The following is a 115,343-nucleotide window of genomic DNA, read 5'->3' as shown; positions in this document are numbered from 1 at the left end:
TTTTTGTTCCAGCTTTTTGCTTCGGAATAACTACGGAAAATATTCCTTTTACATCTGTTTTTCCATTACCTATAATTGTTGTACCTACTTTAATATATACAAAAGTGTTTGTCTCAGCTGTACCAGTTACTAATGTATTGTTATCTGCAACAGCATTTACTTTTGGTGCAATTGGTGCTTTAGGCTTTACTGTAACTGTTGTATACACTGCCTGACTACTGTTACCTGCTGCATCTTTTGCGGTCACACCTATTTTCGTAGCTGCTTTCTGCTTGGAGATCTCTATAGAAAATTTCCCAGTTTTATCTGCAACTGAACTTCCAATTCCTTTTGTCCCTACATTTGCCGACACAGTAGCCCCAGCCTCAGCCATCCCTGTGAGAATTGTATCTTGATCTGTTATTGCATTTACCTTTGGTGGGGTAGGTGCCGTTTTATCCTTGACAACTGTAGTTGCTATTGGACTTTCCCCTACGCTATTCCTAGCTGTTATCAATAGTTGCGTTCCGGCTTTTTGCTTTGGAACTGATACATTAAAAATTCCTTTTGAATCTGTTTTTCCACTGGCGATTTTTGTGGTGCTTGTTTTAACGTCGATTACTGTATTTTGTTCTGCGGTTCCACTTATCACTGTGCTATTATCGCTTACTTCATTTACCTTTGGTTGATTAGGTACTTTTGGTGTTAACTTAACAGTTATTTGTTTAGATAAACTATTATTCCCATTTGAAGGTTTTACTTCTGCTGTTAGAATAGTGTTAGCTTTTTGTTTAGGTATATTAATTTTAAAATTCCCATCACTTCCAGCAGTACCTTTTGCAATAACATTTGTCCCAACTTTTATAGATATACTTGCACCATTTACTGTAGTTCCAGTGATAACGGTATCCTCGTCAGTAATTCCGTTCACATTTAGTAACGCTACATGAAGCAATTCATATGGTCCGTATATTTCCTGTCTCTCGGTAGTAGTATTTTTTATGTAGAGCTTTTTACCACCATCCACAACGTAGTTTGCTTTTGAATTACTTATACCTTTTTCTTCATTACCATTTGAAAAATACCATGTATATTCGTGCTGATTGGGAACAGTAAACGCAGATTTTGGATCTTCAAAGTATAAAAAATCTCCAGGTTCCATTACAATCGTTGCAATAGCTGGATTTTGTACACGTTTAGGTTCATTGAATGTATCATAAGGTCCGTATATTACTTGATCAGAAAGTATAGTAACAACTGATTTTTTTGCTTCTTTAGAAGGTAGTTTCCTAACTTCTTCTCCATAATTCCAATTACTATAAAAATCAGCCGTTCCATCTTCCTTATAGGAAGCAATAGTAAAGCCTTCAGGAATAATAAAATCTGATTTAGTATCATACTCTAGATTCTCACCTTTTTTGACGGCAATTTCTTTAAGAGCTGGTGTTTCAATGACTTCTGGAATGTTAAATGTTTCGTAAGGACCATATATGGTTTGGTCTCTCTTGACTGTAATAACCGTTCGTTTTACTTCATTTGAAGAGAATTTATTAAAGCGTTCACTGTAGCCCCCTTCTGTATAGAAATTAGCCGTTCCATCAGACTTATAAGATGCCTTCTGAAACTCGTATGGAACTGTAAAATCTGTGTCTCCCTTAAATTCTATAGTTTGCCCTTTTTTAAGGTTGATTTCTTTCAAAGCTGGAGATTTACTTTGTTCAGGAACTTTAAATGTTTCATAGGGTCCATATACGTCTTGGTCCTCCATCATTGTAAAAACAGCTCGTGTTGCTCCATCAGTTGAAAGTTCATTAATTCGATGGCTATAATCTGATTTATTATAAGACGAAGCAGTTCCATCTTCCTTGTAATACACACTTTGATAATGACTTGGTATTATAAATTCAGATCCTCCTGAATAGCTCCATGAATCACCTTTTTTTACACTTACCTTCCTTAAAGCTGGAAACTTACTTGGTTTGGGAACTTTAAATGTTTCATATGCTCCATATATTACTTGATCCTCTGACATAGTAAGAACAGCTCGTTTTACTTCATCTGAAAATCCAGGTAAAAACTTGGTGAAACGATCATTAAAACGGGAATCATAATAAGTATAGGCTGTCCCATCTTCTTTATAATAAGCACTCTCGTAATGACCTGGTATTTCAAAATCTGAATCCCCTGTGTACTCCCAACTATCACCTTTTTTTACATCAACTCTTTTAATAGCAGGCGTTTTACTTCTCTTTGGCATTTTAAAAGTATCATAGGGTCCATATATTATCTGGTCATCTTTCATAGTAATAACAGCTCTACTAATTTCAGTAGATTCAAATGTTGAAACGTGGTCGTGATATTGAGATGGATTATAAGCGTAGGCCGTTCCATCTTTTCGATAGTATGCACTTTCATAGCTGTCAGGTATCGCAAAATCTGAACCGCCAGTATACTCTAAACTTTCCCCATTTTTCATACTTTCTTTCTTTAATGCAGGATGGTCCACTTTTTTATAGGGTTGAGAGTAAATACTTACGGTTTCAGTTACTCCACTTGTATTTTGAATAACCATTCGTTCGTCGTTATCCATAACCTTATGTCTTGTTGCATAATAGTTAGCATAATATTCTTCTGGGGTATTACCCTTATAACGTACAAAGTCATGTACATCACTAACCGTAACAATTCCATCTCCCAAAATTTCTATTGTTTCGTTAGGTGCTAAAGTAATAATTGATTCTGCGCTTGCAAACCTTGTTGGAAAAAGAACAAAAGCTACAAATGCAGCTGCAAGTATAGCCATCAACCTTTTACTTTTCCTTTTCATATAAACTCGTTTCAAACTAAATCCCTTCTTTCGTCCGATGTAACATAATATTAATTACCTAAGAAAAAAGTCATTGCTAATTAACTATAATCGGATAGGTAGGAATTTTCTATATAATTATCAAATAAATTTTATCTATGTTTTTAAAACCCCTAAGTTTTTGTATCAAGATATCTTTAATTCTAAATTAAATCTAGTAGAAGTAGAAAAAGACGATATTTATCGTCAAAAAGTGCACATATATATGTGTAATTACAAAAAGTTACTTATCAGCGCAGCGCTTGAGAGAAGCCTTTTTTGTGATTAGAGTAGTGTGACTATCACTACTAAATCTTTTTAAAAAGGCGTTTTAGCAACTGCATTATATATTTTCATGTAACCTTTCTTCACGTGTTTTCCAATACTACTTTTACTGTCCTGATTCTATCGAGTTTTTCATATGAAATTATTAAATAAAATCCAATTTATAGCATGTTAATTAACTGAAGCTGTTTAACTAAGATAAACTAAAATATTTATATATATCTACTATTTTTCATATATTTTCTTTTTTTGTAGTGCTATATTATTATTTGCGGACCACTTATTTTGTGGAATTTGATTTGATAATATTGCTATCTCTTTGCAATAAAATCTATCTGTTAAAGGAGGGTTGTATGTATGATCTACTTGATACGCAAACTACACCCATACCGTTGGGGTGTTACCACCGTTTTAATTATCTTTGCTGGAATGTATCTTTATTATTTTTTTAGTAGTCAACCACATCTTACTGGTCAATCACAAAGTAAAGTATGGAAAGCTGAATACACACTTTATGATACATATTGGGAAGGAACCCTAAAGCGCTTATCTGAAGGTGATGTTACATTACATAAGCTTATTATTATAGAGAATGGGCAAAAAGTGGACTATTCTCCTGGTAAGGAAAAAATTTCTCAAAAATCCTTTGATTTTATGTCTTTAGGTGACCGCCCAAAAAAGAATGAGACTTATAAAGTCCAAATAGAATGGAAGGATTCCAAAGGAAGTCACAAGGAAACTTTTCCATTAGAGAGATCATATAAGCCTTTTTAGAAACATGGATTTACAAAAGAGGATAGTCGAGGATAACATGATTTAATTTAAGTTAACATATGGATTATGATCAATTAGTTAAAGAAGATAGTTTTTAAGGAGATTATATGAAAAAGAGTTTACAATTATTTGGCATAGTCTTATTTATTTCAGGAATTATATTATTTGGACTTATGCATTTAGCTATCGCCTTATATATCCCACATCTGGAAGAGTGGAGTGACCCACCTGGGAAGCTAGCAGTAGTACTTAATGAAATTATAGGATGGATTCCTTATGTGTTGAGTATTTTATTTATGTTACTTGGAGGGGCTATGTTAATTTTTGATCTATGGAAGAGTAAACATAAAAAACAGGAGAGTAAAAAAAGTTGAATTGAATGTAAAATCAAAGGAGAAGCATTTTCAGAAGCTTTATAAAATTAGTTGTTACAGCCTTTTTATCTGCTATTATTTTTAGTACTGTCTACGGGATAATTAGCTTAACACCTGAAAGTAAAAAAGAACCTAATATTTATTACTTTAGTTTTACAGATACATTCGTATTTACATTCATTTATACTTTTCCTGTTTATATAGTTGTTGGTATTATTTGCTCTTATCTAATTGATATGATGGCAAATAACGTGCAGACAGGGAGAATATATTTCTAAATTAGCAATGTACTCCTTAGCAGGATTAATCCCTGCGTTAGAATTTTATTTTCTGTTCACAGGAATCACGTTAGATTACCGATTATTATTTTATTTTTTTGCTTTAGGCATTTTTGCATCAAATACCTTTTAACATGTTCTGCTACTTATGAATAGGCTTTTTAATAAGAAATAAACCTGCAGTAACCACTCGTATTTTAATAGAAATAATTAGTACAAGTTTTACTCTTGATGACGACACATGTAAGAAAAACTCTTAATTAAGGGCTTTTCTTACATGTGTGGTTGATTTTAAACATTTTTAATAGTTGATAAAAGTAAGATATATACATGTACATATCTAAAGCATAGTACTAGGTTATAGTTTGTTTAGCCAAAAGGTAAGCAAAATAAAAGCAACCTCATATCCCATGGCATTGGAAAGAGGTTGCTTTTTGTTATTCATACTCGTTGAAGAATGCATAGCACCGCAAGTAAATAATATCATATTTTTACCATAAGTACTATATTTTTCTTGTTTTCCATATTTATAAAACGGGCACTTTTTATTCATCTTATCTTCAATCACCCGGAGAGAAAAACGCGTTATATCAAGGATGTATAAAAAGCTGCATAACTCATAAATGAGACCTCTTTCGAACCCTTACTCCCAGAAGGGTTCTTTTTTGTGGTGTGTTCCGGAAAGAGTGTTTATGTAAACTAAAAATGAATATGCTATACATAGCGAAAGGCGGACGTTAATCAACACCAAAAGCTTTCATCTTGAAGGCTTCTGGTGTTGATTTTAATTCATAATACCAGTTTTATAATAAGGGTAGTCCATTTGTTTCTGAATTTTCGTTGCAGTTTCTGCGCCATCAATTAATTCACATATATAGAGTCCTAGATCTACTGAAGTAGCTACTCCACCACCAGTAATAACATTGGAATCTCTAACAATTCGTTCTTCTCTTACTTTGTCTGTATATTGTTTTAATAAATCAAATCCATTTGGGTGAGTAGTAGCTTTTATATTTGTTAGGAAGCCTGCTGCTCCTAGTAGAAGTGATCCAGTACACACAGAAACTTTATAAGGAACATCTTTTGCTGTTTTTAGCCAGTTAATGAATTCAGTATCATATTGCAAAGATCGGGTACCCATTCCACCTGGCACAAAGATTAAATCATACTCTGATAGGTCTGGTGAAACTTTATTTATTTTAAATGTAATTCCACGGTCATCGCTTATTTCATTATTTAATGCACAAAGATCCCACGTTAAATCTTTTTTGAATCCTAGTGTTTTTAACCGTGTAATGCCATCGTAAAACCCAATAAAGTCTAAAGCTGTTAATTGATCAAAAAGAATAAAACCAACTTTCATTAAATTACACCTTCTTTAACATAATTAATAATGTAATTTAATTCTCCACATTTTTCTAATACCCTCTTATTCTTGATAATTTGTCATATAACCAGATATATCTGTTCCTAGAATCTGGATTATGTTAACTAACTTTGTATATCGTATTCAACTTAAAATGAAGATTTTATTTTTATTTTTTTCTATTTTATGAAATAATTGTATGGTTCGTTTCAGAGAGAACAATCAAATCTATAAGGAGAGGAAAGAATGAAATTAATAAGAAACATCGTATTTTTTAGTTGCTTTGCATTACTACTTGCAGCTTGTCAAAATGCTGATACAACTTCAACTATTAAAGATAAGGATTTAGATACTATCCTTAGTGATATATCTGATAAATACGTCGTTTTAAGTATTGGACAAGACTTGAAATCAAAAGATGTAAAAGTTGAGGTAGAGGACACTGAAGATGCAAACAAAGTAAAAGCAGATATTAAACGTCAATTAAAAGAAAATGGTTTGAGTGCTTATAAAGTGGACGTTCGCGAGAGAAATGTTAAACAATTAGAAAAAGAGAATCGTTGGCTGGATATTGAGAATAAGGTTCTTGCAGATTTGAAAGAGAATAAAGAGTATAAGAATGTAACATATAAAAAAACTGACGTTACATTGAAACAGCCTGTTACAGTCGCTATTGTTACTCCTATAAACAAGTCTGATGAAGGTGCTCAAGAGTATAGTGAAAAAATTAAAAAAGAAGTAAATACCTTCATCCAAACTAAAGATATAAAGAAACAATCTAAAGGTGATTCTTACAAGATTGTTATTTATGATCAAGATGACCAGGTTATCAGTTAAAGAATACATAACGGAACAATAAAGCTCCAAGAAGTGTTATATACTCCTTGGAGCTTTATTTCTACCGATAATGTTGATTATGGTCACTAAATTAAAAAAAGAGCACCCGTTCAAAGGTACTCTTTTTACTTGTCAGTACAATTCATTCTTTGATCTTTTATGTACGTACGGATAGCAAATATCCCTATTACACTTAAAATAAAGATAATAACGTTAATAAACATATCTAGTAAATTATTTAAAGGTAAGTATGACATGAGTGAAAGTGAAGGTATAAATAATACACATTCCCACATCATCATGTCTTTAAATAGTTTTTGTATATGTAACATATCGTTCAACTTTCTTTATTCCTCCGTTTCATGGTTCACAAAGTTCTTTTATTTAATAACTTCATTTAAGTTATCTTCTGCTTGCTTCATAGGTTTATATACAAATAGGTGTAAGGATAGCCCTATAACTGCAGTAGCGTTTAAAACAATGCTCATAATTGGCAATGTCCATTCAAAAAAAGCAGGTAAGTGTCCGTTCATACTTATTCTTGAAGAACTAATTCCTAATATTAAAAGGGAAATTAGTAAAGGTAAATTTTTTATCAATTTAAATCCTCCTATACATCATCATTTTTATTTTACCATAAAAAGAAATAAATGTATTTCCGGTAAGCGTGCCGATAAATGGTTTTATGGTAACTAGAAGGACAGATATAAACATATACTTTAACACCATTATATACAGGGGTGTTAACTATGGGAGTATCTTTTTATAATGGCCAAATATGTGTTGAAGGTATAATCTGCGGATCATTTATAGAAATAGGAATTACTTTCATAGCTTTGTTCATTGTATATGTAGCTTACGAAACAATATACAAAAAATAAGCAGTGCATGCAAAATGATGCATTGCTTATTTATGTGCCTGTAAAACAAAAGATGTTTAAAAGAAAATATATTTTTAAAATATAAATTTAAATATTTACTAATTTATGTAATAATTGTATGTGTTTATTTCCTAAATGAGATTAGTAAGTAACTCTCGCTATGCATTTTAGAAATATAATTTAGGAACAGATGTAAAGGCAAAGTATTAAAAAGGATGTTAGTAAGAAGAAAAAATGCAAAAGGAAGCAGCTCTGAAAGGAACGAAATAATGGATAAAATAAAAAAGATTTTGGTGTTATTTTTAGCTATCCTTGTATCAACCATTATCCTACTCTCCGTTATCTTTATTAACTGGGAGCATATCTTTGGTGACACCCGACCTATAGCAAATGCTAAAGCGATGTACCAATTAGAATTTAAAGATAAGGATATAGCTGAAACGACAGATGTTGATAATAACATTATGTATGTAGTACCTAAAGGACATTTAGATACGTACATCGAAATGATGAAAAAGAAAGGGTACACCTTAACAGAAAAAGACGATAAACATCACACACTTTTAATAAAAAAAGGAAATACTTTCACAGAGATCTCTTATAAGAGTCTTACTTCTAGATATACCTTAATAAGTAGTCCATTTCTAAAGGAAGTTTAACTAGTCACTAACACCAAAGTAAAAAATGTAATTCCATAGAGTAATAGGAGTGTTATATGAAGTACGTAGATGTTATTACAGAAAGTAAAATACGAGGTATCTCTTTAGCTCTTCTTCTTATTTTTATGAGCTTAGGGTGGTATCTAGATAGTTCTGTGTGGTACGAAGCAGCCATACTTGTTGTCTCCATTGCTTTTATACTACATGCCGTAAACTATTATTTAACTACAAGAAATAAAGCAACAGGGATCACGGCAATAGCAGCCAGTTCGGGCTTTGGTTTGTATAATTTATTGAGTATCTTTTTTTGAAGGGACTATAATTCTCTATATTTGCAAGAAATGAGGAAGTTTTATGTTTAAGAAAATTATAAGGTGTTACGATTACAAGTTCATTGCAGCCTTAGTTGTTCTATGCCTTATTGGTTTAGTGATGGTCTACAGTGCAAGTATGGTAACGGCTATTAGCCGATATGGAGTGGCAGGAGATTACTTTTATCAAAAGCAAAAACTTGCTCTTATAGCAGGATTTTTCTTTTTTTGTGTGACAGCTTTTATTCCTTATAAAATATATCAAGAAAAAAAAATATTAAAAATCTTGTTAGTAGTTGTCATTGCACTTTTGGCTTTGGTACTTGTTTTTGGACATACAGCCGGAAATGCAACAAGTTGGCTCGTGCTTGGTCCAATTAGGATACAACCATTAGAGTTAACCAAACTCACAATTATCGTATATTTAGCAGCTGTCTTTACGAACAAGCAAGAGTATATCAATGATTTAAAGCGTTCTATTATTCCACCTATTGTCATTGTACTTTTTATTTGTTTCTTGATTGCGATGCAGCCTGACTATGGTGGTATTCTCCTCATCTTGGGTATTGTCGCAGCGATTGTCTTATGTTCAGGTATCTCAAGAAAATCAATGATAAAGATTGCCTTGTTAGGAGTAATAGGCGTTATTGTTATGCTATTTGTTTTATTAGTGACAGGGCATATCGATACGGTATTCTCCCCTGTTCGTTTAGCCCGTTTTACAGGATTTTTACATCCTTTTAGAGATCAACAGGGCGATGGGTATCAACTTGTTAACTCCTATTTAGCTATAGGAACTGGAGGAATAACAGGTCAAGGGCTAGGGCAAGGCATTCAAAAGGCTGGTTACCTTCCTGAATCACATACGGATTTTATTATGGCTGTAATTGCTGAGGAATTAGGTTTTTGGGGGGTACTTCTCGTCTTAGGCTTACTATTTTTCATTATTGTACAAGGCCTAAAAATAGCAAGAAAGTGTAACGATTCATTTGGAGCATTATTAGCTATAGGTATTTCGGTTATGATTGGTATTCAAGCATTTGTTAACCTTGGAGCAGTAACAGGTATTCTTCCTATCACAGGTGTAACACTACCTTTTGTAAGCTTTGGCGGTTCTTCCCTCACATTATTAATGCTAGCAATGGGAGTACTAACAAATATCTCGATGTTTACTAATTACGAGAAAAAATACAAGAATCAAGTACCTAAACAAGACAAGTTAAAAAGTATTTAAAGTTATGAAAAGTGGCAACTTGGTATGAGAAGTTGCCACTTTTTATTTCGCATAATCCGTAACCCTGTTTGTGATACATGTAGCTTTTTAAAAAAATCCATAATTTCTGCTTTTATATTCCATAATTTTAATACTTTTGTTTCAAATCTTTGTATATCTTTAAAGCTTGTTCATATGTATCGTTGTTTGAAGCAATTTGATAGTTTTTTGCGCTATCATCTGTATGAAAAATCCCTTTATCATCTATCATTAAAGTTCCCGAAATTTTATCATGATAGACAAATGTTATTGATATTGTCTTATCAAGATTCAGTTGTTGGTTGGTTTGTCCTATATATTCGATTTGATTATATGAATTAACAAGTGACTGAACGCTTTCTTGCTCAACTTTATTATATCCCTCATATAAACTTTGCCCTAAACCAATATCAACGTAATCTGCTTTTATTGCCTTTACAGAGTTATTGCTGCGTCCATTTATAATAAGGACTATTATTACAATGCTAAGAATAAATAATAATCTTTTCACAATTTTAATCCCTTCAAAGTATTAATGTTATTAATTTTTAAACTTTTATAAACACGTCACTATCTTTTTTACTTAGACATATATATTTAAACTAACGTTTTATTTAAGAACTGCAGTAAAAAAAGCAGTTAAAATCAATAACACAAAAAATGTTATAAAAAAGTATCCTATTATACGTATTCCTTTAGGAACTCCTGATGTATTGATTTTCGTCGGATTTCCTGAAACCTTATTTAAATGATCTTCAACATCATTTATGCTGTTTTTATTCTCTTTATCCATTAATTTAAAATACCTCCTAGAATATTCTTGTATTATTAATGGTAACATTTATCTTTTAATCTAAATTACTAAAGTGTAAAACTAATTCAAACTTCCTAGAGCGCACATTATGTTGACTAAAGATGTAAGGGGTATAGTGATTAAAATTTATGTTATTGATAAAATGGTAAAAAAGGTAAATTTAGTTAGGTGGTTAGTATGTTCTTTAATATGTATCGAGTTATACATCTTTTAATAACAGGCATTATTATTATCCCATTCGCTTGGTTCCTTGCTGAAGGAGGAATAGGCGAAAACTTTTCTGGAAACAGATTTACCGAGCCTCAAATGTTACTAGTAATTCCTGTATGGATTTTAGGATCAGTCCTGTTATTTATCAAAAAAACTGTAAAATGGGGTCTCCTTATTACTCTCTTACCCATAATTTCAGCTGTATTATGGGTTTCAATTTCTATTTTGAGAACGCTGTTTTTCTCTTTATAGGTTAAGATTTCTAAGGTCGTTTATTTTGTGAAGGTTTTTTATTTATGACTGATAATCTTTTTACATTAACTAGAAAAAAACAAGAGAAGTAAGCATACCATGCTTGCTTCTCTTAATTTTAATTCAAACTCGTCGCAATTAATAGCATACCTAGCATGAGAAGGACTAGAATTAGAACAAATGAGCTCATCATTAGTCCTTTCTCGTGTTTTTCAAAAGCTATTACTCTACATGAAAAGCAAACCGGGTAAAGTGTGCCTCCTAAATGTAATCCTCATAAAATTCATCATGTTTGCTAGGGATAAGACCTTGTCTTCCTGTAAGATAATAAATTAAATAGCCTAGAATATTAAAGAATACAAATATAAAAACCCATCCAATTCGTAACCTTTTTTGATGATAAGCATTGATAATTGCCCAGATAGTAAACAGAGTCCAGTAAATAGTCATTCCCACAAATAGGACAACGGCTTCTAATCGACTAAAGCTTCTATTGTCTATTGAAATGAACCATTGGTCATCCCCATTTCCAAATGTGTCAAAGTCTGCTCCTAACCATTTTGGAGCCCAAAGGGTTCTTTGATATTGAAAATCTGGCTGCACTCCCTTCCAGTGATAGTCAATATAATTTTCGCCAGAACGGCTGATTATATTTTTTGATTTATAAATAGTAACCCCGGAAACATAGTTTGTATCTTCTACTAACGCTTCTATTTTTCTTTTTATGTCTCTGGTTATCACACCTTTATCTTTCAATTCATAGGATATTAATGAACCTGTGTCGGATATTCCTTGAGCCGTTGATTCTTCCACTTTCCATAGAAAATAAAAGCTGGACATTGTGACGATTAAGCATACTACTGCTACGTATAGGATGCGCTTTGCAAATATCTTCTGTATTTCAAACAATTGTCCAATCACATTTCGTATTTCTTTTTCTTCACCAAACCGTTTAATAGCTATTGCAATGGCCTGTTGTTCTGTTTTGCCTTCTGCTTTTAATTCATGGACTGCTTCCAACAGATGATTGGTCATTTCTGCTTTCAGCTCATTAATTTCTTGTTGATCTCCTTCTACATTCAGGTACATAGAATCCACAAATTTTTCTATTCTCTTCACTTAGTGCCTCCCCATAAAAAAGAATCCATCATTTTCTTTACAAATTGCCATTCTAAACGCTTGGCTTCAAAGTTTTGCGTACCTAATGATGTGACTTTATAATATTTTCTTCTTCCACCAGGGCCTTGTTCATCTCCCCAGTACGAAGAAATCCAATTGTTTTTTTCCAATCTCTTTAAAGACAAATAAAGAGTACCTTCCTTTAATTCAAATTGTTCTTCACTCTTCTCACGAACAATCTTAGCTAATTCATAGCCATACATATCCCGTTGATGGAGTAGCGATAAGATTAGCGTATCAATATGCCCTTTCAAAATTTCTCTACTAATTTCCAATTTATCCACCTCTTATGAAATTATAAAAAAGAATACCTTTTAATACAAGGTATTCTCAAAAATATGTCGCGTGAAATATAGAATTAAATCATTCTTTCTTCGAATATGTAATAAGAGATTAATTGTTTTCCTTTTTTGTAGAAAAATGTGAAATGATTGTATACTTTTTCACTGCTCATACGTTATAAGACAAGAAGGAGGAAAAACACTTGAAAAATCGGTTATCAAACGATCAGCTAAAAATTGTCATGAATCAACTTTATTTGTACTTAATCAAACAAGGTGCAAACCAAGAAACAGCTAAAGATATTGTTCAAGAAGCAGTTTGTAAGTTACTTATTCATCTTGATTCGATTGATACCGGTAAATATAAATCGTGGCTTTTCAAAGTAGCGATAAACTTATATTACGATTATTGTCGAAAAAACAAAAAATCTCATTACGCAATAGTAGAGGAGTACCTTATTACCAATGAGCAATTAATTGAGGAAATAATGATTGCAAAAGAAAATCAGCTTCTAGTAAGAAGCATCCTTCAAAAAGTGTCTCCCACCTTTAAGCAGCTACTTCTTTTAAAGTACGAGTTGGGCTGGTCTTATAAACAAATTGCGGAATATGTGGATATGAAACCTGAAGCTGTTAAAACGTATTTAGCTCGTGCTAGGAAGACGTTTAAAGAAATGTATAGGAGAGAATGTCATGAAAAAAACGAATGATGAGTTAGACTCCATTTTTGATGAAAAGTCTTTGCATAGAACACTAAAAAAAGCAAAATACATAGCATTTTTACGAACAGTTTTTATCTCAGCACTCGTAGTCTGTTTTGTTATTACTGTATTAATAAAAGGAAACGATTATTTTATAAATACACAAGGAAATAAACTAACTGAACGGTTCATTAAAGAAAATCATGTAAGGATGTCTCCGAACACATTTACTAACACGGATACCATCTCAACAGAAATTTTAAAGGGAACGATTAAGAGTGAAGTATTTAAAGTGATTGAAGATAAAGTTATACCTTGGGGTACAGAAGAAATAACGTACGATTTAAATGGAAACTTTAATGCATCCTTCTCAACGCACAGTACGATTGTTAATGACACTACAATGTATCATATTCCTAATGGACAACGTGAGATGCTATTCTACGTACCTAAGTATAAGTATAAGGTGTATGCTAATGACTTTGACATGATTAAAGACTATCCAAATGATAAATATATGGAGATGGCCATATCTTTTGATAAAAATTACACACTGAAAGAAGTACAAAAGATGCTGCCTACATCTGCTCACCAAACATGGTATTGGGTAGATAACTATAACTATAAATATGCAAAGTCTACTGGGTACAGAGGTGAGCCAGAAAGTGGACGATGGTTATTAGGTATTTCTAAACCATCACCACAACTAGGAGTAAAACTAACGAGTAATAAAGTCGAAACAGAAGCAGACTTTTTAAATGAGCTCCAAAAAACAGATCCAGGGGAAGTCAAAAGTCTAAAAGACAGACAAGAAAATGGATTAATTATAGGCGTAGTAGTTACAGGAACAAAAGAAGAACTCCTTTCCTTGCAAAATAAGCCCTATGTTAAAGCAGCTAGTTTAGGAGCAGTGGTTGATAAGTACTGATTTTTAGGATGTTGTGGTATGGGAAGTAGGAATATAAACTTCGGTTTATTAAGCTTGCTATTTGCTTCCTGCAGAATCAATCATGCTAATTAAGATTGTATCTCTTCTACCTCAAAACCGGTATATACATATATAAACTGATATGGTAAAATTACTCATATTTTGTTGTTAGAAACTTAGATTATGTTGGAGGTTTCAAATGAGTTACAGTGTTCCAGTGTTTCTTATAGTAGTACTTATGTGTATTGTTGCAAGTCAGTCTTATTTACCAAAATGGTTAAAGTGGTTGGTTGGTGTCTATTATTCGTTAGGAATATTACTTTTTAGTTATCTTCAAACTCGTTTAGCCGATAAATGGTATGTGCATACTCCTGTTCCGGAAGAATATTGGGATGCAAACTCAAAGTTAACAGATATATTTTCTGCTGTGTTCTTTATACCTGTCTGCATTCTTTTTTTAATACTATATTATAACTGGTTCAAAAAACTAAAAAAGCCTCTACATCGTGTATATTTAGGAATCAGTGTGGTTCCTCTATTGCTTATAGGTTTTATATGTTTCTTTATGTTTGATTTCTTGTACGGGTATAGACCTTAAAACCTTATCGTATTAAACAAACTAGTCTAATAGACTTTGCTTATTCTTTTACCGACGATACTTGTCATCGTAACTAAAGTTACATAGTTCTATTACGATAAACACACTCTCTAGAAGGCATTTATCCTTACATTCCATTAAAGTTAATTAATAAAAATTTATAGCATATTCAATCAAAAACTCTCTTATTTGAGAGTTTTTTTATTTTTTGTATAAAAAACACAACTTTTTTTAAAAAACTCTCGTCTAAGTAAAGAATATTGGATAAAAGGATGGTCAGGATATTGGAAAAGAAAAAAGAAGAAGAAATTGAGCGTTGGTATGACGACCATAGCGACGCCATATTAAAGTTTATTTTAATGCTGGTAAAAGATTATCAGCAAGCTGAAGATTTAACGCATGAAACCTTCGTGAAAGCTTACCTTTCTTACGATTCCTTTCAGCAAAACTCCAGTGAAAAGACGTGGTTGTTCCGCATTGCGCATAATGTCACCATTGATTATTTTAGAAAACAGAAACCATTAAGTCTTCTAAAAGATTTTATTCTGTCGAAAACAAACCCTGATCGTTTACCTCAAGAGATGATTGAGCTTAAAGAAACATCTCTAGAGCTGTATCAAGCGTTAGAAAAGCTGAAAGACGGACACAGAAAGGTTATTTTACTGCGAAAAGTTCAAGGTTTTTCTGTTAGGGATACGGCTACCATTTTAGGGTGGTCTGAAAGCAAAGTAAGGTCTACACAGTTCAGGGCAATTCCTGCTTTAAGAAAGCAGTTAGTAAAGGACGGGTATATATATGAAGAAACGGTTTAATTCTTTTAAGGATGATAGTTCACTAGAAAAATTGAATGAGGAGTTGGTCTGGAAATCAAACCGAAAACAAAAACAGAAGCAGCGACTTTTAGAAGCCATCGACCAATTAGAACAATCAGAATCAGTAAAACCTGAAAAAGATATATTTTTTAAGAAACAAAATCGTCCTCTAAGAAATGTTGTGTACTGTGGTATTGCACTTGTTATTTTGAGTGGTGCATTCATTAGTTCAGCATTTGTTTCTCCAGCAATGGCTCAAGTGGCTGCTAAAATACCTTATTTGGGTCAGATTTTTAAAAGAGAGTCTGTAGGTACTGAAATTATTAATACGTTAAGAGAAAAGGGTTATAAAATTGACCTTCTAGGACAGACCTATTATGGAGGCAGGAAACAGATTGAGGTGCATGTGGGTGGCTCAGAGAAATATTTCAAAGACGTTAAAGAAGATATATATAAGATTACAAAGGATATCTTAACAGCACGCAAATACGATACGTATAAAGTTAAAGTTACAAGGTATGATGTTTCTCAAGACAAGTATAAACCTGATCCTCGCCAAGAAAAATACGACAAAATAAACCAAGAGATTGGTGTTGAATTAAAAAACCACAATTACCACGTGTTAGATGCTGGTATAGCAGGATTTGACTCGGACGCCAGAGTAGCTCTAGAAGTACTTGATACTGAGAAGCATATTGAAGATATTAAACAAGTGATTAGCGATGTTCTTGTTAAAAATAACGAAGGAAAAACACCTATAAAGGTATATAAAATTAACTTAAAAAAGCAAGAACAAAACGGGCGATGGGGAAACATTATTAGTGACGTTGGAGAAGATTTATTAGGGAAAGAAAAATATCATGTGAAGATGGTTGGTTATTCCGTTCATCCTAAGCCACAAGTAGTGATCTATACTTCATTAAGCAATTCTGAAGAGAATAAACAGTTTGCTAATGAACTCGAAGGAGTTATTGATGAATTCCTTCAAACAGGAGAGATGAAGAACAAAGTAAAAGATGATTCATATAAAATCATTATTTACGCTAAAGGAAAGAAAAAGCTAAATTAAATACGCATTTTGATAAGCTAAGAAATAAGACAGTTTTATTCCTTAGCTTGTTTATTTTTCTACTGATAACATGTTTTATATTAACTGATAGACAGATAGATGGTATTATTAACCATATACTTAGTTCTTGGAGGAGCAACTTGAAAAAACGTTTTAGTCAATACTCATTGTGGTTATCGTTGCTTGGAATTGTTATTGGGGTAGGACAATATTTTACACCAATATATAGCTCAAATATTCTTTATATAGGAATTGTCATTTACCTTATGGGCTTTTTATGTGGAGTAATAGCTTTTGGAAAACATGAAAAAGGGCTAATGAAATATTTTAGTTTGACCTCTTTTGTTGTAATTCCACTACTTATTATGTTAGGAATGCTATTTTTTGCAATGAATTTTGGTGAAAGTTAAAAGAAGTGAGTTTAACATGCTTGCTTCTTTTTGTTTTCTATAAAATCTATTAGGAGGAAATTAGATGAAGAAATTCTTTAAAAATGCTTTAAAAGTGTCAGTAGCTTCTTTAGTTACTTCAATAATCTTGTATGTAGTTATAATTGGGTTCTTTCTTTTATCAGTTGTTACAGCAAACGCTTTTGGTACTGTGATTAAGATTGTTGTGCCTATTTTAACTTTAGTTACAATACTCGGGTTTATTTATTCCTTCTTTATCAAAGGTAAACAGAAAATCCCTTTTTTAACATTACATTTTGTTTCCTTATGTGCTCTTTCGTTTGGTATCTATCTTGCAGTCAATTTTCAAGGGTTTGCGCCTTGATAAATATTTACATAAAAAAAGAACCCTTTGCTCATATAGGCAAAGGGTTTTCAAATTTATCGGAATAGGGGGAATACATTATTAGTCTGGCCAGATTTATAGATTCATATACATATACCTTTTAAAAAAATATTGTCTTTCACTATATTTAGAGTAAATAACCTTGTTTACATTTTATTGTTTGTTAAGTAAATATTAAATTACTTCATTTATTATTAAGGTTTTACTATTTACAGTTAGTGACGACAAATAAAGAGTTTTTCTACAAGGTATGTAATAATTAACGCTATTTTTAATAAAGTAAGTTAACTATTACTTTTGTAAATGAAAGTAAATTATAACATTATATTAACAAGAGTAATAGTTAATACTGTTACAAAATATATAGTATTTTTTAACACATTACTTTTAATTAATACTTGATCTATTGTTTATTTTTATAACAGATAAATTATGGACATGACCTTCTTCTTTTTAGGTTAGTTTTTATTTGGACTGATCTCCTCATGTTCTCCTAAAAATTAATAATTACTTTTCCTTTCGGTCGTCCACTTGCAACTAGTTCTAGCGCCTCATTTACGTTGTCTATGGGAAATAGTGTTGGATGAATTGGTGGAACAATGTTGTGTTCCTCAATGATTTTGGTGATTTTTTTTAGTTGTGCGCCGTCAGAACGAACAAACATAAAATGATATTCCACGTCGTGTCTCTTGGCTTTGTAGTCATACTTTGCACCAGCAACGGAAAACAGCTTTTGTTTCCAAAATGGAAAATTTCCTTTTTTTCCGAAACGCTTATTTGGACCTGTACGGAGAGAGAGCAATCTTCCCCCAGGTTTGATGATACTCAATTCATTGTCAAATTCTTTAGGACCCAGTGTATCGATCACATAATCCACATTCGACAACGAGTCAACGTAGTTTTCTGTTGTATAAACCAAATATTGATCTGCACCCATTTCCAACGTGCGTTCGCGCGCTTCTGAGTTGCCACTAACAATAACATTCAGACCTATTTCTTTTGCGATTGGGACAGCCATTTGACCAAAGCTACCCGATCCACCTGGAATAAAAACAGATTTACCAGGATGTGCCTCAAGTTCTTCGTGTAGACCTTGATAAGCTGTTAGTCCAGCCAGTGGTGCTGCAGCAGCTTCCACATAAGATAAGTTTTTGGGCATTAATGCAATGGCGGTAGCATCAATTGCGGCATATTCCGCAAAAGCACCAATTTTTTTTAATGGGAGACGTGTATAGATGTCATCTCCTAGCTGAAATTCTGTCACGCTTTTTCCAACCTTTTCTATAACTCCTGTCAATTCATTACCAAGCGTTAAGGGGAATTCATAGTCCTGAATCAGTTTTACACTACCTGTGATAATCAACATTTCGAGTGGATTGACCGCCGCAGCTTTAACTTTTACCAAGACTTCGTTGTCATTGATTTCTGGGATTGGAATATCATTGACTTGGGCCTGAATATCTTTTGAATATTTGGTGATCTGAGCTGCTTTCATGAGTGTTTTCATTCTTTTCTTTAGCACCCTTCCATTGAGTTGCTTTTATTAGTTTGTTTATCTTATTTTTATTATTTTCACTGTCTACTTCATTTTTTCTCCTCAATATAATTCTTTTTATAAAAAACTTATATTATTCCAATCGTTTAGGTGGAGGAAACCTTATTTTAGGATCAACCCACCACCTAAATCTTAAACACTTACAAAATTACCTTTTTATCCATTTGATACTGTTGTTTTATTTTAGAACGTTCATTCTTAAATAGTTAAATTTTTTGAATTGATACTGTAAAGGAACTATGTTTATCACCCTAACGAGTTATGTTCGTTTTTCAGTTATATATAGATTTAAAACCTTTGTTGATACGTTAAACGCCTAGTATTGGATAGATTTGATCTCTTAAATTGAAATTGTAGCTTTCATCTACAATACCTACGACTTTATCATTGTCATAAAGTTCCATCATAAAACCAGCCATTTGCTTAGCTGTGTGATACATCGGCATAAAGTTTTTATAATCGAATTCTTCTACATCCTGTGAAGTTTTCTCAAATTCTGTTTCTGTCACTGCTGGTGCTAAAACTTTCGCCTTCATTTTTGCACCTTTAAGCTCTAGTTCTTTTGCAAGCCCTTCTGTAAATGCACTAACAAAATATTTAGATGCAGAATAGGTGATACCACCAATATAAGTTGCATATCCCAGTGCGGAGGATACGTTAATTAATTGAGTTCCCTCTACATGAGAATAATCTCGCACGAATAGCGTAGAAAGGATTGCCAATGACTCTATGTTAAGACGTAACATGGATTCTACTTTTTCTAAATTCTGATCTGTCACAGAAGAAGATTCACCAAGACCGGCATTATTAATCCACGTCTCAACTTGATACTGCTTTAAACTGTTATACAGTGCGTACGCCTGATCTGTTATCGATAGGTCACTTGTATGAATAATAACATCTAAATCAGGATTTATATTATGAATGACTGATTTGAGCCCTTCTAATCTCTCTAACCTTCTAGCTACAATAATTAAGTTTTTTCCACGAGCAGCAAATTCTAATGCTGTTTCATATCCTATACCTGAACTTGCTCCTGTAATAACTGTGTACTTCATATTCTTTCTCTCCTTAAAAATATATTTAGATTGGTGTTAATTCATTTATTTAAACAACAAGATATAATTCATCCTAGTACTGACAAATTCATATCAATAATGGTTTCTAATTCTTTTTTATCATTTGTTGTTTTTGCTAATACTCGTATTCCTACAAGGGAATTATGAATAAATTTAGAGAGCCCTTTGATATCATAGTGCTCAGGAATCTCTCCTTGTTCTTGACCGTGTTTCAGTAAATCAAATAATAAGGTTTCGGTCTTTATAAACGTCTCTGTAATTTTTTCAGCTACTTCTTGATCAAGTAACGATAATTCAACTGCTGTGTTGACTGTTAAACACCCTTTTGGCTGTTTATCGGCTGGATAAATAACCATTTCAAATAATTTTCGTATAGCCTGCTTAACCGTTAAATCTGGTGTTATGTTACTTTTAAATCTTACATCCATTACTTCTACATAGTGACTCAGGGCTCGAATAAATAAAGTATGTTTGTCACCGAATGTATCATAAATACTTCTACGGTGAACGCCCATATAGTTCACCAAATCTTGCATGGATGTTTTTTCATACCCCTGTTGCCAGAAAAGCTCCATTGCTTTCCTTAGTGCTTCTTTTTCATCAAATTCTTTATTTCTAGCCATGTACTCCCACCTTAGAACGTATTATCTCGTATGTCTGAGAAAGGATTTAGAATTATTTTATGCACTTAGAGTGCAACAATTTTATACTATTCATTCCCCCTCAATAAACTCTTTAGGTAATTTAAGAATGATCATTCTTATTTGGATAAAAGAACTGTTAGATCCAACTTGTTTTGAGTATATCAATTCAAGAACGTTCAGTAAAGAATTTTTAACCAAAAGTTAAAAACCATTATTTCCCTAACTACTCAGAACTCATTCGTATCCTTTCTCCTTTACGTTTAAGGTCAAGGTCAAAAACACGAAGTTTTCCTACATAGACACTGAATTTAGAGATTTAGATAGGAAAACAAAAACAGCATTCCGTGCTAAAAAAACACGGAATGCTGTTCAGATATTAATTGTTTTTCATCTTGTAGCCTTTGAATTTATATCCATATACGCTCGTAAGGTCAACGAATCTTTTATAAGAATATGTAATGGCAACCGGTGTGGCTACTTGGACTTTATCGTAAAGCTTTTCGATGTCTACATTATGCATTCTCACGTAACCTTGACTCACATATTTTCCAATGCTGCTTTCATTGTTATTGCCGTGAATACCGTATGTATCACCATACGTACCGTTTGCATTTAATCCTAACCAGCGTTTTCCTAATGGGTTGCGAGGATCACCGCCAGGAATATGTCCTGTATAGTAAGGGCGGTTTATAATTTTGTTTACCACTTAAAAAAAACCAACAGGTGTTTTATCCCACGTTTTTCCCGTTGCTACTGGATCAACGATTTCAATATAACCTTTATGGAAATAGGCAAACTTGTTGTAGTACTTGTTAATGATAATTAAATCTTGATTCGCTGTGTTGCTTGCTGCCTCTGTTTTCCCCTGATTTACTCCACATAATGCGACCATTAATAATGTAAGAACGGTCATTGATTTCATAAAAATGTTCTTCATAAAAAGTCTCCTCTTTTTTATATTTTTATAAGAAACAAAAAAGCATCTTCCAAGTTAATCGATAATTTTGGCATGCAGAGAAACGCTCTCTGACGAAATTAACTTTTGTTTTGCCTATAACCATTCATTCGATGCAAATTTTAGCACCTAGAAAAAGAGTCATTTCATTGCTGCTACAGATACTTTAATATTAGGCAGCTTAAAAAGTTTTGCTCCCTCTGAATTTAAGGGTCAAGAAGTAATTTTTTTGACCCTGGATTTTTCATTTCACAACCATTCTAATAGCTGTGCAAGTAACTGATGAGAAATCTTATAGAAAGTCTTTGAGTGATTACTTTTTTACGTAAACAACTGTTGATTTTAGGAATTATTTCCTTTAAACTAAATACAAGTCACTCATTTGAGTGACTTGTATTTAAAGAGTGTGAGGGATTATATGACTAAAACACCGTCTGGATTTAAGCGTTTGAATGCTGATATTCCCGAAGAATTGTTTAAAGAATTTGCAAAGAGATGTATTGAAGAAGGTGTGAGCAAAAAAGAATTTCTTGTTCAACTTTTGGAGAAAGAACTCTTTAAAGATTCAAAGAAGTAAGAAAAAAAACAAAATAAAAGGGCACTTTCCCTGCCAGGAAAGCACCCCATGTAGAACTCGTAAGGACTTCTATTATAACATGGGTTGCCCTCAAAAAACAGGAGGGTCTTATCATGGATCAAAGTGAAAAACTTTTAATGGGCATTGAACATGTTTTGAGTGTGGCATCTGATTTAGTTGATGAAGTTGCTCGACTAAAACGTGTAGAAGAAGAATGCAAAATCCTGAAAGAAAAAGTATTTCTCAATCAATTTACCTTTGCTGAACAACAAGTTTTTGAGCTCGCTTTAGATGGGTATTCTGGAAGGGAAATGCAGTTAATTCTGTCTAAAGAAGAAGCCACAATCAAATCACAAAGACAAACGATTATACGCAAATTAGGTGTATCCTCCATGAAAGAAGCTGTTAAAAAATTTCAACATTTAGATCACGAATCATCAAGAAAACTTCTTCAATCCCAATAAACTGACGTGACCTGCAGAGGGACTTCACATCATCAGAATATACACAAAGAGTCACCTGTAAAGGAGACTTTATATCCACACTATATACTCAGAAAGGAACCTTAAGGTGTGCACCTAAGCAACTTTCGTGGTATCACGGTGAAGCTAGGCTCTGCCTAGCCCCACACACCCTGTGGGGGCAAAAACCCCTTATGCTCTTCAGTATGTTTTTTACGCTGTTTATGTTGATGTAATAAAAACAAAGAAAAGGAGAACAAACATGGAGATTAAAGTGAGAAATGTATGTCCGGTTGCTGTGAGTAAAGTAGATCGTTTAGCCAAAGAAAAAGGTCTTTCTCGACAAGCTTTTTTGAAAGAACAAATTGAAACATTATCAATCATGGAAGAAGTAGAAAAGAGAGAACAAGCCATCAATGATTTGTATGATCGAACGATAGATACCATGCAAAGATGCTCAGATGCGATGACAAATATGGATCATACATTCAATAAACTCTTTGGGGAGGATGAAGAATAATGACAGCAAGCAAACACAGAAGAATGATTTCTTTAAGTGAAGAGGCTGATGAATATCTTCATAAACATATGAAAGAAAGAGGCTATCGTTTTCCAGGAGATGCCATTGCAGATATCATTCGAAAATATGAACGATTAAAAAATAATGAACCTGATGAAACATTTTTAGATGCTGCTACAATTGACGCAATAGGTCAGGCTTATCTGAAAAGAGCGAGTGGATTTTATCAATACTTAGACGATGAATTAAATGAGGTAAAAGAAACGACAAAGAATACACAAATAGACACTCGAATATTACTAGAGCTAGTTAATAACTTATACGATCAATTAAATATCCAAAAGTTTAAGCCCACAGAGTTCAATGAAACAGAGGCTACAAAGAAAGCCAAAAGAGTTGCGCTACACAAGATTCAAGAAGAAAAAATGCAGTTCAGGGAAAAAAGAAAACGGGAAGCAGCAGAAGAAATGGACCATTTATTTGAAGGTTAATCGTAGCGTTTATAAAAGCAGGCATTCGCCTGCTTTTTCTGCTTCTATACTATAGTGAGATGAAGAATTGTAGTAGCTAAGTTCCAAAAGGCTATTTATGAGTAAATTTAGCTTTCATACCTATGTCTTGATCAATACATTACGTGTGTTTTATAGGCAACCTCCTAAGCTATGTAGTTAGTTGCTATGGCTTTTAAAAGCCATTGTGAGCTTCTAAGAATAAAAAAGGGTTTATAAACTATTCAGAAGACATTAAAGAGGCTTATACAAATCGTAAGAACCACTCAGAGCTACCTTAAGGAACAAGATAAAACATACGCTTCCCTCTCACAAACAATACAGTAAAAATTAAATGAACTATATAGTAGTGCATTGCTTTTTAACACTCCAAATTCGTGTACTCCTCTATTTTTTAATATACATAAATGAGTTTAACTTAAGATTAACTTGTAATCTCTATTTTTTCAGGAGGTCAATTTTCATTTCCAACATTGCTTCAATTTGTAAATAAGCAACTACTTTTCTATGTAATTTAAAGTTACAATAGGTATATTGCCACTTATCATAAAAGGAGAATTTTCACCATATGAAGAATATTTTAATTCATTATTCACCAGATGATGCGCACGTAGGAGCGTCACTTAAAGAATTCTTAAGGAGATCAAATTATAATGTGTTAACGGGAGATTCAGTTCCAGATAGTGGACGATTAACTTCGATATTTGTTGAGCCGGGATTACTATTGGAGACACTCTTAAAAGTTGACTTAGCAATTGTTTTAATTTCTCAAAATTATGTAAGTTCAGCGTCGTATCAAATGGAATCTGAAATGCTAGAAAAACATTGAAGTTTGCGAGAAAATCTTTATTGCTGATTGTACTTGACGATTCTACTCCGCAATTTGGTTTTGCAGGGATTGGTTATTCCGAAGTCGATAAACAGGATATTTTAAATGGGAATTTTAAGGAGATAAATTAGACTTCTTGCAGTAAAAGAAGCAGAAATCTATCAAACAAAAACAGAAGAGACTGCTGAAAAAGAGAGCAAAAAAGAGGTAATTTCAGATCTTAAGAGTAGAGAAAAGTTTAACAAAAGAATTGCTATGGGGTGCTACTCCATAGGAACTGCCGGAATTATTATAGGGGCTATTCTTGCTTATTTTAGTGTAAATAATATTTCAAGTGATAAAAACTCATATTATTATATCTACGTAGGTGCAAAAAACTTAGCTATCATAGGGTTATTAATTTTATGTAGTAGGTATACCTTTAACATAGGCAATATCTTTATGGAGGAAGGAGTTAAACAAGCAGATAGACTACATGCTATACATTACGGAAGGTTTTTTTAGAATCCTTCCGAGAGAAATTATTTTTTGAAGAAATGAAAGACCTATTTAAAGACTGGAATATGGATAGTAAACCCTCCCTCCTTAACAATCCCGATCCAATGGCTGCTGATAGGTGTGGGGCTAGGCAGAGCCTAGCAAAGCCGTGGGTACAAAGAAAGTCGCTTAATGTCCCCTTTGCGTCTCCCTATGTTTTTTCATTTTATGGCTAAATATTGTTGCTTTTCATTCATTTTTTCATCTTTTCACGTAAAATTTTCTGCTTATATTCATGAAGCAGGATGCTTTTAGCATCAAAGTGAATCTTTTATATCTTTGTTTCTGTTTCTCTATTCCTTTGATAAAAATTAAAGACATGTACTTTTCAAATTAAAAATTTTTCATTAATTCACTAAATAACTTTTTAAGATTTTATTATTACCCTAATATATAACTAAACAATTAGATTTTCTTTTTTCTTCTGCAAGAATCTAACTCTATTTTTTAAAAAAACGAGTTAATTATAACTAATTTAGACTCAATTGAATTAAAATTAACTCAACAAAAAAGAAGTTTAATTTAATTAAAATAGAGCATATCAACTTGTCTAATTAAAAGCTGTCGAATCTATATTTTTTATACCCAATTAGTAATTAATTGATTTAAATTAATTTCAATTAGGTGTACACAGACTAAATGTACCAATAAAAGGTGACTCTACCTAATTAATATTCATTCAAATAAGATAACTAATCCAGACTCAATTGAGTCTGGATTAGTTATGACTACTGAACAAAATCAGGAAATGAACATAAGTGGGAGAAAATAAAATGATGACTTAAAAAATAGATTATGTATTTATACCATGCTGAAAACTTGGTTAAATAATTAAGCAGCGAATATAGTGATCAAAAGTAACAATTTATAACTGCGTGAATGTATTAACACCTTTTAATGCAGAGGAAAGATCTCTAATACCTAGAGAATTAGCTAAGATTCTTCAAAAAAAAGGCTATGGTCATATTAAAGAAAAAGCAAAACACATTTTAGCGTTTCAAAAATTTATCAAATCTCTCTAAACAATGAGTGCCTGAAATTAAGTATGTCTCTATGATACGAGGCGGTTGGTTTTATTTAGCATCTTCATTAAATTCACATTAAAGAAATTGTGTACTATTTTTTCACGTTTAATAACATCAGAATTAATCATTGAAGCACTTCAAAAGGCTTACACTGTCCAAAAGCCCTAAAAGGGTTTACCTACTCGTAACAATTTCGATTCACAATAAATAAGACATGAGTTTACTAAGCATGTCCACAAATAAGAGATAAAGCATCTTTTCAGCCAAAAAGACTGCTTTTATGATAATGCCTACATAGATATGTTTCACACCATATTACAGAAGAAGTGTATTATCTAAACAGAATCGACAGTAGTCTCAGCTATTAAAATCCTTAATCTATTGAAGATTAAATGAGAAAAACAACTTAACACATAACTTTTTTGTTCTAAATTATCGATCCAAACTTGATAGTTTAACTTAAGATTAACTTAAAATAACCTCGTTGCATACAACCTCAATTTAGTTTAACTAAAAACGAAATAAGTTGTACTAAATTAAATATAAATAAATAAAAGTTTAATTAAAATGCAATTAAGTTGTACTTAGTTGAACTTAATTGCATTTTAATTAAACTTATTGTAATATTTTAAAAAACTATAATGGATTTGTAGTTTTTTGAAGGACTCAGTTCAAATTTAATTGAACTACATAACATAAAATATAATAAATTTAATTCAGTTAAGTGTGAAATCTGCTAGAATAATAAAGACAAGCTTTAAATTAAGTCTAATTTAATTAGTCAGAACCAATTAAGTTAGACTTAATTGAGTTATTAAAAATATTTCATATAAGAAGATACTAACTAAGTTAGATTAATTCGTTTGTGAGGGAGGTACAATTATGAGCGAAGAAACAATGGTTATTTCAGAAGTTGCTAGAAAATTTAATATAGAAAATCATCAGTTACGGGACTGGTGCGAAGTCGGGTTAGTACGACATAAAAGAATTGGAAGAATAAGATACATATTTACTGATGAAGATAAAAAAATCGAGAAGATTATTGAACTAAAGGAAAAATTCGGAAAACATGCACCAAATGAAATGATTCGTGAAGAATTAATTAAAGCAAATTTAATGAGCGAAGAACAAATAAAAATTATTAACAAGGATTTAGAGGAAGAAGATATAAACGAAAACTCCTTTAAAGAAGCATTTTTATTGCTTGCTAAAAAAATAGAAGAAATGGATAAAAAAATGGAAAAGAAAGAACAACTAACGCTTCCATCTGAAAATTTGGCAGAAAAAAAAGATGTTATAGAAATAAAAGAACAGATGAATAAACTTGAACAAGACAATCAGCGTTTAAAAGAAGTGAATGATCAATTACTTAAAAAACTAGATTCTATCCATTCAGCTATGACCGAAATTCAAAAAGAACAAGGAAAAAGCATATGGAAAAGAATGTTCACAAAATAATAAAACAGCTTCTAATTACTGACCAGTAATTAGAAGCTGTTTTATTATTTTTGTAGCAGTTGTCAGAGAAAGTTCTCTTAATACCTTCAACAATAAATTCATTTGAATATAGATAGGATTTGCACCTCATAAAAGGTGCAAAACTAAATCTTTTGAGATATATTACTAATTCTTATTGAATTATGAGATTAATTAACGCTATAATAAAACTAACAAAAATGACCGGAATAGAAAAAAGACTTCAACTGTTTAAGACGTGTTGGTAGCACTCTTAAACCGTTCCCCCTAGTTACAGTAGGGAAAACACTTGTCGAAGTCTCTTGTTAATAGAGTTAGTTTTTCTATAAAATAAAACTTATGGTTTTATTTTATATGAAATAGCTGTCTATTTCAAGGGCTTAGTTCATCAAAATCACGACATTGTTTTCCTTTTTCCAGGGAAACAGTGTCTTTTTTTGTTCCTTAAAGGAGATAATGAACAAATGACAAAAATATTGACCTGCTATTTAAAAGATGTAGACACCTTCAACGGACGGCTTAAGTGGTTGTGGAAGAACAAATCCACACTTCGGAAAAAGAAAGAAGAGTTTTTAGAAATTATCCGTACTCATTATAAACAGAACAAATCAGCTATACATAAAGAATTTCCTAAAAAAAGAATGGAAATGCTTGATCATGTCATCTATAACCTAGTGGCTACAGGCATCCAAGCCATTCGTTCTGAAACACTCATGAAGAAATTTAAAGTTTCTAAAAGTACGGTTTCTCGTTTTGTACGTTCGTTAAAAGCGACACCTTTTATACTTGTAGCACGTTACATTAAAGAAGATGCAACAGGTACTCATCCTGATAGCTATGTATTTATTCTTAAAAGCCATAAGAACTTTAATCACATTTGCGAAGAAATCTTTTTTGCCCATGATACAACAGGTATACAAACAGTCCAACAAGAAGAAATGACAACTCCTGTGACGCTTCCTGTGATGTATCCAGAAAGTGCTGAAAACGTTGATACACCAAGCCTAAAGGCCGATAAATTACCTGGTGCCTTTATTAACCTTGATTTACCTGTAAATCATATAAATAATCATTTAATGTCTGCTTCACAGTCATTTACCTATATCAAAGGTGTTCCTAAGAAAGTCAATCAAGTCTATGCAGGTAAGTATGGCCATCAACTAAAAGACTTTTATGCTCGCATTCAAAATGCTGCAAAAGCCGTAAAACGAGATACAGAGATTGATATTACTAAAGGGCAAGTACATGAAATTGCGTATACATCTATTATTGGACTAGACAAATATGTACATGAAGCTAATCATAAAGGCAATTCTTTGTCCTTAGATAATATGTGCCAATTACTCTATAAAATTGCGAAAAACCAATTCTATCAGTTGGTGAACCCTAAAAACCAGGATTATTCATCAGTATATCCAACTCATGAGGAAGTTATACATAAAGAAGAGTCATCAACAAAATTGTTTATACCAAAACATATTATCCGTAAAGAAATCGTTCCTGATTGGTTACAGGCTGAACAGGATCAAGAGAAGGGTACAAAAAAAGTAGAATTATCTTTAGAACAACAGCTTGAAACGATTCAATTAAAGCAAGACCTAGGGCAAAAACTTACACCAGAAGAGGAATGCTTGCTGCAAGAACACTGCTCTACGTACAGTTCATTAGAAATGGCGGAACTGAAACAAGATTTAGGACAAGCATTAACACCTGAGGAGCAAGACTTATTGCATCAATATGCTAAATTAAAGGAACCAGCTTCTTAATTTTAAAAATAGTTAAAGCATAGCAAGGACTTTCACTATTTCTAACGTATTCAGTGTTTTAAGAGAGGACTTGGCAGGATTTGAACCTGCAAGACGCCAAAGTTGTACAGTGTAATACGACTGGCTGCTCTGCCATTGAGCTACAAGTCCACACTACAAGTATGCACATAGTCTTTGTTTATATGTACGACCGAAGAAAATGTAAAAAGTGAAGAAATCCCTTAGAAGCTAAATTATTATTAGGGTATGTTTATTTAGAACACTGTTCTAAATAATAAATAATCTATATCTACGCAGGAGGAGCACATTATGCCACATAAAATTACGTTAACTGGATCAGCTACAGGACCACTACGAGAATACGATCGCTATGTTGCCTTTGATATGCGTGAAAAAGGGTCACCATCTGCGCCTAAAGGCTTGAAGAAGAGTACGTTTATTTCGTACACGGTATTTGTTGCAAAGAAGGCTTTTAACAAAACAGGTCTCACGAAAAAAAGTATTATGCATGAAAAGATCTTAATTCAAGGAGAACCAACTTTAGACATTCCGATTGATGAATGCCCTGGTGAAGTAGGTGTAATCTGCTTCCAGATTACCGTTCTCCCGAATAAGAAAGACAAAGAAGACAATGAACCAAACGATAAAAAAGAGGCCAAACAAGAGGCTTCTGCAGCGCAACAAGAAGTTGCTGTTACCAAACACGAAGAAAAACCGGCACCTACTTCTCAACCTGCAGCAAATGAAGAGAAGAAAGCTGAAAAAGTACAGACAGAAGTGAAGGAGACACCTGTTCAAGAGAAAAAGGTGGAGCCACAAAAGAAACAAATAACAAATCAGCCAAAAGGGACACAAGATCTTCTAAGTTTCGACAAAATCATCGTACCTGAAGAGTTCTTAAAGACACGTCCAAACCCTCAAAAAACACAAAAGGTCATTGATTTTGTAAAGCGTACAGGGCGTCTGGATGAGCCATTAACGATTGAAAAAGGATCGAATATCTTGAAAGATGGTTACCGTCGTTATATTGTGGCCAAAACCCTTAAAATGGATAAAGTTCCAGTTATGTATGAATACCAGAAGTCATAATGTATTTCCTTGAAGATGACCCATTGCAAGGACTGCAAGGAGATTGATAACGATGAGAGTTGTGAAAGAAAGCATTATTTATCCATTACCAGAGGATCAAGACATTGCAAAATTAGAAGCTTCTTTTCGCATCCAATTGCCCAATGCGTATAAAGAATTCTTGAAACAATATAACGGATGTACAGTAATAGATTCTACACCCCTAACAATCATCAATAAGAGGTGTCAAATTGAACGTTTTTTAGGCATTATTAAAAACTTCAGTGAGCATCCTTATGGGGTGTATGATATTGGTTGCTGCGAAACTTCTTTAGGAGAACAAGGACGGAATTTTTATGATGAAGATCTCATTGGATCTGAGTTAATTCCAATTGCGAAGCTAGCATGGGGAGACTACTTGTGTTTAAACTTTCACTATGATAAAAACAATCCGTCTGTTGATTTCTTAGACTACGAAGAATCATATGAGTGTGCTCCAGCTACATTAAAGATTGCTGATACCTTTCAAGATTTTTTGAGTATGTTATTATCTAAGAATACGAAATAGCAGAAAATGCTATTTTGTAATGAGATCATCTACTCATTTTGATTTTTAATCATAAAAGAGGAAGTGTCGACATGAAAAAGTGGCTTTGGATCATGTTATCCGTTGGAGTTATTACTCTCGTGTTTATGATGAATTACTTTATAGACAAAAGTCAGGAACAACAAAGCATGATACACAGCGTCTCACTTACAACCAGCACATCTCCTGAGCAACAAAACATTGTAGAAGTAAAAAAGATGTACAAACAAACCACTGATTACTTTGATTATGAGCAAAAACAAAAGGCTGATTCTCTTAGAATGTACTACGGACAACCCGGAAGCACTCTTAACCAATATAAAGAGCTTCAAGGCATTCAACCTTCTATGATTCATGATGTGAATGTGCATTGGAAAAATGAGCAACATGTCATCATCAACATTATGAAAACGAATTACCAACACAAAAACAAGGTATACAAACGATTTAACTATAACCTTAGCGAAATGTAGATCTATGGTTTTACGTGTCTTCATCGTGAGTCTTATGTGTGGTCTTACGATAACAATAGTTGTTATCATTAGCCTTTTTATGGTGGTTTTCCGCCAGGATAAGCGAAGTTTACACGATTCGATGGCAGGGCAGCTACCTATGTGAAACGTGTAGATCCTACCAAAGTAGACAGCTCTAAACTTATTTAAAACTTTTTTTAAAAGAGTAATGTTATATATTCAATAACCCTATTATTTCTACTCTTTTACATTTCAAAAAGGAGAAACTTATATGAAAAAGTCAACACCTTGTCCAGGGTGTCAAAAACCTATTACAATTGAGCATTTCGAAGATTTTTCAAGTCCTTTTACAATGAAATGCCCGCACTGTCGAGAAAAACTGAAGGAAACCAAAATGACCCCGTGGTTATTGTTATTAGCTGTTATTATCATTCCTTTATTGGTTTATCTAGGAATTACGGTTAAAAGTTTCTTAGCTGGCCATTTTCCTGTTGTTGAAAAGGTACCAACTATGATTGTATTTATGGCTTTTTGTTACCCTGTGTATGCCTTATATGAAGCTTATAATGCCGTTATTATCTTTAATAAGGGAAATTTACAACTAAAAAAAACTAATTAATCTTTTATCTCTCCTCTATAAATATGTCTTTAACAATATCAATACTAGAGACATGTATTTTATTATTAGTGGATAAATTTAAAATATTTTATATTTTTTACCTTCCTCTTCAATCATGTTATCATCATCGGAGGAGCTATTTAGATAGATAAAGTGTTAATTTACAAGAAGGGGAGAAATATAAAGTGGATCAAGTAACAAAACCAGCAGGATTTTGGATACGCCTATTAGGAAATCTGTTAGATGGCATTATTGTAAGTATTCCTTTGGGGCTTATTGGCTTTCTTATTACAGGAGACTTTGATCGTGAAGATCCCATTACATCACTCATAGGTTTCATCTATGCAGTTGCTGTACCTATTTTATGGTATGGATATACTATAGGAAAACGAATTGTTGGAGTGAGAATTGTCAAAGTCAATGGAAAGAAACTTGGAATTGGAGCAATGCTATTAAGAGTTCTTGTAGCCGGCATTGTTTATGGTATTACATTAGGTATTGCCTTAATTGTAAGTGTGTTCATGGTGGTTTTCCGTAAGGATAAAAGAAGTCTTCATGACATGATGGCAGGCACTTACGTTACATATTCAAAACCAGGTGAAATAGAGGATAAACAGGCATTTGTAGATTAATACTTAATCTACAGTAGGGTAACTTGTGATTTATTACCTTTTGTGATTCCAGATACAGATAGCAAATTGAGAAGTTTGCCATATTCAACAGTAAAGATATTTTTGATAGAATAATATAGGAATTCAAACTTTCTTTCATATGCAATACCGAATATCCTCTATTTCTAATCTACTATTCGGGACTATTTAAAACTCCTACACCTTAATGGTTAGGAGTTTTTTCTGTGTATTATCTATAGGGTATAAGCAGATAGCTACACATTAGAAAATTTCTTAAGCTGTGAAGGGTTAACTATAGATTATCGAATATACTCATTATTTTCTTGTTCCACTATCCATACAAGTAACTCTTTTTCTTTGCTATTTAAATGTCGACCTAAACGTTTTTCAAAATCAAAAACTAATTCGTCGAAACGAGGGCTATTTTTCATCTATATTCCTCCTGTGCCATCTGCAGTATAAGGTATAAAAGATATATTTAATATAAATCTTTATCTTTGTTTCTTGTTACTGAAACTTTGCTCACTTTTTAAGATGTTTTTAATCATATTTAGAACAAAGACCGCCCATTATGTATCATTGTATAAGGCGGTCTTAACTGTATTCATGCTATATGTTTATGCCCAAAATATCGACACTATTCTAAAAAGACGTCAGGTAAAAAAGACAATGGCTAAGATCGCTGCCACACAAGCTAAATAGACATTACCACTCCAATCCCTCTTTTCCTTTTCATGCACCACATAGCTATTATAAGAACCTTCAATCGGCTCTATTTTAAGTTTTCGTTGTAGTTCAGCTTCTTTATCTAAAATCAAGTCTAATTCCTCCATTGTTTGATAATTGTAAGGTAGGAATCTCCCTTGATCGTCTCTCAATCGGTTGCTTACGTCTCGTAATTCGTGTTGCCTTTTCATAGCTAGAGGGTTGTTGGTTGGACTCAATAGTTGTTCCAGAGATTGATTGGCCGTCTGTTGATGTTCCAAGTAATGTAGAAGTGCTTGTAGACGTTCCTTTTCTCTCAAAGTCATCATGTTCTCTTCCTCCTTTCTCTTCGATGTTAGGCTCTTGTTCCATCCATAACGGGTGGGATGAAGGCTGCCATGGTGAGGAGGGGAGAGGGACGTCACTCATTTTATACTGATTCATTAATGCTAAGAAAACAGGGTTGTGCGCTGCTGTAAAAAGCGCACACCTCATAATTTGATTTCGGTCTAATTCAGTAGCCTGAAATAGACTATCCACATATGTACGATAAATGGAATGATACCGCACAGTTGGTCGGTAAGTGTCTGCACGATTTTTCGGCTTCTTATTTTTCTTCATACGCGTTTTTTTCTTTTAGAATGACTTCTAACCTCTGCTTACCTTCTAACGTTAAATAGACGTCTTTTCGATTCAATAACGCAACTGCTAATTCTTTTGTCATCTAATTCGCTCCATTCCTGATGGTTTATCCTGACGTCTTGAAGTGACGTCTTACTAAATGATATGAGCGATAGCTTGTCCACTATTCCGATATTTTCTTCAAAAGTGTATGAAACTTCGAATTTTTGGACAAGACTGATATTAAAAAGGTGATTGTATATGTTTGGGTTAGGTAAACAACGTAGCAAATTAGGAAAATGGTTAGATCAAAGAGGAATTTCGCAACAATGGTTAGCGAGCAATTCAAAGGTTAGTAGATCTACTGTTAGTGATCTCTGTAAGCGAAACGTAGAACATGCACCTACACAGCGAACTATGACCAAAATACTCAAGGCTTTAAGAAAAATAGATCCCCATTTAAAAGCACATGATTTTTTTGATATGTAGGTAGAAAATATTCTAATTATCTTGGGAATAATACGTAAATTTATCGACTTTAATGAATATGAAAAGCCTACTTGGTCTTATACAAGTAGGCTTTTCATATTCATTAAGTGCTTAAAAGTACAACTCCTATTTACTTCTTATTATGATTAGGTGTTTTTAAGATCTTTCACTATAAATAAAGTCAGATAGAAAATGAGAGAAATTTCTTTCTGTTTAGTTGGTGAGAAAAATACTTAAGGTGGTCAAAATCATCCTGAGAAATAGTTGATTGTTGACTCAAAGTGTTTTTTACATCTACTAATATACATAGGTCGTGTAATTCATGATCAGTGAAGATACCTTGTAGAAGATTTAATCGAAATAATAAGGGGAGATTATCGGAGAGTTGAGTTCCACCTTCAGCGAAAAAAATTTGTCGCCATAAATGTCCATAATATGTGGTCATTTCTTTTTCTATTATACTGGCAAGTGTTATTTCAATATCAAACAGCAAGACATACGATTCAAATAACAGCTCTTTCTTCATTCACATGCCCCCCTTTATAAGATTTTTAAAACAGTCAAACTACAGTTACCACCGAGCTCAAGCTAAATTGGATTATGTAGTATAAAAACACCTTTCTTTCAAGCTAATTGTCCATATTGGGAATTTAGAATTAACTATATGTAGTAGCTTGATCATAAGGTCCACTTCTCCTAAAATGTCAATCTCACCTAATTCTTAAAATAGCACATTTCATTACTATTTACCTCCATTTTGTTACTTACCTTTACATATAACATGACTTTTTTCACCTTTATAAGTAAAAATATTCAAATTTATTTGTATTAACAAATGGTTTCATGTAGTAAAATTAATTTTGCTATAAATGAACGATACAAATAAAAATACATTTATTAAAAGGGGATAAAACAATGAAGAGTCGTGTTATCAAGATTGTTTCTTCGCTCGCTATAGGAATAGGGATTGCTGCAGCTCCAGCTTCATCCTACGCAGCAACACCTAAGACCATGAAAGTACATTATATTGATGTCGGTCAGGGAGATAGCATTTATATTAAAGCTCCTAATGGTGAAGACATTGTTATTGACGGTGGAAACAAGGGAAAAGGAAATGAGGTTGTAAATTATTTAAAGAAACAAAAAGTTGATGATATAGAAGTATTAATTTCTACTCACCCTGATGCTGATCATATTGGTGGGTTAGATGAAGTTATTAATGCATTTAAAGTAGAAAATGTTTATGCACCGAAAGTAAGTAATAACACTCAAGCTTACAAAGACTTTTTGAATGCTGTTAAAAAGAAAAAATTAAAGATTCAAACAGCACAAGCAGGTGTAAAGTTACCTGTTAAAGATGTAAATGCTCAAATTGTAGGGCCTATCAAAACATATGCCAACAGTGATTTAAATGACTGGAGTGCTGTTGTACATATGACTTATAAGAAGAATACATTTTTATTTACAGGTGATGCTGAAACAAAAGCAGAAGCAGACATGATTAAGGCAAAGAAGACACTACGTGCAGATGTGCTTAAAGTAGGCCACCATGGTGCCAAAATGTCTACAAGTAAGAGTTTCTTAGATGCTGTAAAACCTAAGTATGCGGTCATCAGCGTTGGTAAAAATAGCTATGGACACCCTACTTCTCAAGTTGTGAACTTACTAAAAAATTCAAAAGCAAGTATTTTGCGAACAGACCAAAGTGGTACAATTATTATCACTGGTGATGGAACATCTTATTCTGTTAAAAAATCGAGGTAATTATGAAAAAGATAAAAGGGATTATTGATCGATTTGAAGAGGGATTTGCTGTTGTTGAAATTGAAGGAAAGACAAAAGATTATCCTAAAGATATCTTTCCCAAGAATACACAAGTTGGAGATGTCGTTTATATTACGGGAGATAAAGTTGAGATTGATAAAAGTGAAACGAAAAAGCTGGCAAAAGAAATTGAAGATTTAATGAATGAAGTTTGGGAAGATTAAACTCCCTTGCTAATTGTATACACAGTTATATAGATACCATATGATTCAAAAAGCCGAGAGTTACCTTTTCGGCTTTTTTGTTATGACGTGTTACCCTCTACAAATCTTTTGAAGGTGCTCTATTCACCGTAGTTGGAATTGCTATAAAGCTTATGTGATATAGATAATACTAACATATATGAATAATAAGAATGAGTGGTTTCCCCTTGAATGAAATGGGGATTAGTAAAAGGAAAGTCTTAACAATCTTAAATAGGAGGGAAGAAGATGTTTAATGATTGGAAAGAAGAAATTCAAGCTCATTTAATCAAAGAAGGTTATAGCGTTGGAGAATTTTTAGGTGAATCTCGAAGGTGGTATTACTTTAGGGTCAATAGTATTTGGAACGGTGACCATATAGTTAAAGTCCAAAATGGATTTTTAGGTTATTTAAAAGAAAGGGTTAGTGGATAGGGAATAAATTGTTTAAACAACACGAGCATAAAGGATTTAAGGAAAAATACAAACCGAGAGTAAAACATATTTTTCTACGTAGAACTAAAAAGTTAAGCTTTAAAATAAAAAAGGGTTTCTATAAAGAACTTTTTTTGAAATTCTTTAGTGGTATCAAAATCCTGTTGTATTAAATTTGTGCTTATATATTTATATCTAGTTATTTGTTATTAACAGGTTAAAAAGATCACAGAAGACATTTACCTATTAAAAGAAATGTCTTCTGTGATGAACTCTATATAAGGATTTAATGAAATGAATTACCATAATGTGTAATCAAACACTAATTTGAATGTGTTGCTACATATACAAAATAAAAGAGGAACCTCGGCAGTGGACGTGAGGTTCCTCAAAAATAGAGTTACGTTGAAATTTGTAAAAAATAATATGACTTTTAATATATCATACTTGTATACAGAATCAACTATTTGAAAAGAAGGATGTATATTATAAAAAAATAAAGCTAGTTAACTTTAATTTTTTTATCGAGCTTTTTTGATAAGTAAAAACTCCTTTATAGACTTCACCCTCTAGAGAAGATTATATGTTTATCATAACAGACATATCCTCCGACAAGGACCTTTTTCCTTTAATTGGTTTTATATTAACTACAAAAGTCTACTTTTACGAATCTCACAAAGAGCACATACGTTATTTCAAAAACATTGCTCTTTGTGAGAAGGTTTCTTAATTTATTATTTGGAAGGTTCTTTTTCAGGTAACCCCAATATGTCCGTATTTTTAGGTGTATGCCCTAATAGGCGTAACATAACTACAATTTGTCCTTTATGATGTGATTCATGAGTAATTGAATGGACAAGCAATTGACGAGGTGTTTTTCTTACCAAACCACTGTTTGCTCTCCAAGCCAGTTCTTTTTCAATAGACTCATCAAATTTATCTGTAAATTGCTTCAATACTTTTTCTACGTATCTATCAGCCTGTTGAAAATAATGCTGAATATCGTCTATTTGCATAGTATTAATTACTTCTTTTGTGAATAGTGGTGATGATGTTTCTGAAAGCATAAAAGAACCTAGCCAAGCATGATAGCAACCTGCCACATGAACTAGAGAATCTCTAATACTTTGAAAACCAAATGCAAACTCTTTCGTCAAATCACCTTCACTTAATTCTCTACACTGCTCTAATAAAGTTTGTCGTGCTTGTTTTACCCATTCATATTCTAGCTTTTCCATAACAATCCCACCTCTCAGACATATAATGAAAAATTATTCTTTACTATACACTATTCGGAATTATTATTACACCGATTTTTTCATTAATTAGCTTAGTAAATAGTAAAGTCCTTCGTGTATTATTGGCAAATAGATCATTTTTCTACAAAGAATATAAAATACACACCAAATATGGCTTAGTGACAGGGGAAGAATGTTTTGTTTGAAAAGAATTTGTAACTTTTTAATAGAATGATTATGAAAATGAACAGATAATAAAATATCACATATAAGGAGATAAAACTATAGAAAAACACACCCTACTAAGAATGGACAATATCAGTATCGTTGTAGAATCCCTTGATGATGCAATTTTTTTCTTTGAGGAGATTGGCTTGAGTCTTGAAGGACGAGCCACCGTCGAAGGTCAATGGGGTGGACGTGTAACAGGATTGGGTTCTCAACGCGTAGAGATTGCGATGCTGGTTACCCCTGATGGCCACAGCAGGATAGAACTTTCGCGATTTCTCAGCCCACCTACTATATCAGATCACCGGACTGCTCCTGTAAACGCTCTCGGCTATCTGCGCGTCATGTTTACTGTTGAAGACATTGACGAAATGGTGTCCAGACTCACTAGGTACGGCGCTAAGCTCGTTGGCGAAGTGGTTCAATATGAGGATTCGAGGATTCGTATCGGCTCTGCTACATCCGTGGAGTAGAAGGAATCTTAATCGGTTTAGCAGAGCAAATCGGTAACAAACAAGTAAGTGACGTTTTATAAGAGTCTTTACTGAAATGTATGTTTAAGCTACCTGAATTTTCAATAGATCGAGATTATTTTCAGGTTTTTTTCAGACCTTTCTCTTGCTTTTTCTCACCTCACCCAATTTTACTTAATTATGGTATTTTTGTTTTAATATTCAAAAAAGGGGTAGGTGTTCTAAGAATCAACTAAAATAGGAGGAGATCAAATGAGAAGAGCGAAACAAGCTGTTGTAGCTTCTGCCGTAGGTTTAGCTATGTTAGCGACGCCATTAACTCTACCGAATTTAGGAGGTTCTGCTGGCTCCGCAGAAGCTGCAGAAGTTGGAGGAGACGTAGCAATTGATCCAGTAGCAATTGGGCAAGCGATTGCAGATGCAGCTAAAACGGCTGATAATCGAAGTGGTTTTGTCAAAGGAGCAATGGAAAAAGCGTTTTTTGAATCGGGTCAACAATATAATGTAGTGGTCATGAATTTGAGTCAAGGTTATAATTCAAACCAGTTACAAGGTGTCCAATATTTTGATACCGTAGATTACGATGGTATCACGTTTGGAGTTTGGATATTTGAAGAAGGAACGTTTATTAATGAAGGTGACGGAGGATACGATAACTGGGCCTTTAGAGGTTGGTTTGAACGAACGGGAGATGACGAAAAAACGGTCAACTTTCATAGACCTTAATCTATATAAAAAGAATTCATTTTGAATAATTATTTTCGAAATGAATTCTTTTTTATATTCAAAATTCTCAAAGTGAAAAAGTGTAGCAGGGTTCTATATTGTATGATACAATATAGAACCCTGTAAATAATTTGAACAATATACAAAACTTTAGAAGAGCCCTGCGTCTTGAATGATACAGGGTCTTTTCTAATTGCTAATTTTCTACCATTTGAACATCTTGCCATTCCACTGTCGCTTTCTTTACCCTGTCTAGTTTCATAATTTACCTAGTAAATCTTAAACATAGTTAGTTTACTAACATGTTTTTGGTGCGGGTAACATACGCACCTCTTGTTGATTTTATTCTTATTTGTCGTCAGTGTAAATATTAGAACCTTAATAATATACGAAGTAGTTTAATATTTACTTAATAAATAATGATAATTAGGTTAGGGGGGAAGTTGGTGTATTTCTAAGTAGAGTCGATTATAAAATTAGTTTTTAAATTTATATGCATTAGTATATCCATTAGATAACTAGAACAAAATATAATTAGAATACCTTCCGACGTTGGTATTCGTAGCACTATTTTCTGATTTTCTATATAAAAAACCTACTGTTGGCGAAAGATGAACAGTAGGTTTTTTCCTTTTTAGGTTTTATATAATATTCATTTCTTGTTCACATAAAACACATTTATTAGAAGTTTGGAATTTAGATATACTCACTCTTTTTTACATGATTAAACTGACCGATACTTCTAAATTTTTTATGACGCTGATTTACAAGTTCTTCTGAAGATAATAATAAGAGTTCATGCAGTGAAGCTTTAATTGTATTTTCAATTTCTTTAGCTTGTTTTTCAATATCATTATGGGCGCCACCTTGAACTTCAGATATCACACTATCTATAATCCCTAATTTTTTTAAATCTGTTGCTGTAATTTTCATGGATTCAGCTGCTTTTGGAGCTTGTCCTGCATCTTTCCACAATATAGATGCACCTCCCTCTGGAGAAATAACCGAATACCATGTATTCTCTAACATATGAATATGGTTACTAACACCAATACCAATCGCTCCACCACTAGCTCCTTCACCAATTACAATAGAAACGACAGGAACTTTAAGGTCAATCATTTCAAATAGATTTCGTGCTATTGATTCTGATATTCCGCGTTCTTCAGATTCCTTCCCTGGATAAGCTCCTGAGGTATCAATAAAGGTAAGAATAGGGCGCTTGAATTTTTCAGCTTGCTTCATAAGTCTTAAAGCTTTTCTATAACCTTCTGGATGTGACATTCCAAAATTTCTTTCAATGTTTTCTTTCGTATTTCTCCCCCTCTGTTGAACTATGATTGTAACAGGTAAGCCCTTAAATTTGACAATTCCACATACCATTGCCTTATCGTCTCCGTATAACCGGTCACCATGAAGCTCTAGGAAATCAGTAAACAACATAGGAATGTAATCTAATGTTGTGGGACGGTTACGAAGTCTTGCTATCTGAACTCGCTGCCATGGGGTGATGCTATTATATATCTCATTCTCTATATTATTTAATCGTTTTTGTAATGTATTAATTTCTGGTGATAAATCTATATTATCTTCTTTCGTAAAATTTTCTAGCTCAGAAATTTTTTTCTCAATTCAACTATAGGTCTTTCAAAATCTAAGCTCATTTAGTTTCTCCTTATCTAGAAAAATAAAGTCACCGTCAAGAAGTTGCTGTAAATATTCATCAAAGCTATTTGCAATTACTTTATATTGGTCAGGGTCATGCACAAAGCGAATTATTTGACCGCATACACCTTTATCAGAAGGGTTAAAATCAATATAGAGTCTTGATGTTCCACCATTGTTCATACAGTCTGAAAAATGAATATACGTTCCTGGAAAAAGTCCCTCTGGATTTATCTTAGGGTCAACATCATCCTCGTCATCTTGGTATTCTAAAAGATAGGAGATGTCTTCTTCTTCTTTTGAGCTTTCGAGCATCTGCTGTATAGACAGTAAATAATATGGATATCTACCTTCTTCAAGATCTGAACCTAAAATACAGACCGCAATTTTGTTCTCTCCATGTTTCGGCCAATATGTACCATCAATATTTTCTAGTAGAGAAATTAGTGATTCTGGACAATTTGGATATTCTGACCTTAGTGTCTCAATATCCTCTTTTGTAGCACCACGCACTGTATTTAGTGCCTCGAGCTCATCTGTTGATAATGCTGCCCTCAAGCCGTTTAAAAATTTGTTTACCAAATCCATTATTTTGTCCTCCCTATTTTGTTATAAGAAATATACTCAACTACATTATTAATCTCCCATCTTAATTTACCACATTTTACATATTATACAAAAAAAACAAAGTCCGCAAAAGTATACTTTTGCGGACTTTTCTTTAATTTTTAGCTACTTATAAGAATTTTCCATACTGTCCCTAATATCGATTAAAAAACAGAATATTCAATTATTTTAATTTATTTTGTAAGCGATTACATATATAATGGAAATAAGCTTGCTATCATTGTATATGACGTAGGCGGGGCCAGTACAAGATGAAAACAGCTTATCCTATAAAATATTTTGTTAATTTGTATGTATAAGAGATTGCTAGTTGGACAATAATAAAGAATAGGGACTTGCATAAAGGAGGTCAAACTATTGAGCGAATATAAACAGGTTTTCTCTACATTTATTAATGAAGAACGATTTGATTTACATTCATACCTTACTTATTTATTTATCAATGAATGTCAGGAAGATGTAGTAAATCAGTTAGAACAGAAATATGCAAAACAATAAATGTATAAATAGGAAAACAGAAAGGGTAAATAATAATGAACGGAAAAATCGTGTAGGTGACTTTATCTTTCTGAGCAGAAGGAATAGGTCGCCTATTGATGTTTCTACTTAAGCTAACGGGGCAGGTTAGTTTAACATTTGGACAATTTGTTTTTCTGGTTTTTTTGAAAATAGCTGGTTCTTTTTTAGCGTGAAATTGCTCTTTTAAAAAGCCCCTTAAATTTCTCTCTATCTTCGGGTGTAAATGGTTTTGGCCCCTTTGTACGCTTTCCACTTTTTCGAGCCATTGCACTCAAATAACGTGTTTGCAATAATTGGTCAATGTTTTCATTTGTATAGCTAGACCCATTATGGTGAAGTACCACACACCCTTTTGCTAAACCTAGGGAAGCAAGACCATAATCTTGCGTAACGATTATATCCCCTTTTTTTACTAACCCCATAATCCGATAATCCGCAGCATCTGCTCCAGAATCAACATAAATGGTTTCCACTCCTGATGGTTGTTCCACATTAGAAAAATGAGAAAAGCTAGTAACAAGGATAACAGGAATTTCAGCATTCGTACCTTCAGAGATAATGATATCTTTTACCGGACAAGCATCTGCATCAACATAAATTTTCATTTTTACCTCTCCTCGTAAATAAGTTTGAGTTGATGATAATGGAAGACTTATCCTTTGTCAAACGACAAAGATATTTGGCCTAAAATTATTAAAAAACAGTTGTTGTATTAAAGCCTGCGTTTGATGCTCTATTTTTTAAAAGGAGAAGCTAATTTGATCTCACGTAAACTTCTAAAGTATGAAAAAGATGTTATTATCACTTATGAACCCCATAATAATAATGATGTGTTTTCTATTTATTAGGAGTGTGGTGATATTTGTTTTTAATTCATTGATGTGAACTTTGTAATGTTGAGGAAATAACAACTCAAATAGATCCGAAATATAAATGCCCTAAGTGTGGACTATTGACTGAAGATAGATGGATTGATGAAGAAAAGAAGTATGAATCCTGAGTTTTAAGAGGCAGAATTAAATATCTCATATATATAAAATATACGTAACTAAGCGTCCTCAAAGGTAAGCAAAATAAAAAGAAACGTCGGCATTGGCCAATGAACGAGGTTTCTTTTTTTGTAAGGGTTTGTTCATACGTATCCGAAGTATGAAGCGTAAATAGATTACCATGTTCTGTAATTAAAAGCTATTTTTAGTATGTTGCTGCATATATAAAATAAAAGAAGCAACCTCGGCAGTGGACGAGAGGTTGCTCTTTTTGCGTGGGTTCCGGAAGAGGTATTATGTAAACTGGTTTTGTATATGGTATTCATGGATTACGCTTAGTTCTTACAGCGTTGACTTACGTTCAGAATTACATAAAATTACTGGATCAATATCTTTTTCAATCCATAAGTCTAATAATTTTGTAAAGTCTTGCTTGTCTTTTACAAAGTTCTTTTCTTCTTGATGAATAGGCAATAGCCAAAATAGTTCAATACATTTTTTATCAAAAATATCTAGTAGGTGAGCTGTATTGTCTGTCTCCATTATAGGAGGGCATATCAAAAGACTATTCATTTTAAAAGATGAATGTGCTTCAGAATTAGAAATAGTTTGTCCATAATCTAAAGATGTATGGTCGTAGAAAGGGTATTTAGATAGACCAACCAATAATTCTACAATTTCTTTATTTGATTGTTCATTCAGCCAAATTAATTCAGACCTCAAACCATTTAGCATCTTCTGTTTAGACATACCCAGTGTAATGTATGTCCAAATAGGTCTGTCGTTCTGAGGTGAAAATTCTATAATAAATAAACTATCTTTATCATTGGATACTTGACTATTTTCTATCTCTTCAAGTACAGCTTCTTGCCAATGAGACTTATATATACGAGAAGGAGTTCCAAAAGAGTCACAATAAGTACTATAAATCTCCGTATTTTTTAATTTCTTAAATCTATGCAGCAAATTACTCTCTCCTTACCTGTCCTAAATACTTTTATATTTATTATAAGGTTACTTTAAGAGAGAGAAAATTTCACTATTTCCGATAATTTGGACTATGTTAACTAAAAGTATATAGAGTATGCACATAGCTTTTATGGTGAACCTTGTGTACACAGTGGTAAAATAAAGCTCTACATAAAACGAAAAGGCGGAGTTTAATATAAGAAAACTAACTATATTGGATGAATTAAAGAAGCTTAACAATGACCTGTATCATCCATTTCCCCATGAAGACATTCGTAAAATACAAGATAAATTTAGTGGGAAATTACATGAAGACGATCTGTTAACCGCAGACTTTAATAGCTATTGGATGAATATTGCTGGCAGTTTAAGTTATATGGTGAAAGGTAAAACGAAGAAAATTCCTCAAAATCAGATCGATGAATTAAAGTTGACTTTCTTTGAAGTTTTTCCGCAATATTCTTTTTTAGAAAAAGAAATCTCTACCTATCCAAATTTGTACGAAGAATATAAGATTTATGAGAAAACAAGAGAGCTCATGTTAAGTTATTTATTTAATTGAAGCCAGTAAAGAAAAAGGGACGACTTTCTAAATAGTCGCCTTTTTTTGTGCCGATAAGGTACATTATGATGACTAGCTTTTCATTTAGTAGAGAGTTATTACTTATTATTTCATTTAATGGTATAATGTGGTCCTATCATTTTTGAATAGATTGGTGTTGAAATAGTTTTAATGGGTTTAATCACTTTATATGTAGAAGATATGCTTGGGTATATCTTAGCTGCATTACCCTTTTATGTAGGGTTTCGTTTTATCTTTTTAAAGAAGAAAAGAAAGATAACATCTTTCAAAAAGGAACTTATTTTAGGTTTGTTTGCATTATATCTTGTTGGTTTGGCATCTCAAACCATTGTTCCAAATTGGAATGCGGGTATTGTTACAGATACTGGAGAGCCTTTTTTTGATATTTATTTTACAAATGAGCTTTCTCATGTAAATATCATACCTTTTCATACCCTTTACGAATACTTCTTTCAAACGAATACAAATGTTGACGAATGGAATAGCGTATCTCTTTTAAATCTAACTGCAAATGTTATGTTATTTTCACCTTTAGGCTTTTTCGTAGCCCTTATTTGGAGAAAATATCATTCAATTAAGAAAGTAACAATTTTAGGTTTATCTGTTACATGTTTAATTGAATTTATTCAATACTTTATAGGTCGTAGCTCAGATATTGATGATGTTCTACTCAACACGTTTGGTACAGTTATAGGTTATGTGGTTCTTTTAATCATTCAGTATTTAATAAGTAAACCAGTAAGACAAAAAAAGGCGACTATGTAGCTAGTAGCCTTTTTTTATTCCTATAAGCTACATTAAGGTAACTAAGGTTGTATAGTGTATACCTGAGATGATATTGAGAAATGTATGAAGAAAGAGGGGTAACAGCTTGAAGATAGTTACTTTAATGGAGAGTGAAATCTCCTCTTTAAAACGACTATATGGGGATATTTATTTTCAGGATATTCAACTTATAGACAAGTTCTTTGTAAAAGGAGCTTTGGATCGGTTTAATCGAATTTTAACTGAAGAGGAAGCAGAAGAACTGTTAACTAATAAATATCAAAATAAGCTTGATGAAATTAATTATATAAATTACTTTCATGAAATTTTTGAACTATGCGGTAAACAGCAGGTATACGTGCATTGTGCAGATATTTTTCACAGTAGCTTAGCTTCTTATAAAAAAATTCTTTCGATGGAGGAATATCGCTATATTTTATTACTAAAACAGGCTATAAAAGGAGAATTTATTCGAACAGATGATAGTAGAGTTTTGGAATTTTTATTTAGACTCTCATTAGATACAAATAGTTTCTCAACTTTCTTCTTTCCTTCAATCTCTACAGTAATATTAGGAAATTACGATATGTCATTACCTATCTTTTGTAAGGATAATCAAACTATGACAAGATTAGAAAATATAGCTCACATATCAGGGTTGTATATTCGAAGATAAAAGCCCTTTTAAAGGGATTTTATTTGTTACTACCTATAATTTTGATTATTTAAACTGAAAATGTATGGAGTCTACATCTTATGTTTCTCTTTTTAAAATATATCTTGGTGGAGCTCCATATCCTTGTTCTGCTTCAAAATATGCCAGTTTATTTGGAATGCAAACGATAATAGAAGGAAAACCATAACCTACTGCATCTTTAAGAGCTGTAAGTAAAGGTAATTCTTCTCCGTCTATTTTCTTGTTCCATGAAATTGAATAACACTCTTTTCCTGCCCCGTGCTGCTTTAATAATTTGGCTATTTCATTGGCACAAGAATTTGGTTTAGGAATCTCAATCATATATTCTTCTCTCAATGTTTTTGTGTAATTATGATTAAGACGATGTAATGCGTCTTCTCTTTTCTTTTCAGAGAAAAGTTCGAATATCACTCTATCTTGGATTCTCTTAGTAAAGAAGGATCTTACTACTTTTTCTTCTAGCTCTTTATTCATTCAATCCTCTCCTTGAGTAATCTTTATTGTATAGAATTTTTCATCAGAGAATCATTAAATTGGTATACGATGTAAATTTAATAATAGGTCAATTAATGCAAAGATAATACCTAATATGAGTGAAAGGGTCAGTATGAATATCCATTTAGTTTTCTTCTCTAACTGAAAGACATTCAGTTTTTCTAATGCAAACGAAACAAGCCACATTATAATTATTGTTTCAATAAATTCAACTATAAAATTAAAAATAAAGTCCACTTGTTCTCACTTTCTTGTTTTGAAATATTTACTTTTCTATTAAAACACTTATAGATAAACATTAAAATACTTTTATTCTTATAAAATCCATTATGTTAACTACGTGTGTATTGAGTATACAGTAAAAATATCATTTAAAATAAAAATGTTTTGTATAATGTACTTCTACGATCTCAATTGTAATATTTAGTTTTAAACAAAAAATGGGAGTAAGATAATGCTATGAAATGGACAAAAGTAAAAGGAAATATAGAGAGTTTAATTTGCGATAAATTAAAACATAGATTAAGTATCCATTTGACTCAATATAATGTTTCCCTTGGTGAGCAAAAGCGTATATGGATTACTCTAGATAAAAAGGAAGTCTTCAATGCGTCTTCAGCAAATTATTTAATGGAACATGATAAACTTTGGGCGGAAATAAAAAAGGCGACTGACAAATCTTTTCCCGACTGTTTATATGAATGTTTTCCAGAGTTTATTGGCAAGACGAAAGATTTAGACTACACTACAGTAATTCTAGAGGATAAAGGTATCTTTAATGTCGATCTAGTTTATGATGCATTTATTCAGTATCCTCAACTATCCATTGACAATGCTTTAAATTCTGAGAATGTTATTATCAAAGCCTTCGCACTGTTGGATAAAAGGCTAGGTAAGAGAAAGTTAAAAAATTTGAGATACAGTTCTAATGTTCATCCATTAATCTTGGAGTTTTACAAATTGAGATGGGAAGTTGAAGGGATTAGGACCTTTGAAGACATACCTAATTACTAAAAAAGGCTCTTTTCAGAGCCTTTTTTTGGTGCCGGTAATGGTGATTATATTGACTAGATATTTATATCACACAAAAAGAATTCATTAAAAAAATGTTAAAATAAAATCAAAAACCACGGAGAAAAACATATGAACCATGATATTCTACATTCATTTTTAGAAAAACATTTTGAAAAACTAATTTTAAGCCCTTCCTTATTTTATTCTTGGAAAAATAGCATTCGATTTGAAATATCAAATCCTTTAATACCTCATTACAAAAAGGAACATTTAGAGCAAGCACTTTATCGTTCAATCAGATTATTTGAAGCAGTATTTGGAGAAGAAGATGAGATTCTTCTTGTTACAGATGTACATTCCATAAAAAAAGATATCTTTCTCCAAAAAAGGCCTTTAAACGTATATTTAAAGTACATAAAAGATAAAGAAAAGTTATACCAATTAAGTCATTATCTTTTACCCAGTGTATTTGATGAGGAAGATGATCAATCTATTACTCATCGATTTGCAATTTCTTGTAAGAAGTCAGAACTAAAGTATATACAACTCTTAAAAGCTATTTGTTATGAAGACTTTACTCATCCATCTAGTATACTTAAAAGCAATCCACAAAGTGGTTATGATATTTATTTTATCAATCGTTCTAAAGAAATCATTTTTCACCTGTATGATGATCGAGGCTGTGATGTATTAGCCTCTAATAAAGAATCTATAGAGTTTCTTTACGAAGAATATAATCATTGGATTTTAGATTATGACCGAAAAGAAATTGACCTTTTATTTAAATAAAAACATTATCAATACGCTAACGATTGTGCTCTTTAAACTACCGATAAGCTACACTACGTTAATTAACAATGTATTGGATAAATGTGTTAAATTTAATAATATTGGGGGGATATAATTGATTTATTTAGTTTGCACAATTATAGGTTCAATAATTGCTATCTTCAACATTGTCAAAGATAGCAATTTTATATGGTTATGTATGTTTATACCTATGTTGATAGACTTTCTTATAGCAAATGTTGATCTTTTAAATTTTATAACCAATGGTTACAGGACTGCTATTTTTTTAATTCTTTATATTCGAATATATTTCACTGTGTTTTTATATGACATTGATAAAATAAATTCTGAAGAACAACCTATTGCTCCTGTACAGTAGGTTGTTCTTTTGGAAATAACAAATATGGTTTTGTAGTGGTAGATGCCTCACGGCGTCTTGGGTAGTCTGCTCAAATTATAAAAACATATTCAATTTTTAAAGCAAAAAAACCACTGGACCTAATCAGTGGTTTTTTGTTCGTTCGATGCAGAAAATGAACAAAACATATTGCATATACAATGTTTTGTCGTTGTTCCATAGTATATCATGAAGAATTAGCTTCTATAAGAGTTGATACATTTATGTATAGAAAATGAAACATCTTGTAGCATTGTTGAAACATTGTTTATTAAGAAATAGGATCAATTTGCTTTAATCTAAGGTTGTTATTTCTGATAATGTTGATTATGTTAAGTGTGATTATAGAGAAAAGAGACTCTAGCTTCCTATAAAAGAAAGGTTAGAATCCCTTTTTTATTTATTAGCTGCGTTTAGTGCAGTCAGTGAATTATTAAGTGCTGATTTGCACTTATTGACATCAGGGTTGGATGAACGAGCTGCTGCTAATACAACATCAATAGTTCCATCGATCTTGGTCCATTTAGAACCGTCTATTTCTCTAAGTTTAGCTTCTGATGAGTCCCACTGATGTTCTAAATCGTCTGCTCCTTTTTTCGTTGCAGTAAAGTTTTTTGAATTTACATCCTTGAGCATATCATTTTCAATTTTAATAAAATCCTTTAATTGCCCAGATAATGTAGCTTGTGAAGCAGTGGATTGTGATGCTAAATCATTACTGCGCCAGATATAACCACCTATACTTAGAACTAAGAAAATACAGAGCACTACAATGGTTTGTGTCAAAACATTTCTCTTACTTGCACGTGTTGGGTTTGTATCCACCATTTCACTTTTTGAAGTTATATCAATTTTTGTAATGGCGAGAAAAACAATTATTGCTAAAATACCTATAAGAAAAATAACACTAGTAACAGTTGTTCCCAAACCTAATCCACCATTAACTTTTGTTTGTGATAGGTAATCTCCTAATGATGCTCCCAGTGGACGAGTAAGAATATAGGCAATCCAAAATGCTAAAATTCCATTAAGTTTCGATTTGTATGCCAAAAAGATACAACCTATGATAATGATGACTGTTACTCCCGTTTTAAGATAGCCAAAACCTAGTTGTTCAGAATATAAATCACCTACTGCTGTTCCAAGTGCAAATGTAAATAGAATAGTAAGCCAATAGAAAACTTCTCTTCTTCTTGTATAAATCGAGTGTATAGAGAGTGTTTTTTCACTAAGGTACCAAAAAAGAAAAGTTAATCCAAGTAGAATGGAAAAGACAATTGTACTAGCTTCAAGAGGTACTCCCATTCCATCTGTCAAATTATCAGTTACTAATGTTCCAAATACGCTTATAAGCACAACCGTTGTCCAATAAATACCTGGGACATATTTAGTTGCCTTAAATTGAAGATATAATAAAATAAAAAATGCTATTCCCATAATTATAGTAGTGACAGTTAACCCAAATCCAAGGTTGAAATTTAGAAAATCAGCAAATGTTTCACCTACAGTTGTGCACAAAACTTTGATTATCCAGAAGAAAATTGTGACTTCTGGCACTTTGTTGAGTGCAATACCCAATTTATTTTGGTTCTCTTGCATACACATTCCCCTTCTTTGCAGTGGTTTTCCACAATTTTTTTAAAAGAACAAACTGATTGTTCTATATTATTGCCGTGCATTTTAGAATTCAAAAAACGAGTGCAATCTATATCAATTTACTCCACTAGTCATTTACTATTCTTTGTTTTTGTTGAAATTAATTTTTTCAAAGAACACCTCATATCCAATATGTTTTTAAAGTTAAGATAATTGTATGGGAATACTCTTAAGTATCTATGAAAAATAAATTAATAATTCATTAGAATAGTTAATTTATTAGTTCCCTTTTACGCCTTTTATAGCAGTTAAAACTATGAATAACACCACCAAAAAACATGAAGTAAACGTTTACTTATTTAGCGTCGTAATTTTAAGCTTTTATTTTTAATAGTTAACTTTAAAAATGGATTTTAGGGTTAATACCTTACTGTTAGTTTTGGAAAATGTGGACCTTGAAAACTATTTATATAAAAAGAAACCTTTGCCATAAAGGCAAAGGTTTTTCAAATTTATTGGAATAGGGGGAATACTTTATTAGTCTGTCCAGATTTGTAGATTCATATGCATATAACTTTAAAAATAAATATTGTGATTGATTCTTTTTTTAGTAAATAACCTTATTTAAGTTCTTTTATCTTTTAAATAAATACTAAAGTATTTTATTGGACGTAGACAAAAAGACAGCTGCAAAACAAATAGGGCTGCCTTTTGTCATTTTTTATTTTTTCATTCGTACTTTGATTTTTGGATAGATAATATTAAAATTAAAGATTCCTACAAATAAAGTGTAAATAAGTGTTCCTCCAATGATTATAAAACCCAAATAGAAGTACAAGTTAGTAAAATTTAAAAAGTACACTTTCTTTAGATAAATTAAACAAGTAAGCATTACTATCGCTGAAAGTGAAATTTTTATATAATGTACTACTACCCACTTTAGATTAATTCGGTTAACGAGTTTATAAAACGATGAAAAGGTTATCGCACAATAAATTAACCCAACGAGTGAGGAGCTTAACGCTAAACCATAGGCTCCAAAAAACTTAACAAAGATAAAATTGAATCCCACATTTAAAAAAACGGAAAATAGACCAGCTTTTAAAAAGACGCTTCCTTTATCTAACGTGTATAACCCTTTAGCAATGACAGCCTGAATACTATAAGCTAAAACTGATCCTAAAAAGAAAATAGCAAAGGTAGAAGTTAGGGCTGCATCAGAATCGCTAAAATTTGTATAAATGACTTTTACAAGCTCAGGCATTAAGTAACACATACCTACTATTGCTGGAGCTAACAAAAGGAACATATATACTAGCCCTTTCTCCATGCTTTTCTTGAACAATACAATATCTTTGTCATGAAAGGCCTTCGCAATAATAGGATAGATCATGGTTGCTACTGTTACACCAAAAATGGCCTGGGGGATATTAACTAGACGAAATGCATAATTAAAACTTGAGACAATTCCTTCATCTAAGTGAGAAGCATAGCTGGCATCAACAGATAAATTAATTTGCCCTACTGCAGCAGTAAGTCCAATTGGAAGGAAAGAAACATAAAATTCCGAAATTTTACTCCAATCTAAACTTACCTTTTCTCTATATCGATAGAAGTATGTAAATCCTGCTTTTTTCAAAAAGAATGAAACAATTGTGCCAATTAAGTAAAAGAGAGGAATAGACAAAATCCCAATTTCTTTGTGAAAAAAGATAAGTCCTGTTATAACAAATAAAACTACGATTAACTGAGAAAGTATCGACCAAGCAAATTTTCTATTTGCCTCTAAATATCCTTCATATATAGAATTTATTCCAACAAACCCTAACGAAAGGAAATAATAAATGGCTGTCCATACTGCAATTTGTTTACCTTGTTGATTAAAACTCGAGAATAAAAGGGGAATTACCATTAAAGAAATAAGAACTCCTATTATTGATCCAATTAGAGCAATATAAAAAGTTCCTCTAATCATCATCGATGTATAGGAAAGTTTCCCGTTTAATTCTTTAAATTGAAAATACTTAGGTAAGAATGTTTCTTTTATTCCTGTCAAAAGGAACAAGATACAGATGTTAGGAATGTTCACAGCCGCAAAATAGGCATCCGAATCACCAGAAAGACCGTAAAACCTTGATATTAAGATATCCCTGAGCATACTTGAAAATTTTAATACGAGAGTAGCAAATAATAAAATTAAAGAAATTACACTTAGTTTCTTCATCATAAAAGTTCCTTAATTTATAACAATGTCGGCGACGAAAATGTTACTAATTAAAACTTGTATCGTCTTAATTATCCTAACAAAAAGAGAAACACCTTTGTTTAAAAGCTGATTTAATGGTTTCTCTTAATAAAGGCCTATTAAATTGACAAGCTATTATTTATTTTAGTTACAATATTTCTTAATTCTATTAGATCGTTTATTACCACATCAGCCTGAGCAAGTTCCTCTGCCTGAGCAAAATCAAAATTGCACCCCACTGCTAGTAAATTATTATCCTTTGCAGCATTGATATCTGATAGGCGATCCCCCACCACTGCTGCTGCGCTTTTGATATCGTATTTCTTTATAATCGTTTTGACTAAATCGCCCTTATCGAGGGTTTGGATTTGCTGAATACTAAATGTCTCTGTGACCCAATTATTTAAATCGTAATAGTCTACAATTGCTTTTAAATAATCTTTTAAACCATTACTTGCTATGTAAATGGAACAATTATTCTCTTTTAAAAAGCTAAAGATTTCTTTTACGTTAGGATATAAAGCACCTTTGCCATTTCGTATATTCTCAACTAACCTGTTTAAGAAATAAGCGTCCGTATACTTTCTGATTTCATCTGAATGATTAGGTAACAAAGCTTCCCATACTTTTGGTAACGGTACACCCATAATTTCACGGTACTTATCAATAGGCGTACTTGCATCCCATTGGTTAAGCGTACGTAAATGGTTAAATGTATCATCGAGTGATATTTCTAAGATCTTATCTGTTTGAAATAGAGTTCCATCCATATCAAAAATTAGTGATTGCAACATTATTTATCTCCTTTTTCTAACAGTATAAAGTAAGCATTTATATATATTACCACAAAAAGGAAATGTAGTGTGTGCTATTCTACTCAATTACAATAAAAAACCATATTGGACATATTCTGAACACATTTTAGAATATTATGGTAATATTTATAATGCATACGAAGGAGGATTAAAAGATGGCTATAATGTATATGATTGTAATATTCACGGTTACATGCTTACTTCTACTTTCCAGTAGAATGAGTAAAAAGGTATCTTCTTTAAAATATTTTATACCTCTAATTATAGGAGTAATTAGCCTAGGAATTGTAATAATAAGTAGCTTTTATGGAGGGTTAACTGGGTTTGGAATCGGAGTAATCAATTTTGCTATCCTTATAGGATCTATACTGTCCATAGTTATTATATTGGTTAGTGAAATTATAAAAAGCAAAATCCTCAAAAAAACGTATCAATAAAATGATAAAGGCTTTTATGTAGTTTTCTACTGTTTAAACAACGTGGCCCCCAGTCTAATGACTGGGGGCCACGTTATCAACAGAAACTTTACAGTGGTATGTGTCTTTAGTTAACATAAAACCCCTTATCGGAAATTATTTAAGAAACCTATTCTCATTTCTCCGTCATGATAAATTTCTATTACGTATTTATTTTCTACATAAAGAAAAGTGTCACTACCTACAGCCACAACATCGTCATATACGCTTAAGATGTTCTCAAAGTTCGTCTTTAGTACAGGAAAATTGTTTGTACTCCAATATATCTCAAGATCATCGTCATTTATTAAGCTTTTTACATCTTCTAAATAAGTGATTACGCAGTATTTATCAAATTTATCCCATTCTATCCTTCCGTAAAATGTGAATGGGACCTCTTTTTGAAACGAGCAATATCTTTCTTCACTTTTTTCAGGAGAATAAATAATAACGCCTTTACCTAAGGCATTTACACATTCTGAAAAAAGAGACCCTTTATCCTCTTTTTTCTCTAATTCTTTTCTCTTTGCCAATAGAAACTCTAATCTTTTTTGTCGGTCTTGTTTTTTCATCATACAATACCTTTCTTCATGTTTTTTGTCTTATTTGGCGGCCAAGAAATAGCTAGTATGAGACTCTAGTTACTATAACAGGTATTTCTAGGTAGCAAAAGACGTTAGAACATTAATCTAACGTCTTTTAGTAGTTAATTTATTTTAAAGAAGTCTTCAATCATTTGATCAGTCTCATCAGGGCTTCGTAGTTCAACTATATTATCATTTTCATCATACGTATAATGATGCTTAAATTGGAAGGGCATAGCTTCATATTGTTTTTCTACTTGCTCTAATACTTGATGAAAGCAGTTATAATTATATTCCTTAATTAGATAAGGTAATCCACTTGGTGAACGCAAATATTCATATTCTTTATAATTGTAAGGAGTGTGTTCAGGCCTCTTTATCAAGATTTTTATGAAATGATTCATAATTTTAGTTATTTCATGTTCTTCAACGTATTTCACTAAACCACGTACAGCTATTAATTTCATTTCTAAATCTCGCTCTTTCTTATAGACCTTTTGAAAAAATTCACTAAGCTGAGAGTTATAGATATCTCGTAAAACCAAGAGTAATTTATGACGTAGAGAAATGTCCTTTACGTTGAAATATAAATACTTCAAAGTTTCAAGATCATCGAGTTCTATCAATTTTGGCTCTAAATTAAAAATTGATTCTCTAAAGTCCATATTACCTTCATAAAAAGAACCAGTTTCGTAAGCATTAGATAAAGCTTTATTTATCAATCCCACCAAACTCCAAACACTTTATGATTAGGGTACAACTCTGGAGCAATAGGGGGATTACCAAACATATAACCTTCCTCGATCTCGTCAGGTTCTAAGATTTTAACCCATTCCTCTATTTCCTCGGGATTAGCGCTTGATAGGATATATATTCTTTCCGAAAATGGCCAACATTCCTCGTCTTCAACTTCCATAATTTCAACAAGTACGTCTTGTACACTTGGCTTACTTTTAATCTCAAACAAAACAGAATAAAAGGTATCAATTCCTGGATGGTCCATAAGGTTACAGCCAATAGAGCCTTCATCTTCATTACCTTCGAAAAACTCTTCTAGAGACACTAAAGGTGCAGTTTGTGCATCAGGATAACCCTGTTCATATATCTTCTTTATCAAATTATCTTTCATGCAATATCCCCGCCTTTTGAGCACTTATAACTATGAATATCATATACAACTTAAGTGTACACAACAACTCTTATCGTTACTTAATTATGTGTATTAAACCCACCAATTAGCAGAGGAATTCCACCATTCTTCTCCTTCTTTCAATGATTCTCTTACGTCCAATGAAATCACTTCTGTGTTATCTTTATTAAATTCAAACATTTCACCTATTTCTTTTCCTAACCTTTGTCTATGGTCGGTATCAATATTATAGACCTTTACCTTGTTAGGTGTATAAAACGTTTCAGATACATCTATATGACCTTCTGGAGAACATTTAGAAATCTCTACGTAGAGGACTCCCCCCCAAGCACTAAATTGAAACATTAACAAATCAACACGATTCTCCAGTTTTCGATAAAAATGAGGAAAGGAACCTTTAAAACCATGATCCCTCAAAGTAGGAATAACATTTTTTCTTAAAGAATTAATCATATTATCTCTTTCAACAGACACTTTAGCACTCCTTACTCTTTTCTTTGTAATAGCCCTAATACAGCCTATATACTATAGTCTTCTAGTCACCATAAAACGTATTATAAGAACCATTAGCTATTTATAAATAATCTACAGAGTTGCTGTTTTGAACGTAACCATAAACTTTTATAACATCACCTTTTGTTTCTCCTGGTACGTTAATTGTTCTGAGTGTATTTATTACTTGATTTTTCTTTTCCAAATTTTCCACCTTTATTTCTAACCATTCAATGTTTTTGTAATTACCTTTGAAATGATAAAACCAGTCTCCATCCCAATCACTTATATACTTAGTTTTGACATCTTTTGTTCTCCAAATTGTATGTATAGAACAATCGTTCATTGCATTTCTAATTTCTGCCCATTTCGTGTTATTCATTACTGATTGATATTCATAAAACCTCATGAAAAAAGACCCCCTTATTTACAATAATTAGCGAAATCAAAAGTTTTCCTTCCAAAATAGAATATGATCTAGTCCATACTCATCTTCATAAATAAAGATTCCGAAATTCTTTTTATGTCCTAGTAAGGTAAAGAGAAAGAGTGAAGACTCATCTTCAAGGTTTAAAAAATTAGCTATTAGATTCAGGTTATTCCAAAAGTCTTCAAATCTTAATTTCAATCGGTAAGAAGGAAGTATTTCCTTCTGATCTAGCAATATATATTCATTTCTATATGCGCCGAATTCTTCTTGTAAAAAGGACATTTCCTCCATAATTCTATTTAGATTATGGACGAATCGAATCTGGGGCTCTTGATCATTAGAATAAACATTTTGAAACCTTAATTCAATTTCCTTGGATGTAAGGAATTCAAAATCAGTTATAGAAGCACAAATGCATTTAAATTTTTCTTCCAATTGTTTTTTTAGATTTTTTCTTTTAAGTTCCTCTATTCTTTGTTTACGTGTTTCCTTATTCATTCTCATCAACTCTATATATAAGATTTTTGTTTAAAATCAATTATAACCTTATCCATACAAATCTAGTTACCATAATCCAGATTATAGGAAATTATCAATCTGGTACTTTTTGACATAGACCTCCAATTCGATTATTATCTAATTAGATAATAATCGAATTGGAGGAGGAAGGTATTAAATTATGCAACTAGATAAATTAGTCAATTACCATAAGGCAGTTGGAGACCCCACAAGAATTAGAATTATTTCCTTATTAAAAAAAGGCCCTCTTCATGGGCAAGCAATCGCTTATAAACTTGGGTTACAACCGCCAACCATTACTCACCATATCTCAAAATTGAGAGATGTAGGGTTAGTTTATCAAAGAAGACAAGGGAACATTATTTATTTTTATCTCGATAGTGAAAGGCTAGAATATAATTCAAAAGCTATCTTAAATATTGGGGAGGAGTCTATGGAGAACCAAGATAGTAAAATCAATAATCAAGATAAGTTATCTATTGTTAAAAATTTTATAAATAGCGACGGGACATTGAAACAAATTCCGAGTCAAAGAAAGAAAAAGAACGTTATATTAGCGTATTTAATACGTGATTTACATCAAGGAAAAACGTATAAAGAAAGGGATCTTAATGAATATATAAAAAACTATCATGAAGATTATGCGACTATTCGTAGAGAATTAATTATGCAACACTTCATGTATAGGCAAAATGGAGAATATGAATTAAATCCAAAAGAGATGTGGCCTGTTACCTTTTAAAATGAACGTTTCTTCGTTCATTTTTCAATCAATCTAATTCGATATCTATCTAATTAGATTACTGTTATTTTTAATAAGAATGAGGTGTAAATGTGATTCCAATAACTAAAGAGGCTAAAGTACAAACAGGTATTTGGAAAGGAAAGTTTATTTATCTATGGGTAGCAAGTATATTTTCAAGCCTTTCTATTTCAATGTATTTAACTATTGAGCAGTGGTATGTAGTCAATTACCTAAACTTGAAGAGCTCTTTAGGAATTATTTTAATGGCGACTACGATTCCTAGAGTATTATTAATGGTCATAGGAGGCGTTGTATCAGATAAATACAGACGATCTAAAGTTATATTCTTTTCATTACTAACTAGGTGTTTTATGCTACTTCTGATGGCTTTATTCTATACAAATAATTTATTATCTCTTTCCGTTTTATTTATATTTGCATTATTATTCGGGGCATCTGATGCCTTTTTTTGGTCAGCTAGAGATTCAATTGTTCCAGGGATTGTTCATAAAGAGCAACTAGTCAGAGCGAATTCAGTAATACAAACAACCAATCAGCTTTCTGTCATGTTTGGCCCTGTCTTAGGTGCTACTCTCCTTTCGTTTTTCTCATATTCAACCATCTTTCTGGTAATTGCCTTTACACTTTTGATAAGCATAATCTTGTTACAATTCATCAAAGAAAAGAAGACATTAAGGCCCAAGAAAACATCTATCTTAAGGGATTTAGCTGAAGGAATTAATTATGTTAAAGATTCCTCGTTTCTTCTGACCGTCATGGTGACATTTATTATTGTCAACTTATTCTTTATTGGACCTCTCATGTTAAGCATCCCTATCCTTGCAGAGGATCGTTTTAAAGGAAATGCTTTTTACTTAAGTATTTTACAAAGTTCGTTTGCTAGTGGCATGTTGTTAGGAGCTATAATCATGGGCTGGTTGAACATAAAAAGGAATAGAGGAAAACTTGCAATTTCTTTCATATTCTTGGAAGGGTTATTACTTATGATATTTAGCCGAGAAATTGATCTCTGGCTTGCTGCTGCTATTTTGTTGGCTATTGGATGTTGTGTATCGAGTATTAATATTCCCATAGTTAGTTTAATACAGGAGAAAACACCCTCAACCATAGTAGGTCGAGTTATGAGTGTAAATACAATGGTTTCCATGGGACTTATTCCAGTTTCTTATGGATTAGTTTCCACTCTTGTTAGCATTAATGTCGATATTAAATTTATCCTCTTATGTGCTGGTATCGTGATTGTATTATTTAGTGTACTACTTCTTTTAAAGGCTTCAGATCTTAAAAATACATGAGGCATCTACAATAAAACCAGGCCTTATTTAGTCACCATAATACAGATTACAGGAACCAAAAAGAGCACTTAATGTGCTCTTTTCCTCGTTACCTTATAGTACTTCTTAGAATCTTGTTAAATATTTTGTTTAAAATAAAGAAAACAAAATAAAAGAAAGCAATATTAAATACGATGCCTATTATATCAGGAGTTAATCTTGGACCTTTATAATATATTAAACAATCAGCAGGAAAGCCAAAATAATAATAATGTCCTTCAATCCTAATACCAACCTTTGGAATAAAAGCAAAAATTATAGTTGCGATAATACTAAGACTCCAAAATGATTTTAAACCACTTTTCTTCTTCATGAAATGCCCCTTACATAACTTTATATACCTTAATTACTTTAATTTAACAGAAGTTATCTAAGCAAACTACCCTCTTTATAGAAATTAAATGTGAATATCATATACAGAGCTAGTTTACATAAACACTCTTAACGGAACCTAGCAAAAAAACGAGTTCTTGGTACACAAGGGCTCGTTCGCTTTTCATATTTATGGATTATGCAGCTTTTTATACATCCTTGATATGACGGCATTTACTCGATACCTAAGTGGGAGGAGGATGTATAAAAAGTGCACACTTTATTCATATTTAAAAAAGAAAAATATATAACTTATGGTAAATATATGATATTATTCACTTGCGGTGCTATGCATTCTTCAATGAGTATGAATGACAAAAAGCAACCTCTTTCCAATGCCATGGGATATGAGGTTGCTTTTTATTTACTATTTAGCTAAGCTCAAAGAATGCTGTTTATTTGCTACCTCGATGGTTTGAATATTTCGCCCATCAACTTCTCTCACAATAAACTCAAAATCATTATACACAAGGACTTCATTTAACTTAACGTCTATTTTCTGAGATAAGATCCATCCACCTATCGTATCGACTTCATTAGTTTCAATGTTCGTTCCCATTAGTGTATTTACGTCTCTTACTAATACTTTCCCATTAAAAACATAGTGATATTCACCAATTTTTTGCCTATCGAGCACTTCATCAGAATCAAATTCGTCATGGATTTCTCCTACGATTTCTTCTAAAATATCTTCAACGGTTACTAAACCAGCTGTCCCTCCATATTCATCAAGTAAGATTGCTATGTGGATACGTTCCTTTTGCATCTTTCTTAATAGCTTATTGATAGAGTACGATTCAATGACTTGAATCACGGGTTTAATGTAACAGCTAATGAGTTGGTTTCGTAAGGTGTCATCAAATGCAACATCGCTTAAGATTTCTTTTATATTTACCATCCCTATGATTTGATCTTTATCTCCATCGGTTGTTACTGGGTAACGAGTATACTGCTCCAATGTAGCCATTTCTAAAAATGCACCAATTGTGTCATGTTCAGAGATTGTTATCATCTCAGTTCGTGGAATCATGATTTCTTTCGCCAGGCGTTCATCAAATTCAAAAATATTGTTTACGTACTTTAGCTCACTCTGATTAATAGCACCACTCTTATAGCTCTCAGCTAACAGGAGACGAAGTTCCTCTTCTGAATGGGCCAATTCGTGCTCTGAAGCAGGTTTTAATCCAAACATTCCAACCAGTATTCGTGCAGAACCATTTAAAATCCAGATAAACGGATACATGATTTTATAAAACCAGATGATGGGCGCTGAAAATAACAACGTGACAGCTTCTGCTTTCTGTATTGAAAATGTCTTAGGTGCTAATTCACCTACCACAACATGAAGATAAGTCATCACAATAAAGGCGATACCAAACGATAAAAGGTGTGTAATGGACTCATTTAAATCAAACTTCATAAAAATGGGACTTAGCAACCTTTCTACCGTAGGTTCACCAAGAACACCTAGCCCCATCGCTGTTACTGTAATACCTAGTTGACAAGCAGATAAATATTCGTCTAAGTGCGTAATGACCTTTTTCGCAGACACAGCACCCTTTTTACCTTCAGCTACAAGTTGATCAATCTTAGAGCTTCGTACTTTTACAATCGCAAATTCTGTGGCTACAAAGAAACCAGTCAATCCAATTAATACTGCTACCAATAACAAGTTAATTATGTCCAATTAGTTATCTTACCTAAGTAAGATTTACACCTCCAATAGATTTAATGACAAATACATTATGTAGAAACATCTAGCTATCTATGCTTCTTTTAAAATGACTCGTTGTAAAGGAACACCACCCATGCTTATCGTCTTTTCAGATAACGTATATTTCTGATGATCAACTAATAAGGTATGAGTATCAATAACTTCACAGATCGTTCCTTTGTTTTGAAAATGTTTTACGACAGCTTTTTTTAAATCAGTTAGGTTGTAGTATCTCTCTTCAAAATCAATGACAATTTTCTTTTTTCCAAATAAACCAAACATCCAAATCCCCTCCTATATGCTTATACGATTCACATATATAAAAGTTCCATATATTTTCATATATTCCAATTATATAACATCAAACTTAACATAAGGGATATTCTGGATGACTTTTATGATTTATTGTTAATTTCGGTATATTATTATCCGAATTAATTTACCATGTTTTTCGTATTAAAAAAATAAAAGTTCGTAAACGTATACATTTACGGACACATGAGAAATTATTAAAATCTATAACTTTATATATCCGTAAAAGTTAAAAAACACTTTTTGAACGTTCATTATTTTATAATCACTTTTACGAACGATTTCTAGCTAAAAACGAATATGAACATTTTACAATTTATAATTTATATAAGTTGCATTGATTATCAGGTTAAGACGTTGATTATTCATAACTCCAATCCCCCATCAAGTAATTATTAAAAGTTATTTGTTAAGGCATTAATCACCAATGTCTCTAAATCATGTTCATTCATACGTTCATTGATTATCTTATAGAGTTCTTCACGTCTATGTGTCAGCGATTTTTCTTAAGAAACAAAACATTTATTGAATTTTGAAAGGTCCATTTTTTACTTGATTTCACTTTCCTTTCTAAACTTCATCAGCCTAATATGCTCAATGTTCAAGGAAAATATTTCTTTTGCATAAGTTTATTGGTATAATAGATGTATTGCTGTATATGCAGAGAGGGTGCCGATGATATGCGGTAATCCTACCTTCTCTAGAGGGTGAAACAAATGATAGACTTGTCTATCCATATCCAATTACAAGATGGGCCTTTATGGGACTTAATAGTTGCCTTAGCCCCTGCTGTGTATTCAGCACTTGTAACTAGAAGAGGTGCCAAATAGGCGCCTTTTTTAATTTTTCAAAGGAATATGAATATTAGGGGTGTTATAGTTTGGAAGTTTATGTTCAGGGAGATAGTATAATTTTTAAATCTGATAAAGTTAATTCACTGGGATTTACTGATTATAATGAATCTTTATGGGAAAATATTAAGAAAATGAACTGGAATATTAGATTTAATGGTAAACACAAAAAACCATATATCTATTCCTCTAACAAAGGGAATAAAATAGACTTACATCGATTTGTTATGGAACATTGGTATGGAAAAAGTGCGATGAACGTAGCCAATGAGAACAATTACGTTGTGGATCATCTAAGTAACGAAAGTTTAGATTGTAGAATTTCCAATTTGTGCTTTATTCCTAAAACTCTCAACACAGTAAAAGGAATAGATTTTGATATTAGAAGAAAAGCAGTAGAGAGAATATTTGCATTAAATATATTTAAAGATTTTACAACTCAATTATTTCAAATAACTATTGTGTTTAATGAACCAGCGTCTTTCATAGATACAGACAAAAATAAAAGGGTACCTATAGCAAAATTTTTTTTACTTTATGAGAATAAATTTCGTAGGGTATTTAATGATGCGCAGACCATTATTAATGAACTCCTAGATGAGGGACATTTCAACATTAAAAAATTAAATCAAAAAGATTATTATGTTGAAACGGTAAATTATATTATACCGCCCGAGCAAAAAGATAGTCCCCTCGTATTCATAGATGGAAAAGCATATGTAAACATGGGATTAGACGACATAAAATTTATATCTGTGCCACCTTATAAGAGGTTATTTGAAAAGTATACTGTACCTTCCCCCTAAAGCTTATAGACTAACTTATAAAAATAAGAAAGCAGTCTAACATATTGCTAGGCTACTTTCTTTAGCAAAATTCAATACCTAAGATTTCAATTTATCGGCCTTTATCCTTAAACGCATGGGATGGTAATATAAAATCTAATAATCTATAGATATCCTTAATATCTTAATAATAGTTTGAGAAATTAGTCTGAAATAAATTACAATTATTAAGCGAAAATTTATCAAGGAGACAAGATATGTACGAAACAGAAAATGAAATGATGATAAGGTTAAGCGACTATTTTGGAAAGAGACTTATATTTAAAGAAATCGGCAGTGGTTATGGAATAGCAGACCTCATTATTATTAAAAATAAAGCTGCTTTTAACCAATTTGTGGAGGGAAGAAAAGGTGTTTTTTTATCAAATAGTGATCAAATTAAGATATTTAAGTTTTTGAGAAAGAAGAAAAGAGGAGTATCATTCGATGAGCTTGTTCAAAATCATTATATTTCTGAAACAAGGTTGAAATATCAGGTTCTTAATTATTTAATATCTACAGGTGCAATTATTAAAAAGAATAATTTATATTTTCGTAACGAACAGTTTAGTCTTTTCTCTCCTAGAACTGTAGCAATAGAGGGAAAACTAAATAATTGGAAGGCTGGATTAACACAGGCTATAAGATACCAAAGGTTTGCTGAACAAGTTTACGTTGCCTTAGACGAAGATTTTGTTCATCGTGCTGATTTAGAAGAATTTAAAAAATTCAACATAGGGTTAATATCTGTAGGACCAAAGGTAAAAGAAATTCTCGCTGCAAAAATTTCTCCTCCTTTAGATCCTATAATGAAATATGGTATAGCTGAACAGTTAGTAGAAAAAAATCTAAAATTAAATGCCCGAAGATTGAGGGAAATCCATTTTTGATATTTCTAGTATCACCTCGCGCCATACTTGTAAATGTTTATGACTTAAATTTTTAATCTTTTTTTCTTTCAGTATCTCTTTAATGTAATCTTGAGCCTCTTCTGTGGAAGTAACAAATTTTCTTATACGTTCTTGATTAGATAGTACAGAATATGACTCAATTTGATTTCTTTTCACAAGATAATGATGTTGGATACAATTATTAAATGTAGTAATCTTATCTGAATTCAAGGAGCCTTCGCAATGTCTACAGTTACATATGAGCTTTTTTCCTATTTTTGTAGACAGAACGTCTTCTAAAATATTTTTATTATATAGCCCCATTAAGTTTTCAATGTAATAACGTCGGGAAGAAGCTCCTCCCTTTTCTTGTCTATTTAGAAAGTCTTCCTTAAAACTGTCTCCTTGACCTAAGCTTGTAGCTATAGTATTTGCTCCTATTCCAAGTAACCCTAAAGAAAAGTCATTAGTCCGTGAAACAATGATTTCCTTATTGCTATAAGATAATAATTTAACCAAATAAGCATAAGCATAATAGTGATTGCTGTTCAAAGAAGCAAAATCTCCAGCTACTTGCAGGTAGTAGCCATGTGGATGAGCTGCCGAAATAAAATTGACAAAATCATCAATTGAATCTGTATCCTCAAACTTATCGATATTTAGTGAAATTCCATAATATAAGGGTTTATTGCTGTTGATGGAACTTAAATAAGCTCTGCACTCCTTATAGATGTTGTAATCCACTCTGATCCAATCATCGTTATCTGAATTGTAGAAATGGAAAGGTGCTAAAAGAACATCTGGGCTATAACTTAGCTGAAAATCTAAAACTGCCCTCGATCTTCTCTCAATCTCTGAAGCAAACCTAAAATCTTTTGGTGTTTCTTTTTTTAAAGTATTTATAACGTAAGGTAATTTCTTATACGTTTCCTTGCTTGTAAATGCTGAATAACCCAGCGTTTGTGTATAAGGATCAATTAACAACCGCGTATCTTCTCCGCGAAGTGATTGATAATTTTTATCTGAGAATATTAACTGTGGAGCATTGAAAACTACTCCATCTAAATCGCTTTCTTTGGAAATTTGATTAATTAACTTTGAGTCGTTATTTTGAGATACAATGATGAGTTCAAGTGAATTAGGTTTATAATTGAAATTAAAAGTTTTCTCTTGTTTTCTTTTTATACAATTGTTAAGTGTTGATCTTATATTATCTAGAGTTAAATTTCTTTTATACGGTTCTTTTAAAAGTAATGTTTCAATCATTATAGAAATTTCAAGAGGAATATTCTGCACTTTATTAATGACCGGTTCTGGTTTTTCATTAATAATTTTAAACATAGCTTCTAGCTGATTAGACATTTCTAGGGGCTTTTCATTAGTAAGTAATTCATAAAAGATGGCTCCTAATGAATAGTAATCTGCCCGATAATCAATGTCTTTTGCAGAACTTAGTTGTTCAGGAGCCATATAAGCGAGTGTTCCCATACCTTGTCCGGTAATCGTAAGTGAACTAGCGTCAATTAGCTTCGAGATTCCGAAATCTAGTACTTTAACTTGAAAAGTTTTTTCGTCTACTAATATAATATTTTCCGGTTTTAAGTCTCGATGAATAATCCCAGCTTCATGAATCTCATTTACAGCATTAAAAATGTTTAATATTAAGGTTGATGCGCCATTGACAGATAATGCCCCTGTGTCTCGTACGAATTTTTCCATACTTATACCTTCGACATATTCCATCACAATATAACGATAACTTTCTAAACCATCTTTATAGATACCATCATCAATGTAATCTACAGTTCCTTCTCCCTTAATATTCTTCAATATTCTAATTTCTCTTTCTATTCTTTTCACTCCGTCGCTTTGCATAGCCATCATATTTTCACGAATGAGCTTTAGCGCATAAGGCTTATTATCTTTTTCAACTAAATAAGTTGTTCCAAAACTACCTGACCCCAGTACTTTTATTACCTTGTAATTATCAATAACCATAAAATCCCTCCTCTAAATACATACTACCACTTCTTTCTACAAAAAGGATTGTATGTAGTTCTTTATATTTATTAATTTGATGGATGAATCTACTTATGAACTTATCCTTTAGAATGGTGAAACTGCTATTTAATAGCAATAATCGGGAAAACTTTAGAGTTTTTATTGATTAAAGAACATTTGTTCGTATATAATATAGAGAACAAATGTTCTTTAATTTAAGGAGTTCTTTTAATGGATGATAGGCAGCTACCAAACAGAGTGATTATTTGTATAGACATGAAATCGTTTTTTGCCTCGGTTTCCTCTGTCATACGGGGGTTAAATCCGTTGAAAACAAGACTTGCGGTGGTGGGGAATATCAAAAGGTCAGGATCGGTTGTGCTAGCTGCCACACCTTTATTAAAGAAAGAAGGGATCAAAACAGGAAGTCGTCTTTTCGACATTCCTAAAAGGAAAGATATCCATGTGGTGAATCCATCTATGGAGAGATATATTAAGGCTTCGAACTATATTTCAAGTTTGGTGTTACAGTATGTGGCTCCTGAAGACTTTCATGCGTATAGCATTGATGAGTTATTTATTGATGCGACAGCTTCGTTGCATTTATTCGCTCAAACACCAGAAGAACTGGCCCATAGAATCATCAACGAGATTTATCGCAAGACACGGCTGACAGCTACCGCAGGTATCGGTCCGAATCTCTTACTGGCGAAGGTGAGCTTAGATCATGAAGCCAAGAACAGCCCAACAGGAGTTGCCTATTGGCGATATGAGGATATTCCCTTTAAGTTGTGGTCCATTCATTCGATGAAGGATTTCTGGGGGATCTCGTCTGCTACGGAAAGACGCTTAAATCGTTTGGGTATTCACTCTATCAAAGAACTCGCTTTTTCTTCAAAAGAGATGTTACGAAAGGAATTTGGCATACTAGGAGAAGAGTTGCACCAAAATGCGAATGGCATTGATTACAGTCGCATTTCTGATGTATATATTCCTAGCTCTCGTTCCTTTGGAAAGAGTCAAATTTTATTCCGTGACTATACAAACCGAAAAGAAGTGGAGTTATTGCTGTTGGAGCTATTGGATGATGTATGTTTCCGTTTACGCATGCATCAAGTGGTGGCTCAAACGATTCATTTATCCATTAGCTACAGCAAACAAACAGGTGGAGGCTTCTCCAGACAAAAGAAAATGGGGAGAGCTTCGAACTTAAGCCAGGATATCTTTCCATATTGTTTAACCATTTTACATACATATGATAGTGGCATGCCGATTCGCTCCATTGGCATTTCATTATCCAACACAAGCATTCAAGAAGAGGAGCAAATGAGCTTATTTGAGGACATTGATCAACGTGAAAGAGCCTATGCTCTTGCCAAAACGATTGATGACATTCGGCTGCGTTATGGCAAGAATAGTGTACTACGTGCGTCTAGTCACCTTCCTTATTCAACAGCTCGTTATCGAAACGGCCTTATAGGTGGCCATAAATCCTAAGGAGGAAAAAGATATGGAATCTAGATGAATGAAAAAATGGCGTCCATTCGCCACTATGCCCGAGCAATACATAGGATTAAAGGAAGTTATAAATAAGCAACTAAAGGTAGATCAACCTGTTTTAACAGAAGAATTTCACTTTAATTGAAGCCTTACATACAAATAAACAAGTGTACCTTACGTATTACAAGCATGGGCAGTGTATAACGGAAACAGGAGTTATTCAGTTTGTTGATTCTCTTGGGAATTTATTTACTTTCATTGATGACGTATTTGAGTTAAAGAATAAAATGAGGTTAAGCGAGCTAATTGATGTTCGCTTGGCTTAATTCCTGAAGAAATCGTATGCAGGAATCACTTATTTGGGTGGAGGTACATTCATGTACAATTTTAGAATCTACACGTTACGTGACGGTTCAAAGAGAGTCATTACAGTAAAAGAAGGAGAATCATTTAAAGAGGAACTCCAAAGAGCAGGTATTCAAGAAACTCAAATTTTTCAGATGCAACTAGTGGAAAAACCAGAGTAATCTTAACATATACCTTTTATATAGACCTAATTGTGTTAGTCTAATAAAAGCCAAATAGAAAAGAGTGATCAATCTGGAAGAAATAAAAGAGCAAGAAATCGATTTTGATAAAGTGTATGACTATGTGGAATTTCCTGATAAGGTCAGTGGCAGGTGCGACAACTGCAACTCAGCTTACTTCAAAAGTTCAGTGAAAAGTGGGGTTTTCTTGCGCGAATGTCGGGATTGTGGCATGAAGAAAAGTATCTAATCATAAAGGGCTATAAGGAGTATGAATATGGAACACATAGTTGATATATTAGAAACTAAAAAAATTCTCTAAGCGACGAAAATCAAGAACTGTTAAAGAAATTGATACGAAAAATAAAATCATTTTCTACTACCCCACTCAATCGCAAACATTGTTTACGTATGGGGCCATTTGCTGACTCTAAAGAGATAACAGAAGTTGTGATTAATATTGTACAACCGTACGAGCTGAAGTTGCTTGGCGACAGCTGCTTGGGTGGCTACGATAGCATAGGATATCACTATTGCATCGCATTACTTGCTTGCAGAGTTGCATTAAACGAGGTAGATGAATTAGAAGTTGTAACAGTGCTTGAATATGAAGTAGAGAAAAAATTGAAAGAAAATGAACTGGTAGCCTCTAGAGGTGGAGAAAACTTTTATGTAATGCTTCGTATTTTTAATTATTTTAAAAAAGATACAGATAAGTTAAATCATTTGATAATATGACTGCAAGATCACAAGGATTGAGATGCAAAAGCATGTCATTTGCTTTAGTCTACAAAGTATTAGTGATAGAAAATATGAAGGTCCCTTTTTCTGATGCTACCTCTACGGTATTTAGAAAGGTGAAGAGGTAGGTAACTAAGTACAAAGAAGAAGAACAGAAACTCAATAGATAAAGCAAATAACTCCTAAACTAGTAAGTTTAGGAGTTATCTATCCATGTCATAGACAAAAGGTTGTTGAAACCCTTTTTTTAAATATGATTATATTCCCATAACAATGACGAATTTTTTGTTTTGTAAAAAATTTGCAAACTGCGATAAACTCAATGCAACATGCTCTCTAATTTTGAACATCACTTCTATTTTTCTTTCTTTTCAATAAAAACTAATGCATTCTTCACATGAGTAAACGTTGTTAAGTCATCAAAAGTAACATACAAATCACCCATTTTCCTGGCTAACAAAGGCGTAATTCCAGTAATCATCACTTCAGTTCCTGTTAGACTAATTAAACGATTTAAGTTATAAATACACGAAACAGTATAGGTATCAATTTCTAGTAGTCCAGAAAAATCAACAATAAAGTAGTCATCTTTTGATTCTTCAATATACGTCGATACTTTTTCCATCAACATGTCGTAACGTTGTTCATTTAACACGCCAATAATCGGTAAAATTGAAACACCATCCTTCAATGGTACAATAGGGGTAGACATCTGTGTCATTTGTTCATGATAATCGATAATGAGATTTCCTTGTTTTACTTTTTCAGTTATATCCTTCTGGACGCCTACAAAATATAATTTATCTTCCATCCATAAAGGGTCAATATATAATTCATTCCAAAAAGGACGTCCGTCTTTCTTATAATTTAAAATTTGAACAGTGATAGACGAACGTGCAGCAATTGCTTGTTTCATTTCCTTAACTGTGGTGAGGTTCGTTTGTTTACCTTGTAGAAAACGACAGTTTGTCCCCAGGATTTCTTCTATGTCGTATCCCGTTAAGTCTAAAAATCCTTTATTTGCATAGATAATGGGGTTATCAGGCAAAGATGGATCCGTTATAATCAGACCAGCACGTGTATAATCAAGAGCTTTCTGAATAAATTGTAGTTCATTTATAGGATCTTTATATAGGACCATTATATGCTCCCCCTTATTTTCTTTATTCTTGATATAAAGTATATCAGTGAATGAATAATATACTATTATAAGTGTGCAGATACATATGTAATTCTATAACTCTTGGTTTACCGATACGAACGTGTAATATAATCATGTCCTGTCGGGAGGACATATACAGCCTACCTTCTATTAAACGTCATTTACTTTCAAACACATTTTTAGATTTTTATTGTGTAAGCAACGGATAATACATAAATAAAAAAGGAAGAATGAATTATTCATTCTTCCTTTAATAAATCATTTATTGTTAATTTTCATTACGTAATTTGAATTATTCTTTAACCAATTTAACAAGCATATGAGCTAGATGATGTTTCTCCTCTTCATTCCCAACTTTCCATAACTGATGTAACAAGTATTGCTCTTCATTTTGTGGCTCTTCATGTTTCGCAAGATAATCAGCTATTTTTTTAGCGCCTAAAGTTAACTGGTCATCATTTAAGCCTAATTTCTCACCTTTTGTGACCTTATCTCCTAAGTATGTTTTAAATTCATTAAAACTAGAAAGAATGTTTTCCTTCTTCTCTTGGCTCATCTCATTTAATTTATTATCTACTTTATTTTCAACAGTCCCAGTATTAGTATTCATTTTTATTCTCCTCCTATTTAGATAGTGTTGTTCTTATAGGATAAATCCCCTAATGGCAAGTATGTAAACATTTAATGCCAGTTGAATGTGCTCTAGCGAAATTTATTGCTTTTAATCCCGCCATACTTATTAGTCTGGTGTGCAATTTCAGTAAAAATAGACTGAATAAAAGGTGTCTTCATATGTCGTAAAAAGACATGCGACAGATCTGAAAGAAAAGGAAAAGCTTCGTCATCAATAAATAGAAAAAAGAGCCGTACCTAAAAGGTACAGCTCTTTTTTCAAACATGGCAAATATTGATTTTCATGACAAGGAAATGAAACATCTAATTCCACTTTTTACAGTGTCATTTGTTACTAAAAAATAGTACAGGAAGCATGTAAGAAAATAATACATCCATTATTTACTATGTATGTACTTCTTCTAAGATAGGAACTTTAAAAGAAACAAGGAGGTGACACAACATGGCAAACAACAAAAGCAGCAACAACAACGAATTATTAGTATACGGTGCTGAACAAGCAATCGATCAAATGAAATATGAAATCGCGAGCGAATTTGGTGTAAACCTTGGTGCTGACACAACTGCACGTGCAAACGGATCAGTAGGTGGCGAAATCACTAAGCGTCTTGTACAATTAGCTGAGCAACAACTTGGCGGCGGACGTTTCTAATACAACTTTATAAAGTAATGGCTGAAGGAAGAGTGGGTTCCATTCTTCCTTTTTACTTGTGAAGAAATGATTTGAGGTATCCTAAATAGTTTACTAATTTGTTTGAGTAGAACATTTTTCGAAGTTAATAGAAGCCCTCTACAAACTAAAATAAGCGACCTTGTATACGTAAAGAACGTTACTAAGGTCGCTTATACTCCATTCCTATTTATTATTTTGGGTTTCTTTTCTTTGTAATAACATACCTGGCTTCTCATTAAGCTCCCGATGGAATTTCACCCTCATGGTTGATTTTATCGAATAAATAAGTAAGGTAAGAATCCAATTCAAATTGATTATCTTCAACAAAACCTGCTAACACAGACTTACTTTCTTCTCTCATCTTTATTCCCTCCACTTTATATATGTTACATTATTTTGCATGACGACCATGATTTTTGTTCTGACCCATTTTTCGCAAAATGAAGCTTACAATAAGTACTAAAACGACAGATCCGATAATCGCTGGGATGATGGCAAAACCACCGATAACAGGTCCCCAACTTCCTAAAATAAGACCGCCTAACCATGAACCGATAAAACCAGCGATAATATTACCAATAATCCCTCCAGGAATGTCTCGCCCTGTAATTAAACCAGCAAGCCATCCAATAATTCCACCTACAATTAGTGTCCATATAATGCTCATACATTATTCTCTCCTCTCCGAATAGTTATTTAACTTTACCCCCAACTGATGATTGTCAATCTTATTATTTTTTTCTTGAAATGGAATTCGGTTGATAGCTATGCTAGTACTTTTATTTGATTTTGACACACTTGAAGATCTCGATTATTCCATAAGAGGAATAATCGTTTTGGACAACTACTAGCATATAAAACCCATTGCTTCTTATATAATGGTCTACCCCTTGACCTACTACAGTAAGGGTTCTTTCTTATTTTTTGAATGGACAGACAAGCTTACGGGAGTAGCTCCATAGTCTCTAAAGAATTATGACTTCATTACCTCATCAGTACTTAGTTCAGTATCGCTAACGCGTTGGTATAAGTTGTATAAGCTTAGTGAAGCCCTTGATGGAATTTTTGATGGAGTTGAGCTGAAGAAGCGAAGGGGGCGATTGGAAGCGTTGAGCCGAAATAACAGAGACATAAAAGACGAAAAAACAAAAAGAATGAAGGAGTCTTTTTTAGTTTTTGATTATAACAGCTTGATTTATCTATTAAAAGAAATAAATGGAGAAAAAGCCGTATTCTCATGCATAAATGGCATCAGAATGCGGCTTTTTTCTATAGATATAGAGATATATCTATACATTTTCTTTTACAATTCACCCTTTAAACCCTTATTATGGTAATAAACTCAAGGTAAGGTGGGAGATGAATTTATGAGAGCAAAGATTGAGAAAGCAAACCATGTGGTAATGTTTGAAACGGCTGGTGAATTTTATGCTCATGAAGTGACTCAAGGTATTAATGTAGGTTTCTTTGCCTGTCCCTCTTGTGGAGTAAAAGTGTATCCCAAACAGGATCATTTCTTTTCCCATGACCATGATCGTACATGTATTTATGTAAAAGAGCAATTTAAAAAGAGATTCTAAACTTATACCTTGAATTCTGTTTTATAAAATTATTATAGGTTAATTTATACATTTATAGTATGATATGAAAGTTGTACTTATGAACATATAAAAGGAGAGTCAGCATGAAGGGACTAAGTACGTTGAGAAAGACAGATGCAGTGGGGCGTATAGTAATTCCCATTGAAATAAGAAAAGAACTGAATATAGGTAAAGACGATTCTGTAGAAATTTTATTGGAAGATGATCATATAGAAATAAAAAAATATAAAGAATATGATAAGTGTGTGGTTACAGGTGAGGTAACACCTGAGAACCGTAGGTATGTAAATAAAATGGTTCTAAGTCCGTTAGGCGCAAAAATTTTATTTAACGAAATAAAAGAAAAGCAAAAAACCTTTGAATCGTAAATTCAAAGGTTTTTTAAGTCGACCTATTTTTTATGCTGTATACTTTCTAACCAATTTTGTACAGAAGACCCTAAGCTAGTTGCTCCTACTTTTAATTCATCCATAATATAAGAAATTAAATTGTGTAAACTGTACTCTTCTTTATAAGGGTTATTTTTATTGATGAATTTTAATACCTCTTTTAACTCCTTTACTCTTCCCTGATCCAATTCTTCTTCTAAATGCCGAGTCATGTATTCATCAACAAAATCAGAATTCCTGATGCTTGCTTCAATTAAGAAAGATGCTGCTAATGCTGGAGAGCAATCTAAAGCATAAGCTAAGCGTTTTAGAATATCATACGTTTCTCCATGTCCATCTTTTAAGCGCGTAGAGACACGCTCCTTCTCAATATTCTTGTATAGATGTCTAATTGGCTCTTTGGACATATCTCCCATATATACAGTGCTGCCAAAGCTAAATCCTCTTCTAAAATAATTTGATAGGTAGTCCATTACTTTTGAAGAAGCAAGGCCTGATATACAAATTGATTCAATTACATTTTTTACAGGTGTATTTGTAATATAAGACAATCGATAAACACATTCTTTAAGATCAATCGGAAGTGATGGTTTTACATCTCGTTTTTTGTCACTTCGAATTTTTCTTTTCTTCTCTTCTACTCTCACATAATCACTCCTAAAATCTAAAATTATCTCTAGGACAATGACTTTTTGTACATACCTAAAACATGTATATGGCAGGGGAGGGAGGCGCATGTATATTTTTTTGGGATAGTGGAAAAAACTTATAATAGTAGAACATGAGAGGAGTCTTTTGTATGAAAATGACGAAAGAAGAAGCACAAGAAATCGCAAAAAAAATAAAAGAAAACTCCAACAAGTACGGATTACCTGTGAAAAAAAAGAAAAATGCTAGTGCAACTTAAAAGGGGATATATAAGAAAAGGTCTTCAATTTAATAAAAAATAGAACACTTATATTTTCCTACTATAGTACGCAATAACATTTAGTACGCTGCATAATAAAGATAAATAGATATAAGCTAACTCAATTACAATAAACTTCACATTAGATATGCTGATAATGAGGAAGTTAAAAAAGGGACTGCCTAACAACTTAATTTGTTAGGCAGTCCCTTTTTTAATTATGATTACTGGTGACGTAATTTATCAATTTCTTCTGGTGTAAGGTTTGTAAATTCAGCGATTGTTTGGGTATCTAAACCCTTTTGAATCATACTTAGGGCCACCTTTATGATCCCTTTCTTTTCGCCTATTTCTTCACCTATTTGTTTTCCTTTTTCTTCTCCAAGTTTCTCAGCTCGTTTTAAAGCTGACTTTTCATCTAATAATGCTTTTCTTCGTGCTTCATATGCTAGTAGCACTTCTGGATCTTGGCTAACACGTTCCCACTCGTCCATTGCTTTCTTTAATACTTGATCTTCTTGCATCGCAATCTCCTCCAATACCTGAGTGATTTCTTCATCTTCGGATGCTTCAAGTAATAATAACCATCTCACAAGTTGATCTTCCCGTGGATCTACCTCTCTGTTACGCCATTTTATTAATAACTTAGGTAGCTCCATAAAATGAATTTCCAGCATATCCGTTAAGAGTAATTTCTGCTCTCGCTCATATAACTGAAAAGTGGAGTGATAATCATGAATATGAGATAAATAACGGAAGTTCACAATGTTAATGGTAATCGTTTTACAAAGCTCTCCGTAGTCCATGCCTTCTTTCATTTGACTACTGTACATTTTAGACCAGTAATAGAGTGTTCGTTTTTCCATGTCATGTTTGTTATTAAGCTGAATTTCAATATTAACTCGGCTTCCATCCTCTAACTGTGCATGCACATCTAAAATAGAGCGTTTATCTTCTTGGTTTTCTTTATTAAAATGCGGATCTAATAACTGCACCGTCTGAATTTTTTTATCATCTGGAAAACGGAGTGCTGCGTTCAAAAAAGCAGCTAAAATAGATTCATTTCCATGTGTGCCAAATAGTGATTTAAATGCAAAATCGACACGCAAATCTAATCGTTTTGTCATAATACCCTCCATCATTTCCATGTTTGTTATTAGTATACCATGACTATACCGATTCCTTCTATCTAACACTTTAGGAGTAATTTTATTATCAATACAGTATCTGTTACACCTAATTATTAATGTTCTTCAGGCAAAGAAGTAAGGAGGGGATTTAGAATAAATAGAAGTACTCGTGCTGATTGCTATTGCTCATAAATAAAATCCCCCTTATCAGTATTCTTTTAGTCCGATCAGGTTCTTTATATATATGGAAATACATTAAAAATCAATAAACTATATAAAGCAAAAAAGCCACTAGGATACCTAGTGGCTTAGTGTTTTAAAAATCGCTATACTCTTCCAAATCATCGTCATCTAAAGAACCAGATACTTGCTCTAAATCTGCAATCTTACCTTCTTTTAAGGTTTGACTTTCTGAAGGCTTGTCTTCTAACTCCTCTTGCTTGACTATAAAGCCATTAGCCTTAGCTAATTGTTTTAATTCCTTCAGTTCTGAATTGATATGTTCAAGAAGTTCTTCTGTTCTGTGACCTGAATCTACTTGGTCGGTAGATGAATGATGAAGGTCCCGAACAATTAAAGATGAAATATAGTCCCCTAATCTTCGAGACTTCGCATATTTTGCAAGTACGTCATAGACTTCATCACTCAATCGGTTGGTCTTAATCGTAAAGGCGTTTTGACGCTCTGACATGGTTATCACCTACGCTGTTAGGATTTAACGGCTTTCTTCTCAGCTTGTTTCTTTTGAAGATAACCGATGCTTCGGATTTCTAGGCCAAATAAGTTTAAGTGACGGCTATCTGCTGGTACTTTATGATATTTCTCTGTACGTTCTTCGCCAATCTTTTCACTCATGCTTGTCATAATCGCTACTTCTAGTGTTGGAGCGACACCACCACTATATACGTATTTACGAATTTTATTTGCCGGTGGTGGGGCTACATCATTTAACTTCGCTAGTAAAATTTCCACATACTCTTTTAAAGAAGATGTAATTTGAGCTGTTAAATCAATGGCTGCGCCTGTGTTTTCATTTTTTAACTCGAATTTTTGTTTACTATAGTTATCTAAGATAAATTGGTCAAAAGCACGTAAATCGGTAAACAGCTCTGGGAACTTCTCTTTACGTAACTTATCAATATGAGCTAAATAGGGAATACCCTCGATACTTTGGAATGATTCACGGCTATTCGCAGCTTTTAATCCTTCCGGTAAAATGACGACATCAATCGAGCCACCACCGATATCAACCATCACAGTTTCACATTCCACATATTCATTGGCATCTTCACGGTCTTGAAGTGTTAGGTCTTTCTTCAACGCAAAGCGCGCGATTTCGCCTTCTTTCAGGCAAGCACTTTCGTCCACAGCTACCTTTAATTCTTTTTCAAACCCTGGAGTATGAATACGGAATGTATGGTCACCTAGGAAGCGAGTAGCCATGGCTTTTTGCGCTTCGCCAAACGTACTTTCTTTTTTCAGTAACCAAATTGGTAACATCGTAGAGAAATAGTCAATTTCAATGTTGTTATCTTTCTGATCTTTTGCATGCAACGCATGGTAGTATGCAATGGCAGCCAAAAATGTCACGTAAGGAATATGGCTTGTAATTTTGTTATGTAAACGATTGATGTGATTGTTGGCAAGTTGTTGGCTTGCTGCAATGTCACCCACTAAGAAATAACGTTCTTTTTCTTCGTCACTGATTTTCGTAGATAGTAAGATACGCTTCTTAAATTCTTCTGGTGCTGTTACTGCATCTGTAAAAAATGAATCAGCAACATCTTTTTGTAGTTCTACAACGTTGGTTGGGAAATCAAATAGGTATCCATCAATGATATTCATATCAACGGAGTTTCCACAGTCTTTATTAAAACGCGAAATTTTCATGTTTATACACCTCATTTTTAAGTTGAACTTCTGTTGAACTTATTATACAAGAAGAAGGACGGAATTTCAATCCTTTAGTTCAACTTATTTGTCATCAAAAATTTACATATATCAACAATTTTTTTTGTTTAGTTGAACTTATTTTTTGTAATAGGTATTTTAAACTGGATTTTTTCTAATCCTGGAAGCACTCTAAAATCTGCAACAAAACAATTGGATATCCCAAAAAATACAGTATGTGTGAGTATAGATGGATTAGTAAGTCTAGGATTAGTTGAAAGAAAGCAATCAACGGAAAAGCGAAGAGAAGTACATTTAAAAGTAAAAACTAGAGGAAAAGACGTATCACAGAGATTAATTAAAAATACTTCATCATATAAAGCCATGGCAAAAGCATTAGAAAATCTTTCAAAAAAAAGAAATATCAAATTTTCTTCTAAATTATCTAAAAATATAATTTTAACAGGACTATTCTTATCTAGCTTTTCTGTAGTATACGTTCTGTTTCTATTAACAAAATTATTGAATATAAGTAATTTTATTGTTTATAAGGATTTTATTACCTTTTATGTTATACTCAAATTTATGATATTTATAGGAGATGGTTTTGGATTGAGGGGATTTCTATTCAACTACTGATGTGATTAGTACATTGTTTATTTTATTGTTTAAGGAAAACTACTAAAAGATTAGGGGGATTAGAGTGAAAAAAAATATATTATTTTTCATTATATTTTTAGTCATAGGTATAGCTTTAGGGATAATATCTAAATATTTGGATACTTTCGCGGGTGTTGATGGAGATTGGTTTATGAATATTCCCTCGTATTTGGGAGATTTATTTACGAGGTTAGGTATCTGGATATTAATTGCTACAATCATAGCTGCATACAGTAAAACACAGATTAGTGCTGCTCTTAATACTTTCATATTTTTTATAGGAATGCTAATTAGTTATTATATCTATTCAGCTTATTTATTTGGCATTTTTCCAACCCGTGATTTTATATATTGGGGTAGTCTAGCACTAATTTCTCCCTTTATGGCGGCTATTGTATGGAATGGAAAGAACAATATAAGGTTAGCCTGGATTTTACCAGCACTACCTATAGCATTATTATTAAGCCTTTCTTTAGGAATAGGATTATTTTATATAAGGTTGAATTACATTGAAGAGTTAATTATGTCTGTTATTTTATGCCTAGTCTTTTATAAATCTCCAAAACAAATGGTGGTATTAATACTCGTTTCCTTTGTTCTTTCGTTTGTTATCAAACAAATAAGCCCATTCCATTTTTGATTCTACTTAGAGTTCTGGAATTAATAAAGGTTCTTTAATAATTTGTGGTGCCTTTTCCACACGAGTTTTTTTTATAATAGGTATTATATTTTTAAATAATGGATTCATATTTTATCAGAGGATTATACTATATTAATTTTATGATTGTTAAATCACGAATTATCGACATACGAAGAATTATTTAAAAAGAACAACCCTCTGTGTGAGGGTTGTTCTTTCAAAGAAATATTCAGGTTTACAGAATTATTTTCTTTTAATCTTATGTAAATGAAGAAGTGAAAGATAGCTATAAATAGTACTCAAATTTAAAGTGTCAGAATCACCATCTAGTAATAATACATCTTTAGTACCCCTAGCATTAAAGTAAGTATCTATTTCACTTTTTGTTCCTGATTTCCCCATAGATTCTTTTAAAATTTGATATAAAAAAAATGCTTTTTCATTCATAATATTTTTATTTTTCTCGAGATAATCCTTATTTAGCTTCCATAAATTATAAACTTCTTTTTCATCTTCATTGTAAGTGTAGTTTAAATCAAGACACACAATAATGTTCCAAACTTCGCCTTTATTAATTGCATCTTTTGTTTCAGATTTTAATTGTTTTATTTGCTTGGTATTTAACTTATAACCTAACACAGCTCCAGCTTGAAAAAGATAATAATTCTCCACTAATTCCGTTTTATTATTTAAACTATGGTAAATTGATTTAGTTTTATTTTTTGGAAAATCAAAATCATTTAATTTAAAAAACAGCGTTTCATAGTATAATTCTGTTTGTGAGGAGCTTAATTTACTATTTGTGATAGTCTTTTTTAAATAATTGGTCAAATAATGATTGTATGTTTTGTTAGAATCATATAGATAATCCATTATTAATTGCCATGTAATCATATCAATCATATTATTCTTTTCAACTGCTACCATTGGATAAAAGTTATCTTTTGAAGGTAATATTTTATTTAAATAATCAATATACATTTTTTTATATGACTTATTTATTCCTTTTTCACCTTCGTTTAAAAGCTTCAAACTAAAATATATATCGTATAAATTAAAGTTATAATTAAATGTATCAATAGAATTTGTAATATTATCTGTTTTTAAATCGTAAGGGTTTTTTAACAAGTTACTTAAAGAATATAGAATATACACAGTTTGTTTGTCTTTGTAATCTTTAAGAGAGGATTTTTTAATTGTTTTATTTGCTTTGCCCAATATCTCTTGATGGTATTTAGAAGTTGAGAACCCATCGTTTACAAGGCTAAAATACCAGTATAAATAGTATATCAAATTCTCCTCATTAGATTCTGTCAATATAAACTGACCGATAATTTCTGTTGCCTTATCGCTTTTAAATTGAGGTATATTCTTTGAGAGATAATAAATTATATATGGACTACTTTCAGTTAAGCAATTCGAGCATTGTAGTTGTTTTTTTAATTCCAGTTCCATCTTGTTATATGTATCTTTAGATAGAGTAGCGTTCTTTACTAAGGGATCTATATATGCATATGAAAAAGGGTCATAATCTAGCTCATTAGCTACAGAGTCACTATATGAATCAAGTAATTTGGAACTAACCCTTTGACCAAGTAATTCATTTATCTTTATGTAATAATAGGTTTGATCTAAACTCTCCTCATTAGAGTCAATTCGAATGGATTCAAATTTATTATGAGTTTGAGGCATTTTACTTAGAAACTTATAAAGCTTTTTTTCTTCTTCAACATTTTTGTCACTTTCTTTTATTCTTTTATTTGTATATGCTAATTCAGTTTCAAGAGTTTTATTCTCTTCATTATTAAAGAATAAAAAGGCGATCAAAAAAGTCGAAATAGCTATAAAAGGTATTAAAAAATACAAAATAAGTTTTTTCATAGTTAATTCTCCAGAAAAATTAATTTAATTCTCTCTTCTGATGAAAATATTTGTGTAGTTAGTACTGAAGCAGTGAAAAATGTTACTATCCTCTTAACAGCATATATAAATCCTGTAGGACATAAAGTTCTACAGGATTTATATATGCTTATTTTTTTACTGTAGTTTGACTATTTATAGCTGCTTTTTTAACGACTTTATTACCCCACACAGACGCTTCATTTGTTAAAGTAACTTTCTCCCAATTCCCTTTTAAAGCCAAATTGGATCTATATGAAGCATCTTTTTGAGATTTAGTATTTTGATAATACTTATTTCCAGTTTTTGCAGTAGTAGAATTTTTTGTAGTCGAAGCACTAATTGATCCACCAGTCGTACCTATTGTTACCGAAGCAGTAGTAGACGTGTTATAAGCTTGAATAGTTGCATGCCATTTTGTTTGAATATTCTTATGATCCGTTTTATTATAATTGGCTGAAACTTGATAATCTACTAGTCCTCCTGAATGAAGACTACTTAGCCAAGTATTACTATATAAAGTTCCGCCCGTATAACTCTTAACACTTCTTTTACTATTTGCCAGAATTGACATTTGACCTTCTGTACCATACTTTGGTGTTAACGCAGGTTGAGAATCCATTTCCGCAGCTGGAGTGGAGCTTTCAACAGTCGTCTCTTCATCACTATCTGCAAAAGCAGCAGTAGTTGATCCGAATGCAGCACCTAAAATAACCAATGAAGAAATAAGAGTTTTTTTGTTCAGTATTTTCATTTCAAAATATCCCCTTTAATTTTAAATTTTAACAAAGTTAATAAAGTAATACTACCTTTCTAAATATTGTAAAATGTAATCTATATTTTAACATTATTTGATAATTAAAGTCAAAAAAATACATATTTTTTAAAAATTAAATTATAATATTTTACAAATGTATATTTACAATACTCGTTTTATTATATAAACAAGGGCAAGCCAATGAAAATTGACTTGCCCTTGTTTACTTCCTTCTTAAGATTGAGAACTTTTTAATCTAATTTATTTTATACTTTTTGTACTGCATATAATAACAACTCTTCCACATTCTTTTTGCCTAATTCCTTGGCTTTTTGCTGTAACTCTTCCTTCAGATTACTTGATACCTTTACACGTACTACTTCTAAATCGCTATCAATGTAAATTCCACGGCTGCGTTTATTAATCTTTCCTGAGACAAGAACTGACTCCAATAATTCAACGATTTCTTGTGCTGATTCTGTCAACAATACAGGTTTGATTTCAACGATAAATTGCTCTTTCTCTTCTTGTGGTGTAATTCTCATGTTAGTTGGGCTTAGGTACTGATAGAATAAATCCATGAGCTTATAAAGTTGTGATTTCGCGTAGGCTGTTTGCTTAAATGCAAATGTAGCATAGCCTTCTTTCGTAATCGTTTTTTTCGATTCAATTTCATAGGCTGCTTCAAAGCCGCGATCAAGTAATTCTTCTACCGTTATCTCTTCATGTTGCTCTGTCACTGCCATAATGGGATCTTCTACTGAGATAATACGGGCAAACTGCTCTTTCACTTCATCTTTCTTCACAAAAAGCTGAAAGAGTGCAATATTTTGTTCGGTATGATAAAAATGACGCTTACTAGGTTTACGGCCAACTTCATGCGTACGCTTAAACGCTTCTAAATCTTCTTCATTCACAAAATAACAATTAATACCCCGGTATTCTTCTTGGAATGCAGGTAAAAGTTCTTGCTTAATATACTTATTCACTGTTGTGACGGATATATCGAGTTGCTGCGCTACCTCTTTTGTCGTAAGTCCTGGCTTTTTTAACTCTTCTTGCAAACGAACGACATCTTCGATATCAAATTCATAACGTCCTTCGATATGCCAGTCATCTTTATTAATAGGATTTAATTTTCCTTGCTGAATATATGTATAAATCGTTTTCTTTGATGAAATAGATAATATCTCCATCACATCTTCAATAGTAATAATTTTAGTAGGATTATCAATCATAACATACACTCCTATTCTTTTTACTTCACCTAATAATTAATTATATCATATATACATATAGTTAGAGTTTAAAAGTTTTTATAATCAATATGTAAATGCTATAACTAACTTATAAATATTTATGTTTTATTATTTACTCTAAGTGATGACAAATAGGGGATTTTTCTACAAATGATATAAGTGATAAACTATATTTATAAAAAGTAAGTTTATACTTTTACTTTTAAATAAGTTACAATTAATAAGTAATAACTATAATAAATAACTTTAAATATATATTTGATTGTAAGAATATTAGTTATTTAACGAAGGTAACTAGTGATTTAAAACTTGTTAGGAAAACTATTCTTGCGTTTAAAAGGTTTATTATCATCTATATACGTATAAATATAAACTTAACCCTTACATAGTGAAGAGAATATCTTAACACAAGGAAGAACTATAAATAAGAAGACACATTTTGCAAAAGGAGAGGTTTTATGCGAGATTTCTCATTAGTACATACAGGAACAGAAATAAGAGAAAGAAAAGGGGATTTCAATAAAATCGTTTCATTGATGCTGGATAGCACGTATTATGATGCATTAGAAGAAAGAAATGAGCAGCACCAGCGAAAAAACGAAGATATTTTCAGTGATTTTACCGATGAGGAAATGATGTACTATTATGTCCACCAACGAAAACATATTCGAAAGGACCGAGAACGGAAAGAAAATACAAAAACCGAATATGTACGAATTTTGCTGCAGTTTTATCAGTATGCGGTGGGGAGTGAGTCGTTTTTACGACAAGATGTAGATTATTATATAGAAGAAACTATATTTAAGAATTTAAGGCCTTGGCATATCCGTAATTATCAGGCCTATTTAAGTACCGCATTATTAGGTAAGGGTGGAAAACCTTATTCGCCCGCAACTTTAGATGCCAAAATGACGATTTTAAAAAGTTTTATGAAATGGTTACATGAAACGAAGTATATTCAGCATCCATTACATAAAGAAATTTTGAGTACGTCATTATCTGAACAAGAAATTCCAAACCGAGATTTGTATTACCATGAAGTTAAGCAAATCCTAGACTATTACAAAGATCATCCGATTAATCATGGGTTGTTAACCATGTTGGCGATGACAGGGTTGCGTGTACAGGAAATAGCCAAAGCTTCGTGGGGAGATGTGTATCTAGATAGTTTAAGTAGTCATTACCGGTTAAGAGGAGTAGGTAAGGGAGGAAAGAAATTTGATAAGTTGCTTCATCCGTCCTTATATGAACGTATCCTTGCTTTTCGAAAACGACGTCATGTCAGTACAGCATTAAACACAAGTGATCAAGGGCCCTTATTCCCAACCAAAGATGGAGGATATTATCAATACAAAAACTTGAGCAATTATATTGTGCGTATCATTGAACGCACAGAATTACCATTTGTAAAAGAGCGTACTGACAAAATTACCCCGCATTACTTTCGTCATTTTTATGCCATCTATAGTAGGCAGCAAGGAGCAGATATCTTTTTAATTCAAAAGGAACTAGGTCATAGTGATCGTAAGGCAACCGAGCGTTATCTGGAGAAAGTTTTACAGCGAGAACAAGAAATTGGGCTGATGTGGAAGGAACAAGATTTCTAATAAGATAAAGATTAGGGGACCAGCAATGAAATACAATGTTCAAATCTACGAAGATAAACAAGGAATGCTTATGATAAATGTCCCTGATGAAATCTTTTTAGTTCTAGATTTATTATTAGGTGACTTACGAGAAGATGGATTGAAATTGGGACTAAATTTAATTGATAAAGTACTTTCCAAGTAATCTTCCTATGAATAATTAACTGGAAATGCTTGTACTATAGAAATTAAATATGATCTAATAAAAATATGCAACCAAAATTTTGTTACATGTTTTTGTTAAGTTGATTCATTTGAGATGCAATGCATAATCTATAGTTCAATCTGTCAAATGAGAGAACGCCTAAAAAGAACTTCACCTGTATAGACGAAAGGTCATATTTAATTTTAGATCTTTATGTACTTGTAATAATGAACAAAATTCTATATGTTGAACAAACCTCAAAAAAGGATTAATCCTTCAAATACTTTTACTGAGAGTCTGTTTTCTATATATAACATGAAGATAAATAATACCGCCTTATACACTATAAGTATTGGGCGGTATTTCTTGTAACTATAATTCTAATTTTTTAAGGAAGGAAGTGCAAAACTTCTTCTTGTTTTACATATTTGACTACATCAAATACATAAAACGTAGTATAGTTCCTCATAATAAGAGGAACTTCATTAAAACATGTTATATCATTGTATTGATTTGCTGTATATGTAAAGAATTAAAACAGATTATCTAAAGATAAACGCTGTCATGAATTGATCTACCAAATTCAAACTATTTGTAATAAATATAAACCACCATAGGGCTTTAAAAGCTAGAGGTATTTCTGACCACTTTTCTTTAATGACTACTTCTTTAAAATACATTTGAAAACAGACCCCAATCAAGCTAATAAAGCCAAAGCTTACTAGTGCCTTACCCCAATAATTAGGGTTTCTAGTGGATAAGCCCAAAAATATTACCGTTATTATAACTCCAATCGCTATTAATGTTCCAAAAACTCTTAATGCTTTACTCGTCTTACCCATAATCTCCTCCTATAGAAAAAGGTGTGGTACTAAGCCTTACCTTTTCTTTATTATTATACATTTTTTGTATTAATGATAATGTGTATTAATGATTTTTTCTGAATTGAAAATATTACAAAAATATCAAGTTTATTAGTAAAAAAATACAAGTAATACTATTGTCACTAGATATTACAAAAATCGTTTAATTAAACAAGTTTTTAACTCTATTTTCAACAAAAATTTACTAATAATCCAATTATTTTTGGTATAATTAATTCACTAGCTGAAATTAATGAGTCTAAAGACTTATAAAGATTAATCACATCGTAAAAATATTTTTTATTTTAAAATACTAAATTTATATTATTTTTATAAGAATTTAATAAACTCTCTAAATTAAAGCTCAATTATATAGCTAGAAGAAGATATATGTAATTCCAATTTTTAAGATAGAAACTAAGTAATTACTTAGTTTCTATAATTAACAAGCTATATAATTTGTTAATTAAATATCAATATAATAAAGATATAAAGGAGTAGTATATGTACAATATTAATTCACCTAAATATGATGATTGCAGATTTCATATAAGAAGACAGAAAAAGAATGGGAAACCTTGGGATGAAATTCGCTTTGCAAATAAAGGAAACAGAAAGGCTCTAGGGAATTTTATTGAATCATCTATAGAAAATGGTTTTTTCCCAGAGGACTTAACTGTAGATTTATGGATGGAATTAGTAGAGTCTGAAAGATTAGCAGAAGAAAAAGCTCTATCAATAGATAAAGCAGGTGAAGTAACCTCTCTTATTGCTGCAGATAGTGATAATGATGTTCATGTGCCAAGAGATGAGCAGTCTTCCTGGCAATTATATAAAAAAAAGTTAGTAGATTCCGGATGGTCCAAAGAGTCCGTTGCAGATATTGAAGAAGCCACTATAAAAGTATTGCGGAAGCTTAATAGAGATACAACAGCTACGGGTCCAGTAAAAGGTTTAATGGTGGGGCATGTACAATCAGGAAAAACAGCTAATATGGCAGCGCTAATGGCTATGGCTGCTGATTGGGGCTGGAACATGTTTATAGTTCTATCCGGAGTAGTTGAAAACTTGAGAAATCAAACAGAAAGACGTCTATGGAACGATTTGAACCATCCCGGGACAATATCATGGATATCGCTCCAACATTTGTCCAAAAAATCTCCAAGTGGACAAAAGGCTCAAGATCTTATATTTGATGATAATGCCAATCAGCGTTATTTTACTGTTTGTCTTAAGAATAAAAATAGATTAGACAGTTTAATCAGTTGGATGAATACAGATAAAAATAAGTTAAAACAAATGAAAGTAATTGTAATAGATGATGAAGCAGATCAAGCTGGCATTAATACGCAAGATATTACCAAAGAGGAAAGAGCAACAATAAATTCGTTAATTGTACAGTTGGTAGAGGGAAATAATTCTACTGGTAGTCAGCCACGATCTATGAATTATATTAGTTACACAGCAACACCTTATTCTAACTTTTTAAATGAGTCTAGTAAAGAATCCTTATACCCAAAAGACTTTATTGGGGTATTAAAAACATCAAACGAATACTTTGGACCTAAACAAATATTCGGTGTCCAAGAAACAGAAAATAATGATGGACTCAATATAGTAAGAGAGATAAGTAAAGCAGATCTTCAAAATGTAAAACGGATTCATGATAAAAAATCTCAAGTAATCCCTAATACATTGAAAGAGTCTATATGTTGGTTCCTATGTACGGTAGCATCTTTGAGAACATTTGGTTATAGAAAACCTTTAAGTATGCTCGTACATACGAGTCAAAGACAAGCTCACCATGCAGAAATTTCCGCAATCATAGAAAATTGGGTCAAGCATACACCGGAGCAAGAATTACTTAAAGAGTGCCAAAAAGTATATAAAAGAGAAACATCTGAGTTTACGCTAAAAAAATTTCGTGAAGGATATGAAGAATATAGTATTCCAAACGATAAGATAAATGACTATCCAGAGTTCTCTATTCTTGAGCCAGTAATCAAAAGTGTAATAAAAGAATCAATATCTCATATTCAGCTTGGTGATGATGGCGATTTAGAATATCACAATGGTATCCATTTATGTATTGATAATTGCGCTAACAATGGGATTAACGATGAAAATGCATTTGTAAGATTAGCTTATCCAGATTCTAAAAGCGAAAACTATCCATCATCAGCTCCAGCATTTATTATTGTGGGCGGAAGTACATTATCTAGAGGCTTAACAATTGAGGGGCTTGTGAGTACCTTTTTCTTAAGACCTTCGTCACTAGCAGATTCTTTAATGCAAATGGGACGATGGTTTGGATATAGAAAGGGATACGAACTATTTCCAAGAATATGGATGACTGCTGATACGTACGAGAAGTTCGAATTTCTTGCAACTTTAGAAGAGGAATTAAGAGAAGACTTACGTAGATTTTCTGAACTTGGTGCTAGCCCATCAGAGGTGGGTCCAAGGGTGAAAAATTCACCCAAAGCTTCTTGGTTAAAGATCACATCTAAAAATAAAATGCAAGGCGCCCAATTAATTGAGATGGATTTTACAGGAACTTCTAACCAAACTATTATCTTTTCAGATGATGTAAAGATACTTAAGAAAAACATTAACATTACGGAGAATTTTCTCAAAGCAATTGGTGAAAATGAAATATCACATAATCACTCTGCGTTAATTTGGAGAGGGGTAGATTTTAAGACAATAAAAGAGGAGTTGCTCTTAAAATTTAATTTTCACTCAAGATCAAGAGTATTCAATCAAATTGAAGCTTTCTGCAAGTGGTACGAAGAATCGGTTTCAGAAACAGGTTTTACAGATTGGAATGTAGTAGTAGGCGGAAAGGGTAAAATAGACAATAATCCAAACGGATGGAAACTAAAAGGTGGAATTGTAGGAAAGGTCAATCGTACACGAAAGGGTAAAATGACTTTGCATGATCATTCTGTGAGTATCGGTGTTTTACGTGCTCCGATAGACTTATTTGCTGATGTTGACAAGGGAAAATATAATTGTGTCTTAAGTAGTATTAATAGTAAAACAAAAATGACTAATAAAAATATCGGTGAAATAAGAAAAAATGCAGGATTGGAACTTACTCCACAACTTCTTATTTATAGAATTGATAAAGATTCTAAAAAAGGCGAAAAGGGTGAGAGAGAAGATCTTGACTTTAGTGAAGATATTATAGGAATTAGTCTTTATATACCTGGTAAGCAGGTCGGATCAAATTATGCTAAAGCACTGACTGTAAAGATTTCTGAAGAAGAAGTAGCTTCTTTTACTGATGGAGAATCGGAGGCAGAATAAATAATGCAAATTGAAATTGCAGAACATGCAAGAATGTCTGAACGAGGAAGTTCTCTACTCAGACTCATACAAAATAATGACATGTCTCTTCTTGATTTATTGGTCAGAGAAGCTGTACAAAACAGTATTGACGCTGCTAAGGCCAATGCAGATTTTGTACAGGTAGAATTAGATATAGGTAAATTTAAGAAAGAAAGCATTGCTGAAAATCTTGAAGGGCTAGGGGATGGATTAAAAAATTCATTCCCTAATCAGGAATATGAATATATTAAAATAAGGGATAATAATACTGGTGGATTGACTGGCCCTTTACACATAGATGATGTATATGACGATAATTACGGAAATCTTTTAAAATTAGTTTATGAAATTAGTATGCCTCAGAGCAGAGAAGGAGCTGGGGGATCTTGGGGTTTAGGAAAGACTGTATACTTTAGAATAGGTATAGGTCTGGTTTTTTACTACTCAAGAGTTTTGAAAGACGATGGTACTTATGAATCCCGGTTAGCAGCATGTATGGTTGAAGATGAAACAAAAGACAATCCTTTAATACCAAGTCAGAACAGCAAACCTAAGAGAGGAATTGCTTGGTGGGGGAAAAGAATAGGTGAGAATTCAACTATACCACTGACGAACGAAAATGAGATTAAAGAAATAATTGAAATATTTGATGTGATACCATACAAAGAAAACGAAACAGGAACAACTATTATTATTCCTTTTATTGATAAGGCTAAATTAATCTCTATCTCAGATGATAATACCGAGATGCCTTGGTGGACTACTGCAATTGATCAATATTTAATTGTTGCATTGCAAAGGTGGTATGCACCGAGACTTGATAATATTAATTATGAATATGGAAGCTGGTTAAAAGCAAAGGTAAACGGAAAAGAAATAAAAACTAGGAGTATGCAACCGGTTTTTCAAATTATTCAATCACTCTACAACAGAACTTTCTTTAAGAATGAAGATTTAGCAAGGGATATTTTGAGTGACATGGATTATCAAGTGAAAGATATAGCATTGAGAAAAGATTTAGAAAATACTAGGGTTGGAAAAGTCGCCTATGTAAAAGTGGATCGTCAAGGTTTGCTTATGATTCCTCCTAATAATAACCTGCCGCCTTACGAATATGTAAATCTTAAGGAATTTAACGAGCTAAATAATGCTCCATTAATAAGTTATGTAAGAAAGCCGGGCATGATCGTCAGCTATGAAACTACTGGTCGGTGGGCAAACGGTATCGAAAAAACCAATCCGACAGAATATATAATTGGAATATTTGTTCCTAATTCTGATAATAAAGTGAAAAGTCTTAATGAAATAATTACATTGGAAGAATATTTGAGAAAAAGTGAAAAAGCTGACCATACGTCTTGGTCTGATTTGAATATTGACGGAAAAAATATGACTTTAGTGCGCAGAATACAAAATGCAACAACCAAGGCAATAAATGAGAGTTATTCAACTAAACAAAAAGTTTCTCCTTCCAATAGAAATCGAGCATTAAGCAGATCACTAGCGCAATATCTGCTTCCACCCGAAAATTTCGGTAATAGAGGGGTTGCTGGTGGTGAAAATAATAAGGGAAATACTGTTTTAAACAAACAAAAGAAAAAAGCAACTTTTACTCTCGAGAATAATCCGAGATATATTCAAGATTCAATTATGATGGATTTCGAGCTTGTTATGACAAAAAAAGTTAAAGAGTGTTTTATAGAAGTCCATGTATTGTCTGAATCAGGAGGAATAAAAGGTGATAGTTGGGAAGATGACAAAGGAATAGGGACGAAGTTCCCAATTGAGTTATCTGAAATAAAAATAAATAGCGTAAATAATGACAATGTTAATGTTTTAATTGCGGATGATAAAGCAGAATCTGTCTCCGATCTTGAATTAACAATTTTAAAAACGAGGCGTTTTTCAATCGGTAATGGACTTAGAGTGAAAAATAACCAATCAGATAGAACTCTTAAGGGAAATCTTGTACTAACTAGAAGTGATGATTTCGTTCAAGGTACTCTTGTTATGACGTTTACTGAGGTGAAAATGAAATGAATTCATATATTAGTTTTTATCAAACCTTAACTCCAAATCTGCAAAACAGAATAGGATTTGAAGGAGGCAATTATGAATTTAGTTACAAAAATGGAGAAGGTCTATTTAAGCTTTCTACCGATCCTTTAGATAGCCAAGAAAATAAAGATAATCACTTATATCTTCAAGACCTCGACAGCAAATGGGATGCGGATAATTGTTGCCTTATTGTAGAAAGAAGTGGCGTTATAAATAATCCTAGTTTCCTCTTTGGTCCAAACGGAGTAGCAAGTATAAATTCTAAAATTGGTATTGCCCTTACTTGGTTTTCAAAGTCTTCTAATCAGAGGGGGGTAGTACCGATAGCTGAGCTAGTACATGATTTGAATAACTTCATAGAGTTCGATCTGTATCATGCTTTTAATCCGGGACAACTGAAAGGAACAGTGACTATTGAATTAGCACTCTATTTAAAGGAAAATAAAGAAAATAACTTTCCGAATCTAGCTAAATATGAGGGGACTATTTTAGGGATATTAGATTCTTATACTGTTGTAATTGATGGAAACGGATCCATGTTTCCTATTCTTGAAGTTAATGAACCTTCACAACCTCTTTGGTGGGTATCATGTGATTGGTCCGATCCATTATCTGATGCATTTTCAGAAGAGAATGTATGCATTAATCTGAATACAAGTCACAGATTCGCAAAATTTTTGAATGCAGAAAATGGAATTGGCAGTTCTCCTATGTTGATTGAAATTATATCAAGTGCTGTTCAGATAATTATACAAAAGGCTCAAGAAAGTGGAGTATGGGATAATATTGAGTCTGGATCAGGAGTTGAGCCAGGTTCAATAGGTCAAGCAATTTATTATTTTATTCAGACTTTCAACTGGGATGTTTCATCCCCTGAACGATTAGCCCGTTCAATAAGAGAAGACTTAGAAAAAAGAATTTGAGGTACTGAAAATGTGGATGACATTATCTAAAACAGAATCTGAAAAAATATTTAATTCATGGTTAAGTAATTCACCACCGGCAGAATACGTCCACCCCAACTACGCTGATTTAAGAAAAGATATTATCAACTCTTATAGCGATGCTTTAAATTTCCTTCAAATTGATGGCAATGCAATTAAAGGAAAAGAATATGACTTTGACTTAGCATTTGGAATAAGGTTCTATAGTCTGATGGTTAGTAAATATAATTTTAATGAAAGACAAGCTTCGGATGACGGTGTTTGGCGGTACATATCAATTTACCTAATTCCAGATATAACGTATAAAAGATGGGGGCTTAATCCTCAAAGGTATTATATAGCATCTAGAAGAATTTGGATTAAAGTATTATGGTGGTATATTCATTTATCGTGGCAAGGTGATACTGAAAGTACTTTTAATATACTTAAGGATAATACAACTGATGAAATGGCTCAAATTGTCGACAGATCAGGACCCAGTGGATATAGAGTAAAACTTTGCAGAAGTATAATGTATCATTACAGCAATATAGCTGTTCAAAAGAAAAAGAGGGGCGCACAGGTTTTTAGAAGAATCATGAAATTAAATACTGCAAGGTCTCGGGTCGTGGAGCCAGCCTTGATAATTGGCGGAGAAGAACAATATGTAAAGGAGTTATTTGAATATTTTGGTGAAAAATTTAACTAAAATGCCTGAAGTGGTAGATTTATTTTCCGGTTGTGGAGGACTATCATACGGATTCAGTCAAGCAGGGTTTAGTATTACAGCAGGAATGGAGATTGACAAGCAAGCAAGCGTGACTGCCTCTTATAACTTGCATTGGAAGCAAGGAATAGATAAAGAACATCTCTGTATGGACATCACTAAAAACTCTTCATCGATATTTTCCGGAACGATTAGTGATGATGTTATAGTTATTGGCGGCCCACCTTGTCAGGCCTATTCAAAAATTGGAAGGGGAAAACTAAAGTCTCTTGGAGAACATAGAATTCCATCTAATGATTCAAGAGGATATTTGTATGAAGATTTTATGCGTTTTGTATTAGAGCTAAAGGCTAAAGCTGTCGTGATGGAAAATGTACCGGAATCGGTTAACTTTGATGGGAAAAATATCCCTCAATATGTCTCTGAAGTACTAGAGTCTCAGGGATATAATGCAATTTGGACAGTTTTAAATGCAGCTGACTATGGCGTTCCTCAAATTAGGGAAAGAGTTTTTGTCATTGCTATAAAAAAAGAGTATGGTGATATTGTTCACTTACCAGTACCTACCCATCGAAAGCTTGATTTAGAAGTCCTTACAAATAATGAAGCAAGATTTAAAACTTTTTCCAAAGAAAATAATTTTAGAATGCCAAATAAAGCATATGAAAATTTGCCTAAATGGGTCACAGTTGGCGAAGCCCTTTCGGATTTACCAGTCTTGTTTCCTGAAGCCATTTCAAAGTACAAGCTGCACAAGCCGAACATTCAACTTAATTATAAGACAGAGCCACAAAATGAGTATCAGCTAAAAATGAGACAAAGTAAAAATAGAACGATGAGATCTGTTTCAGGGAACGGGTTTAGAAGAACACCTAGAGATTTTAAGATTTTTGAAAAAATGAAATTGGGTGATGATTACAGAGATGCCCTATCAATCGCACAGAAATTTTTTGAAGATGCTTGCGCTTCATACAGAGTAACAGAGGAGAGCGACCCTGCTTTATTCAATAGGCTAAAAAAAGAATTTGTTCCGCCATATGATCCAGGTAAATTCCCTGATAAATGGAAAAAATTAAATAAAAATAAACCTTCTCATACTTTGGTGGCGCATCTCAGTACAGATACTTACAGTCACATTCACCCTTGGGAACCAAGGGGCATCAGTGTACGTGAAGCTGCAAGACTTCAGTCATTTCCAGACGATTTTCTATTTAGCTGTGCAATGGGAGATGCTTTTAAACAAATTGGTAATGCTGTCCCGCCCCTTCTCTCAAAAGCAATTGCAGAAACCATATTAAAAAATTTAAATAGTGATAAGGTGATTTAGTGGATATAGTAAATGAAATTAGAGACCATTTTTCTTCAACTATAAATGGTAAAGCAATTCCTATCTCTGCTATTCAGGATGCATACCCCGCATGGGTGGTGCGTCTTGATGACAGATATGGTGTAGCTGTAGAAGTTAGTTCGGATATTCAAATATCTGAACGATTTTCTAATGTGAGATATTTCACAAAGGAATTAATTCTAGGTGAACAAAAGAAGAATTTATTGTTACTAACAAGCAGTTTAGAACAGTTAAGACAAGAGTTTTCAAATATATGTGCTTTATTTGTTCAGCCTGGTGCAAAAGGTGAAGACAGAGCTAACATAGTCAATAATCCACATGAATGGTGGTTAAAGTGGAAAGAGTTACTAGGAAATTCTAATTATGACAAAACGGTTTATTCTATACTTGGTGAGATGATTATTTACTTATACTTACTTAAAATAGAAGCTAACCCTAAATGGACAGGACCTAAGAGTGGAACTGTAGATTTTGAAAGCTCTGCAAGTGATTTTGAAGTGAAATCCACCTTAAACAAATATGATGCTATCGTCACCGTAAACAGCCAGTATCAATTAAAAACTAATAAAGATTTAAGTCTTATTTTTTGCAGGCTCGAAGAGTCAAACTACGGAATTTCAATTGATACTGTATTTGACCAGTTAATTAATGCCGGTGTAGATCCTTTAGAATTAAATAAGACATTATTTAATATAGGAATTGAGGAAAATAGTTTAGACAGGAAGAAAAAATACAAAGTACTCGAATTGAGAAAGTATAATATCGACAGTTACTTTCCAAGGATTACCGAGAATTCTTTTAAAAACTCGAAAATGCCAAATAACATAATTCATTTAACTTATAAAGTGGATTTATCAGGAATCGATTATGATTTGATTCCAACAAATTTTATTAATTGTTAAGCAAGGTAAAAGGCGCAGAGATTGACCAACTAATCTCTGCGCCTTTTACTTTGCGAGCATAAACCTTACTTACTAATTACATTTCTGTACACAGCCTTTACACTTTTGCTTTTGCCTCTTGAATAAATGCTACAATCTCGTCAACTGTACTTTGTAAATCAGCTTTTATATCATGTTCCCATATTCTCTTTACATACCAACCATTTTGTTTATAATGTAAGTTAACTTGGGCATCACGATTTTTATTACGATCAAGCTTTTTATTCCAGTAATCCGGATTGCTTTTTGGTTTATTTCCATGAATTTCACAAACATGCCAAAAACAAGAATCAATAAATATTGCTACTTTATATTTTTTGATAGATATATCCGGTTTTCCGAATAATGATTTATCATTCTTTCTAAATCGAACTCCTCTTTTCCAAAGTTCACGTGAAATTCGATTTTCAAGCTTAGATTGGGAACGAATTGCCTGCATGTTTTTTCTACGCTGTTCTTTAGACATTATATCGGCCATAAAAACCCCTCACTTTTTTGTATCATCTTGTCTTTAGCTTGTTATTTTCCCTCTAAGACAATCAAATACACTCTCGACTACCGCAAAAAAATTTAAAAAGTCCTTAATCAAGTAAACATAAAAATAGAATTTTCAAACAAAATTAGATAGTTATATATTAAAAAAGGAGTGCTTAATTTCAACTGCGCAATATTACAAGAAGAGTAAAATGCAGAAAGAGAACTATTCACTAAATTCTATCAGTTATATCTTTGTGACAGAAAAGTCCGTAATCCAAAATTAAGATTAAAAACTCACGGCGATACAGTTCCTTAGTGAGATTTTATAGAAGAGCCTCATAAAGAAAAATAGCTCAAATCATTCAATTAAATAAGAAACAATTTAGAAAAATAAGAAACGGTGGAAATTCCACCGTTTCTTATTCACTAATCACCTACTAGGCTTTTACTAAAGATATTCCCAATTTCTTTTCAATAATTACTTTAATATCAGCTTCATTTAATGAATCTAATATGGTTACCCCCCCTAAACTATTAAAATACTTCATAAGATCTCGATATCGATTAACATTTTTATATATTGCAGGGTCCATTTTTGATAATACTGACAAAATTGATTTAGAGAGCTCAGTATTTCTAGAGAAATTCCTTTCCAATAAATTCTGAGCTATATCCTGTGTTGTAAATAATATTTTTGTGAGTTCATAAGGATCTGTGCGGTTTTCATCCTTTGTAATTTGCGCTGCCCACCACAATCTTGCTATACCATTGCGTGTAAACCTTCTGTCTCCTCCACCAAAGAAGTATCGCTCTTTAATTACGTCTTTCGGATTTTCAAGCTTGCTTACATTCCATCGATTTTTCATATAATCCCAGAATGTTACATGAGTTAAGTAAGCCCAAAGTCTTTCATCGATAGCTTGGGTAATCGTTAAATCTAATGCTTTATGGATGTTTATAGCATTTTCGGCATCATAATGCTTTCTTGGACTATCCGATTTTTTTAAAGTAATTTCGCTAGTTACAATCTTAGATGTTAAGGCCCAGCTTTCACCCTCAAAATACTCTTCTAACCAAGGAGATTCTGAGGAATAGCGCTCAGCGTTGTCACTAATATCAGACTTTAATTTATCTAAAGATGCATCCTTTAAATAATGTATTTTCATAGTTTAAGTGTTCACTCCTCAGCTTGTGATGCATTCTCAAATAAAGTTTTTAATCCTCCTGACAATGGATCCCCAATAATTTTTTGAGCAATTACAATCGCCGACTCTGGTAAATCGCTGCTTCTAGTTAAATCTATTCCTAGTGTTTTAAGGCGTACCTCAATAACTTTGAACCATCTAAATTCCTCAAATTGTTCATAATCAAAGTCATCACTTTTTATTTGTTCAAGCAGGGATACCAGGGCTGGTAATAACAGCATCACAGAAAGTATTTGTGCAGTCTCATTGTTCTGAGCGAGTTGTCTGTAATACTCAAAATTTACTTCAGAAAGTTTAATAACTATTTTATTTGTTTGTCCAAAATCTACATCGTAAGGGGTTTTTTTATCTGTGCCCTGAAACTTTCCTACTGTAAAAATTGATGGTATATGTTTTAATTCATCTTTTTCTTTAATAGCATCAAATGTTTTTCCTTCATCTATAGCTACTACATCACCTTTTACGATATTAAATGTTGAACCAGCATAATCTTCATGAAAATTTCTATTACTGTAATTTTGAATATCTTTAGCAGCTAATATAAAGGGAGTAATTTCGACTTTTCCATTTAATTTATCAGATGCAATTTCAAAACTATAATGACTCTCAAAAGACTGATAAACTTGTCTCATTCGAGTATCAGAACATTCAACATGAATACTATAACAAGCTTCCTCATTATTAACATAGTTTAATATATCAGTATTGGTTAGGAAAAAATCTGTATCAAAAGTATAGAAAGCTTTTGTAGTCGTTATCTTGATATTAGTTTTAAAATTGCCTTCCGTTATATCATCAGAAAAAGATGATAATACAGGGTGGGGGTAATAACGCTTACTGACCTTCATACATGACAACTCCTAACGCACATCGCATGGCTTCATTCAATGTTAGTGTAATACTTTCTCTAGCATTTGCTTTAAATTCAACAGGTCCTATTTGGTTTTCCGCCTTAATTTTTAAAGGTTGAGAAGTTTGATTTTTAATAGCCCTTTTCAGCTTAATCTCTTCCTCTCCCTGCTCCCCTACAATATTAACTACTAAATAGCCAATACCATCTCTCGAAGGAGTGTAAGATATTTGGTATACTCCTTCTGCAGGATTTGTGCAGAATGATCTAAATGATTTTAACTCTAAAGGTGGTTTAGCGTCTTCGTTACCAATTGGTTTTGTGTTGTTACCACTTTTATTTGGTCCTGATCCAGACTTATCTCCCTCTTCATCTTTTTTATACTTTGATCCAGAAGGGGTGTTGCCTTTCTTTTCACGTTTTTCAGGATTAAGATTTCTGCTATCAATTTTCCCGCCGGGTCCAACTTTTGCTTCTCCGAGGGAAGTCACAGACTTTGCATCAAATTTCGTGCGTACAGGTGTATCTTCTACCGCTACTTCTTTTGGAATAGTAGCATGATCTTCTTTTCTTTTATCGGAATTATCAAAAGCTGAAGCATCACTATCATCGGGTAAATATTGACTTATACCTTCAATGTCTAACTCTTCAGCATTTCCTGAGTTAGATAAATCTCTTACTTGTTTACTTATCCAACTATATAACTCTTTAAGAACTTTTTTAGAGCCTGACACATTCTCTTCGTTTCTTTCAGGCTGCCAGCAGTCATGGCTAGGTGGTTCAATTGCTCTTAATAATTTATTAATCTTTGGACCTTTAGCAATCATTACTCCTGAAAATTTAGTCAATCCTCTAAAATGTCCTTTATCAAAGATCTTCATGCCTGTTCCGCGTACCATTGCTATTTTCTTGGGAAATTTTTTACCTTCTAATAAGTAAAGTTCCACCTCATCATAGTTTTTAATATTTACTTTATAATGCGTTCCAGCAATAATAGCCTGATAATATTTATATGACAAGCAGTCTTCATCATCCTTTGTATACTGCTCTAACAGTGAAGGAAGTGTTTGAGAATCAATGACCGTTCCCGCGACGTTAATTGTCAATCTTTTTTCGTGAATTGCATAGAAAAAGCTTTCGAGTACGGATTTAATAATATTAGATTTCCAATTATTATCGCCATTAAACCCCATAACAAAAATATCTGTTCCAACTTTGTCTCTTAGAAAGAACTCATTTAAACAATTATCCAATTCAAATAAAGGTTTATTCTTTTCAGTAACACCGAAATAACCGGTTCCCTGAGTGGTTTTTCCATCTTTTAGATGTGTTGCTAACTTTCCGACACCTTGAAAAGCTTTATTACCTTCCTCATCCTTCGTCCCATAAAAAACTGTCCGAATCGTAGAGCAGGCAAATGGAGCATGTTTCCCAATGCCAAAAGATCCTCCAGCAGCAGAGTCTTTATTTGATACTCCAACAGCTTTAATTAAACTATGCCAATTACTTCCTCTTTCTAATCTCGAACCAGCTAGTCCTGTTGTATTATAATCGCTAATCTTCAGTACTGATATACTGGGTTTCATCATTAAATCCAGTGCATCATCAAAAAACTTTTTTGATTTTTCTATGTTGCTCCAGTATTTGGAACAAGACTGTATGATTTTTATATACTCTTCTTTTTCTGGGAAAAAATCAATTGGAATATCATGTAAATCGAAGTGAACTTCTACGGGTTCATCAGAACCTTTTCTTTTTGCATCACATGAATTTTGATTTATTTCCCTCGCTAATGCTTCCAAACGTCGACCTCTAAAAGTTTCAATACCTGCGTCATTAAGCCCTACCTCTGCACCATCATTGTTCAGAGGAAAATTCCAACCAATGCTCATAGCTCACTCTATCCCCCAATTAATTTATTGCTTAATTTTAAATGCAAAATCACATGCTTCGCCTAAACTTTCATCCCTAAATCGATTCTTAAGAGTTTTCATTTCGTTCTCCAATGTATCGATTATTTGCTTCACATGTTGTTCAGTATATTCATAGTTATGTTTGTTAGCTAAATTGCCTATTAACCTTATTCTTTTTTTAGCTTCTATTACTCTCTTTTCAGCCAAACGTTCAAATTTCCCTAGTTTATCTTCCATAACCAACCTCCCGATTAACTATACTATCTGTTATTATATATATATATAATAAATATTTCAATATTTTAGAAATATATATAATATTTTAACTGTAATGATTAAATAAGTATTTTTACGACCGATGTTTTATACAAAATTAAGAATATGTCTTGTTATATAAATGGATTATTAATTATCTAAAGGGTCTGTAAACGTTTAGTGTTTTTCACTTCTTTCAATCGGTAGCTGAGAACATTTTTCTTTCATAGTATTCTTAGTCTTTTTAACAGGTTTAAATTGATCTGTCTATAAAACATTTTTTATTACATCTTTAATTTATGGTACTGTTGAAGAGTAGAAATTAAGGTCACTGATAACCGTGAACATTATATAAATTTTAAGGGGAGATAGTTTTGGAGAATAAATTTAAATTAGCTTTAATAATAGCCTTCTATCTTTCAAAGTTTGACATGAAAGCTGTACGTAATTTAGACTACCGCTCGAGAGCCGAAGCTTTTAGAGAAATAGGAGACAAATTAGATGTTAATCGTTACACAATAAAACAGATGAGAGATCAATTTGATACTCTACATAGTCATAGAAAAGGATACTATCAATTTCCTCTTCCACCGTCACGAATAGAGGTAGCTGAAAAGTATAAATTATTGAGTGAACAAGCTCTTCGTGAAATAGTAAAAGACATCATTCATTCTAATAATAAAGCTACTGAATCTTATCTGAGTGTATTGGATATAGCAAGTGATCAAGAAGATAAAAATATACGTAGAGAATATGGATCTCGAGGGATAACAGGGTTAAAAGCAGAGGAAATATTCATAGAAGAGTTTTCAAAGGGAAATATAAGCAAGTTGTCAGGAGAACTATTAGATACTAGACAATATGGTTGCGGTTATGATTTTGAGTTAGTAGGCAACCCTAATTACTTTTTTGAAGTAAAAGGATTAGCTACAAAAAAAGGCAGTTTAGCTTTTACAGATAAAGAGTGGGAAGTAGCTAGTAAGTTGAAGGAAAATTACGTATTGGTTTTTATAAAAAATATTAATGATACTCCTGAAATACAATTAGTTATCAATCCATATGAGAAGCTAAGGGCTAAAAAGAAAGTATACACTACAATTTCAGTAAATTGGAATGTGGACATTGGACAATTAGAGGAGTAATAAAATAAAAAGAGCTCCCTATATATAGTAGGGGCTTTTTTATTTTATTGTATTTGGAGATTGAGAAAAAAAGGAAGAGAAATTTTAAGATTTAAATGTAAAAGGATAGCTGCAAAAATTAGTTGAATTCGGTATACTAATTATACGAACAGGAGAGATTCTTTATGATATTTAGGAAGGGTGAGCTGTTTTGCGGACCTGGCGGTTTTTCGCTCGGGGCCAAATTAGCTCGTGTAATAGATAAACAAGGAAATGAATATAAAATTGAACATGAGTGGGCAAATGATATAGACGACTATGCTGTACAAACTTATCGTGAAAATATTTGTCCATCACGCCCTGAAAGTGTTATCCATGGAAATGTACGTGATATAGATATTGAGTCTTTTGCTCCTATTGATGCTTTTTCCTTCGGTTTTCCCTGTAATGATTTTAGTTTAGTGGGAGAACACAGAGGGTTTGATGGCGAATATGGAGGTCTTTATACGTTTGGAGTAAAAGTGCTTCAACATCATCAACCTAAGTTCTTTGTAGCAGAAAATGTGGGAGGCTTACAGAGTGCAAATGGCGGCCTAGCATTTGCAAAAATTTTAGCTGACCTTAAAGGTGCCGGTTACAAATTAACACCTCACCTTTATAAATTTCATGAATACGGTGTGCCTCAAAAACGAAAAAGGATTATTATTGTAGGAATACGGAACGATTTTGGTCTGGAGTTTAAGGTGCCTGCTCCGACTCATGACGGGATAAATACTCCATTTGTTAGCTCATACGAAGCTTTAAATAGTCCTCCTATTCCCGAAGATGCATTTAATAATGAAAGAACAAAACATGCAGCAAAAGTAGTAGAAATGCTAAAGCATATACCACCAGGGAAAAATGCATGGTGTGAAGAAATTCCTGAAACGCTTAGATTAAATGTAAAAGGAGCACGGTTAAGTCAGATATATAAAAGGCTTGATCCTCACCAACCGGCCTATACAGTAACTGGAAGTGGTGGTGGAGGTACTCATATATATCATTGGCTAGAGCCACGAGCACTAACTAATAGAGAACGAGCACGTCTGCAAACTTTTCCGGATTGGTATAACTTTCAAGGATCTAAGGAGCAAGTACGTAAACAGATAGGCATGGCGGTACCGACTTTAGGGGCTAAAATTATTTTTGAATCAATTCTTAAAACATTTGCTGGTATCGACTATGATTTTATTGATTCTAAGTGGCAAGAAGCACTTGATCAAAAGCAAAAATTAGTAAATTTAAGCTTAGAAAGTCAATTAGAGCTTGAAATATAATGGCAAAAAATAGCTTTATTTTTTGTCGTTATATTAAATTCATCTAAGGGATAAAGAGAACCCTTTGCTTATATAAGCAAAGGGTTTTTAGCTTTAGCTTAACTTGAAAAAATTAATAGGATAACTTTAAACAGAATACTTTTCTTCTGCAAATTCGATGAATTTTTCAATTGTCCATAACCTATGTCTATAATTAACAGGATAGAATGAATGATAGGGTTTTGGCACTACCAAAGTAACCTTTTCCTCTTCCATTTCATCTAATTGATTAGGAGAAATCCCTTGTTGCAATGTTAATAAATGTTTCCGTTCTATTTTATTTGCTTCATTAAGTATTTGTCTCCATCTATCTTTGCACGTAGTTTTTGCCCCTAAGAATATTAAATCCTCTTTTGGGAAAGATAAATTTGCATATGCTTCATTAGATGGAAGTAAAAAATCTGGTTTTTTATTACCTTCTGATTTACCTGGATGGCTGAATGGAAGACTGTAGCTAGAAAATAGAAAATTAATGTGGTGTTCTAAAGACTTACCAGCACGGCTTTTCCTTCTATTTAGGGCGCTATTTGCAAAAGCAATTAAGGGTTCTATTTCTCCAAATGGAGTTGTAAGATACTCCTTATAGATATTCTTCTCTAGAGCCTTAAAGGTACTATATTCTATTTTTATCCAGTCTAAAATTTTATTGTCAGGAGTGAATTTTTTCATTTTATATACTTCGTTATGTAATTTTCTTGCTAATTCTGCAAGTTCTATAGTTGTAGGGAAATTATCAAATAAAATAGAAACATTTTTAATTTCATCCTCTAATTTTATCGACAAGTCAATATCTGTAACTTTTCCTTTATTATAAACGGCATTGTTGTTAACTAAAGATAAAGAAAAAGTGTCTATAAATAACTCAAATTCTTCTTCTGTATCAAAAAGATAGACTTTATAATTTTCTTCATCCATCGGAATAAATACAATAAGATTTCCTACTTGCTCTTTCTTATCGAAAGGAGAATTTGACCAAAAGCGCGTAATTCGATACTCGTTCCTTGTCCCTTTACCATAATAAATAACACGACTTTCAAAAGGTTCATAACCATCTAAATGAACCTTAATATATTTATCTTGATTCTCACCTTTTATTCCTTTTTCTTCAAAAAATATATTCCACGCAGGTTTAGCAATGTAAAGCCCAACTTGATGCGCACCAGTTAAATCAGCATCATTGGCAGATATAAATTTACAATAAAAGCGACCATATTGCTTGGCCGCTTCAATAGCATTAGTTAAACGCTCCGAATTATTTTGTCGCATGTTCGCCCCTCTTCCAGTTTTTCTTCTAGTAGTTCGTCTCGCTCAATCGCTTGTACTACTCTTTCAGCGATCAAACTTACAACCGGAACTGCCACACTATTACCAAACTGTTTATAGGCAGCAGTATTACTTACTACAATTTTAAAGGAATCTGGAAATCCTTGCAATCGGGCACATTCTCTTGGAGTCAGTTTTCGAGGGTTCTTCCCTTCACCTTGCGGGATTAGGATTTCACTTCCGTCTTTATAGTAACGAGCAGAGAGTGTTCTGCTATAAGAGTTTAAATCTGCTAGACCGTAACCGAAACCATTTCCTTTTTTTGCGTGTTTCTCTTTATAGGCTTGGAGATAATTCCAAAGTTTATCACTTAATGTATACTTTTCTTCTACATTTTCTTCAAGAATTGTATGTAGAGGAGGACCTTCTTTTGGAATTATAGGAAATTCAAATTTTAAAGGTTTCTTGAAACCAACAATATAGATTCGCTCTCTATTTTGAGGTACCAGCCCTCGTGCATTAATAACCTCGGAATAAACAGTATATCCTAAGTCTTCTAGCACTTTCTTTATTACTTTAAATGTATTGCCTTTATCATGACTTCTCAAATTTTTCACGTTTTCCAATAGAAAAGCTTGAGGTTGTTTCTCTTTAATAATACGTGCAATATCAAAGAAGAGGGTTCCCTGAGTTTCATCTAAAAAGCCATGTTTTCTGCCTAATGATTTTTTCTTACTAACTCCCGCTATACTGAATGGCTGACATGGAAAACCAGCTAATAATATATCATGATCAGGAATTTCCTTTTCATTTACAGTTCTTATATCACCAACAGGTTTGTGGCCGAAATTAGCTTCATATGTTTCTTGTGCTTTTACATCCCATTCACATGAGAAGACACATTCTCCATAAGGCTCGAAAGCAGTTCTTATACCTCCGATACCAGCGAACAAGTCAATAAAACGATATAACAATATCTTCACCTCCGAACACTTGTCCTACTATACCAATTATAACAAAGTTTATTGTTTCATAGTCTATTTTTGTGATAAAATATTATAGCACTTTCTTACAGTACCCTACAAGAACGGGGTGAAAAAATGGCAAATGTAGCTATATACTATCAACAAAAAGAGCATGAAGCATTAGAAGAAGCCATTAAATACGTAAATATGTTTATTGAAAGGATACAATCTCTCCATACAATTAAAGGGGTATTTATGGATAACTGTGGAGAAAGAAGCCGATTAACGGATTTAATTGATGCTCCTCTTTCAGAAATTGATTGCATATACATGGAGAAACCTTTTAATGATGAATTTGATAGTCAGTTGATAAACCAATTATCACGAAGTGAAAAATTCGAGTTGAAATATTTTGATGAGATATAGCTTCAGTTATATCTTCATTGTTACTTTATGACGTTTGATAACTTTTCAATAAAGTAAGGACGTTATTAAAAAGAAAGGTCCATCTCCATTAGATAGGCGTTTCTTTTTTTACTTTGTGTATCATAAAGCAAAAAATATAATTGCAGTAATAATACTGAGATAAATGCAAAAGTTTTTAGTTTAGCAAAAAAAGGTGAGAGCTTACGTTCATTTGGTAGTCAAAATATCATTTTGCAAACGGATATTTTATTGGAAAATTAAGAAGATAAAACGTAGCAGCATTAAAAAAGAATGAAGTTGAAACATTCCGAATACTAGGGGGGGAGTTTATATAACAAAGGATGGAATTTATGTTTAGTTAGATAATTAATAAGTTGGAGTATGAAATTAATATATCTAATTTATAATATTGTTACATATTTTTCATAAAGAAAGGCATTTTGCTTACTCAAAAGCCTTTCTTTGCGAAAAAATATAAACACAAATGTCATCAAATCTTAAAAGTAAGATAAGATTTGAATTTAGTATTAGAATGGTTAATCATGTCCTCTAGTCTATTAAGGCGAAGTAAGTGTTTATTGTTAATAACAAAACTACTTCTTCGCATTAAGTACTTTACGTATTATGTACTTGAGTACTTGAGTACTTGAGCACTTATACATTTAATAAATTATTTATATGATATCGATTGGTGAAAAATCACAAGTTCTATTCTTTCCTTAATCTGTAGTTCCTTAAATACGCCCGTTGCTTTCTTTCTACTTAAGAACCCTTCGTCAATCCAATATCTACAAGGTTTTAGAGCCAAAAGGACCCCAAATAGCCCTTAGAACAAATATTTCTCTCTTGCAAAAAGAATAAATCTTTCAACTGTCCATAATCGATCTTGGTAATCAGCAGGATATAACGAATGATACGATTCCGGAACAACAAGAATTAAATTTTCTTCTGCCATTTCATCCAATTGATTAGAGGAAATACCTTGTTGTAATGTAAACAAATGTTTACAATCTATTCTATTTGCCTCGTTAAGTACTTGTCTCCATCTATCTTTGCACGTAGTTTTTGCACCCAAGAATATTAAATCTTCATCAGAAAAAAGCATGTCACTATATGCCTCATTTGACGGAAGTAAAAAATCTGGTTTTTTATTACCTTCTGATTTACCTGGATGGCTGAATGGAAGACTGTAGCTAGAAAATAGAAAATTAATATGGTGTTCTAAAGATTTACCAGCCCGACTTTTCCGTCTATTTAAAGCACTGCTTGAAAATGTGTGTAGAACATCAAGGTCTTCAAATGGTGTTTTTAAATAATCTTTATATACATTTTTTTCAATAGCTCTAAAGATACTATATTCTGTTTTCATCCATTCTAGAATTATTTGATCAGGTGTAAATATTTCATTCTCATAAACTTTATGGTGTAATGTTCTTGCAACTTCTGCAAGCTTAACAGTTTCGGGGAAACCTTCAAATAACACGGATGTTTTTGCAATTTCCTCCTCTAATCTTACTGATAAGTCGATGTCTTTAACTCTGCCATCATCATAAACGGCATTGTTGTTAATTAAAGATAAAGAAAAAGTGTCTATAAATAACTCAAATTCTTCTTCTGTATCAAAAAGATAGACTTTATAATTTTCTTCATCCATCGGAATAAATACAATAAGATTTCCTACTTGCTCTTTCTTATCGAAAGGAGAATTTGACCAAAAGCGCGTAATTCGATACTCGTTCCTTGTCCCTTTACCATAATAAATAACACGACTTTCAAAAGGTTCATAACCATCTAAATGAACCTTAATATATTTATCTTGATTCTCACCTTTTATTCCTTTTTCTTCAAAAAATATATTCCACGCAGGTTTAGCAATGTAAAGCCCAACTTGATGCGCACCAGTTAAATCAGCGTCATTGGCAGATATAAATTTACAGTAAAAACGACCATATTGTTTGACTGTCTCAATAGCGTTTTTTACATATTGTAAATTATTACGTTGCATATTATCTGCAAATCTACGTTTAGTGATTTCCTCTAACCCTTTTTGTCGTTTAATCGCTTGTATCATCTTTTCTGCAATCAAACTTACAACCGGAACTGCCACACTATTACCAAACTGTTTATAGGCAGCAGTATTACTTACTACAATTTTAAAGGAATCTGGAAATCCTTGCAATCGGGCACATTCTCTTGGAGTCAGTTTTCGAGGGTTCTTCCCTTCACCTTGCGGGATTAGGATTTCACTTCCGTCTTTATAGTAACGAGCAGAGAGTGTTCTGCTATAAGAGTTTAAATCTGCTAGCCCAAAACCAAAACCATTTCCTTTTTTTGCGTGTTTCTCTTTATAGGCTTGGAGATAATTCCAAAGTTTATCACTTAATGTATACTTTTCTTCTACATTTTCTTCAAGAATTGTATGTAGAGGAGGACCTTCTTTTGGAATTATAGGAAATTCAAATTTTAAAGGTTTCTTGAAGCCAACAATATAGATTCGCTCTCTATTTTGAGGTACTACCCCTCTTGCATTAATAACCTCGGAATAAACAGTATATCCCAGGTCTTCTAGTACTTTCTTTATTACTTTAAATGTATTTCCTTTATCATGACTTCTTAAATTCTTTACATTTTCCAGTAGAAAAGCTTGAGGTTGTTTCTCTTTAATAATACGTGCAATATCAAAGAAGAGAGTTCCCTGAGTTTCATCTAAAAAGCCATGTTCTCTGCCTAATGATTTTTCCTTACTAACTCCCGCTATACTGAATGGCTGACATGGAAAGCCAGCTAATAATATATCATGATCAGGAATTTCCTTTTCATTAACAGTTCTTATATCACCAACAGGTTTGTGGCCAAAATTAGCTTCGTATGTTTCTTGTGCTTTTACATCCCATTCACATGAGAAGACACATTCTCCATAAGGTTCAAAAGCTATACTCATACCTCCAATGCCAGCAAATAAATCAATAAAGTTATATTGCAATCTTTCCACCTCCACAGACTTCCCTGCGTATCCTAATACAATTATTATAACAAGGACAATTTTATTTTAATTAATCTTACTATTGATTAATAAGAGTTTTTATAAAAGTACCCTTTTTAAAATGGTACAAAACAAGGATAATCTTATAAGGAAAGCGAATATGAAAACCCTACTTGCAGATCAACAAGTAGGGTTTTCTGCTACGTTAAAGTTTATAAAACATTTACGTCACATTCTCAAGATAATTATAGTATTGTCTGTTCACATTTGTAGAAAACCTTCTGCTTTTACATCTTTCCTTAATCCTCTAATTACTTTATGTATTGTTGAGAATTTTGATATGGGCTACTTATCGTAACCTTGAGAGCGTATGACAGCTCAGATTAGTTACTTATTCTAGTCCTGACAATCTTACTTGAAAGAGTAAGATTGCTGAGGAGCTTGAGACGATTTAAAAATGAGATTTATTAGTTAAAAGGCGTTTATATTTATCATATAACAGCAAAGTCATATAAATATAAATTAAGTTGAACGGTTTGGCTGTTATAATATTGAAGTCTTCTTAAAAGTCTATAAAACTAACAAAGAGAAGGAAGAAAACTTACAAGTTCAACTAACAATAATTTTTTAGTCTGAGAAAAATGTGAGTTATTTAAAAATTAATTTATTTAGGAAGCTTCATTCTCTCTAATCGTAACATTATCAATATCCAATTTCTTTTCTTCTAATGTTTGTTTTAAATTTTCATTATTTTTTTCTTCTAAGGAGTTCACACTATTGGTTACGAAACTATTTATATCTTCATCAGTTGCCGGATTATTTGATATAACTTCTTTAGCTGTATTTATAACTTCATTGTTGATGGTATTGTTTTCTAGTTTTCTTATTTCATTGTTTACATCTTCAATTTCTTTCTTTAAAGCCATGAGTTCCTCATGGTGTTGAATAATCCTCGAATCCGTTGCTGCAATTTCTGCCCTTGCTTGTAAAAGGTCATTCTTAACATTGAGAACATTTCTTTTAGCTAATGATAAAGCTTCTCCAACTTTAAAAAGACTAGGAGCAAAACCAAGGCCGATACAAATGGCAATGGTTAGAGGGCTATTTTGTGATATATTTTTTGTCTCAAAAAATCTGTAATTGTCTTCAGTGAAATTTTCAATAGAAATCAAATCTGTACATAATACATCTAACTGTTGTTCCTCTCTTTTGTAGACACATACAAAAGGTCGGTCTAATTTATTAAAAGTTTTAAAGAAAAATCTAAAGTATTTGTCTAAACTCTTGTATTTTTCTAAGGCCAATCCTTCGACTATGTTTGAACCATATTTTTTATTGAAATTATTAAGTAATTCTATGTCAGTAAATAAATTATCAAAAGTTTTTAATAATTTATCTAAGGAATTAAACAATTTTAATATTTTTTCATTAACTTTATTAATTTCGGATGCAGGATTACATTCATAAACTTTTTCCTTTAAATATTCTTTTAGTAATTTAGCATTGTTTATATTACTTTTATTTTCTAATAATTCATGTAGAGTATATCGACGATTAGGAGGGGTTAATCCTAAAGAATTACATTTTTTATACAAAAATCTATATATCTCAAATAAATTATATATGTTCAACGGATGTTTATTTGGAACTAAAGGAATAGGTGACCCCATGTAATATAAAAAGGCAATATCCCTTGAGCTTCTTAAGTTTAGCTGTCCATCTTTTATAAGATTATATCTTTTACCTATTTTTACAGACTGGTTCAATATGTATATATCTTCTGGATTTGTTCCATTTAACAATAACGATTTAAGAGTATTTATTAATTCATTTTTATAGTAAACATTGTTTAAAGAATTTCCAATTTGAGTAATTTCCCAACCGCTGTATAGGTAGTCACGATGACTCTTAAGGTTTACAGTAATTTTGTTTAAAGAGTTATTTTTCATTATTTCAGTATAGAGATCCATTATTCATTTTCTCCCTTGGCATTACTTTTTTGTTTCGATTTAAGAAGCTCTCTTTGCAACTTTAATACTTTTCTCTGACTTTCTATCAGTTTTTCCATTTCAATAGCTCGTTTTTCTTTCTCTATTTTTAATTCTTCTTCTTTTTGTAAATTATATTTAATTCTTTCTTGGTTTTTTAAGTCATTATTTTCAATTTCCAAATAAGTTAAATTAAATAATAATAACGCTGTATTAAGTCCCCAAATAAGACCTTTATCAGCAAAAGTTTTCAACTCGATCATAATACCAATACCATAAGAATCAAATATTATTAATAAAAGAAGAACGATTATTCCAAAAAACAAACTGTATAGTTTTATTTTATAACTATCTAACTTGAATTTTTTGAAAGAGAGAAGAGGAACTATAATAGCAGATGATGTTGTAATAATCGACCCATAGAAGATAACTCTACTTGCAATTCCTGAATAAGAGCTAGTAAGGGTTAAAAATGAAGCTATTGCAAATATAACTGCTAGAAGTGAGAGTAATATAGCTGGTGTAGAGAGAGATTTTAATTTATCATTCATAATTTAACTCCCTTTTTTAAAGTATAGAGCCAACTATTTTTCATATTAAATTCCATTAATAAATAATTATACCATTATAAAGAAAGACGTCTATAAGTTTTTTTCATAAATACAATAGGGCTTATTAAATGTATACTTCTTCTATGATTTCAAATAATAAAATGTAGCTATTCTAAAACGAAGAGAAAATTGATTTTGTCTTTACAAAAAATTTAATGATCCAATTATTATTCTTATTACATATAAAATGTTTATAAAGTTTTTCATGTTTATATCTATAATTAATTTATGTAACTTTCTTAATAGTTATTATTTATTCTCATATTAAATTACGTAGCGTTCCTTCACTAGATAGATAAATCCTAAGTAAGGTCAAATTCGGATTTTGGTGCGGAAATTTTAAGATAATTTCGTTACATCTCTAAATTTCTAAATCTTGGACATAGTAATATTATCAACCAGGTATTACTTTATTAACAACGAGATGGTACCCCTGGGTACCATCTCGTTGTTAATAAAGTAGCTCTAGTATACAAATATCTTAACTTTTCTTCCTCCTACATGATTTTAAACCTTAAAAGGGTGCATAATGTGTAGAGATAATAAAGTGGTTTATACTTATAAAAATTATATACGTTTTTTTCTCTTTCTAAGAGATATGTAAATATGATTTTTGCAAATATTAATAGAATACCAATAGTTGCTATGTACCAATTAAGTTTTCCTACAAACTGAATTATTTTCAGCACTGTGTAAAATATAGGTATAAGAACCCGTATTTCAAATATAAAAGCAGAAGACACTATTTTTAAAAAATTTACGCCATCGGCATATTCGAAACTATCAGACGTATTTAAGCACCGCATTATTAGGTAAGGAGGGGGAGGAGGGAAAAAACTTATTCACTTGCAACTTCAGATGCAAAAATGACGATTTCAAAAAGTTTTATGAACTAGTTATATGAAACGAAGTATATACAGCATCCATTACATAAAGAACCCTTAAACACGTCACTATCTGAGCAAGAAATCCCTAATCGAGATTTGTATTACCATAAAGTGAAACAGCTTCTAGACTATTAGAATGATTAGCCTATTAATTAAGGGTTGTTAACGATGCTAGCCATGACAGGTCTTTGTTTCCAAGAGGTAGCCAAAGCTTTGTGGGGATACGTATATCTAGACAGTATTAAGTTGCTTCTGCGTAGCCAGTAGAAGCTACAATAGCTTGTTTCGCTTTTCTTATTTAATCTTCTCCTATTTTAGGTGATTATCAGATTTTTTGCCTATTTAAATCTCCGGATTCTTCTTCATCAATGGGCTCTTCCACTTACCGCAAACAAATAAATGAAATTTTTTTGTGTACAAAAAGGATAAAAAAACAAAATATGACATTATTCGAGCTTGAGTATTTAGTATTATGATAATAATACTAAATACTCAGATCAATGAACGCCAATTAAAAAGTTAAGATGCCAAGCCCTATCTAAGAATGAAAGACAATGGTAGCTAAGTTAACTAACAGACTGGAGGAAGATTAATGCTCACTAGGGGACAATATTTTAAAAATTTAGGTTTCAAAGCTGATCCTTTTTCGTCAACGAATGCTGAAAACGAAGAATATTTAAGTGAATATTTTGTTAATCCACCTTATTTTTCTTCATTAGTGGGAGATTTAGATAATCCTAAATCTTCTATTGTGTTAGCGCCTAGGGGCTTCGGGAAAACTGCTCAACGAAAAAGAATTGAACAATTAGCTGAGGAGACTTCAGATATTATTTCAATTGTTTATGATAACTTTCCTGTTGAAAACAGATCAAAAGTGCAACAAGTGACTTTTGAACATCACATCGCAAAATTATGTACATCCCTACTTATAGCTTTTCTTTCTAAACTCCATATTGAAGAAGCTAGATATTCAGGGGTAGAATTTGATGAGTACGAAAGAAAGGCATTATTAGATTTAATAAATAAGTATCTCAAGAATTTGAATCCAACTGAAATTTCACATGCTATCGGAACAATAAAAGGAATTAAAGGGAAATTATATGATTTGTGGATAACGGCATCTAAACCCATATCATCTATAATAAACCTAATTTTAGCCACAGCTAATATAGGTAAAATTGATTTAACTTTCACCACAAAGCAAGAAGAAGTAAAAATTCCTATAATTGAAGATCTATACTTTATAGAGAATTTATTTGAAAAAGTTAGAATCAAGGGTGTGTTTTTACTTATTGATAAGGTGGACGAAAATCATTTAACAGGAAACGATTCATCTTCCTCATACTTATTAATACAGCCTTTAATCAAAGAGTTAAAGTTATTAGAAAGAAAAACTGTAGTATTAAAATTCTTCTTGTGGGATAAATTATCTGATCATTGGAGCCAAGATGTTCGTCTTGATAGAATTGAAAACTATAGTCTTGAATGGAATAGGGCTCAAGTCAAAGAAATGATTAATGCAAGGTTAAAGGTACTAAGCGATAAAAAGATAAATAGTTTAGAGAAACTCTTACAATGTGAAGATTACTTAATTGACTTTATATTGATGTTTGCCCAAAATTCTCCTCGGGATTTAATTAATATTTTAAAAAATGTATTTGATGTACATATAAACAGATTAAATAATGAGGCAACTATTCCTTCTAGAGAAGATATAATAGAGGGAATAGATAAATTTTGTGAAACTAAATTTGAAGAAATTATTACAGAAGTGAACCAAAGAGCGAGGTTAAAACGTATTAAAACAACCACTTTTACGATTCCATTGCTAAGTAATGATGTATTTAAAGAAAGTGACAATAAAATCAGGAATATGATAATGCCTTGGACAAGATCTGGTATTGCCATTACTCTTTCAGATAGAGTAAAGATAAGTAAAGGTAAAAAACCTGTAAACTTATATCTAATAAACGATATTAGAATTGCTAGGGTTATCTGTTCAAATCAAAAGCTTGAAATCTTTATTGAAAATAATGTTGTTCAATGTACAGAATGCGAAAAGATTTATGTTTTTGATAAAGAAAATAGATATGGTTTAAAAGAAATTAACTGTCCAAAATGTCAAAGTATTTTAGTAGATGCTGAATGAAAAGTAAGGTATAAATATTTGAATCCTGGTGCAAAAATCAATCGCACTTCCTTCAAAATTAACTGCGCCATATAAATACATTCATTGCCCTTTTATCTTGATATACGTCTCATCTACTCGCCAAGAATAGTTTGCTTTCTTAAAATGACGGCGAACTCTCTTATCTAATTCAGGACTATATTGGCGTACCCAACGCATGATGGTTGTGTGAGCGATAGATTGGACTCGTTCTTCAACCATTTCCACCAAATCACGAAAACTGAGATTGTATCGTAGGTACTATCTTACAGTTAGCAAAATAATCTCAGGCTGATAATGTTTCTATTTGAATGAATGCTGGTTTACCATACTGATTAGGCCCCTTTTTTAGCGTAATCGTATCAGAATTACCAATATTCGGAGAATAGTTGCAAGTGTATTGAACTTTTTGTACCGGAATTGTCTGATTTATGACTCAAAATTCAAAGAAATAAATAGACGGACTCTTAAAGCGATTAATAAACAAGTATCATAAATTTGTAAAAAAACAAAATGATCTAATTTAGTTATAAAATAGTAACGGTATAAGGTAATAAAAATTATAGCGTTTAACCTGTGTTATATGCGCCGTTTATATAGTAATTAAAAAGATTATCACCCGAGTTTAAGTATGGTTTTTGGACATAAAGTCATTTAATAGGATGATTAAATATGAATAATTATTTATTAAACAATATTCAAAATAAAGAAGCTAAATCGCTTCTAATTCGTGCAGCAAATTACCAAGAAGAACTATTAAATACTAATCTAAGAAATGAAATTATTGATAGAAGTACACCCGTAGTATGGTTCGGTAACCCTTGTGCTAAAAATTGGGTGACAATTGCTACGAACCCATCTACCAGAGAATTTCTTGATAATAAAGACGGACTATTATTAGCTGAAAATGCAAGATTTTACGTAAGGGAGCAAGATGTTTCATTGAGAGAATATGTAGAAAACGAAATTCTACTAAATGAAACTATTCAATATTATTGTTCATATTTCCATAGAGAAACTGCATACCGTAGCTGGTTTGGAAAGCAAAATGGAGCAAAATTAGAAGGTTTGTTAAACGGCATGGGTGGTTCTTTGTATGATATTAGAGGTTTTTCGCGTGTAATACATACTGATTTCTTCCCTATAGCTACTAGAAGTCAAATGGGAAGAATTGCAACAAAACAAGATATACTTGATTCACCATTTACAAAGAAATTTCTTAGAGATGTATTAGAATTTTTAAAACCATCTTTAATAATTATTCTTGGTAAAGAACACTGTAAAAGATTTGAGCTTTTGGAGCACGAAATTCATTTTGAATCATTAGAATATGTTAATCTTTTTCCTGATGTAAAATATCAAATTGGCTTTCACTCGAGGATGAATATTCCAGTGGTAGGACTTCATTTTAAGCCATCAGAGCAATTCATCGGTCTTGGAGGGAGATCAGATAAAAATGGAAAAAGCCATGGCGCTTATGGAACTAAGATTTCGTTAAATATAATAGGGCAAGAAATTCTAAAAAATTTACAAAAGCAGTTTCCTAACTACCTATTCTAGATGTAATTTTTAAAGTGTTTATATAATAGACAACTAAAAATATTCTTAAACATTTCAATTTTGCTAACTATATACTCTAATAGCCGTTTAAATGAAACTCTCATCTTTATTACAAGACAAGAGCGTAAACCTAACGAATGACAAAAGGTCATGCTCTTTTTTATCTAACTGAGGAAAAAAACTGCTTTGAGCATTGAAAAGATCGTATCAACAAAAAAAGGGAAGAGAACACTCTTCTTTTCAAAATAATTAGTTCCTAGAATTTATCTTATGGTGCGACAAGAAGTCGCTTTCTTACAGTGTAGCTAATGCTACTCATCTAGACGCAAAGATGATCTCCATCCGAAACGGCATTCTTGGTAACGAGTCTGTCGGTTGCATGAGGAAATGCGGA

General features: G+C 32.3%; 122 protein-coding genes and 4 pseudogenes (1 of these 126 running past the window's edge). 65 read left to right on the top strand and 61 right to left on the bottom strand.

The window, feature by feature from the left end:
• A protein-coding gene (locus MMB68_RS25125; RefSeq protein ID WP_277549524.1) for an Ig-like domain-containing protein crosses the window boundary here: on the bottom strand, positions 1-2,821 show its 5' portion. It extends 563 nt beyond the left edge of the window; only the first 2,821 of its 3,384 coding nucleotides appear in the window; it begins with the start codon at positions 2,819-2,821; its stop codon lies off the left edge, out of view.
• 645 nt (positions 2,822-3,466) lie between these two features.
• Between MMB68_RS25125 and MMB68_RS25120 the strand changes: the two genes are divergently transcribed.
• Both MMB68_RS25120 and MMB68_RS25115 read left to right on the top strand, forming a co-directional pair.
• Entirely contained in the window at positions 3,467-3,883 is a 417-nt protein-coding gene (locus tag MMB68_RS25120; protein ID WP_277549522.1) for a hypothetical protein, read from the top strand.
• A gap of 107 nt (positions 3,884-3,990) precedes the next feature.
• On the top strand, positions 3,991-4,257 hold the full coding sequence (locus tag MMB68_RS25115; protein WP_277549521.1) for a hypothetical protein: 267 nt from the start codon (positions 3,991-3,993) through the stop codon (positions 4,255-4,257).
• 636 nt (positions 4,258-4,893) lie between these two features.
• Here the strand turns inward: MMB68_RS25115 and MMB68_RS25110 are convergent.
• Positions 4,894-5,088 carry a hypothetical protein gene (locus tag MMB68_RS25110; RefSeq protein WP_277549520.1) on the bottom strand — a complete coding sequence of 65 codons (195 nt, stop codon included), beginning with the start codon at positions 5,086-5,088 and terminating at the stop codon, positions 4,894-4,896.
• A 231-nt stretch (positions 5,089-5,319) separates the two neighbouring features.
• Complete coding sequence (locus tag MMB68_RS25105; RefSeq protein ID WP_209369522.1) at positions 5,320-5,898, bottom strand: DJ-1/PfpI family protein; 579 nt, start codon at positions 5,896-5,898, stop codon at positions 5,320-5,322.
• Positions 5,899-6,147: 249 nt separating this feature from the next.
• Between MMB68_RS25105 and MMB68_RS25100 the strand changes: the two genes are divergently transcribed.
• The gene (locus MMB68_RS25100; protein WP_277549519.1) at positions 6,148-6,738 is read left to right on the top strand and encodes a DUF4030 domain-containing protein; all 591 of its coding nucleotides are present in this window, start codon (positions 6,148-6,150) and stop codon (positions 6,736-6,738) included.
• A 125-nt stretch (positions 6,739-6,863) separates the two neighbouring features.
• Here the strand turns inward: MMB68_RS25100 and MMB68_RS27595 are convergent, their stop codons facing one another.
• Entirely contained in the window at positions 6,864-7,070 is a 207-nt protein-coding gene (locus MMB68_RS27595; RefSeq protein ID WP_481861949.1) for a DUF6007 family protein, read from the bottom strand.
• 48 nt (positions 7,071-7,118) lie between these two features.
• Positions 7,119-7,337 (bottom strand): hypothetical protein, encoded by a 219-nt coding sequence (locus MMB68_RS25095; RefSeq protein WP_277549518.1) that lies wholly within the window; start codon positions 7,335-7,337, stop codon positions 7,119-7,121.
• A gap of 551 nt (positions 7,338-7,888) precedes the next feature.
• On the opposite strand from MMB68_RS25095, the gene MMB68_RS25090 reads away from it, so the two are divergent.
• Genes MMB68_RS25090 through ftsW form a run of 3 tightly spaced genes read left to right on the top strand, consistent with a single transcriptional unit; the run spans position 7,889 to position 9,823 of the window.
• On the top strand, positions 7,889-8,278 hold the full coding sequence (locus MMB68_RS25090) for a hypothetical protein (protein ID WP_277549517.1): 390 nt from the start codon (positions 7,889-7,891) through the stop codon (positions 8,276-8,278).
• Positions 8,279-8,334: 56 nt separating this feature from the next.
• Complete coding sequence (locus MMB68_RS25085) at positions 8,335-8,589, top strand: hypothetical protein (RefSeq protein ID WP_264409053.1); 255 nt, start codon at positions 8,335-8,337, stop codon at positions 8,587-8,589.
• 43 nt (positions 8,590-8,632) lie between these two features.
• Complete coding sequence (ftsW, locus tag MMB68_RS25080) at positions 8,633-9,823, top strand: putative lipid II flippase FtsW (RefSeq protein ID WP_277549516.1); 1,191 nt, start codon at positions 8,633-8,635, stop codon at positions 9,821-9,823.
• A 127-nt stretch (positions 9,824-9,950) separates the two neighbouring features.
• On the opposite strand, the gene MMB68_RS25075 is transcribed toward ftsW, so the two are convergent.
• From MMB68_RS25075 to MMB68_RS25060, 4 genes are all read right to left on the bottom strand, one after another.
• The gene (locus MMB68_RS25075) at positions 9,951-10,352 is read right to left on the bottom strand and encodes a hypothetical protein (RefSeq protein WP_277549515.1); all 402 of its coding nucleotides are present in this window, start codon (positions 10,350-10,352) and stop codon (positions 9,951-9,953) included.
• Positions 10,353-10,451: 99 nt separating this feature from the next.
• The gene (locus MMB68_RS25070) at positions 10,452-10,634 is read right to left on the bottom strand and encodes an amino acid transporter (RefSeq protein WP_277549514.1); all 183 of its coding nucleotides are present in this window, start codon (positions 10,632-10,634) and stop codon (positions 10,452-10,454) included.
• Positions 10,635-11,378: 744 nt separating this feature from the next.
• Positions 11,379-12,236, bottom strand: coding sequence for a permease prefix domain 1-containing protein (locus MMB68_RS25065; RefSeq protein ID WP_277448032.1), 858 nt, complete (start codon positions 12,234-12,236; stop codon positions 11,379-11,381).
• A complete protein-coding gene (locus tag MMB68_RS25060) occupies positions 12,233-12,571 on the bottom strand; it encodes a PadR family transcriptional regulator (protein WP_153253235.1) in 339 nt (112 codons plus the stop codon). Before MMB68_RS25060 ends, MMB68_RS25065 begins: the two co-directional genes overlap by 4 nt.
• A 209-nt stretch (positions 12,572-12,780) precedes the next feature.
• Between MMB68_RS25060 and MMB68_RS25055 the strand changes: the two genes are divergently transcribed.
• From MMB68_RS25055 to MMB68_RS25025, 7 genes are all read left to right on the top strand, one after another.
• Positions 12,781-13,287, top strand: a complete 507-nt coding sequence (locus MMB68_RS25055; RefSeq protein ID WP_277448031.1) for an RNA polymerase sigma factor — start codon at positions 12,781-12,783, stop codon at positions 13,285-13,287.
• Positions 13,271-14,206, top strand: a complete 936-nt coding sequence (locus MMB68_RS25050) for an anti sigma factor C-terminal domain-containing protein (RefSeq protein ID WP_226556657.1) — start codon at positions 13,271-13,273, stop codon at positions 14,204-14,206. Before MMB68_RS25055 ends, MMB68_RS25050 begins: the two co-directional genes overlap by 17 nt.
• Before the next feature lie 199 nt (positions 14,207-14,405).
• Positions 14,406-14,804 carry a hypothetical protein gene (locus MMB68_RS25045; RefSeq protein WP_226556658.1) on the top strand — a complete coding sequence of 133 codons (399 nt, stop codon included), beginning with the start codon at positions 14,406-14,408 and terminating at the stop codon, positions 14,802-14,804.
• 284 nt (positions 14,805-15,088) lie between these two features.
• On the top strand, positions 15,089-15,616 hold the full coding sequence (locus tag MMB68_RS25040) for an RNA polymerase sigma factor (protein ID WP_277549513.1): 528 nt from the start codon (positions 15,089-15,091) through the stop codon (positions 15,614-15,616).
• The gene (locus MMB68_RS25035) at positions 15,600-16,685 is read left to right on the top strand and encodes a DUF4030 domain-containing protein (protein ID WP_226556660.1); all 1,086 of its coding nucleotides are present in this window, start codon (positions 15,600-15,602) and stop codon (positions 16,683-16,685) included. The genes MMB68_RS25040 and MMB68_RS25035 overlap by 17 nt, the downstream gene beginning before the upstream one ends.
• 140 nt (positions 16,686-16,825) lie before the next feature.
• The gene (locus MMB68_RS25030; protein WP_048022084.1) at positions 16,826-17,095 is read left to right on the top strand and encodes a hypothetical protein; all 270 of its coding nucleotides are present in this window, start codon (positions 16,826-16,828) and stop codon (positions 17,093-17,095) included.
• A gap of 64 nt (positions 17,096-17,159) precedes the next feature.
• Positions 17,160-17,459 (top strand): hypothetical protein, encoded by a 300-nt coding sequence (locus MMB68_RS25025; protein ID WP_226556661.1) that lies wholly within the window; start codon positions 17,160-17,162, stop codon positions 17,457-17,459.
• A 514-nt stretch (positions 17,460-17,973) separates the two neighbouring features.
• Here MMB68_RS25025 and MMB68_RS25020 read toward each other — a convergent pair.
• The 5 genes from MMB68_RS25020 to MMB68_RS25000 all read right to left on the bottom strand — a co-directional run bounded on the left by MMB68_RS25020 (position 17,974) and on the right by MMB68_RS25000 (position 21,695).
• Positions 17,974-18,987, bottom strand: a complete 1,014-nt coding sequence (locus MMB68_RS25020) for an NADP-dependent oxidoreductase (protein ID WP_277549512.1) — start codon at positions 18,985-18,987, stop codon at positions 17,974-17,976.
• A gap of 356 nt (positions 18,988-19,343) precedes the next feature.
• On the bottom strand, positions 19,344-20,093 hold the full coding sequence (locus tag MMB68_RS25015; RefSeq protein WP_277549511.1) for an SDR family NAD(P)-dependent oxidoreductase: 750 nt from the start codon (positions 20,091-20,093) through the stop codon (positions 19,344-19,346).
• Between the two features lie 68 nt (positions 20,094-20,161).
• On the bottom strand, positions 20,162-20,737 hold the full coding sequence (locus MMB68_RS25010; RefSeq protein ID WP_221817090.1) for a TetR/AcrR family transcriptional regulator: 576 nt from the start codon (positions 20,735-20,737) through the stop codon (positions 20,162-20,164).
• A gap of 397 nt (positions 20,738-21,134) precedes the next feature.
• Positions 21,135-21,464 (bottom strand): L,D-transpeptidase, encoded by a 330-nt coding sequence (locus MMB68_RS25005; RefSeq protein WP_277549510.1) that lies wholly within the window; start codon positions 21,462-21,464, stop codon positions 21,135-21,137.
• Positions 21,465-21,695, bottom strand: a complete 231-nt coding sequence (locus tag MMB68_RS25000; RefSeq protein ID WP_277549509.1) for a L,D-transpeptidase — start codon at positions 21,693-21,695, stop codon at positions 21,465-21,467.
• A gap of 436 nt (positions 21,696-22,131) precedes the next feature.
• Between MMB68_RS25000 and MMB68_RS24995 the strand changes: the two genes are divergently transcribed.
• The 7 genes from MMB68_RS24995 (at position 22,132) to MMB68_RS24965 (ending at position 29,413) form a co-directional block, all read left to right on the top strand.
• Positions 22,132-22,290, top strand: a complete 159-nt coding sequence (locus MMB68_RS24995; protein ID WP_155404447.1) for a hypothetical protein — start codon at positions 22,132-22,134, stop codon at positions 22,288-22,290.
• Between the two features lie 113 nt (positions 22,291-22,403).
• The gene (locus tag MMB68_RS24990) at positions 22,404-22,754 is read left to right on the top strand and encodes a helix-turn-helix domain-containing protein (RefSeq protein WP_263046226.1); all 351 of its coding nucleotides are present in this window, start codon (positions 22,404-22,406) and stop codon (positions 22,752-22,754) included.
• Between the two features lie 259 nt (positions 22,755-23,013).
• The gene (locus MMB68_RS24985) at positions 23,014-23,271 is read left to right on the top strand and encodes a hypothetical protein (protein ID WP_048018898.1); all 258 of its coding nucleotides are present in this window, start codon (positions 23,014-23,016) and stop codon (positions 23,269-23,271) included.
• Positions 23,271-23,762, top strand: coding sequence for a hypothetical protein (locus MMB68_RS24980; RefSeq protein WP_165573153.1), 492 nt, complete (start codon positions 23,271-23,273; stop codon positions 23,760-23,762). Before MMB68_RS24985 ends, MMB68_RS24980 begins: the two co-directional genes overlap by 1 nt.
• Positions 23,763-24,348: 586 nt before the next feature.
• Complete coding sequence (locus MMB68_RS24975; protein WP_277549508.1) at positions 24,349-24,609, top strand: NAD(+)/NADH kinase; 261 nt, start codon at positions 24,349-24,351, stop codon at positions 24,607-24,609.
• Positions 24,610-27,053: 2,444 nt separating this feature from the next.
• Complete coding sequence (locus tag MMB68_RS24970; protein WP_277549507.1) at positions 27,054-27,629, top strand: MerR family transcriptional regulator; 576 nt, start codon at positions 27,054-27,056, stop codon at positions 27,627-27,629.
• Positions 27,630-28,111: 482 nt separating this feature from the next.
• Entirely contained in the window at positions 28,112-29,413 is a 1,302-nt protein-coding gene (locus MMB68_RS24965; RefSeq protein WP_277549505.1) for a replication protein, read from the top strand.
• A gap of 65 nt (positions 29,414-29,478) precedes the next feature.
• On the opposite strand, the pseudogene MMB68_RS24960 reads toward MMB68_RS24965, so the two are convergent.
• Positions 29,479-29,563 (bottom strand): annotated as a pseudogene (locus MMB68_RS24960).
• Positions 29,564-29,722: 159 nt separating this feature from the next.
• Here MMB68_RS24960 and MMB68_RS24955 point away from each other — a divergent pair.
• The 6 genes from MMB68_RS24955 to MMB68_RS24935 all read left to right on the top strand — a co-directional run bounded on the left by MMB68_RS24955 (position 29,723) and on the right by MMB68_RS24935 (position 32,791).
• Positions 29,723-30,502, top strand: a complete 780-nt coding sequence (locus MMB68_RS24955) for a ParB N-terminal domain-containing protein (RefSeq protein WP_224980709.1) — start codon at positions 29,723-29,725, stop codon at positions 30,500-30,502.
• 52 nt (positions 30,503-30,554) lie between these two features.
• Positions 30,555-31,049, top strand: a complete 495-nt coding sequence (locus MMB68_RS24950; RefSeq protein ID WP_277549504.1) for an SMI1/KNR4 family protein — start codon at positions 30,555-30,557, stop codon at positions 31,047-31,049.
• Between the two features lie 71 nt (positions 31,050-31,120).
• Complete coding sequence (locus MMB68_RS24945; RefSeq protein ID WP_277549503.1) at positions 31,121-31,540, top strand: hypothetical protein; 420 nt, start codon at positions 31,121-31,123, stop codon at positions 31,538-31,540.
• Positions 31,482-31,685 carry a hypothetical protein gene (locus MMB68_RS27590; protein WP_481861948.1) on the top strand — a complete coding sequence of 68 codons (204 nt, stop codon included), beginning with the start codon at positions 31,482-31,484 and terminating at the stop codon, positions 31,683-31,685. Before MMB68_RS24945 ends, MMB68_RS27590 begins: the two co-directional genes overlap by 59 nt.
• A 126-nt stretch (positions 31,686-31,811) precedes the next feature.
• Positions 31,812-32,159, top strand: a complete 348-nt coding sequence (locus MMB68_RS24940) for a hypothetical protein (protein WP_099331436.1) — start codon at positions 31,812-31,814, stop codon at positions 32,157-32,159.
• 185 nt (positions 32,160-32,344) lie between these two features.
• On the top strand, positions 32,345-32,791 hold the full coding sequence (locus MMB68_RS24935) for an RDD family protein (protein WP_099331437.1): 447 nt from the start codon (positions 32,345-32,347) through the stop codon (positions 32,789-32,791).
• Between the two features lie 299 nt (positions 32,792-33,090).
• Here the strand turns inward: MMB68_RS24935 and MMB68_RS24930 are convergent, their stop codons facing one another.
• The 3 genes from MMB68_RS24930 to MMB68_RS24920 all read right to left on the bottom strand — a co-directional run bounded on the left by MMB68_RS24930 (position 33,091) and on the right by MMB68_RS24920 (position 34,117).
• Positions 33,091-33,222, bottom strand: coding sequence for a hypothetical protein (locus MMB68_RS24930; protein ID WP_263623952.1), 132 nt, complete (start codon positions 33,220-33,222; stop codon positions 33,091-33,093).
• A gap of 222 nt (positions 33,223-33,444) precedes the next feature.
• Positions 33,445-33,609 carry a hypothetical protein gene (locus MMB68_RS24925; RefSeq protein WP_181903677.1) on the bottom strand — a complete coding sequence of 55 codons (165 nt, stop codon included), beginning with the start codon at positions 33,607-33,609 and terminating at the stop codon, positions 33,445-33,447.
• Positions 33,596-34,117 carry a hypothetical protein gene (locus MMB68_RS24920; RefSeq protein WP_224980713.1) on the bottom strand — a complete coding sequence of 174 codons (522 nt, stop codon included), beginning with the start codon at positions 34,115-34,117 and terminating at the stop codon, positions 33,596-33,598. Before MMB68_RS24920 ends, MMB68_RS24925 begins: the two co-directional genes overlap by 14 nt.
• Positions 34,118-34,378: 261 nt before the next feature.
• Between MMB68_RS24920 and MMB68_RS24915 the strand changes: the two genes are divergently transcribed.
• Positions 34,379-34,606, top strand: a complete 228-nt coding sequence (locus MMB68_RS24915) for a helix-turn-helix domain-containing protein (RefSeq protein WP_115652774.1) — start codon at positions 34,379-34,381, stop codon at positions 34,604-34,606.
• Between the two features lie 181 nt (positions 34,607-34,787).
• Here the strand turns inward: MMB68_RS24915 and MMB68_RS24910 are convergent, their stop codons facing one another.
• Positions 34,788-35,132 (bottom strand): hypothetical protein, encoded by a 345-nt coding sequence (locus tag MMB68_RS24910; protein WP_115652775.1) that lies wholly within the window; start codon positions 35,130-35,132, stop codon positions 34,788-34,790.
• Positions 35,133-35,521: 389 nt separating this feature from the next.
• Here MMB68_RS24910 and MMB68_RS24905 point away from each other — a divergent pair, with 389 nt between their 5' ends.
• The 3 genes from MMB68_RS24905 (at position 35,522) to MMB68_RS24895 (ending at position 37,047) form a co-directional block, all read left to right on the top strand.
• Positions 35,522-36,370 carry a ComEC/Rec2 family competence protein gene (locus MMB68_RS24905; RefSeq protein WP_224980714.1) on the top strand — a complete coding sequence of 283 codons (849 nt, stop codon included), beginning with the start codon at positions 35,522-35,524 and terminating at the stop codon, positions 36,368-36,370.
• Between the two features lie 2 nt (positions 36,371-36,372).
• Positions 36,373-36,594: a DUF3006 domain-containing protein gene (locus tag MMB68_RS24900; protein WP_209369453.1), complete on the top strand. Its 222-nt coding sequence runs from the start codon at positions 36,373-36,375 to the stop codon at positions 36,592-36,594.
• A gap of 267 nt (positions 36,595-36,861) precedes the next feature.
• Complete coding sequence (locus MMB68_RS24895) at positions 36,862-37,047, top strand: hypothetical protein (protein WP_048022023.1); 186 nt, start codon at positions 36,862-36,864, stop codon at positions 37,045-37,047.
• Positions 37,048-37,781: 734 nt separating this feature from the next.
• Here the strand turns inward: MMB68_RS24895 and MMB68_RS24890 are convergent.
• Complete coding sequence (locus MMB68_RS24890) at positions 37,782-38,285, bottom strand: DinB family protein (RefSeq protein ID WP_224980715.1); 504 nt, start codon at positions 38,283-38,285, stop codon at positions 37,782-37,784.
• A 284-nt stretch (positions 38,286-38,569) separates the two neighbouring features.
• Between MMB68_RS24890 and MMB68_RS24885 the strand changes: the two are divergent.
• Together MMB68_RS24885 and MMB68_RS24880 are read left to right on the top strand one after the other, a co-directional pair.
• Positions 38,570-39,048: pseudogene (locus MMB68_RS24885) on the top strand (VOC family protein).
• A gap of 190 nt (positions 39,049-39,238) precedes the next feature.
• Positions 39,239-39,712: a stress protein gene (locus tag MMB68_RS24880; RefSeq protein ID WP_247807503.1), complete on the top strand. Its 474-nt coding sequence runs from the start codon at positions 39,239-39,241 to the stop codon at positions 39,710-39,712.
• Positions 39,713-40,408: 696 nt separating this feature from the next.
• Here MMB68_RS24880 and MMB68_RS24875 read toward each other — a convergent pair.
• Both MMB68_RS24875 and MMB68_RS24870 read right to left on the bottom strand, forming a co-directional pair.
• Positions 40,409-41,376, bottom strand: a pseudogene (locus tag MMB68_RS24875) (acetyl-CoA carboxylase carboxyltransferase subunit alpha).
• Positions 41,360-41,965 carry an SMI1/KNR4 family protein gene (locus tag MMB68_RS24870; protein WP_224980718.1) on the bottom strand — a complete coding sequence of 202 codons (606 nt, stop codon included), beginning with the start codon at positions 41,963-41,965 and terminating at the stop codon, positions 41,360-41,362. The pseudogene MMB68_RS24875 and the gene MMB68_RS24870 overlap by 17 nt, the downstream one beginning before the upstream one ends.
• Before the next feature lie 396 nt (positions 41,966-42,361).
• Between MMB68_RS24870 and MMB68_RS24865 the strand changes: the two genes are divergently transcribed.
• A complete protein-coding gene (locus MMB68_RS24865; RefSeq protein WP_170836829.1) occupies positions 42,362-42,502 on the top strand; it encodes a hypothetical protein in 141 nt (46 codons plus the stop codon).
• 185 nt (positions 42,503-42,687) lie between these two features.
• Here the strand turns inward: MMB68_RS24865 and MMB68_RS24860 are convergent, their stop codons facing one another.
• Together MMB68_RS24860 and MMB68_RS24855 are read right to left on the bottom strand one after the other, a co-directional pair.
• Positions 42,688-43,128, bottom strand: coding sequence for a YaiI/YqxD family protein (locus MMB68_RS24860; protein WP_071277291.1), 441 nt, complete (start codon positions 43,126-43,128; stop codon positions 42,688-42,690).
• A 726-nt stretch (positions 43,129-43,854) separates the two neighbouring features.
• Positions 43,855-44,478, bottom strand: a complete 624-nt coding sequence (locus MMB68_RS24855) for a suppressor of fused domain protein (protein ID WP_224980722.1) — start codon at positions 44,476-44,478, stop codon at positions 43,855-43,857.
• Between the two features lie 217 nt (positions 44,479-44,695).
• Here MMB68_RS24855 and MMB68_RS24850 point away from each other — a divergent pair, with 217 nt between their 5' ends.
• From MMB68_RS24850 to MMB68_RS24840, 3 genes are all read left to right on the top strand, one after another.
• Positions 44,696-45,043, top strand: coding sequence for a YxiJ family protein (locus MMB68_RS24850; RefSeq protein ID WP_263623953.1), 348 nt, complete (start codon positions 44,696-44,698; stop codon positions 45,041-45,043).
• A 171-nt stretch (positions 45,044-45,214) separates the two neighbouring features.
• Positions 45,215-45,829 carry a VanZ family protein gene (locus tag MMB68_RS24845; protein ID WP_224980723.1) on the top strand — a complete coding sequence of 205 codons (615 nt, stop codon included), beginning with the start codon at positions 45,215-45,217 and terminating at the stop codon, positions 45,827-45,829.
• Positions 45,830-45,935: 106 nt separating this feature from the next.
• Positions 45,936-46,505: a hypothetical protein gene (locus MMB68_RS24840; RefSeq protein ID WP_224980724.1), complete on the top strand. Its 570-nt coding sequence runs from the start codon at positions 45,936-45,938 to the stop codon at positions 46,503-46,505.
• A gap of 78 nt (positions 46,506-46,583) precedes the next feature.
• Here MMB68_RS24840 and MMB68_RS24835 read toward each other — a convergent pair whose 3' ends face one another.
• Entirely contained in the window at positions 46,584-47,000 is a 417-nt protein-coding gene (locus tag MMB68_RS24835) for a hypothetical protein (protein ID WP_224980725.1), read from the bottom strand.
• A 480-nt stretch (positions 47,001-47,480) separates the two neighbouring features.
• Between MMB68_RS24835 and MMB68_RS24830 the strand changes: the two genes are divergently transcribed.
• Both MMB68_RS24830 and MMB68_RS24825 read left to right on the top strand, forming a co-directional pair.
• Positions 47,481-48,035, top strand: coding sequence for an SF0329 family protein (locus MMB68_RS24830; protein WP_063247064.1), 555 nt, complete (start codon positions 47,481-47,483; stop codon positions 48,033-48,035).
• A gap of 129 nt (positions 48,036-48,164) precedes the next feature.
• Complete coding sequence (locus MMB68_RS24825) at positions 48,165-48,824, top strand: DUF3885 domain-containing protein (RefSeq protein WP_277549502.1); 660 nt, start codon at positions 48,165-48,167, stop codon at positions 48,822-48,824.
• A gap of 793 nt (positions 48,825-49,617) precedes the next feature.
• Here MMB68_RS24825 and MMB68_RS24820 read toward each other — a convergent pair.
• The 3 genes from MMB68_RS24820 to MMB68_RS24810 form a co-directional block, all read right to left on the bottom strand.
• On the bottom strand, positions 49,618-50,820 hold the full coding sequence (locus MMB68_RS24820) for a COG4705 family protein (protein WP_224980727.1): 1,203 nt from the start codon (positions 50,818-50,820) through the stop codon (positions 49,618-49,620).
• A 718-nt stretch (positions 50,821-51,538) separates the two neighbouring features.
• On the bottom strand, positions 51,539-53,044 hold the full coding sequence (murJ, locus tag MMB68_RS24815; RefSeq protein WP_277549501.1) for a murein biosynthesis integral membrane protein MurJ: 1,506 nt from the start codon (positions 53,042-53,044) through the stop codon (positions 51,539-51,541).
• Between the two features lie 137 nt (positions 53,045-53,181).
• Complete coding sequence (locus MMB68_RS24810) at positions 53,182-53,856, bottom strand: HAD family hydrolase (protein WP_224980730.1); 675 nt, start codon at positions 53,854-53,856, stop codon at positions 53,182-53,184.
• 176 nt (positions 53,857-54,032) lie between these two features.
• Here MMB68_RS24810 and MMB68_RS24805 point away from each other — a divergent pair, with 176 nt between their 5' ends.
• On the top strand, positions 54,033-54,314 hold the full coding sequence (locus MMB68_RS24805; RefSeq protein WP_346780486.1) for a YesK family protein: 282 nt from the start codon (positions 54,033-54,035) through the stop codon (positions 54,312-54,314).
• A 125-nt stretch (positions 54,315-54,439) separates the two neighbouring features.
• Here MMB68_RS24805 and MMB68_RS24800 read toward each other — a convergent pair whose 3' ends face one another.
• The 6 genes from MMB68_RS24800 to MMB68_RS24775 form a co-directional block, all read right to left on the bottom strand.
• Positions 54,440-54,907, bottom strand: coding sequence for a CDI toxin immunity protein (locus MMB68_RS24800; protein ID WP_277549500.1), 468 nt, complete (start codon positions 54,905-54,907; stop codon positions 54,440-54,442).
• A 131-nt stretch (positions 54,908-55,038) separates the two neighbouring features.
• Positions 55,039-55,638, bottom strand: coding sequence for a hypothetical protein (locus MMB68_RS24795; protein WP_277549499.1), 600 nt, complete (start codon positions 55,636-55,638; stop codon positions 55,039-55,041).
• Complete coding sequence (locus MMB68_RS24790; protein ID WP_277549498.1) at positions 55,635-56,045, bottom strand: hypothetical protein; 411 nt, start codon at positions 56,043-56,045, stop codon at positions 55,635-55,637. Before MMB68_RS24790 ends, MMB68_RS24795 begins: the two co-directional genes overlap by 4 nt.
• Positions 56,046-56,138: 93 nt before the next feature.
• A complete protein-coding gene (locus MMB68_RS24785; RefSeq protein ID WP_277549497.1) occupies positions 56,139-56,540 on the bottom strand; it encodes a DUF4304 domain-containing protein in 402 nt (133 codons plus the stop codon).
• A gap of 100 nt (positions 56,541-56,640) precedes the next feature.
• Positions 56,641-56,967 (bottom strand): DUF6678 family protein, encoded by a 327-nt coding sequence (locus MMB68_RS24780; RefSeq protein WP_247807471.1) that lies wholly within the window; start codon positions 56,965-56,967, stop codon positions 56,641-56,643.
• A 36-nt stretch (positions 56,968-57,003) separates the two neighbouring features.
• A complete protein-coding gene (locus tag MMB68_RS24775; RefSeq protein ID WP_277549495.1) occupies positions 57,004-57,486 on the bottom strand; it encodes a hypothetical protein in 483 nt (160 codons plus the stop codon).
• A gap of 181 nt (positions 57,487-57,667) precedes the next feature.
• Here MMB68_RS24775 and MMB68_RS24770 point away from each other — a divergent pair, with 181 nt between their 5' ends.
• Together MMB68_RS24770 and MMB68_RS24765 are read left to right on the top strand one after the other, a co-directional pair.
• Positions 57,668-58,249, top strand: coding sequence for a DUF2087 domain-containing protein (locus MMB68_RS24770; protein ID WP_098113790.1), 582 nt, complete (start codon positions 57,668-57,670; stop codon positions 58,247-58,249).
• Between the two features lie 92 nt (positions 58,250-58,341).
• Positions 58,342-59,568 (top strand): MFS transporter, encoded by a 1,227-nt coding sequence (locus tag MMB68_RS24765; protein ID WP_277549494.1) that lies wholly within the window; start codon positions 58,342-58,344, stop codon positions 59,566-59,568.
• Between the two features lie 88 nt (positions 59,569-59,656).
• On the opposite strand, the gene MMB68_RS24760 is transcribed toward MMB68_RS24765, so the two are convergent.
• From MMB68_RS24760 to MMB68_RS24750, 3 genes are all read right to left on the bottom strand, one after another.
• Positions 59,657-59,920 (bottom strand): hypothetical protein, encoded by a 264-nt coding sequence (locus tag MMB68_RS24760; protein WP_221817701.1) that lies wholly within the window; start codon positions 59,918-59,920, stop codon positions 59,657-59,659.
• Between the two features lie 426 nt (positions 59,921-60,346).
• A complete protein-coding gene (locus MMB68_RS24755) occupies positions 60,347-61,666 on the bottom strand; it encodes a hemolysin family protein (RefSeq protein WP_277549493.1) in 1,320 nt (439 codons plus the stop codon).
• Between the two features lie 78 nt (positions 61,667-61,744).
• Positions 61,745-61,975, bottom strand: coding sequence for a hypothetical protein (locus MMB68_RS24750; RefSeq protein WP_277549492.1), 231 nt, complete (start codon positions 61,973-61,975; stop codon positions 61,745-61,747).
• Positions 61,976-62,885: 910 nt separating this feature from the next.
• Between MMB68_RS24750 and MMB68_RS24745 the strand changes: the two genes are divergently transcribed.
• Both MMB68_RS24745 and MMB68_RS24740 read left to right on the top strand, forming a co-directional pair.
• On the top strand, positions 62,886-63,662 hold the full coding sequence (locus tag MMB68_RS24745) for an HNH endonuclease family protein (RefSeq protein WP_277549491.1): 777 nt from the start codon (positions 62,886-62,888) through the stop codon (positions 63,660-63,662).
• A gap of 236 nt (positions 63,663-63,898) precedes the next feature.
• Positions 63,899-64,570 carry a hypothetical protein gene (locus tag MMB68_RS24740; RefSeq protein ID WP_277549490.1) on the top strand — a complete coding sequence of 224 codons (672 nt, stop codon included), beginning with the start codon at positions 63,899-63,901 and terminating at the stop codon, positions 64,568-64,570.
• Here the strand turns inward: MMB68_RS24740 and MMB68_RS24735 are convergent.
• Positions 64,535-66,568, bottom strand: a complete 2,034-nt coding sequence (locus MMB68_RS24735; RefSeq protein ID WP_277549489.1) for a serine/threonine protein kinase — start codon at positions 66,566-66,568, stop codon at positions 64,535-64,537. The genes MMB68_RS24740 and MMB68_RS24735 overlap by 36 nt on opposite strands.
• A gap of 234 nt (positions 66,569-66,802) precedes the next feature.
• Between MMB68_RS24735 and MMB68_RS24730 the strand changes: the two genes are divergently transcribed.
• The 4 genes from MMB68_RS24730 (at position 66,803) to MMB68_RS24715 (ending at position 69,336) form a co-directional block, all read left to right on the top strand.
• Positions 66,803-68,068 carry a Y-family DNA polymerase gene (locus MMB68_RS24730; protein ID WP_277549488.1) on the top strand — a complete coding sequence of 422 codons (1,266 nt, stop codon included), beginning with the start codon at positions 66,803-66,805 and terminating at the stop codon, positions 68,066-68,068.
• A 380-nt stretch (positions 68,069-68,448) separates the two neighbouring features.
• Positions 68,449-68,598 (top strand): hypothetical protein, encoded by a 150-nt coding sequence (locus tag MMB68_RS24725; RefSeq protein ID WP_251441034.1) that lies wholly within the window; start codon positions 68,449-68,451, stop codon positions 68,596-68,598.
• Between the two features lie 73 nt (positions 68,599-68,671).
• Positions 68,672-68,848 (top strand): DUF8096 family protein, encoded by a 177-nt coding sequence (locus MMB68_RS24720; protein WP_473829045.1) that lies wholly within the window; start codon positions 68,672-68,674, stop codon positions 68,846-68,848.
• Between the two features lie 161 nt (positions 68,849-69,009).
• Positions 69,010-69,336: a hypothetical protein gene (locus MMB68_RS24715; protein ID WP_277549487.1), complete on the top strand. Its 327-nt coding sequence runs from the start codon at positions 69,010-69,012 to the stop codon at positions 69,334-69,336.
• A 358-nt stretch (positions 69,337-69,694) separates the two neighbouring features.
• Here the strand turns inward: MMB68_RS24715 and ytvA are convergent, their stop codons facing one another.
• Entirely contained in the window at positions 69,695-70,480 is a 786-nt protein-coding gene (ytvA, locus tag MMB68_RS24710) for a YtvA family blue-light photoreceptor (RefSeq protein WP_154990812.1), read from the bottom strand.
• Positions 70,481-70,793: 313 nt separating this feature from the next.
• Positions 70,794-71,111 (bottom strand): DUF3243 domain-containing protein, encoded by a 318-nt coding sequence (locus tag MMB68_RS24705; RefSeq protein WP_098113217.1) that lies wholly within the window; start codon positions 71,109-71,111, stop codon positions 70,794-70,796.
• A 465-nt stretch (positions 71,112-71,576) separates the two neighbouring features.
• On the opposite strand from MMB68_RS24705, the gene MMB68_RS24700 reads away from it, so the two are divergent.
• Positions 71,577-71,786 (top strand): alpha/beta-type small acid-soluble spore protein, encoded by a 210-nt coding sequence (locus MMB68_RS24700; protein ID WP_013058452.1) that lies wholly within the window; start codon positions 71,577-71,579, stop codon positions 71,784-71,786.
• A gap of 256 nt (positions 71,787-72,042) precedes the next feature.
• On the opposite strand, the gene MMB68_RS24695 is transcribed toward MMB68_RS24700, so the two are convergent.
• Together MMB68_RS24695 and MMB68_RS24690 are read right to left on the bottom strand one after the other, a co-directional pair.
• The gene (locus MMB68_RS24695; RefSeq protein ID WP_255906693.1) at positions 72,043-72,168 is read right to left on the bottom strand and encodes a hypothetical protein; all 126 of its coding nucleotides are present in this window, start codon (positions 72,166-72,168) and stop codon (positions 72,043-72,045) included.
• A gap of 30 nt (positions 72,169-72,198) precedes the next feature.
• Positions 72,199-72,474 (bottom strand): GlsB/YeaQ/YmgE family stress response membrane protein, encoded by a 276-nt coding sequence (locus tag MMB68_RS24690; protein WP_048018805.1) that lies wholly within the window; start codon positions 72,472-72,474, stop codon positions 72,199-72,201.
• A gap of 700 nt (positions 72,475-73,174) precedes the next feature.
• Here MMB68_RS24690 and MMB68_RS24685 point away from each other — a divergent pair.
• A complete protein-coding gene (locus tag MMB68_RS24685; RefSeq protein ID WP_048018803.1) occupies positions 73,175-73,387 on the top strand; it encodes a hypothetical protein in 213 nt (70 codons plus the stop codon).
• Positions 73,388-73,491: 104 nt separating this feature from the next.
• Positions 73,492-73,776, top strand: a complete 285-nt coding sequence (locus MMB68_RS24680; RefSeq protein ID WP_154974848.1) for an AbrB/MazE/SpoVT family DNA-binding domain-containing protein — start codon at positions 73,492-73,494, stop codon at positions 73,774-73,776.
• 23 nt (positions 73,777-73,799) lie between these two features.
• On the opposite strand, the gene MMB68_RS24675 is transcribed toward MMB68_RS24680, so the two are convergent.
• The 4 genes from MMB68_RS24675 to MMB68_RS24660 form a co-directional block, all read right to left on the bottom strand.
• Positions 73,800-74,444, bottom strand: coding sequence for a hypothetical protein (locus tag MMB68_RS24675; protein WP_154974850.1), 645 nt, complete (start codon positions 74,442-74,444; stop codon positions 73,800-73,802).
• A 484-nt stretch (positions 74,445-74,928) separates the two neighbouring features.
• Positions 74,929-75,831: an Rpn family recombination-promoting nuclease/putative transposase gene (locus MMB68_RS24670; RefSeq protein WP_047751996.1), complete on the bottom strand. Its 903-nt coding sequence runs from the start codon at positions 75,829-75,831 to the stop codon at positions 74,929-74,931.
• Positions 75,832-76,150: 319 nt separating this feature from the next.
• Positions 76,151-76,525: a hypothetical protein gene (locus tag MMB68_RS24665; RefSeq protein ID WP_277549485.1), complete on the bottom strand. Its 375-nt coding sequence runs from the start codon at positions 76,523-76,525 to the stop codon at positions 76,151-76,153.
• Positions 76,526-76,542: 17 nt separating this feature from the next.
• A complete protein-coding gene (locus MMB68_RS24660; protein WP_154974853.1) occupies positions 76,543-77,724 on the bottom strand; it encodes an Alp7A family actin-like protein in 1,182 nt (393 codons plus the stop codon).
• Between the two features lie 213 nt (positions 77,725-77,937).
• Here MMB68_RS24660 and MMB68_RS24655 point away from each other — a divergent pair, with 213 nt between their 5' ends.
• Both MMB68_RS24655 and MMB68_RS24650 read left to right on the top strand, forming a co-directional pair.
• On the top strand, positions 77,938-78,363 hold the full coding sequence (locus tag MMB68_RS24655) for a MarR family winged helix-turn-helix transcriptional regulator (protein WP_277549484.1): 426 nt from the start codon (positions 77,938-77,940) through the stop codon (positions 78,361-78,363).
• A gap of 64 nt (positions 78,364-78,427) precedes the next feature.
• Positions 78,428-79,024, top strand: coding sequence for a hypothetical protein (locus MMB68_RS24650; RefSeq protein WP_277549483.1), 597 nt, complete (start codon positions 78,428-78,430; stop codon positions 79,022-79,024).
• Positions 79,025-79,267: 243 nt separating this feature from the next.
• On the opposite strand, the gene MMB68_RS24645 is transcribed toward MMB68_RS24650, so the two are convergent.
• The 3 genes from MMB68_RS24645 to MMB68_RS24635 all read right to left on the bottom strand — a co-directional run bounded on the left by MMB68_RS24645 (position 79,268) and on the right by MMB68_RS24635 (position 82,918).
• On the bottom strand, positions 79,268-80,905 hold the full coding sequence (locus tag MMB68_RS24645; RefSeq protein WP_168761501.1) for a hypothetical protein: 1,638 nt from the start codon (positions 80,903-80,905) through the stop codon (positions 79,268-79,270).
• A 148-nt stretch (positions 80,906-81,053) separates the two neighbouring features.
• Positions 81,054-81,677 (bottom strand): hypothetical protein, encoded by a 624-nt coding sequence (locus MMB68_RS24640; protein WP_098334643.1) that lies wholly within the window; start codon positions 81,675-81,677, stop codon positions 81,054-81,056.
• A gap of 269 nt (positions 81,678-81,946) precedes the next feature.
• Entirely contained in the window at positions 81,947-82,918 is a 972-nt protein-coding gene (locus MMB68_RS24635; protein WP_168761500.1) for a helix-turn-helix domain-containing protein, read from the bottom strand.
• Between the two features lie 479 nt (positions 82,919-83,397).
• On the opposite strand from MMB68_RS24635, the gene MMB68_RS24630 reads away from it, so the two are divergent.
• Together MMB68_RS24630 and MMB68_RS24625 are read left to right on the top strand one after the other, a co-directional pair.
• A complete protein-coding gene (locus tag MMB68_RS24630; RefSeq protein WP_277549480.1) occupies positions 83,398-84,546 on the top strand; it encodes a tyrosine-type recombinase/integrase in 1,149 nt (382 codons plus the stop codon).
• A 25-nt stretch (positions 84,547-84,571) separates the two neighbouring features.
• Positions 84,572-84,730 carry a hypothetical protein gene (locus tag MMB68_RS24625; protein ID WP_277549479.1) on the top strand — a complete coding sequence of 53 codons (159 nt, stop codon included), beginning with the start codon at positions 84,572-84,574 and terminating at the stop codon, positions 84,728-84,730.
• Between the two features lie 542 nt (positions 84,731-85,272).
• On the opposite strand, the gene MMB68_RS24620 is transcribed toward MMB68_RS24625, so the two are convergent.
• Complete coding sequence (locus MMB68_RS24620; protein ID WP_277549478.1) at positions 85,273-85,572, bottom strand: hypothetical protein; 300 nt, start codon at positions 85,570-85,572, stop codon at positions 85,273-85,275.
• 525 nt (positions 85,573-86,097) lie between these two features.
• On the opposite strand from MMB68_RS24620, the gene MMB68_RS24615 reads away from it, so the two are divergent.
• Genes MMB68_RS24615 through MMB68_RS24590 form a run of 6 tightly spaced genes read left to right on the top strand, consistent with a single transcriptional unit; the run spans position 86,098 to position 94,884 of the window.
• Entirely contained in the window at positions 86,098-88,905 is a 2,808-nt protein-coding gene (locus tag MMB68_RS24615) for a Z1 domain-containing protein (RefSeq protein WP_277549477.1), read from the top strand.
• Between the two features lie 3 nt (positions 88,906-88,908).
• The gene (locus MMB68_RS24610) at positions 88,909-90,966 is read left to right on the top strand and encodes a hypothetical protein (protein WP_277549476.1); all 2,058 of its coding nucleotides are present in this window, start codon (positions 88,909-88,911) and stop codon (positions 90,964-90,966) included.
• Positions 90,963-91,907, top strand: a complete 945-nt coding sequence (locus MMB68_RS24605; RefSeq protein ID WP_277549475.1) for a hypothetical protein — start codon at positions 90,963-90,965, stop codon at positions 91,905-91,907. The genes MMB68_RS24610 and MMB68_RS24605 overlap by 4 nt, the downstream gene beginning before the upstream one ends.
• A 10-nt stretch (positions 91,908-91,917) precedes the next feature.
• Positions 91,918-92,616 (top strand): DUF6339 family protein, encoded by a 699-nt coding sequence (locus tag MMB68_RS24600; protein WP_277549474.1) that lies wholly within the window; start codon positions 91,918-91,920, stop codon positions 92,614-92,616.
• Positions 92,600-93,961: a DNA cytosine methyltransferase gene (locus MMB68_RS24595; protein WP_277549525.1), complete on the top strand. Its 1,362-nt coding sequence runs from the start codon at positions 92,600-92,602 to the stop codon at positions 93,959-93,961. The genes MMB68_RS24600 and MMB68_RS24595 overlap by 17 nt, the downstream gene beginning before the upstream one ends.
• Entirely contained in the window at positions 93,961-94,884 is a 924-nt protein-coding gene (locus tag MMB68_RS24590; RefSeq protein ID WP_277549473.1) for a PD-(D/E)XK motif protein, read from the top strand. Before MMB68_RS24595 ends, MMB68_RS24590 begins: the two co-directional genes overlap by 1 nt.
• Positions 94,885-94,981: 97 nt before the next feature.
• Here MMB68_RS24590 and MMB68_RS24585 read toward each other — a convergent pair whose 3' ends face one another.
• From MMB68_RS24585 to MMB68_RS24565, 5 genes are all read right to left on the bottom strand, one after another.
• Positions 94,982-95,401: a very short patch repair endonuclease gene (locus MMB68_RS24585; protein WP_277549472.1), complete on the bottom strand. Its 420-nt coding sequence runs from the start codon at positions 95,399-95,401 to the stop codon at positions 94,982-94,984.
• A gap of 436 nt (positions 95,402-95,837) precedes the next feature.
• Entirely contained in the window at positions 95,838-96,566 is a 729-nt protein-coding gene (locus MMB68_RS24580; RefSeq protein WP_277549471.1) for a DUF6339 family protein, read from the bottom strand.
• A gap of 11 nt (positions 96,567-96,577) precedes the next feature.
• A complete protein-coding gene (locus MMB68_RS24575; protein WP_277549470.1) occupies positions 96,578-97,453 on the bottom strand; it encodes a hypothetical protein in 876 nt (291 codons plus the stop codon).
• Positions 97,440-99,347, bottom strand: a complete 1,908-nt coding sequence (locus tag MMB68_RS24570; protein WP_277549468.1) for a hypothetical protein — start codon at positions 99,345-99,347, stop codon at positions 97,440-97,442. Before MMB68_RS24570 ends, MMB68_RS24575 begins: the two co-directional genes overlap by 14 nt.
• Before the next feature lie 24 nt (positions 99,348-99,371).
• Positions 99,372-99,605, bottom strand: coding sequence for a hypothetical protein (locus MMB68_RS24565; RefSeq protein WP_277549466.1), 234 nt, complete (start codon positions 99,603-99,605; stop codon positions 99,372-99,374).
• A gap of 392 nt (positions 99,606-99,997) precedes the next feature.
• On the opposite strand from MMB68_RS24565, the gene MMB68_RS24560 reads away from it, so the two are divergent.
• Entirely contained in the window at positions 99,998-100,765 is a 768-nt protein-coding gene (locus tag MMB68_RS24560) for a protein NO VEIN domain-containing protein (RefSeq protein WP_277549465.1), read from the top strand.
• A gap of 164 nt (positions 100,766-100,929) precedes the next feature.
• Positions 100,930-102,060, top strand: a complete 1,131-nt coding sequence (locus MMB68_RS24555; protein WP_277549464.1) for a DNA cytosine methyltransferase — start codon at positions 100,930-100,932, stop codon at positions 102,058-102,060.
• Between the two features lie 126 nt (positions 102,061-102,186).
• Here the strand turns inward: MMB68_RS24555 and MMB68_RS24550 are convergent, their stop codons facing one another.
• Together MMB68_RS24550 and dcm are read right to left on the bottom strand one after the other, a co-directional pair.
• A complete protein-coding gene (locus MMB68_RS24550; protein ID WP_277549462.1) occupies positions 102,187-103,365 on the bottom strand; it encodes a type II restriction endonuclease in 1,179 nt (392 codons plus the stop codon).
• Entirely contained in the window at positions 103,338-104,336 is a 999-nt protein-coding gene (gene dcm / locus MMB68_RS24545) for a DNA (cytosine-5-)-methyltransferase (RefSeq protein ID WP_277549461.1), read from the bottom strand. Before dcm ends, MMB68_RS24550 begins: the two co-directional genes overlap by 28 nt.
• Positions 104,337-104,462: 126 nt before the next feature.
• On the opposite strand from dcm, the gene MMB68_RS24540 reads away from it, so the two are divergent.
• Positions 104,463-104,753, top strand: coding sequence for a hypothetical protein (locus tag MMB68_RS24540; protein ID WP_277549460.1), 291 nt, complete (start codon positions 104,463-104,465; stop codon positions 104,751-104,753).
• An 826-nt stretch (positions 104,754-105,579) separates the two neighbouring features.
• On the opposite strand, the gene MMB68_RS24535 is transcribed toward MMB68_RS24540, so the two are convergent.
• The 3 genes from MMB68_RS24535 to MMB68_RS24525 form a co-directional block, all read right to left on the bottom strand.
• On the bottom strand, positions 105,580-107,745 hold the full coding sequence (locus MMB68_RS24535) for a type II restriction endonuclease (RefSeq protein WP_277549459.1): 2,166 nt from the start codon (positions 107,743-107,745) through the stop codon (positions 105,580-105,582).
• Positions 107,746-108,404: 659 nt separating this feature from the next.
• A complete protein-coding gene (locus MMB68_RS24530; RefSeq protein WP_277549458.1) occupies positions 108,405-109,706 on the bottom strand; it encodes a hypothetical protein in 1,302 nt (433 codons plus the stop codon).
• Positions 109,706-110,275, bottom strand: a complete 570-nt coding sequence (locus tag MMB68_RS24525) for a hypothetical protein (RefSeq protein ID WP_277549457.1) — start codon at positions 110,273-110,275, stop codon at positions 109,706-109,708. Before MMB68_RS24525 ends, MMB68_RS24530 begins: the two co-directional genes overlap by 1 nt.
• 1,539 nt (positions 110,276-111,814) lie before the next feature.
• On the opposite strand from MMB68_RS24525, the gene MMB68_RS24520 reads away from it, so the two are divergent.
• The gene (locus MMB68_RS24520; RefSeq protein ID WP_277549456.1) at positions 111,815-113,371 is read left to right on the top strand and encodes a P-loop ATPase, Sll1717 family; all 1,557 of its coding nucleotides are present in this window, start codon (positions 111,815-111,817) and stop codon (positions 113,369-113,371) included.
• Positions 113,372-113,455: 84 nt separating this feature from the next.
• Here the strand turns inward: MMB68_RS24520 and MMB68_RS24515 are convergent.
• Positions 113,456-113,674 (bottom strand): annotated as a pseudogene (locus tag MMB68_RS24515) (IS6 family transposase); the annotation flags it as partial.
• A gap of 387 nt (positions 113,675-114,061) precedes the next feature.
• On the opposite strand from MMB68_RS24515, the gene MMB68_RS24510 reads away from it, so the two are divergent.
• Positions 114,062-114,949, top strand: coding sequence for a hypothetical protein (locus MMB68_RS24510; protein ID WP_277549455.1), 888 nt, complete (start codon positions 114,062-114,064; stop codon positions 114,947-114,949).
• Positions 114,950-115,343: the final 394 nt, after the last annotated feature.

This window comes from Priestia sp. Y58 (assembly GCF_029522095.1).
Lineage (GTDB): Bacteria > Bacillota > Bacilli > Bacillales > Bacillaceae_H > Priestia > Priestia megaterium_E.
This window is presented reverse-complemented; position numbering and strand designations above follow the sequence as displayed.

What these genes read in the sequence shown, in the direction of transcription:
- MMB68_RS24830 (WP_063247064.1), top strand. Translation starts at nt 47,481, where the DNA reads ATGAAATGGACAAAAGTAAAAGGAAATATAGAGAGTTTAATTTGCGAT.
- MMB68_RS24645 (WP_168761501.1), bottom strand. Translation starts at nt 80,905, where the DNA reads ATGAAAAAACTTATTTTGTATTTTTTAATACCTTTTATAGCTATTTCG.
- MMB68_RS24555 (WP_277549464.1), top strand. Translation starts at nt 100,930, where the DNA reads ATGATATTTAGGAAGGGTGAGCTGTTTTGCGGACCTGGCGGTTTTTCG.
- MMB68_RS24665 (WP_277549485.1), bottom strand. Translation starts at nt 76,525, where the DNA reads ATGTCAGAGCGTCAAAACGCCTTTACGATTAAGACCAACCGATTGAGT.
- MMB68_RS24640 (WP_098334643.1), bottom strand. Translation starts at nt 81,677, where the DNA reads ATGAAAATACTGAACAAAAAAACTCTTATTTCTTCATTGGTTATTTTA.
- MMB68_RS24695 (WP_255906693.1), bottom strand. Translation starts at nt 72,168, where the DNA reads ATGAGAGAAGAAAGTAAGTCTGTGTTAGCAGGTTTTGTTGAAGATAAT.
- MMB68_RS24525 (WP_277549457.1), bottom strand. Translation starts at nt 110,275, where the DNA reads ATGAATGATAAATTAAAATCTCTCTCTACACCAGCTATATTACTCTCA.
- MMB68_RS24930 (WP_263623952.1), bottom strand. Translation starts at nt 33,222, where the DNA reads ATGAAAAATAGCCCTCGTTTCGACGAATTAGTTTTTGATTTTGAAAAA.
- MMB68_RS24915 (WP_115652774.1), top strand. Translation starts at nt 34,379, where the DNA reads ATGTTTGGGTTAGGTAAACAACGTAGCAAATTAGGAAAATGGTTAGAT.
- MMB68_RS24835 (WP_224980725.1), bottom strand. Translation starts at nt 47,000, where the DNA reads ATGAATAAAGAGCTAGAAGAAAAAGTAGTAAGATCCTTCTTTACTAAG.
- MMB68_RS24570 (WP_277549468.1), bottom strand. Translation starts at nt 99,347, where the DNA reads ATGAGCATTGGTTGGAATTTTCCTCTGAACAATGATGGTGCAGAGGTA.
- MMB68_RS24610 (WP_277549476.1), top strand. Translation starts at nt 88,909, where the DNA reads ATGCAAATTGAAATTGCAGAACATGCAAGAATGTCTGAACGAGGAAGT.
- MMB68_RS24770 (WP_098113790.1), top strand. Translation starts at nt 57,668, where the DNA reads ATGCAACTAGATAAATTAGTCAATTACCATAAGGCAGTTGGAGACCCC.
- MMB68_RS25070 (WP_277549514.1), bottom strand. Translation starts at nt 10,634, where the DNA reads ATGGATAAAGAGAATAAAAACAGCATAAATGATGTTGAAGATCATTTA.
- MMB68_RS24995 (WP_155404447.1), top strand. Translation starts at nt 22,132, where the DNA reads ATGACTAAAACACCGTCTGGATTTAAGCGTTTGAATGCTGATATTCCC.
- MMB68_RS24800 (WP_277549500.1), bottom strand. Translation starts at nt 54,907, where the DNA reads ATGATGAAAAAACAAGACCGACAAAAAAGATTAGAGTTTCTATTGGCA.
- MMB68_RS24970 (WP_277549507.1), top strand. Translation starts at nt 27,054, where the DNA reads ATGAGCGAAGAAACAATGGTTATTTCAGAAGTTGCTAGAAAATTTAAT.
- MMB68_RS24905 (WP_224980714.1), top strand. Translation starts at nt 35,522, where the DNA reads ATGAAGAGTCGTGTTATCAAGATTGTTTCTTCGCTCGCTATAGGAATA.
- murJ (WP_277549501.1), bottom strand. Translation starts at nt 53,044, where the DNA reads ATGATGAAGAAACTAAGTGTAATTTCTTTAATTTTATTATTTGCTACT.
- MMB68_RS24615 (WP_277549477.1), top strand. Translation starts at nt 86,098, where the DNA reads ATGTACAATATTAATTCACCTAAATATGATGATTGCAGATTTCATATA.
- MMB68_RS24805 (WP_346780486.1), top strand. Translation starts at nt 54,033, where the DNA reads ATGGCTATAATGTATATGATTGTAATATTCACGGTTACATGCTTACTT.
- MMB68_RS24760 (WP_221817701.1), bottom strand. Translation starts at nt 59,920, where the DNA reads ATGAAGAAGAAAAGTGGTTTAAAATCATTTTGGAGTCTTAGTATTATC.
- MMB68_RS24955 (WP_224980709.1), top strand. Translation starts at nt 29,723, where the DNA reads ATGCCACATAAAATTACGTTAACTGGATCAGCTACAGGACCACTACGA.
- MMB68_RS24985 (WP_048018898.1), top strand. Translation starts at nt 23,014, where the DNA reads ATGGAGATTAAAGTGAGAAATGTATGTCCGGTTGCTGTGAGTAAAGTA.
- MMB68_RS24660 (WP_154974853.1), bottom strand. Translation starts at nt 77,724, where the DNA reads ATGAAAATTTCGCGTTTTAATAAAGACTGTGGAAACTCCGTTGATATG.
- MMB68_RS25085 (WP_264409053.1), top strand. Translation starts at nt 8,335, where the DNA reads ATGAAGTACGTAGATGTTATTACAGAAAGTAAAATACGAGGTATCTCT.
- MMB68_RS24670 (WP_047751996.1), bottom strand. Translation starts at nt 75,831, where the DNA reads ATGACAAAACGATTAGATTTGCGTGTCGATTTTGCATTTAAATCACTA.
- MMB68_RS24980 (WP_165573153.1), top strand. Translation starts at nt 23,271, where the DNA reads ATGACAGCAAGCAAACACAGAAGAATGATTTCTTTAAGTGAAGAGGCT.
- MMB68_RS25035 (WP_226556660.1), top strand. Translation starts at nt 15,600, where the DNA reads ATGAAGAAACGGTTTAATTCTTTTAAGGATGATAGTTCACTAGAAAAA.
- MMB68_RS25015 (WP_277549511.1), bottom strand. Translation starts at nt 20,093, where the DNA reads ATGAAGTACACAGTTATTACAGGAGCAAGTTCAGGTATAGGATATGAA.
- MMB68_RS24630 (WP_277549480.1), top strand. Translation starts at nt 83,398, where the DNA reads ATGCGAGATTTCTCATTAGTACATACAGGAACAGAAATAAGAGAAAGA.
- MMB68_RS24600 (WP_277549474.1), top strand. Translation starts at nt 91,918, where the DNA reads ATGTGGATGACATTATCTAAAACAGAATCTGAAAAAATATTTAATTCA.
- MMB68_RS24975 (WP_277549508.1), top strand. Translation starts at nt 24,349, where the DNA reads ATGAAGAATATTTTAATTCATTATTCACCAGATGATGCGCACGTAGGA.
- MMB68_RS24605 (WP_277549475.1), top strand. Translation starts at nt 90,963, where the DNA reads ATGAATTCATATATTAGTTTTTATCAAACCTTAACTCCAAATCTGCAA.
- MMB68_RS24910 (WP_115652775.1), bottom strand. Translation starts at nt 35,132, where the DNA reads ATGAAGAAAGAGCTGTTATTTGAATCGTATGTCTTGCTGTTTGATATT.
- MMB68_RS24580 (WP_277549471.1), bottom strand. Translation starts at nt 96,566, where the DNA reads ATGAAAATACATTATTTAAAGGATGCATCTTTAGATAAATTAAAGTCT.
- MMB68_RS24750 (WP_277549492.1), bottom strand. Translation starts at nt 61,975, where the DNA reads ATGTTTGGTTTATTTGGAAAAAAGAAAATTGTCATTGATTTTGAAGAG.
- MMB68_RS25010 (WP_221817090.1), bottom strand. Translation starts at nt 20,737, where the DNA reads ATGGCTAGAAATAAAGAATTTGATGAAAAAGAAGCACTAAGGAAAGCA.
- MMB68_RS24715 (WP_277549487.1), top strand. Translation starts at nt 69,010, where the DNA reads ATGGGGCCATTTGCTGACTCTAAAGAGATAACAGAAGTTGTGATTAAT.
- MMB68_RS24895 (WP_048022023.1), top strand. Translation starts at nt 36,862, where the DNA reads ATGTTTAATGATTGGAAAGAAGAAATTCAAGCTCATTTAATCAAAGAA.
- MMB68_RS25000 (WP_277549509.1), bottom strand. Translation starts at nt 21,695, where the DNA reads ATGAAGAACATTTTTATGAAATCAATGACCGTTCTTACATTATTAATG.
- MMB68_RS24700 (WP_013058452.1), top strand. Translation starts at nt 71,577, where the DNA reads ATGGCAAACAACAAAAGCAGCAACAACAACGAATTATTAGTATACGGT.
- MMB68_RS24820 (WP_224980727.1), bottom strand. Translation starts at nt 50,820, where the DNA reads ATGCAAGAGAACCAAAATAAATTGGGTATTGCACTCAACAAAGTGCCA.
- MMB68_RS25105 (WP_209369522.1), bottom strand. Translation starts at nt 5,898, where the DNA reads ATGAAAGTTGGTTTTATTCTTTTTGATCAATTAACAGCTTTAGACTTT.
- MMB68_RS24920 (WP_224980713.1), bottom strand. Translation starts at nt 34,117, where the DNA reads ATGAAGAAAAATAAGAAGCCGAAAAATCGTGCAGACACTTACCGACCA.
- MMB68_RS25025 (WP_226556661.1), top strand. Translation starts at nt 17,160, where the DNA reads ATGAAGAAATTCTTTAAAAATGCTTTAAAAGTGTCAGTAGCTTCTTTA.
- MMB68_RS24740 (WP_277549490.1), top strand. Translation starts at nt 63,899, where the DNA reads ATGTACGAAACAGAAAATGAAATGATGATAAGGTTAAGCGACTATTTT.
- MMB68_RS24585 (WP_277549472.1), bottom strand. Translation starts at nt 95,401, where the DNA reads ATGGCCGATATAATGTCTAAAGAACAGCGTAGAAAAAACATGCAGGCA.
- MMB68_RS24845 (WP_224980723.1), top strand. Translation starts at nt 45,215, where the DNA reads ATGGGTTTAATCACTTTATATGTAGAAGATATGCTTGGGTATATCTTA.
- MMB68_RS25020 (WP_277549512.1), bottom strand. Translation starts at nt 18,987, where the DNA reads ATGAAAACACTCATGAAAGCAGCTCAGATCACCAAATATTCAAAAGAT.
- MMB68_RS25045 (WP_226556658.1), top strand. Translation starts at nt 14,406, where the DNA reads ATGAGTTACAGTGTTCCAGTGTTTCTTATAGTAGTACTTATGTGTATT.
- MMB68_RS25090 (WP_277549517.1), top strand. Translation starts at nt 7,889, where the DNA reads ATGGATAAAATAAAAAAGATTTTGGTGTTATTTTTAGCTATCCTTGTA.
- MMB68_RS24990 (WP_263046226.1), top strand. Translation starts at nt 22,404, where the DNA reads ATGGATCAAAGTGAAAAACTTTTAATGGGCATTGAACATGTTTTGAGT.
- MMB68_RS27595 (WP_481861949.1), bottom strand. Translation starts at nt 7,070, where the DNA reads ATGTTACATATACAAAAACTATTTAAAGACATGATGATGTGGGAATGT.
- MMB68_RS25115 (WP_277549521.1), top strand. Translation starts at nt 3,991, where the DNA reads ATGAAAAAGAGTTTACAATTATTTGGCATAGTCTTATTTATTTCAGGA.
- MMB68_RS24550 (WP_277549462.1), bottom strand. Translation starts at nt 103,365, where the DNA reads ATGCGACAAAATAATTCGGAGCGTTTAACTAATGCTATTGAAGCGGCC.
- MMB68_RS25100 (WP_277549519.1), top strand. Translation starts at nt 6,148, where the DNA reads ATGAAATTAATAAGAAACATCGTATTTTTTAGTTGCTTTGCATTACTA.
- MMB68_RS24705 (WP_098113217.1), bottom strand. Translation starts at nt 71,111, where the DNA reads ATGAATACTAATACTGGGACTGTTGAAAATAAAGTAGATAATAAATTA.
- MMB68_RS24730 (WP_277549488.1), top strand. Translation starts at nt 66,803, where the DNA reads ATGGATGATAGGCAGCTACCAAACAGAGTGATTATTTGTATAGACATG.
- MMB68_RS24790 (WP_277549498.1), bottom strand. Translation starts at nt 56,045, where the DNA reads ATGAAAGATAATTTGATAAAGAAGATATATGAACAGGGTTATCCTGAT.
- MMB68_RS24565 (WP_277549466.1), bottom strand. Translation starts at nt 99,605, where the DNA reads ATGGAAGATAAACTAGGGAAATTTGAACGTTTGGCTGAAAAGAGAGTA.
- MMB68_RS24945 (WP_277549503.1), top strand. Translation starts at nt 31,121, where the DNA reads ATGAAAAAGTGGCTTTGGATCATGTTATCCGTTGGAGTTATTACTCTC.
- MMB68_RS24685 (WP_048018803.1), top strand. Translation starts at nt 73,175, where the DNA reads ATGAGAGCAAAGATTGAGAAAGCAAACCATGTGGTAATGTTTGAAACG.
- MMB68_RS25050 (WP_226556657.1), top strand. Translation starts at nt 13,271, where the DNA reads ATGAAAAAAACGAATGATGAGTTAGACTCCATTTTTGATGAAAAGTCT.
- MMB68_RS24540 (WP_277549460.1), top strand. Translation starts at nt 104,463, where the DNA reads ATGGCAAATGTAGCTATATACTATCAACAAAAAGAGCATGAAGCATTA.
- MMB68_RS24520 (WP_277549456.1), top strand. Translation starts at nt 111,815, where the DNA reads ATGCTCACTAGGGGACAATATTTTAAAAATTTAGGTTTCAAAGCTGAT.
- ftsW (WP_277549516.1), top strand. Translation starts at nt 8,633, where the DNA reads ATGTTTAAGAAAATTATAAGGTGTTACGATTACAAGTTCATTGCAGCC.
- MMB68_RS24725 (WP_251441034.1), top strand. Translation starts at nt 68,449, where the DNA reads ATGTACAATTTTAGAATCTACACGTTACGTGACGGTTCAAAGAGAGTC.
- MMB68_RS24880 (WP_247807503.1), top strand. Translation starts at nt 39,239, where the DNA reads ATGAGAAGAGCGAAACAAGCTGTTGTAGCTTCTGCCGTAGGTTTAGCT.
- MMB68_RS24870 (WP_224980718.1), bottom strand. Translation starts at nt 41,965, where the DNA reads ATGGATTTGGTAAACAAATTTTTAAACGGCTTGAGGGCAGCATTATCA.
- MMB68_RS24735 (WP_277549489.1), bottom strand. Translation starts at nt 66,568, where the DNA reads ATGGTTATTGATAATTACAAGGTAATAAAAGTACTGGGGTCAGGTAGT.
- MMB68_RS24680 (WP_154974848.1), top strand. Translation starts at nt 73,492, where the DNA reads ATGAAGGGACTAAGTACGTTGAGAAAGACAGATGCAGTGGGGCGTATA.
- MMB68_RS24690 (WP_048018805.1), bottom strand. Translation starts at nt 72,474, where the DNA reads ATGAGCATTATATGGACACTAATTGTAGGTGGAATTATTGGATGGCTT.
- MMB68_RS24900 (WP_209369453.1), top strand. Translation starts at nt 36,373, where the DNA reads ATGAAAAAGATAAAAGGGATTATTGATCGATTTGAAGAGGGATTTGCT.
- MMB68_RS24825 (WP_277549502.1), top strand. Translation starts at nt 48,165, where the DNA reads ATGAACCATGATATTCTACATTCATTTTTAGAAAAACATTTTGAAAAA.
- MMB68_RS24890 (WP_224980715.1), bottom strand. Translation starts at nt 38,285, where the DNA reads ATGGAAAAGCTAGAATATGAATGGGTAAAACAAGCACGACAAACTTTA.
- MMB68_RS24620 (WP_277549478.1), bottom strand. Translation starts at nt 85,572, where the DNA reads ATGGGTAAGACGAGTAAAGCATTAAGAGTTTTTGGAACATTAATAGCG.
- MMB68_RS24775 (WP_277549495.1), bottom strand. Translation starts at nt 57,486, where the DNA reads ATGAATAAGGAAACACGTAAACAAAGAATAGAGGAACTTAAAAGAAAA.
- ytvA (WP_154990812.1), bottom strand. Translation starts at nt 70,480, where the DNA reads ATGGTCCTATATAAAGATCCTATAAATGAACTACAATTTATTCAGAAA.
- MMB68_RS24940 (WP_099331436.1), top strand. Translation starts at nt 31,812, where the DNA reads ATGAAAAAGTCAACACCTTGTCCAGGGTGTCAAAAACCTATTACAATT.
- MMB68_RS24575 (WP_277549470.1), bottom strand. Translation starts at nt 97,453, where the DNA reads ATGAAGGTCAGTAAGCGTTATTACCCCCACCCTGTATTATCATCTTTT.
- MMB68_RS24530 (WP_277549458.1), bottom strand. Translation starts at nt 109,706, where the DNA reads ATGGATCTCTATACTGAAATAATGAAAAATAACTCTTTAAACAAAATT.
- MMB68_RS25120 (WP_277549522.1), top strand. Translation starts at nt 3,467, where the DNA reads ATGATCTACTTGATACGCAAACTACACCCATACCGTTGGGGTGTTACC.
- MMB68_RS24635 (WP_168761500.1), bottom strand. Translation starts at nt 82,918, where the DNA reads ATGATTGATAATCCTACTAAAATTATTACTATTGAAGATGTGATGGAG.
- MMB68_RS24780 (WP_247807471.1), bottom strand. Translation starts at nt 56,967, where the DNA reads ATGAGGTTTTATGAATATCAATCAGTAATGAATAACACGAAATGGGCA.
- MMB68_RS24950 (WP_277549504.1), top strand. Translation starts at nt 30,555, where the DNA reads ATGAGAGTTGTGAAAGAAAGCATTATTTATCCATTACCAGAGGATCAA.
- MMB68_RS24860 (WP_071277291.1), bottom strand. Translation starts at nt 43,128, where the DNA reads ATGAAAATTTATGTTGATGCAGATGCTTGTCCGGTAAAAGATATCATT.
- MMB68_RS24810 (WP_224980730.1), bottom strand. Translation starts at nt 53,856, where the DNA reads ATGTTGCAATCACTAATTTTTGATATGGATGGAACTCTATTTCAAACA.
- MMB68_RS24510 (WP_277549455.1), top strand. Translation starts at nt 114,062, where the DNA reads ATGAATAATTATTTATTAAACAATATTCAAAATAAAGAAGCTAAATCG.
- MMB68_RS24965 (WP_277549505.1), top strand. Translation starts at nt 28,112, where the DNA reads ATGACAAAAATATTGACCTGCTATTTAAAAGATGTAGACACCTTCAAC.
- MMB68_RS24625 (WP_277549479.1), top strand. Translation starts at nt 84,572, where the DNA reads ATGAAATACAATGTTCAAATCTACGAAGATAAACAAGGAATGCTTATG.
- MMB68_RS25110 (WP_277549520.1), bottom strand. Translation starts at nt 5,088, where the DNA reads ATGAATAAAAAGTGCCCGTTTTATAAATATGGAAAACAAGAAAAATAT.